The sequence below is a fragment of the Devosia sp. Leaf64 genome, from assembly GCF_001421945.1.
GTDB lineage: Bacteria > Pseudomonadota > Alphaproteobacteria > Rhizobiales > Devosiaceae > Devosia.
Genome location: NZ_LMLO01000022.1, coordinates 425 through 115,085 on the forward strand (window position 1 = coordinate 425; position 114,661 = coordinate 115,085).

Sequence of the window (114,661 nt, forward strand, 5' to 3'; positions counted from 1 at the left end):
GTAATTATTGACCCACCACATAAAACACCGTGCCGGCAATCAGGATAAACGCCAGTACGACGCCAAAAATCCGCAGCATGCTGCCATAGGGATTGGTCCCGAGGAGAAGACGTTCAGCCTTCCCCTGCGCGCTATCGACAATCACCTTGTCGGTTTCGGACCGCCTGTCAGGCTCGCTCATTGCCGAATGCCATCAATGAAGACCGCCGTCACTTCTTCGCCTCGACGTCCGGATAATGCTCGATGCGCTCGACCTGCTGGCGCATAATCGCCAGCGCCTGTTGTTCCATGGCGTGAGCGTTGCGCAATCCGGTGACGTAGATTTCCGTTGGTGTCGACATCGTTCTCTCCACTGGTCTCTTGAAGGGAACGGCGGGGCACGCTCGAAGCTGCCTGCCACATCTCAGATCATCCCGCCTAGACCACGGCATCGTCGACATATTCAAATGGCGAAGCGGCCGGAGCATCAGCGCCGGCCGCTTCATCGATCAGGGCCGCAACACGACCTTGGTCCATTCGTTTTGCTTGTCGTGGAAGTTCTTGTAGCCCATCGGCGCTTCTTCGAGCGACAACCGGTGGCTGATCAGGAAGGTCGTATCGATTTCCTTCTCCATGATGCGCCGCAGCAGATCCCCGGTATAGCGCTGCACATGGGTCTGGCCGCCCTTGATGGTCAGGCCCTTTTCCATCATCGCGCCAAGCGGCCACTTGTCGAGCATGCCGCCATAGACGCCGGGCACAGAAACCCGCCCGCCCTTCCGGCACGCCAGCAGCGCCTGCCGCAAGGCATGGCCGCGATCCGCACCCGGCGCGATCTTCTGTTTGACGAGGTCGAGAACATTATCGACCACAAACCCATGGGCTTCCATGCCCACAGCGTCGATCACCGCATCAGGCCCGATGCCCGCGGTCATCTCCATCAATGCCTCGCGCACATGCGTCTTTTCGAAATTGATGGTCTTGGCGCCAAATTGCTTAGCCAATTCCAGCCGATGCTCGTGGTGATCGATGACGATCACCTGCGCCGCGCCCATGATGACGGCGCTTTGCACCGCAAAGAGCCCAACCGGTCCCGCGCCCCAGACGGCAACGGTATCGCCCGGCTCGATTTCTGCATTCTCCGCCGCCATCCAGCCCGTCGGCAGGATATCGGAAAGAAAGAGCACATCCTCGTCGCCCAGCTCATCGGGAATGACGATCGGCCCAACATCGGAAAACGGCACGCGCACATATTCCGCCTGTCCGCCGGCATAGCCACCGGTCAGGTGCGTGTAGCCAAATGCTGCCCCCATGCCATGTCCGTAGAGCTTTTCGCTCGCATCCTGCTTTTCCGCTGGATTGGAATTGTCGCACGCCGAAAACTGACCCTTCTTGCAGTGGAAGCATCCACCACAGGAAATGGTGAAAGGCACGACGACGCGCTGGCCCTTCTTGAGCGTACTTTTGGGTCCCACCTCGACCACCTCGCCCATGAATTCATGGCCGAGAATATCGCCCGATATCAGGCCGGGAATGACGCCGTCATAAAGGTGCAGGTCGGACCCGCAGATGGCGGTCGATGTCACTTTCAGGATCGCATCGCGCGGGTTGAGAATTTCGGGATCGGGGTGAGTGTCGACGCGAACGTCGTTATTGCCGTGCCAAGTGAGCGCCCGCATCAGTTTTCCTCGTTCTGTTTGCTGTGAAAGCTGCCAGTGGCGATTTCGCCGGTTTCCATGAGCATCTTGAAGCGCTTGAGCTCGTGCCGCGCCTGGATATTAGGCTCGGCCGCAAAGAGCTTGGCGACGATCCGCCCAACGTCTCCGCCCGGCGGCGCATAGGAGATGTCAGCGGTCACCACGGTGCCGCGATCGGCCGGCGCGGTCTCGAACGTCACGCGACCGCGCGTCTTGATCTGGGAGTCTTCGGTCGATTCCCAGGCAATCGTTTTGTGCGGCACGTCCTCGGTGATCTTGGTCACGAGCGTCACCGTTTGCGCGAGCGGCGCGCGGACCGTCCAATGATAGTCTTCGCCCCGCTTTTCCACGGCTTCGACCGCCTTCATGAAGCCGGGAAACCGCGTTGGGTCGCGCCAGCCTTCATAGACTTCGGCAATCGGCTTGCCGACGAGGACCGACCGGCCGACCACTGCCAGATCGCCGTCCTTGTCATCCTTGCTTGCGCGCTTTGGTGCGTCGTCGACGCTTGTGTCGCTCATCAAAAATTCCTCCTGATTGCCGGCTTGGACATGCCGGGCAAATGGCTGGGAATCCGCGAAGGTTCAGCACCTGCCTCAGGTTAAGTCCCTGATGACGCACACTCGCCGCCGATCCAATTAACCTGCGTAATCGTGCCGCCGTCGCCGCCATGCTAGCCATGGTCTGGCGCAACTCCGGGCCATGTTCGAACATTTCCAGTTCGATCCATCGCCCATCGCAACACGGAGTTTCGGCATGCAGCCCAAGGACGAAGAAGTGAGTTTTCTCGCAGAAGACTTCGGCATCCCCGCAGCGAAAGCTGCCGCGCTCGTCGCCGACACTGAAACGGAGGCGGACGCCCTTGCCGCCCGCCAGATAAAACGCGAACGCAGCCGCGATCCCTATGGCAATGCCCCTGTTCCCGCGTCGCCGGAGGAACATCAGGTGTCCGACGATGGCGGCCTCCAAAAGCCCGTTCTGAAGCAGTATCCGTGATCGGCCAACCACCGGCCGGGGCCCGGCTTCAGATCGAGGCCTACCTCCTCAAACTGACCGATGCGATCCGCCAGCTCGACGATCCGGTTGAAATCCAGGTCGTCGCCCAGCGCGTCCTTGCCCTCGAACTCGATGCCGACCGCGTCGCCTATGCCGAAGACCTCGGCGATGGCGTCCATGTGCAATTGACCCGGGATTGGACCAATCGCGGTCCGAGCCTTGCCGGCCGCTATCGCTACGCCGACTACGGCATCGAACTCATGACTGCCCTCCTTGCTGGCCGCTCCTCCATTCGCCCCGATATCCAGGGCGACCCAAGCCTGAGCCCGGCGGAAAAAGCCGCCCACGCCACCCTCGGCCTCGGCGCTACGCTCAATGTGCCCCTCGTTAAAAATGCCGGCCTCGTCGCCATCCTCGCCGTTCATTTTGCCGGCCCGCATGATTTCACCGAAACCGAAGTCGCCGTGACCGAGGCAACGGCCGAGCGTACCTGGGCCGCCGTCGAACGCGCCCGCGCCGAGGCAGCGCTTCGTCAAAACGAAGAAAAATACCGCGAGCTCTTCAGCTCCATGGATCAGGGCTACTGCATCATCCAGATGCTGTACGACGGCAAGAAAGCCGTGGACTGGCGCTATATCGAGGTCAACGCGGCCTTCGAGCGCCATAATGGCCTCCATGATGCGACTGGCAAGACCATCAAGGAATTGACGCCCGACATCGAGGAAAAGTGGATCGACATCTACGACCGCGTCGCCGTGACGGGCGAAAGCCTGCGCTTTGAGGAAAACTCCTCCGCACTCGAAGATCGCACCTTCGATCTCTACGCCTTCCGCGTCGGCCGCCCCGAAACGCGCCAGGTGGCCGTGCTTTTCCAGGACATCAGCGAACAAAAGCGCGCCCAGGCTGCGCTTCGCGCCAGCGAGGAACGCTTCCGCAAATTTGCCGACGCCTCGTCCGATGCTCTCTGGATCCGCGATGCCAAAACGCTCGCCGTCGAATTCGCCAGCCAGGCCATGGAAACCGTCCTTGGCATTTCCCCCGATGCAGCCCGCGCCGATGCCCGCGCGCTCGACGCGATGATCCTCCCCGAGGACCGCCCCGACGTCATGGCCAATGTCGCGGCAATCCGGCGCGGCGAAGCCGTGGTTCACGACTACCGCATCCTCCGCCCCTCGGATGGCGCCTTCCGCTGGATCCGCAGCACCGGTTTTCCGCTTCTCGACAATCTTGGCCAGGTCGAGCGGATCGCCGGCTTTTCGACCGACATTACCGACGCCCGCATTTCGACCGAACATCAGGCCGTATTGCTCGCCGAATTGCAGCATCGCGTGCGCAACATCATGGCGGTGATCCGGTCCATCGCCAGTCGCTCCGCCTCGACCGCCGACAGCGTCGCGAGCTACCAAAGCCTCCTCGCCGGCCGCCTCACCGCCCTCGCCCGCGTCCAGGCTCTACTGACGCGCAGCACCGAGACCGGCACGATTTTGGGGACGATGATCGAGGAAGAGGTTTCGGCCCACGCGCCCCAGCCTGGGCAGGTGACGCTCGATGGCCCACCGATCGAACTCGGCCCCAAGGCCATCGAGGTCCTGACACTCGCCATTCACGAACTCACCACCAATGCCGCCAAATATGGCGCCCTCGCCGTGCCCCACGGCAAGCTCACGATCCGGTGGACCCAGCAGGTGCGCCGCGGGACCGATTGGCTCCACATCGATTGGCAGGAAAGCGGGCTGACAGATCTCAGCGAACCCCGCCGTCGCGGCTTTGGCAGCGAACTGATCGAGCGACGCATCCCATATGAATTGGACGGCACCGGCGAGATGCAATTCTCCCCCACCGGCCTTCGCTGCACGCTCGAATTCCCGCTGCCAGAAAAGGCCAGCATTCTCGACACCGCCTCGCCCACCCCCGTCTCGGTCCACGGCGGCAGTCTCGATCTTGCCCAGGCGCCCAATCTGTCCGGCTATCGCATTCTCGTCTCGGAAGACGACTACCTCCTCGCCTCCGACGTTTCGACCGCTCTCCGCCGCGCCGGCGCGACCGTCATCGGCCCCTTCGCCGACGAAATGCGCGCCAAGGAAAGCGCCGAAACCGAACATCCCGACGCCGCCATTCTCGACATCAATCTCGGCACCGGCGCCGGCTTCGGACTCGCTGCCTATCTCGGCGAACGAGCGACCCCGTTCCTTTTTCTTACCGGCTACGACACCGGGATCATCCCGCCCGGCCTTGCCGGCATCACCCAGATCCAGAAGCCGGCATCACTCCTCAAAGTCGTGCAGGCGGTCCACCGCCTTCTCCGCCCGACGGAGACCTAGCCCCGCGCCGCCATCTTCTCTTCGATGATCCGCCGCGCCAAAACCGGATCGGGCGGCAGAACCGCACTCGCGAGCGCCCTGGAATAATCGTGCTGCGGATTGCCCAGCACCGTCTGCGCCGCCCCCGCCTCCACCACATCTCCCTTGTGCATGATGATCACGCGGTCCGAGATATAATAGGCCGTCGAGAGATCGTGGGTGATGTAGATGATCGAGACCCCGAGCGTATCCCGCAAATCCCGGAAGAGATTGACAATCGACATCCTCAGCGACGCATCGACCATCGACACCGGTTCATCCGCCACGATCAGTTTCGGCTCCGGTATCAGCGCCCGCGCCACCGCGATACGCTGCAACTGCCCACCCGAAAGCTCGTGCGAATAGCGGCCGCGGACTTCGGCAAGGCTCAGCCCCACATGGTTGAGCGCCTTGTCGACCGCCGCCTCGATCTCGGTCTTGCGCTTTAGCCCCAGAAACCGCTTAGCCGTCGAATAGAGATAATAATCGAGCGTCGAGAGCGGATTGAATGCCTCGAACGGGTTCTGGAAAATCGGCTGCACCCGCGCCATAAACTTGAGCTTGTCCGCCCGGCTGCGAATTTTGGCGATATCCTGCCCCTCAAAGGTCAGGCTCCCGCTCGTCGGCGTCTCATTGCCGAGGATCATCCGCGCCGTCGTCGTCTTGCCGCTGCCCGATTCCCCGACGATGGTGAAAATCTCCGGCGCCGTATCGCTGATGGTAAAGCTGACATCCTTGACGGCATGGAGGATCGACCGGTCCAAAAACCCGCCGACCGCATAGTCCTTGTTCACATGATTGAGTTCGAGAAGCGCGCTCATGCTGCAGCCACCTCCCCGGCCCGCCAGCAGGCGACCCGGCCCGAAAGCCGGTTCTCGAGCGGCGGATTATCGGTCTTGCATTTGTCGATCGCGAGCGGACAGCGCGGATGAAACCGGCAGCCACTCGGCGGCTCGGCAAGGTTCGGCGGCTTCCCCGGCAGAGCCGAGCGCCGCGTCTTGTCGCCGAGCCTTGGCAAGCTCGCAATCAGATGCGCCGTATAAGGGTGCTGGGGCTGCCTGAACACATCGAGCGTCGGCCCCTCTTCGACCAGCCGCCCCGCATAGACGATGCCGATCCGATCGGCGATCGCGGCATGCACCGTCATGTCATGCGTCACGAAGATGATCGAAGCGCCCATGCGCCGCTGGATATCCTTGATCAGCGCCAGCACATCCTGCTGCACCAAGACATCGAGCGCCGTCGTCGGCTCATCCGCAATGATGAAATCGGGCTCGCACACCGTCGCCAGCGCGATCGTCAATCGCTGCCGCATTCCGCCTGAAAGCTGGTGCGGAAAGGATTCAAGCACCCGCGGATCAAGCCCGATCCGCTGCAGGTGCTTTTCCACCCGCTCCCGAAATGCTCGTTCCGAAAGCCCCATATGCTCGAAGGCAAAGTCGTGAAACGCGTGCTTCACCTTGCGCACCGGGTTCAGCACGTTCATCGAACCCTGCATGATATAGGAGAGGTGCTGCCAGCGCGCCTTCTTCATCCGCTCCGGCTCGCCATAGACGTCGAGCACCTTGCCGCCGAAATCGAATTTGACCGAGCCCTCGACCACTCGCAGCGGCGGCGTAATCGCCCCGGCAATGGTCTTGATCAGCGATGATTTCCCCGAGGACGACTCCCCGGCAATCCCATAGATCTCGTTGCGCTTGATGGTCAGCGTCACATCGTCGACCGCCCGAACTTCCCGGCGCACGCCAAAGTAGTTCATCTGGTAATAGGCCTTGAGGCCTTCGACTTTGAGCACCGGAGCGGCGTCGACGCTGAGCGGCGTTTTCTCAACAACAGACAGCATGGTCACGCTCCCATCCGGCTCAAGCGACTGCGCGGGTCGATATATTCGTTGACGGATATCGCGAGCAGGAACAGCCCGAGGAACAGCAGCACGATAGCGATGATGGGAAAGGCGATCCACCACCAGATGCCGGCAATGATCGCCTGGTGCTGGTTGGCCCAATAGATCATCCCGCCCACCGTGGGCCGGTTGATGTCCGAAAAGCCAAGCACCGAAAGCGTCACCTCGAGCCCGATGGCCCAGATCAGGTTGTTCATCGCGGTAAAGAAGATCACCGGCATCACATAGGGCAGATGCTGGCGCACGAGGATCTGCGGCACGCTCATCCCGGCAAAGACCGCATGGCGCGTGAATTCCCGGTTCCTCAAGCTCAGCGTGACCGAGCGGATGAGCCGCGCATCGTAGTTCCACCCGAGGAGCGCGGCCGTCGCCGCCAGCACCGGCCAGCTCATCGAATCCCGCATCACGAAATAGACGAGCAAGAGGATCGGAATATTGGGCAGCGCGATCATGGTGTCGTTGAGTGTCATCAACGCCTCGTCCCACTTGCCCCCGAGATAGCCCGAGATCATGCCCACGGCGACCGCGAGCAAACGACTGAGGATGGTCACGGTGATCCCAAACAGCATCGTGTTCCAGATCGCCGAGCTCATCTGCCAGAGCACGTCCTGCCCGCGCGATGTCGTGCCGAACCAGTATTGCGCCGAAGGCGGCATGTCGGGCGGCAGGAGATAGATGGCGCTGTCCGGCATTGGCGCCCAGAAGTGCGCCAGAGCGAAAAGGAAAACACCGAGCGTCAGCACGAAGCCGATTGCGAATTCCCGGTTATAGCGCAGCAAGTCGCGAAGAATCTTGAACATGGTCAGCCGTGCCTCACGCGCGGATCGATCAGGGGATAGAGGAGGTCGATGATGAAGACGGCGACAGCCACCGCCACGATCGACATGGTCGTCACCCCGAGCACCAGCGAATAATCGCCGCGATAAATGCCCTGGATCAGGAGCCGCCCGACGCCGGGATAATTGAAGAGAAATTCGGTGATAACGGCGCCGCCAAAGACATTGCCAAGGCTGAGTGCCAGCCCCGTCAACTGCGGCAGCAGCGCATTGCGCGCCACATATTGGGAAAAGATCTTGCTCGATTTCACCCCGCCGAGCTCGGCATAGACCACATGGTCGTCGGTCACGATATTGGAGACCAGCGACCGCATGGAAATGAACCAACTCCCGATCCCGACGAGCACCAGCGTCAGCGCAGGCAGCGTGCCGTGCAGAATAAGCGAGCGGATATAGTCGAAACTGAACGCCGGCTGCAGGTTCATCTGCGCCCCGCCCGAGATCGGCAGCACCGGCCAGATAAAGCCGAAGGCAAGCAGTAACACGAGACCGATGATATAGGCCGGCACCGGATGGAGCGCCATGATCGCCGCGCCCGACAGTTTTAAGAGCGTATTGTTGCGGTAGTAGCCCGCCAACGCCCCGAGCAGGTTGCCGAGCGTCCAGGTGATGATCAGCGCCAATGTCAGAAGCCCAACGGTCCAGGGCAAGGCGCTCATGATCAGCGACATCACCGGCGTCGGGAACGATGAAAGCGAGGGTCCGAAATCGCCCTGCACCACGCGACCCCAGAACCCCACATATTGCTCGATCATCGAGCCCTTGAGGCCATAAAGCTCCTGCAGCGCTTCGCGCATCAGTTCCACCGCCCGCGGGTCGGTAGCACCGAAATTGGTCATCAACGACACGGATTGTTCCACCGGATCGACCGGGGAAAGCTTGGTGATGACGAAAGCCAGCGAAACGCCCAGGAAAATCACGAGGAAAAACTGGAAGAGGCGCCGGACGAGATATTTGGCAAAGCCGTCCATCTGCGTGCCCGTTTCGAACTATGAATCAAAGGAAACGGGCGGGGTCATGCCCCGCCCGCAGGGCCTATTGTGCAGCCGGTGCGTTCGGGTTGGCTTCGAGGGCCACCACCATGTAGCGCAGGTTGCTCCAGAACGGACCCGAAGCCGAATAGGGATTCTCGGCGCTGGGATAACCGGTCCAGTAGGTCGTGTCGAAAGGCGCAAACTTGTTGTAGGCCATCAGCGGAATGAACGGCATCTCTTCGACGGCAAGCTTGAGATAGTCCATCCCGAGCTGGGTGACCTGTGGGGCGTCGAACCCGATCACGCGATTGGCTTCGACGATCTGGTCGAGCCGTTCATCTGTCCAACGGGTCAGGTTGCGCGGCGGCTGGGTTTCCCCGGCTGGCTTGACGAAATCGGAGTGATAGCTTTCGAGGAAGAACGAAAGGTCCGGGTGGCCGCCCCAGGTCTCGACGGTCCAGTAGATGGCGACATCGAAGTCACCGCCGCCGAGACGCTGGCCGTTGGTCGGCCCCGCGACGTCCACCGTCGTCTGCACCCCTTCCATCGACCACTGCTGGGCGATGATGGTACCGGCACGCGCGAGCGTCGGAACATTGTCGCCCTCGACCATCAGCTTGATGGTGAATGGCGTGCCATCGGGCTTCATCCACTGGTTGCCGTTCTTGGTAAAGCCGGCTTTCTGCAGCAGTTCCGCTGCCGCCTGCACGTCCTGCTTCCACCAGCCATTGCCGAACATCTTGGCAAGCTGGGCCGGATCGTCCGGAATGTCCTCGCCCCATTGCGGTTTGACGAGCGCAGCGATCTGCTGCGGCACGGTCTGGTCGTAAGGCTTTATGGTCCGCGTGCCGGTATTGAGCTCATAGCCGTTGAGCCATTCCTGCATCGGCTCGTAATAATCGACCACGGCCGTACCGGTCGGCGGCACGGACAGTGCAGCCAGGTTCGCTGCCCCGCGATAAGACCCCATGGCCACGGCGCGGATATCGATCATCAGGGCCAGCGCCCAGCGAACGTCCTTATTGGCGTAAGGTTCGCGCTGGTGGTTGAAGAGCACTGACGGCAGTGTCGGATCGGGATGGGCAAAGGGGAAGCCCAGGAACCATGACGCGGTGGTTTCGCGCGCATCGCGGGCAATGGTGAACATGCCTTCGGGCGCAATGTCGTTGATCACATCGAGATTGTGGTTTATCTGCTCGATGACGCGCGCATCGGGATTGCCCGCATTGCGATAGACGACATATTTCACGTCCGGCGCCTTATCGAGCGTCATGCCGATCGAGGTGCGCTGCCAGTCCTCCCGCAGCTTCCAGATCACCCAATTGCCCGCGCTGTCATAGCTGTCGAGCACATAGGCCGAGAGCGACACCGGCGGATTGGCGTTATAGGTCAGTGGATCCTCGACCTTTTCGAACACATGCTTGGGCATGATCCAGGCCGCATTCCAGCGCACGGTAAAGAGCGTATGGAACCGTGAATTGGGTTCCTTGAGATTGAAAACCACCGTCAATGGATCGGTCGCTTCGACACTCTCGACATTGACCGTAAACGGCGCGCTCCAGCCCATGCCGGCATGTTCGATCTGCGTCTCGACCGTATAGACGACATCGTCAGCCGAAAACTGAACCCCGTCGCTCCAGAAGATGCCATCCCGCAGTTTGACGGTCATCTGCGTGAAATCGTCATTATAGATCGGCTTTTCGGTCGCCAGCGCATTGGTCCAGGCCGCGTCGCCCGTGCCCTCGGGATTGATGAACCAGAACGTATCGGCGGTCAGCTGCTGCAAGCCATTATTGCTCGCCCCGCCGCCCGGCGCCCAAAGGTTGAACCATTCGGCATTTTGCGCTGCCGGACCCTGAATGATCAGCGCCTCGTTGCGCGGAATACCCGCAATGAAATCCTGGGCGGCTACCGGCACCGCCGTTGCGGCTATAGCGACTGGCATCGCCACCTTGGCGATCGCTAGCGCGGTTGCCACCAGCTTCCGAAAGAGCATGGTCGTTCCTCCTATGGCCCGCGCTTTGCGCAGGCAGCGACTGCGCAGGCCTTCGCCGCACATCGCCTCCCTCACCTCGACGCCGCCCGCCAATTCCTCCCGGCAGTCCGCGCCAACAGCTTTATCGACAATATTTTAACCGAGGGCAACAGGATTATCGACAAAACAGCGCATTTTCACGCCTTTGATCGCCATAGTGCGGGATTTAATCGACAATCCACCTTTGTATTATTGACAAAGACACGCACCCGAGTAGGCTCACCGCACCAAACGGGCAATGACCCAAAACGCAGCTATCAAGGGTGGAGACAAGACAATGACCACGACTTACGACGTCCGCATCGACGTGGACGCAGGCGCAAGCCGCGGTGCTTACCGGCCATTGTGGAACTGGTTCGGCTATGACGAGCCGAATTACACCTACACCGCCAATGGCAAGAAGCTGCTCAACGCCCTGACCGAGCTCAGCCCCGAGCCCCCGCGCGTGCGCACGCACAATCTTCTCACCTCAGGCGATGGCAAATATGCCCTCAAATGGGGCTCGACCAATGCCTATACCGAAGACGCCGACGGCAACCCGGTCTACGATTGGACCATCATGGACCAGATCTTCGACGCCTATGTCGAAGCCGGCAATATCCCGCTGATCCAGGTCGGCTTCATGCCCGAAGCCCTCTCCGACGATCCCGGCGAATACCGCCACTATTGGACCCCCACCGATCCCTACGCCACCATCCTGACCGGCTGGGCCAATCCGCCCAACAATCTAAAGAAGTGGGGCGACCTCATCCACGCCTGGGCCCGCCACCTGGCCGATCGCTATGGCGAGGAAAAAGTCCTCTCCTGGCCATGGGAAGTCTGGAACGAGCCCGATGGCATCTACTGGAAAGGCACCATCCCGCAATTCTGCGAAATGTACGATGTCGCCGCCCGCGCCATCAAAGCCGCCCTGCCCGGCGCCCGTGTCGGCGGCCCCCACACCTGCGGCGCCTTCAACAACCCCAAGGCGCAGAAATTCCTCCGCGAATTCCTGCAGCACGTCGTCGACAACGATTCCCCCATCGACTTCATCGCCTTCCACGCCAAGGGCAATCCGGTGATCTGGAAGGACCATGTCCGCATGGGCCTCCACAAGCAGCTCCGCGATATCGAAGCCAACCTCGCCATCGTCAATGAATTCCCGACCCTCAAGCATCTGCCCACGGTCATCGGCGAATCCGACCCAGAAGGCTGCGCTGCCTGCTCCGCCCGCGTTCATCCGCAAAACGGCTATCGCAACGGGCCGCTCTACGGCGCCTATGTCGTCGAAAGCATGATCCGCACCTACGAACTCAGCCAGCGCGCCGGCATCGAAATCGAAGGCGCCGTCACCTGGGCCTTCCTCTTCGAAGACCAGCCCTGGTACGACGGTTTCCGCGATCTCGCGACCAATGGCGTCGATAAGGCCGTGCTCAATGGCTTCCGCATGCTCGGCAAGCTGAAAGGCGAGTGGGTCGAAGCCAAATCCGACCACGCCCTTGATATCCAGACCATCATGGAACACGGCGTCCGCGAGCAACCCGACGTCAACGCCGTCGCCACTCGCGACGATACCGGCGTCTCGATCCTCGTCTGGAATTATCACGATGACGACGTCGAAGACGGCGCCGCCAACGTCACCCTGTCACTCAAAGGCATAAGGCCCGGCAGCCACAAGCTGACCCACTTCCGCATGGACAAGGATCACTCCAACTCCTTCGGTGTCTGGAAAGCCATGGGCTCGCCCCAGGAAGTTACCGGTGACGACTACAAAAAACTGGAAGCCTCCGGCCAACTCGCCGTCCTCGAAACCTCTGTAGCCGAAGCTTCCAACGGCGCCGTCACCATTACGGCAACCCTCCCCCGCCAGGGCGTCTCCCTCCTCCGCATCGACTACTAGACCCAGCGCAAATCAGCCCTAGCTGATTTGTCGCGACAGCACCCCGCCGACCTCCCTCGGCGGGGTGCTTTATTTTGTGGAGATCGCGCTTACGAACCCAGCCCCAATTCCTGCCGCAGCGCATCGATCCGCTCCGAGGCTTCCGCCTTGCTCAGATCATCCGCAAATTGCTCGGGCTTATGCGCCTGCTCCGAAAGCGTCTTCAAATAAGACCCCTGCGCATCCGTCATCGGATCGTCGCCGGTCGTCCATTCGCTCGGATCTTTTTCGAGGTTGGAATGCGGACCCGGATCGATTTTGGGATTGGTCGTGGACATCTGAGAACTCCTTGTTTGTTCTCTAAACGTTCACCACCCGCAACCCGTTCCCTACTGGATCGAAACGCCTGCCTCGGCGATCACCGGCGCCCAGCGCGCCACTTCGCTCTTCACATGCTCGGCCAGTTCTTCCGGCGTCGACCCGACGACCACCGCGCCAGCCTCCGCGAGTTGCTCTTTCACCGCCGGATCATTGACCGCCGCCACTGCCGCCGCATTGAGCTTTTCGATCACCTCTGGCGGCGTCCCGGCCGGCGCGAACAGCGCGTTCCAGGTATTGGTCTCATAGCCCGGCACCCCGGCCTCATCCATGGTCGGCACATCGGGGAAGCTCGCGCTCCGTTCCAGCGTCGTCACCGCCAGCGGCCGCAGCGTCCCCGCCTTCATGTGCTCGCTCGCCGAAGGCAGATTATCGAAAATGATCGGCACCGCGCCGGAAAGCGCATCGACCAGTGCCGGCCCCGATCCCTGATAGGGCACGTGCACCATGTCTGTGCCGGTCATCGATTTGAACAATTCCCCCGAAAGATGCAGCGGCGTCCCATTGCCCGAAGACGCATAAGCATGCTCCTCCGGCTCCGCCTTCAGTTTCGCGATCAGCTCCTCGACCGTCTTGGCCGGAAAGTCGGGATTGACCAGCAAGACGTTGGGCACCGTCACCAAGAGAGAAATCGGCGTGAAATCGGCCGAAGGATCAAACGGCGGCGTCGCATAAAGTGAAGCGCTCAGCGCATGCGTCGCGATCGTCCCCATCAGGATCGTGTAGCCATCCGGCGCCGCATCGACCACCGCCGTCGCTCCAACGACGCCCCCGGCCCCTGCCTGGTTCACCACCAGCACATTCTGCCCAAGCTCCTTGGACATAGCCTCGGCAACAATGCGCCCGACAAGATCCGTCGATCCGCCCGCCGCAAACGGCACGACGAGATTGATCGGATGGCTCGGAAAATCCCCCTGAGCCAAGACCGGCGCCACCAGCGCCAAAGTCCCAGCCACCAGGGCCGGCACAGCAAAAGCAAGCTTCATCAAATCCTCCTCAAGGCGCCTCCCGCGCCCGGCCGTGTTTCACGGTCCAAGAAAGATGCTAGCCGCAGCAGCCCACCTGCACAATTCAAGTTTGCGCACCTCTTATCCTTCTCCCCCTCGGGGAGAAGGTGGCGCGCAGCGCCGGATGAGGGAGATCTAACGGCAATCGCAACAGGGGAAAATTCAACCACCAACTTCGCGTAGCGACACCTCTCCCGCTGGGGGAGAGGTCGGATTGCCTAGCAATCCGGGTGAGGGGGCCTTCTCACCCGTCTATTCCACCAACCCAATATACCGCTTCTTCGACGGCTGCAGATGGTCGACACATAGTTGCGCCAGAACCCAATTATCCCGCCCGCTCAGCATTTCGATCATCAGCCGATGCTGGCTATGCGAAATATCGAGCGCCGCCCGATCCGCCATCGAGTTCGCCCGCACCGGCAGGCTGTAGCGCATGTAAAGCTCGATCGCCTGCACGAGATATTTGTTCCCGCAGGCCCCGAACAGCGTCAGGTGAAAGCGGTCATTGGTCTCGTGCACACCGCGCAGATAACCCGCCTCGATATGCTCGCCATGCTCCTTGTGAATCTCTTGGAGCTCATCGATCAGCCCCTGCGGCGCCGGCAGCGGGATCATCAGCGCCGCCTGCCGCTGCACCAGTTCGCGCACGGCATAGATTTGCTCGACCTCGCTCGGGGTCAGCGAGCGCACCGTGGCGCCCTTGTTGCGCTCGCGCACGACGACGCCCATCTGCTCGAGCTGCACCAGCGCCTGCCGCACGAAATGCCGCGTCACCGGAAAGCGCGACAGGAGCTTGTCCTCGGTCAGGCGCGACCCCGGCGCCAGCCGCCCGAAGATGATGTCCTCCTCAAGCGCCCGCACGATCTTCACGTCTTCGGGTTCGGTCTCGTGATGCTCGGTCATGCTGGCGGCCCCGGGAGGTTATCCCGCCCTTCTATCAGAGAGTCCCCGCCGGTTTAAACTGGCTCGCCGCATAGGAGGCCTCCACCAGCCGCAGTGTTTCAAGATTATCGGCCGCGCTGGTCTCGAACGCACGCCCCGTTCGCAAGCAATCGACGAAATGCGCCACAGCCCCGTCATAGGCCGCCTGATAGCTCTCTGGCCCATCGAACCGCATCTCGCGCGGGCTCGACCCCAATAGTCTCAGCACTGTCCCATCCAAATGGATCGTGCCCTTGCTCCCCCAAAGCCAAAGCTGATCGCTCGGCGCCGGCGGCGCGCCATGCACCGCGAGATTACCCGACACGTTGAGCGGCATTCCGTCCGCCAACCGCTCCAGCCGCAGCAAAGCCTGATCCTCCCCGATGATCTCGTCATTGCTTCGCCGCAGCCGCGCCGATGTCAGCGCCAACTCGCCGAGCAAAAACCGCAGACTATCGAGGTGATGGATCAACACCTCCATCACGAGCAGCCGCTGTTCGCGCCGGAAGAACGGCTGCCGCACCAGGGCCGGCCGCTCACCCTTGCCATCGGCAATCATCCCGCTCGAATGAAAATCGAGCCGCGCCTCGAAAACCTCGCCGATCAACCCCTCGTCAAGCCAGGCCCGCAATTGCCGATAATAGGGCCGAAAACGCCAGTTCTCGTGCACCATCAGCCGCGCCCGGCCCGACACCGCCGTGACCACTTCTTCTGCCTCCGCTAGATCGACCCCAAGCGGCTTCTGGCACAGCATCGGCAAGCCGCGCTCTCCTCCCAGCATCACCTGCTCGGCATGAAATTTCCGCGGCGAAGCAATATCGAGCGCATCGAGCCGCTCGCTTTGCAGCATATCGGCCAAAGACTCGTACCGCCCCACGATCCCGAATTCATCCGCCCGCGCATTCCGCGCCGCCTCATCGGGGCCGCAGATCGCCACCACCTCGACATCCCCGAGCTTCTTCCACGCCGGCAAATGATATTGCGTGACCCAGCCCGCCCCCACCAATCCGATCCGCACAATCGCCTCTTATCAATAATTTATCGTTTTCTCGAGCCTCGCAGCGAAATCAGCTACAGCGTCGATTTGCCTGAATTTAAGCGCATATAACCGTCGTGCACAACCAAAACCGCACACAACACAATCCGCATTATTGACAATAATGCTGACGCCTGTAGGAATGACCCTACAAGCCGCACCAAGACGCGGCAGGGGAGGATATCGTGACCCGCGGGCTTCGCAGACGGTTGACCAGCTATGGCGACCAGGATTTTTCGCTGTTCCTGCGCAAGGCCTTCATCAAGGCCATGGGCTATTCCGATGACGCGCTCGATCGCCCCATCGTCGGCATCGCCAATACCTATTCCGATTATAATCCCTGCCACGGCAATGTCCCGCAGCTGATTGAAGCGGCCAAGCGCGGCGTCATGCTGGCCGGCGGCATGCCCATGGTCTTCCCGACCATGTCGATCCACGAGAGCTTTGCTTCGCCCACTTCCATGTTCCTGCGCAATCTCATGGCCATGGAAACCGAGGAACTGGTCCGCGCCCAGCCCATGGATTCGGTCATTCTGATCGGCGGTTGCGATAAAACCATCCCCGCCCAGGTCATGGCCGCCGCTTCGAGCGAAGTCCCGGCCATTGTCCTCCCCACGGGCCCCATGGATACCGGCAGCCATCGCGGCGAACGCCTCGGCGCCTGCACCGATTGCCGCCGCATCTGGGCCCAATATCGCGCCGATCAGATCGATGCCGACGAAGTCGCCGAGATCAATGGCAAGCTCGCCAGCTCCGTCGGCACCTGCACCGTCATGGGCACGGCCTCCACCATGGCGGCCTTAATGGAAGCCATGGGCCTCTCCCTCCCCATGGCCGGCTCAGCATCCGCCACCTCGTCCGAGCGCATGCGCCTTGCCGAAGAAACCGGCCGCGCCGCCGTCGCCATGACCGAAACCGGCCTCACCACCGCAGAAGTTCTGACCCCTGCTGCCCTCCGCAACGGCCTCGTGACGCTCCAAGCCCTCGGCGGCTCCACCAATGCCGTCGTCCATCTCGCCGCCATTTATGGGCGCCTGGGCAAAAAGCTCGACATGGCCGAATTCGACGCCATCGGCCAAAAGGTCCCAGTCCTTGTCGATCTAAAACCAACCGGCACCGGCTATATGGGCGAATTCCACGCCGCCGGTGGCGTCCCGCGCCTCCTCTCGGAATTGACCGATCTGCTCGATCTCGCCGCCCCTCGCGCCTTCGGCGGCACGCTTGGCGACACCATCGGCACCCTGCCCGCGCGCTACGAAACCCAGATCATCCGCCCGCGCACCGCGCCCATCTCGCCTGCCGGCGCCATCGCGGTTCTCTCGGGCAATCTCGCCCCCCGCGGCGCCGTCATCAAGCACGCCGCGGCCGATCCAAAGCTGCAGGTCCACGAAGGCCGCGCCGTTGTCTTTGACTCGGTCCGCGACATGACCGAACGCCTCGACGATCCCAGTCTCGACATCGCCGCCGACGATGTCCTCGTTCTCCGCAATGCCGGCCCCAAGGGTGCTCCCGGCATGCCCGAAGCCGGCTACATTCCCATTCCGCGCCACCTCGCCCGCCAAGGCGTCAAGGACATGGTCCGCCTTTCCGATGCACGCATGAGCGGCACCGCCTTCGGCACGGTCGTCCTTCACATCACCCCCGAATCCGCCGATGGCGGCCCCCTTGCGGCGGTCCGCACCGGCGACCGCATCCGCCTCGACGTGCCCAATCGCCGCCTCGAACTCCTGATCTCCGCCACCGAGCTCGCCGCCCGCATGGCTGCACTGCCTGCGCCGCCGCCATCGCCACCCCGCGGCTACGCCCAACTCTACGATCGCCACGTCACCCAGGCCGACGATGGTCTCGATTTCGATTTCCTGATGGCCGCCAAAGACCATGGCTGACGTGCTCGACGCCACGCTCTGCCTCCCCCCGCGCCCCCTGCGCAATCCGGCCAATCTGCGCCTGCCCGAAAACACCTGCGACGCCCATTTTCACGTCTTCGCCCCCGCGGCTCCGCTCGCCATCCCGCGCAGCTACACGCCGCGGATCGAACCAATCGACAACTGGCTCGCCCTCGCCGAAACCTTCGGCATCGCCCGCGGCGTCCTCGTCCAACCAAGCGTCTACGGCCTAGACAATCGCGTCCTCCTGACAGCGCTGACCGGCCACGCCGATCGCGTCCGGGGCGTCGTCGTCATTCCGCCCGAAACCAGCGACGCCGAACTCCAGCGGCTTGACGCCCTCGGCGTTCGCGGCGTCCGCTTCAACCTGCGCAATAAATCCGGCATCGGCTTTGACGCTTTCGCCACTCTCGCCCCGCGCATTCGCGCCCTCGGCTGGCACGCCCAGTTCCAGATCGGCCCCGAAGCCATCGGGACCGTCGCTGATCTCACAGCGCGCTATGACATTACCGGCGTCATCGATCACCTCGCCTTCATCGCCCTCGACGATCCCGGCACCGCCCTCGACGATCTCGACCGCGCTCTCGAAACCGGCCGCGTTTACGTGAAAATTTCCGCGCCCTATCGCCTCAGTGACGCCCCGAATAACCAGTTCTATCGTTCAGCCGTTTCAACGCTAACGGAATGCTACCCAAACCGCGTCCTTTGGGGCAGCGATTGGCCCCATACCGAGCTTTTCAAGACCGTCCCCGAGGACGACGATCTGATCGCGCTCAGCCTCGACACTATCCCCCCGGCACATCACGCCGCGGTCTTTGCCAACAACGCCGCCACCCTCTATTTTTCTCACTGAGCCCAACAACCGGAGTCGCCTCATGCCCCTTCTGACCGAAGATGCCAAAGGCGTCTATGTCATTGCCGTCACACCCTTTTCCGACACCGGCGAAGTGGATTGGGCAAGCGTCGATCGCATGGTCGATTTCTATGAGGAAAAAGGCGCCACCGGCCTCACCATCCTCGGCCAATTGGGCGAAGCGCCCAAGCTAACTGCTGAAGAATCCAGGGAAATCGCCCGCCGCGTCATTTCCCGCGCCAAAATCCCCGTCGTCGTCGGCGTCACCGCTCCCGGCCTCGCCCCCATGCGCGAACTCGCTGATTCCGTTATGGAAATCGGCGCCGCAGGCGTCATGGTCGCCCCGCCCTGGACCCTCAAGACGGACGACCAGATCTACGCCTACTTCGCCTCGGTCGGCGACGTCCTCGGCAAGACCCCCTGGGTCCTCCAGGATTACCCCTTGACAACCAATGTCACCATCGCCCCAAAAGTCATCGATCGCATCGTTAGCGATATCCCGACCTGCGTCATGCTCAAGCATGAAGATTGGCCCGGCCTATCGAAAATCACCACCCTCCGCGCTTTCAGCGACAAGGGCGAAACCCGAAGAATTTCAATCCTTTGCGGCAATGGCGGCCTCTTCCTTCCCGAAGAAATGGGCCGCGGCGCCGATGGTGCCATGACTGGTTTCTGCTTCCCCGAAATGATGGTCGGCGTCGTCGAAAACTACGCCAAGGGCAATCCCGACCGCGCTCATGACATCTTCGATGCCTATCTCCCCCTCGCCCGCTACGAGCAGCAGCAGGGCATCGGCCTCGCCTGCCGCAAATATGTGCTTGCCAAACGCGGTGTCATTTCGTCAGCTACTCTGCGTAAACCCGCGCCGGCATTGAGCAAACTCGACATCGCCGATGTCGAACGCCTCCTCGCCCGGCAAGAAAAGCGCCTCAAGGAGATCGCCGCATGAAGCTCGGAATCGAAGGAAAGCGCGCCCTCGTCCTCGGCGCCAGCAAGGGCCTCGGTGCCGCCACCGCTCTCGCCCTCGCCAATGAAGGCGCCCACGTTATCGGCGCGGCCCGTTCCACCGACGCCATCACTGCACTCGATCCCAAGGTCGACAAAACCCTCGGCGGCAGCATTAGCGCCGTCTCCCTCGACCTGTCCGACCCCGCCTCCATCCAGGCGCTGATCACCAAGATCACGGCCGATGGCGGTGCCGATATCCTCGTCAACAATTCCGGCGGCCCACCGCCTGGCGAAGCGCAAGCGCTTGCGCCTGCTGACTTTTCGCGCCAGTTCGACACCATGATCACCCCGCTCATCGCCATCAGCCAGTCCCTCTTGCCCAGCATGAAAGAGCGCAAATGGGGCCGCATCATCACCCTCACCTCCTCGGGCGTCGAAGCCCCCATCCCGCGCCTCGCCATATCCAATGCTCTCCGCCAGGCGCTGGTCGGCTGGAGCAAAACCCTCGCTTCCGAAGTCGCCGCCGACGGCATCACCGCGAACATCATCGTTCAGGGTCGCATCCATACCGACCGCGTCGATGAACTCGACGCCGCCGCCGCAAAGCGCCTCGGCAAAAGCGTCGAAGAGGTAAAGGCCCAGTCGCTCTCGCAAATTCCCGCCGGCCGCTATGGCCGCCCCGAGGAATTGGCCGATGTCGTCGCCTTTCTCGCGAGCGACAAGGCATCCTACGTCACCGGCAGCCTCATCCGCGTCGATGGCGGCATGCTCAAGTCTGTTTGAGGTTCGCTTGGCGGGGCAATGCGGCTAGGCTATCTCAGAGAAAGCTGCTCATAGTTCCAGAGGCCTCATGCCCGCCGGCCCCCACCGTCAAGACCGCACCCCGCTTAGCCTTTCCGGCGGCCCGCTGAGCTTTGCCGATCTGGCGCGCATCGCCCAGCACCGCGCCCCACTGGTGCCCGATCCGGACGCGCTGGCCGCCGTTGCCCATTCGCGCCAAGCCATTGAAAACGCTATAGCGGCCGGCCAGCCCGTCTATGGCGCCACCACCGGCGTCGGCGCCATGAAGGACATCGCCTGGTCCCAGGACGAGATGGACGCCTTCAATATCGGTCTCGTCCGCGCCCATCATTTCGGCACTGGCGAACCCTTCTCGCGCCACATCGTCCGCATGGCCATGGCCATCCGCACCAATATGCTGCTCACTGGCAAGGTCGGCTGCACGCCATCCCTCGTCTCGGCCTATCTCGATCTTCTCGAACGCGACGTCGTCCCCGTCGTCCGCCGCACCGGCTCCATCGGCTGCGCCGATATCGGTCTCATGGGCCAGATCGGCGCTGTGCTGACCGGCGCGGGCGAGGCGTTTTTCGACGGCGAACGCCTGCCCGCCGATCGCGCCCTCGCCGCAGCCGGCCTCGCCCCGGTCCACCTCGCCGCCCGCGATAGCCTGGCCTCGGTCTCGACCAATGCCGTTGGCTATGCCGCCGCCGCCGATGCCCTGCGCCGGGCCGCCGCGTCCGTTCGCGTACTACTCGCCACCGCCATCACCACCGCCGGCGCCCTCGGCGCCTCCCGCGATCCCTGGAAAGCCGTCGCCTATGCCGGCACGGAGGGCGAAAGCCGCATCGGCGCCTGGCTTTACTTCAATGCCCGCGGCTGGGATTGGCCCAATGCCACCCAGATCCAGGACCCGCTGAGCCTCCGCATGATGAGCCAGGTTTTTGGCACCGGCTTCGAAGCCCTCCGCGTCGCCGGCCGCACCCTCCTCGCCGCCACCGGCCGAACTGATGACAATCCCGTCGTCGCCAATGGCCAGGTGCTCACCTCCGGCGGCTCGCTCCCCCTCGACGTTACCCTCTTCATTCAGGCCGCCCAACTCGGTCTCGCCCATGTCGCGCGCAATTCGTTCAATCGCTGCGTCCTCCTTGGCAATGGCGGTCGCCGGGATCTGCCGGTCAATCTCGTCTTCCCCGGCCATGTCGCCACTGGCTTTGGCCCCGCGATCAAGCTTGCCGGCGAACTCTTCGCCCGCGTCCTCTCGATGACTGCCCCCATCTCGGCCAATTCCATGGTCGTTGCCGACGGCATGGAGGACGAAGCCGCTTTCCTGCCCCTTGTCGTCGAGCGTTTCGAGCGGCAGATCCTGGCGCTCCAGCGCCTTGCCGCTCTCGAAGCCATGCTCGCCGCCCAAGCCATGGACATCTCGGGCGACCAGCCCGGCAACGTGCCCGGAATGGTCTATGCGCGGGTCCGAAACTGCTCGAAAACCTACACGGTCGATCGCCCGCTTTCCTCCGAAGTCGAAGACCTTGAAGAATCTTTGGGCTCGGAGGATTTTCTTGGCGAACTGATTTCTCACTCGACCATTGAAGAGGTGGATGAGTTTTTCGCGTTGGGGGAGGGTCTGTAGAAACCCAAGCCTCGCCTACCCCGGGCAACTCGCTAGGCTAAGGAACAACCGGAGCGTCCGGTCCCTAACGGAGATACATATGCGCCTCACCGCCAAGCTGCTGACTGCAGCATCCGCATTCGTCGTGCTGGCCGGCACTGCCCAGGCTCAGGTCGTGGTCTCGTCCAAGATCGACACCGAGGGCGGCGTTCTCGGCAACATCATCAAGCAGGTGCTTGAGAACAACGACATCCAGGTCGAAGACCGCATCCAGCTCGGCGCCACCCCGATCGTGCGCGAAGCCATCATCGCTGGCGAAATCGACATCTATCCCGAATATACCGGCAATGCCGCCTTCTTCTTCGACAAGGCTGATGATCCGCTCTGGAACAATGCCGAAAGCGCCTACACCGAAGCGGCAAAGCTCGATCTTGAAGCCAACAAGATCGTCTGGCTGACGCCCTCGCCCGCCAACAACACCTGGGCCGTCGCCATCCGCAACGATGTCGCCGAACCCAACAACCTGACGACCTTCACCGAATTCGGCGCCTGGGTTGCCGGCGGTGGCGAAGTCAAGCTGGCCGCATCCTCGGAATTCGTGAATTCCCCGGCCGCGCTGCCAAAGTTCCAGGAAGTCTATGGCTTCACCCTGACCCCTGACCAGCTCGTCGTTCTCTCGGGTGGCGATACCGCAGCAACCATCGCCGCTGCCGCCCAGCAGACCAATGGCGTCAACGCCGCCATGGTCTATGGCACCGATGGCGGCATCGCTCCCTCGGGCCTGAAGGTTCTTGAAGACGACAAGGGCGTGCAGCCGGTTTACCAGCCCGCCCCAATCATCCGCGATGAAGTCCTCAAGGAATATCCGCAGATCACCGAACTGCTGAAGCCCGTCTTTGAAGGCCTGACCCTCGAAGTCCTGCAGGACCTCAACGGCCGCGTTCAGGTCGGTGGCGAGCCCGCCGCTGCTGTCGCCACCGACTACCTCACCAAGAACGGCTTTCTGAGCTAAGCCCTTAGGGCGGGCCACAAGCCCGCCCTTTTCATGCCCGGCCCCGCGCCGGACAACCGGAGCTGGAACCCACAGCTTGAGTCTTGCAGTGTCAGCAAACATCGAAAAAAGACCCTGGCAGCGCCTCGATAAACTCGGTGTGCTCGTTGCCGTCATTGGTCTTGCCGGTCTCGCCCTGCCCTTCGCCCTGTTTCGCGCCAATCGCATCGTCCCAGGCGAAGGCATGGGCATCGTCGGCTCGCTGGACGGCGTCTGGTCCATCCTCCTGATCGCCGCGATCGTCGCCGCACTCGCGACAGCGCTTGTCCGCTTCCGCCCCATCGTCAAACTGGCCGCCGGCTTCCTCGCCCTCGCCGTCCTCGCCTTTGCTGTCGGCGCCGCCGCCAACCATCTGACGCCCGCTGACAACAACTATGCCCGCGTCGCCCCCGGCGCCGGCTTCTGGCTGCTGCTCCTCGCCTTCTCGCTGATGGTCACCGACGCGCTCACCCGGCTGCGCCTCCGCCCTGTCTGGCGCGTCGCGCTCCTCGCCCTCGTCCTCGGCGCCGTCGCGCTCATTCTCTGGAGCGGCCTCTGGAGCAATCTCTCGCTCCTCAAGGAATATGCCAGCCGCGCCCCCGCCTTCTGGCAGGAAGCCCGCACCCACCTCGTCCTCGCCTTCGGCTCCGTCGCCATCGCGACCCTCGCCGGCATACCCCTCGGCATTCTCTGCTATCGCGTCAAACCGCTGCGCGCTGCCGTGCTCAACACGCTCAACATCGTCCAGACCATTCCCTCGATCGCGCTCTTCGGCCTCCTCATCGCCCCCCTCGCCTGGGTCGCGGCCAATGTGCCCGGCGCCAGCAATATCGGCATTTCCGGCATCGGCATTGCCCCAGCCCTCATCGCGCTCTTTGCCTACTCGCTCCTGCCGATCGTCTCCAACACCGTCGTCGGCCTCCTCGGCGTCAATGGCCAGGTGGTCGATGCCGCCCGCGGCATGGGCATGACCGATCGCCAGCGCCTCCTCAATATCGAGCTGCCGCTGGCCCTCCCCGTCATTCTCACCGGCATCCGCATCGTGCTCGTCCAGAATATCGGCCTCGCCACCATCGCCGCGCTCATCGGCGGCGGCGGCTTCGGCGTTTTCGTTTTCCAAGGCATCGGCCAGACCGCGATGGACCTCGTTCTCCTCGGCGCCGTGCCCACCGTCGGCCTCGCCTTCGCCGCCGCCGTCATTCTCGACGCCATCGTCGAACAGATCAGTATCAAGGGACGCGGCGCATGATCGAAATCGAGGACATCGTCAAATCCTATAATGGCACCACGGTCGTCGACCACATCAGCCTGACCATTCCGCCCCGCACCATGAGTGTCATTGTCGGCACCTCGGGCTCGGGCAAGACGACGCTGATGCGCATGATCAATCGCCTCGTCGAGCCCACTGCCGGCACCATCCGCATCGACGGCGAAGATATCCGCGACGTGCCCACGCATGAGCTCCGCCGCCGCATCGGCTACGCCATCCAGGGCCACGGCCTCTTCCCCCATTGGACCGTCGCCCAAAACATCGCCACCGTCCCAAAGCTTCTCGGCTGGGAAAAATCGAAGATCGAAGCCCGCGTCGATGAACTGCTCGGGCTCTTCCAGCTCGACCCCGTCCAGTTCCGCCACCGCATGCCCCACGAACTCTCGGGCGGCCAGCAGCAGCGCATCGGCGTCGCCCGCGCCCTCGCCGCTGGCCCCAATATCCTCCTCATGGACGAACCCTTCGGCGCCCTCGATCCGCTCATCCGCGCCAAGGCCCAGGAAGATCTCCTCGCCATCCAGCGCAAGCTTGGCACCACCATCGTGCTGGTCACCCACGACATGGAGGAAGCCATCCACTTGGGCGACCGCATCGCCGTCATGGATAAGGGCAAGCTCCTCCAATATGCCGAACCCGCCGAAATCATCGTCAATCCGGCAACGCCCTTCGTCGCCGACCTCATCGGCACCTCGGACCGGCCCTTCCGCCTCCTCTCGCTGACCCGCGTTGGCGACCATGTCGAACCCGGCACCGCCACCGGCAGCCCCATCGCGGCCGACGCCAGCCTCCGCGATGCCTATAGCGACCTCCTCTGGTCGGGCCGCACTGCCGCGCCCGTCACCCGCGACGGCCAAGCCATTGGCATAATCACCCTCGCCGCCTGCGCGCGTATGGCGGCGCGTCCGCAATGAAAATCGGCCTCCTCATCAGGCTCGCGGTCTTCTTGGTGCTGGTCGCGTTGCTCGTCCAGCCCGACCTCTTCCAGGGCTTCTTCGCCCTGTTCGCCCGCCCCACCCAGCCGGCCATCTACAATCAGGGCAATCTGCTCGATATCACCATCAGCCACCTGACCATTGTCGCCATCGCCATCGTGCTGTCGACGGTGGTCGCGGTCGGTCTCGCCATTCTTGTCACCCGCCCCTTCGGCGCCGAGTTCCTGCCCGTCTCGCGCACCATCGCCAATGTCGGCCAGACCTTTCCGCCGGTCGCCGTGCTGGCCCTCGCCGTCCCCATCCTCGGCTTCGGCACCGCCCCGACCCTGATCGCGCTCTTTCTCTATGGCCTCCTGCCGATCTTTGAAAACACGCTGACGGGCCTCACCACCCTGCCACCCAATGTCACCGAAGCCGCCCGCGGCGTCGGCATGACCGGCCGCCAGCGCCTCATGCGCGTCGAACTGCCGCTCGCCCTGCCGGTCATTCTCGCCGGCATTCGCCTCTCGACCGTCATCGCGCTCGCCACCGCCACCATCGGTTCGACCGTAGCCGCGCGCACGCTGGGCGAAGTCATCATTGCCGGCCTCCAATCGGGCAACACCGCCTTCGTGCTCCAGGGTGGCCTGATCGTCGGCGTTCTGGCAGTCTTGATCTATGATGCAATGGCCGGGCTCGAACGCTGGCTCAACAGCCGCACCGGCCAGACGCGCTCCGCCAAGGCGGGATAAGGCATTTTAGGTCTTGAAGGGGATTTTGCTTGGGACGGATTCTGACTGAGAAAGACGTCGAGGCCGCCGTGCTCGGAGGCTCCGTCTATGCCGCCGGCGGCGGCGGTTGGGCCGATCACGGTCGGCAATTGGGCTATGCCGCGGTCAGCGTCGGCAAACCCGAATTGGTCAGCATCGAAGAACTCGACGACAATGCCTGGGTCGCCACCGCCGCGGCCATCGGCGCGCCAGCGTCGACAACCCCATGGGAAATGCAGGGCATCGACTACATCAAGGCCGCCCAACTCCTGCAGGAGGCGCTCGGCGAAAAGCTCTCCGGCCTGATGATCGGGCAAAACGGCAAATCCTCGACGCTCAACGGCTGGCTCCCCTCCGCCGTCCTTGGCACCAAGGTCGTCGATGCCGTCGGCGATATCCGCGCCCACCCCACCGGCGACATGGGCTCGATCGGCATGGCCGGCTCGTCTGAACAGATGATCCAGACGGCCGTCGGCGGCAATCGCGCCGAAAACCGCTATATCGAGCTCGTCGTGCGCGGCGCCACCGCCAAGATTTCGCCTGTCCTCCGAACCGCCGCCGATCAATCCGGCGGCTTCATCGCCTCCTGCCGCAATCCCCTCCGCGCCAGCTATGTCCGCCGCCACGCCGCGCTCGGCGGCATTTCGCTGGCCCTCAAACTCGGGGAAGCCATCATCGCCGCTCAGGCCAAGGACGGCACGGCAATCATCGACACCATCGCCAAGACCACCAATGGCACCATCCTCTGCGAAGGCACGATCCTCAAAAAGGCGGTGCTCTACACCAAGGATGCCTTCGACATCGGCGCCGTCACCCTCTCGAGCGGCGACGTGCTCCACGTCATGAACGAATATATGGCCGTCGACGGTCGCGACGGGGAGCGCACCGCGACCTTCCCCGACGTCATCACCACCCTCTCCGCTGAGGGCGAACCCCTCAGCGTCGGCCAGTTGCGCGAAGGCATGCAGATCTTCGTGCTGCATGTCCCGAAATCCAAAATCCCGCTCAGCGCCTCGGTGCTCGATCCCACCGTCTACCCCTATGTCGAAAAGCAGATGGGCATCGAAATCGCCCGCTACGCTCTCGACGGCGCCAACGCCTAAGGTCTTTTCATGCCCAGCCCCAATCCCCGCCATCACAATTTTCCCATTCCCGGCGGTCCGGAATTGCGGGCTAAGGGCTGGCGCCAGGAAGCCCTGCTGCGCTTGCTCGAAAATGTCCTCGCCGTCGGCGAAAACCCCGATGAGCTGATCGTCTACGCTTCGCTCGGCAAGGCCGCCCGCAATTGGGCGAGCCATAAGGCCATCGTCGAAACCCTCCTCCGCATGGATGAGGACCAGACCCTCCTCATCCAATCCGGCAAACCCATCGGCCTCCTCAAGACCCACGCTAAGGCGCCCCTGGTTATCATGGCCAATTGCAATCTCGTCGGCCAATGGGCGCGTGCTGAAGTCTTTTACGAGCTCGAGAAAAAAGGCCTCATCTGCTGGGGCGGCCTCACCGCCGGCGCCTGGCAATATATCGGCAGCCAGGGCGTCATCCAGGGCACCTATGAAATCTTCATGCGCATCGCCGAAAACCGGTTCGGCGGCAGCCTCGCTGGCCGCTTCGTCCTGACCGCCGGCCTCGGCGGCATGGGCGGCGCGCAACCCCTCGCCGGTCGCATGGCCGGCGCCGCCATCCTCTGCGTCGATGTCGACCCCGAGCGTGCCCGCAAGCGCCAGGCCATCGGCTATCTCGAGGAAATCGCTCCCGACCTCGACACCGCCCTCTCACTCATCGACACCGCAACCCGCGAAAAGCGCGCCCTCTCCGTCGGCCTCGTCGGCAATGCCGCCGAGATCTACCCCGAAATCCTCCGCCGCGGCATCATCCCCGATATCGTCACCGACCAGACCGCCGCTCACGATCTCGTCTATGGCTATGTCCCCAAAGGCATGAGCCTCGACGAAGTTCGGCGCCTTCGCACCGATGGCCAGGGCCAGCTCATGGCCGCAAGCCGCGCCTCCATCGTCGATCACGTCGAGGCCATGCTCGGCTTCAAGGCCGCGGGCGCCGAAGTCTTCGACAATGGCAACCTAATCCGCACCCACGCCCAAGCGGGCGGCGTCGACAACGCCTTCGATATTCCGATCTTCACCGAAGCCTATCTGCGCCCGCTCTTTGCCCGCGCCATCGGCCCCTTCCGCTGGATGGCGCTCTCCGGTGACCCCGAAGACATCCGCAAGATCGACCAAAAACTGCTCGACATGTTCCCGGACAACCGGATCGTCACCAACTGGATACGGCTCGCCGGCCAATACGTCCCCTTCGAGGGCCTCCCCGCGCGCATTGCCTGGCTCGGCCATGGCGAGCGCACCGCCCTCGCCCGCGCCGTCAATGCCATGGTCGCCTCGGGCGAACTTGCCGGTCCCGTAGCCTTCAGCCGCGACCACCTCGATGCCGGCGCCATGGCCCATCCCAATATCATGACCGAACGCATGAAGGACGGCTCCGACGCCATCGCCGATTGGCCCCTCCTCGACGCGATGCTGCTCTGCTCGTCCATGGCCGATCTCGTCGTCGTCCATTCCGGCGGCGGCGGCTATGCCGGCTACATGACCTCGGCCGGCGTCACCGTCATCGCCGATGGCACGCCGCAAGGCGACGAACGCCTCGACCGTGCCCTCACCAACGACACCGCCCTCGGCGTCATGCGCTATGCCGATGCCGGCTACGAAGAGAGCCTCGACGAAATAGCGGCCAAGGACATCCCCTACATCCGCCTCGGCAATTGATCCCAAGCTCAATTCTGTCGGCAGAACATTCTCCCTTGACGCCAAAAACCGATCCATGATCAGTTCAAAGCGTCAAAACTGTCGACATATCGGCGCAGCGAAGAACCGCTAAAGAGCGGACCCTGCGCCTGGGAGGATCACATGTACTTTTCGAAGACGCTCGCCGTCTTGGCGATGACGGCTGCGCTCGGCACCGGCGCTGCAGTGGCGCAGGTCAATGTCATGCTGCCGGCCAATCCAGGCGGCGGCTGGGATAGCCTCGGCCGCCAGGCCTTTCAGGCCATGAACGATGCCGGCATCTATACCGGCGGCGTCAATTTCACCAATACGGGCGGCGCAGGCGGCACTGTGGGCCTCGCCGAATTCCTTGGCACCTCGAGCGGCCAGCCCGATTCCCTCGCCGTTTTCGGCGCCATCACCGTCGGCGCCATCGCCCTCAACAATTCGCCGATTAACCTCGCCGAATTCCGCCCCGTTGCCCGCATGACGGCGGAATATCTGGTGATCGCGGTGGCTGCAGATTCGCCTTACAACACGCTCGCTGACCTCGTTGCCGGCATCAAGGCCGATCCCGGCGCCGCAGCACTCGGCGGTGGCTCTGCCGGTGGCGTCGACCACATCTCGCTCGCTTTGCTGGCGCAGGCCGGCGACATCCCCGTCGCCGATCTCAACTACATACCGCAGACCTCAGGCGCCGAAACCGTCACCGCCATCGTCAACGGCACGCTCGTGGCTGGCGTCTCCGGCACGTCCGAATTCGCCCAGTTCGCCGAACAAGGCCGCATCAAGCTCCTCGCCGTGACCTCGGCCGAACGCCGCCCGAACCTCCCCGACGTGCCGACCTTCAAGGAAGCCGGCTATGACGTCGAGATCGCCAATTGGCGCGGCATTCTCGCTGCCCCCGGCGCGCCGGATGACAACTACGCCATGTGGGTCGATAACTTCACCAAGCTCTCCCAGAGCGATGCGTGGAAGGCCGTTCTCGAAGCCCAGGGCTGGGAAGATTACTTCCTTCCCGGCGAAGAATTCGGCGCCTTCATCGCCGAAGAAACCGAGCGCCAGGGCCAGATCCTGAAGGACGCCGGCCTTGTCAACTGACGAGCGCAACACGACCGGAGGCAGCCGCGCGGCTGCCTCAACCACACCAAGACCCTATTGGATCGGCCTTGGCCTCATGGTCATGGGCGCCGTCTGGCTCTACAACGCCTTCGGCCTGCCGCAAGGCGCCCGCTATGCCACCGTCGGTCCCGGCCTTTTCGTCACCGTAGCTGGCGGCGCGCTGCTGCTCCTCGGCGCTTTGCTGATGGTGCAAATCTGGCGCGGCGAAACCTTTGAGGCGCAAGACGCCGAAGACGCCGACGGCGCCACCAAAATGGACAGGCGCGCATTCCTGACCGCTCTCGTCGCCGTCGCTTTGCCGATCGTCACCATGGGTCCGCTCGGCATGCCCTTCACGGCCACGCTCTCCTTCGTCCTCGTCGCCAATGCCTTCGGTTCGCGCCGCTGGTATCTCGACCTCGTCTATGGCGCCATTCTCGCCTCCGGCAGTTGGTTCCTGTTCCATCAGCTCGGCCTCCAGCTTGGCCGCTTCTTTCCGCCGCTCGGGGTGTGAGCCATGGGAACCTTTGAACTCCTCCTCCAAGGCTTCGGCGTCGCCCTGCAGCCGACCAATCTCATGTGGGCCCTCGTGGGCTCCGTCCTCGGCACGGCCATCGGCATCCTGCCCGGCATCGGCCCGGCTTTGACCATCGCGCTGCTGCTGCCGGTTACCACGGCTCTCGCGCCGACCTCCGCCTTCATCATGTTCGCCGGCATTCTCTACGGCGCCATGTATGGCGGCTCGACCACCTCGATCCTCCTCAATACGCCCGGCGAAGCAGGGTCGATGATGACCGCGCTCGAAGGGAACAAGATGGCCCGCGCCGGGCGCGGCGCTGCAGCCCTCGCCACCGCCGCCATCGGCTCCTTCGTCGCCGGCACCATCGCGACGCTCTGCCTGACCTTCGCCGCGCCCGCCGTCGCCGAACTCGCCTTCTATTTCAAGCCGACCGACTATTTCGCCATCACCGCGCTCGCCTTCTGCTCGGTGGCCGTCGTCATGGGCACCTCGCGCACCCGCGGCTTTATCTCGCTCTTTCTCGGCATCGCCATCGGCGTCATCGGCATCGACACAATGACCGGCCAAGCGCGCCTCACCTTCGGCAATATGCAGCTTCTCCGCGGCATTGCGCTGACCGTGGTCCTCGTCTCGCTCTTTGCCGTCGGCGAAATCCTCTATGTCGCGAGCCGCTATCGCTCGACCCCCGGCGTCATGGCCCCCATCAAGGGCCAGCTCTGGATGACCAGGCAGGATTTTGCCCGCTCCTGGAAACCATGGCTGCGCGGCACCGCCATCGGCTTTCCCATGGGCGCCCTCCCCGGCAGCGGCTCAGAAATCCCGACCATGCTGAGCTATACGCTCGAGCGCAAACTTACCAAATATCCGGAAGAATTCGGCAAGGGCGCCATCGAAGGCGTCGCCGGCCCGGAAGCTGCCAACAACGCCGCCGCCGCCGGCATCCTCGTACCCCTCTTGACGCTCGGGCTCCCCACCTCGGCCACCGCGGCAGTGCTGCTGGCCGCCTTCCAGAACTACGGCCTTCAGCCCGGCCCCTTCCTCTTCACCTCTAACCCCGCGCTGATCTGGGGCCTCATCGCCTCGCTCTATGTCGGCAATGTCATGCTGCTCGTGCTTAATCTGCCGCTCGTCGGCATCTGGGTACAGCTGCTCCGCATCCCTCGGCCACAGCTCTATGCCGGCATTCTCGTCTTCGCCATGATCGGCGTCTGGGGCCTTGCCGGCTCGTGGGTGGACCTCACCATCATGCTCGTCGTCGGCCTCGCCGGCTATGTCATGCGCGTCTATGATTTCCCCATCGCGCCGGTGCTGATCGGCCTCATCCTCGGCCCCATGGCCGAAACCCAGCTCCGCACCGCGCTTGCCGCCGGTCAGGGCAATCCGATGGTCTTGGTTTCGACGCCACTCTCGGCCATCCTCATCAGCCTTGCCGTGCTGCTTCTGGCACTGCCCATTCTCCTCAAGCGCCTCCGCGCCACTGCCTGAAACCTTCCAGGGACTCTCGCTCGACCATGAAAACCTACGACGTCAAAGTTCATCCCTCCGCCGCCAATCTCAAGCGCGAGGACCAGCTCGCCTGGCACATCGCCGAGTTCGCCGCCAATTGCGGCCCGCTCGATGACGACGTCGTCGAAATGATCGCCTGCCGCATCGTCGACAATGCCAGCGTCGGTCTCGCCGCGATCAATCGCGCCCCGGTCGCTGCCGCCCGCGCCATGGCCCTCGCCCATCCGCGCAAGGGCGGCTCGACCCTCTATGGCCTCGGCAGCGGCACCCGCGTCGATGCCGAATGGGCCGCCTGGGCCAATGCCACCGCCGTCCGCGAACTCGATTTCCACGACACATTCCTTGCCGCCGACTATTCCCATCCCGGCGACGCCATCTCCCCGCTGATCGCCGTCGCCCAGCAATTGGGCATCGACGGCAAGGCCCTCGCCCGCGGCATCGCGGTCACCTACGAAGTCCATGTCGCTCTGGTGAAGGCCATCTCGCTCCACAAATATAAGAAGGACCACGTCGCCCACCTCGCCCCCGCGACCACCGCCGCCATCGGCGCCATGCTGGGCCTGCCCACTGAAGTCATCTTCCAGGCGGTCAACCAGGCCGTGCACCTGAGCTTTTCCACCCGCCAATCGCGCAAGGGCGAAATCTCGTCGTGGAAGGCCTATGTCCCCGGCTTCTCGGGCAAGCTCGCCATCGAATGCGTCGATCGCGCCATGCGCGGCGAAGCCTCGCCCTCGCCGATCTATGAAGGCGAAGACTCCGTGCTTGCCTATATGCTCGGCGGCAAGAACGACTCCTATCAGGTCTCCCTCCCCGCCCCCGGCGAGAGCCCGCGCGGCATCATGGAAACCTATACCAAGGCCCACTCGGCCGAATATCAGGCCCAGGCCCTGATTGACCTCGCCATCGACCTTTCCAAGGAAATTGGCGACCTTTCCAAGGTCAAGGATATCCTCCTCGAAACCAGCCATCACACGCACAATGTCATCGGCACGGGCGCCAATGATCCGCAGAAGATGGACCCGGAAGCATCACGCGAAACGCTTGATCACTCCATCATGTATATCCTCGCGGTCGCCCTCGAAGACCGCAAATGGCACCATGTGGATTCCTACACCCGTGAGCGCGCCCGCACGCCGTCCACTGTCGCCCTCTGGCACAAGATCCGCACCGTCGAAGAACCCTCCTGGACTGTGCGCTACCTTGACCCCAACCCGGACAAGCGCGCTTTCGGCGGCAAGATTATCGTCACCCTCGATGATGGCCGCGTCATCACCGGCGAGCGCGGCGTTGCCGACGCCCACCCCAATGGCAACCACCCCTGGACCTGGCCCGACTATGCCGGCAAATTCGAAACCCTCACCAAGGGCGAACTGGCTGACGCGGATCGCCAGACCTTCCTCGACGCCGCCAAGGGCTTTGCCAACCTTGCCGCCGGCACGCTGGATATCCTCATCCCGGCTTTGCCCCAGGGCAGCGTGACGCCGTCGAAGCCCACCGGCCAGGGCATCTTCGATCACGGTCTCGACTGAGAGCGGCAGAGGAGATCGTTTTGGATCAAGCGATCAACACGGTTGAGGGGGCGGATGACCGCCTCCTCACCGACCAGCTTTTCGAACAGATGAGTGAGGCCATCGTCCGGGGCACCTTTGCTGCCGGCACCAAGCTCAGCGAGCCGCGTCTCGCCGCCCAATATGGCGTCAGCCGCGGCCCCCTGCGCGAAGCCATCCGCCGGCTCGAAGAGCGCAAGCTCGTCACCCGCGCTCCCCGCCAGGGCGTCCGCGTCGTCGTGCCCACCGCTGCCAACGCGCTCGAACTCTTCACCATCCGCGAAGTCCTTGAGGGCCTCGCCGCGCGCCAGGCCGCCGAGCATGCCACGGAGGAAGAAGTCGATCGGCTGCGCACCATGCTGAAAATGCACCGCGAGATGCTCTCGACCGACGATGCCATGGTCTATTGGCAGGCAACGGCCAATTCCGATTTCCACTTCATGATTGCCCGCATCGGCCGCAATCAGCATCTCTTTGATCTGCTCTGCGGCGAATATTACACACTCTTCCGGCTCTACCGTATGCAGCACCGCATCGTGCCCGGCCGCGCCCAGCGCGCCTTGACCGAACATGAGCGTATTGTCGACGCCATCGCCGACCGCGACGTCGACCTTGCCGAACTTATCATGCGCAAGCACATCGCCTCGGCCCGCACGGGCCTCGTTTCCCAACAGATCGGCGCCTAACGCCCTTCCGCCTCTCGCCGGAAAGTGCCAAGGAAGCTCTGCGCGCAACCTTTTCATCGACGGAAGTCCCGCATGACCGACCAGACCGAAGACCGCATCAAGCAACTCCTCGCCGAGCTGACGCACGAAGAAAAAGTCTCGCTCCTTTCAGGTGAGGATTTCTGGTCCGTGCCCTCCGTCGAGCGTCTCGGTATCGGCAAGCTGCGCGTCAGCGATGGTCCCAATGGCGCGCGCGGCGGCGGGTCGTTGATTGGCGGCGTCAAGTCGGCGAGCTTCCCGGTCGGCATCGCTATCGGCGCCACCTGGAATGTCGAACTCGCCCATGAAATCGGCACGGCGCTGGCCGATGAAGTCAAATCCAAAGGTGCGCATATGCTGCTCGCGCCGACGGTCAATATGCACCGCTCGGTCACCAATGGCCGCAACTTCGAGTGCTATTCGGAAGACCCCTTCCTCTCCGCCGAGCTCGCCGTTGGCTATATCATCGGCCTTCAGGACCAGGGCATCGGCGCGACCATCAAGCATTTCGTCGGCAACGAGAGCGAGATCGAGCGCACGACCATGTCGAGCCAGATCGACGAGCGGAGCCTCAGAGAAATCTATCTGATCCCCTTCGAATGGGCAGTGAAAAAGGCCGGCCCCTGGGGCGTCATGAGCTCCTATAATCGCCTCAACGGCACCTTCACCTCCGAGCACAATTGGCTGCTGACCACCGTCCTCCGCGACGAGTGGAAATATGATGGCATCGTCATGTCCGATTGGTTCGGCTCGCACTCGACCGCCGAAACCATCAATGCCGGCCTCGATCTCGAAATGCCCGGCCCTGCGCGCGATCGTGGCCAGAAGCTGATCGATGCCGTCAATTCCGGCGCCGTCTCGCAAGAGACGCTCGACAAGCGCGTTCTCGCCATGCTGCGCCTGATGCAGCGGACGGGCTCGCTCGACGATCATCGCCCCCATAGTGAACAGGCCAACGATCGCCCCGAACACCGCGCCCTCATCCGCCGCGCTGGCGCCGAAGCCGCCGTTCTTCTCAAGAACAAGGGCATTCTGCCGCTGGCCGGCAAGGGCAAGATCGCCGTCATCGGCCCCAATGCCAAGCGCGCCCAGATCATGGGCGGCGGCAGCGCCCAGCTCAACGCCCACTATCGCGTCTCGCCTTGGGAAGGCCTTGTCGCCCAACTCGGCGAAACCCGCCTCACCTACGCTCCCGGCTGCACCAATGATCGCTTCGAGCCGCTGCTGCGCGGCACGCTGACGGTCGATTATTTCGCCAACGAAAAGCTCGAAGGCACCCCGGTCCATACCGGCACCATGGAAGACGCCCAGGCCTTCTGGATCGGTCAGGTTGCCGAGGGCAAGGTCGATCCCCTCCACTTCTCCGCCCGCGTCACTGGCAGCTACACCGCCGAAAACACCGGCGCCCATCGTGTCGGCATTTACTCGGCCGGTTTCACGAAGGTCTATGTCGATGGCAAGCTCGTCGCCGATGCCTGGACCAATTGGACCAAGGGCCGCACCTTCTTTGAAGAAGGCTGCGACGAAGTCGTCGGCACGATCGATATGGAAGCCGGCCGCACCTACGAAATCACCATCGAATTCGGCACCAAGGACTTTGCCACGCTCGGCCTCGCCGCCTTCGCCTGCGGCATCGGCTTCCCGCTCGGCCAAGAGGCCATCGATGACGCAGCCGCTCTCGCCGCGGACGCAGATATCGCCCTCGTCTTCATTGGCCGCAATGGCGAGTGGGACACCGAAGGCAGTGACCTCGACGGCATCGAACTCCCTGGCCGCCAGAACGACCTTGTCGCTGCCATCGCCAAGGCCAATCCAAAAACCGTCGTCGTCCTCCAAACCGGCGGCCCCGTCGAAATGCCATGGATCGACCAAGTCGAGGCCGTGCTCCAAGCCTGGTACCCCGGCCAGGAAGCTGGCAATGCCATCGCCGATGTATTGACCGGCGCCGCTGAGCCCGGTGGACGCCTGCCCCAGACCTTCCCCGTCCGCTGGGCCGATAATCCCGCTCACAGCCAGGACCGCGAAGTCTATCCCGGGCTCGAAGGCAAGGTGCGTTACGAAGAAGGCATATTCGTCGGCTATCGGCACTACGACCGTCTCGGCCTGACCCCGCTCTATCCCTTCGGCTTCGGATTGAGCTACACGAGCTTCGATCTCAGCGACCTGACTGTCGAAGAGTCACAGTTTGAGGCCGATGGCGCCGTCAACGTTAGCGTAATGGTAACGAATACGGGTGCGCGCACAGGCTCTACGGTGGTCCAACTCTACGTCGGCGACACGCAATCTTCCTCGCCGCGACCCGCGAAAGAACTCAAGGCCTTCGCCAAAATCGCTCTTGCTGCAGGCGAGTCCAAAAAAGTTATCCTCCCCCTCGACGCCCGCTCCTTCGCCTTCTTCCGCACCGAGGCCAAGCACTGGCTGGTCGAAGCCGGCGACTTCACCCTCCACGTCGGCCAATCCTCCGCCGACCTGCCGCTCACCGCAAAGCTGACGCGCAACACCACCCTAATGCTGCCCGTCTAACGCACTGCGCCGCCACGACATTAAGCCCTCCGCCCGAAAATGTCGGAGGGCTTTTTCATACCCGTCGAAGCCTCATTGCGCCTATATCTGAACTTGACACTCAGGTTAAATTGAACCAAGACACGCCAGTATTTGCTTGAGCCCGGAGACCCCGATGAGCCGTCTCGAAGCAGTCGGTATCGACGCCGGCTACGCCGACGCCCCCATCCTCGATGCCGTCGATCTCCTCGTCCCAGATGGCAAGGTCACCGTCCTCGTCGGCCCCAATGGCTGCGGCAAATCCACCCTGCTCAAGACCCTGGCGCGTATTCTATCCCCGTCCCGCGGCCAGGTGCTTCTCGAAGGCAAAGACATCCACGCGCTCAACACCCGCGCCGTCGCCTCCAAACTCGGCCTTCTCCCCCAAGGCCCAGTCGCCCCCGAAGGCCTGACCGTCCGCGAACTCGTCTCCCAAGGCCGCTATCCGCACCAGTCCCTTCTCCGCCAATGGACTCGCGCCGACGAAGAAGCCGTTGAATCTGCTATCGAAACTGCCGGTATCACCCAGTTTGCTGATCGCAGCGTCGATACGCTTTCCGGCGGCCAGCGCCAGCGCTGCTGGGTCGCCATGGTCCTCGCCCAGGAGACCCGCCTCATCCTTCTCGATGAGCCCACGACCTTCCTCGACCTCAAGGTTCAGGTCGATCTGATGGACCTTTTTGCCAGCCTCGCCCACGATCGCGGCCACACGCTTTTAATAGTTCTCCACGAGCTCAGCCTCGCTGCCGCCTATGCCGATTATCTCGTCATGATGAAGGACGGGAAGATCGTTTCCGCCGGCGAACCCGACGATATCTTCACCGCCGAACGCCTGAAACACGTCTTCGATCTCGACGCCAGTGTGCTCCGCGATCCGGTCAGCGGCCGCCTCGTTTGCGTACCCGTCGGCGCCCGCCGCCGCGTCCTCGAGGCTGCGCAGTGACGGTTGCAGCCGCACCATCGCCGGTTCGCCACTCCGCCCGCTCGTGGTCCGGCGTGCCGGTGCTGCTCGCCATCCTAGCCGGTCTCTTCCTCCTCCACATTGCCGTCGGCGCCAAGGCCCTGCCGCTCAATACCGTTGTCGATGCCTTTTTCGCCTTCGATTCCAAGAACTTCGACCACGTCATCGTCTTCAACCTGCGCCTGCCGCGCGCCGTTATTGCCGTGGTCGTCGGTGCCAGCCTCGCCCTTGCCGGCGCGCTGATGCAGGGCGTCACCCGCAATCCATTAGCCGATCCGGCCCTCCTCGGCCTCACCAGCGGCGCCGCCTTTGCCGTCGTCATCGCCACCTCGGTTTATGGCCTCGCCACCATGGCCCTCCTGCCTTGGATCGCCATGGCCGGCTCCCTCGGTGCCGCGACGATCGTCTACATCATCGCCCGACTTGTCCCCGGTGGCGCCACGCCGCTGAGCATGACCTTAGCGGGCGCTTCGGTCAGCGCCTTTCTTGGCGCCGTTATCTCGGCCATCCACCTGCTCAACCAGGAAACCTTTGAAAACCTTCGTGTTTGGCTCACCGGCAGCCTCGCTGGCCGCGACGTGACCATGCTCTATTATGTCGGCCCGCCCATGCTGGTCGCGCTCCTCGCCGGCATTCTCCTCGCCCCCCGCGTAACCGTCCTCGCCATGGGTGACGACGTTGCCCAGGGCCTCGGCGTCCGCACAGGGCCCCTCAAGGCCCAGCTCCTCGCCGTCGTCGTCGTGCTCACTGCCGGAGCCGTCGCCCTCGCTGGTCCCCTCGGCTTCATCGGTCTCGTCATCCCCCATGTCGTCCGCCTCTATGTCGGCTCCGACTATCGCTGGATCGTCCCCTACGCCGCCCTTGCCGGCGCGGCCTATCTCCTTGGCGTCGACATCATCGCCCGCGTGGCCATCCCGCCCCGCGAAATCTCGACCGGCATCATCACCGCCATGATCGGCGCGCCGCTCTTCGTCCATCTAGTCCGCCGGAGGACACGATGAGCCACGCCACCGCCGCGCCCCGCCACCTCGTCCTGCGCCTCTTCGACGAGCGAATCGCGCTCCGCATCCCCCTTCGCGCCCTCATCACCGCCACAGCGCTCACACTTATCCTCCTCTTGGTGATGAGCATCAGCCTCGCCACCGGCACCTACGGCATCGCGCTCGAAGAAGTCTGGAACACCCTGCGCGGCATCACCATTTCCAGCGCCATCGACAACGTCGTCTGGGAATTCCGCTTCCCCCGCACCCTCGCCGCCGCTCTCGTCGGCGCCATGATGGCGCTCTCCGGCGCCACCCTCCAGAACGCCACGCGCAACGGCCTCGCCGATCCCTCCCTTGTCGGCATCAGCCAGGGCGCCGCCCTCGCCGTCGTCGCCTTAACAGTTCTTTTCCCCGCCTCCCTGGCCCTTTTCCGCCCCTGGGCTGCCTTCTTCGGCGCCATCGTTGTAGCCCTTGCCATCCAGGGCCTGTCGCATACCCGCCAGGGCGGTGGTGCCGTCCGCTTTATCCTCATGGGCATAGGCCTCTCGGCCTTCGTCGCCTCGATCACCTCCGCGCTCCTCACCTACAGCGAGATCGACCGCGCAATGGCCGCTCTTTCCTGGCTGGCCGGATCAATCAACGCCACCAACTGGAACGATGTCGCGACCCTTGCCGGCTGGACTATTATCCTCCTTCCTATCCTCCTCGCCCTCAGCCGCACCATGAGCGCCATGCGGTTCGGCCAAGCCACCGCCACCGGCCTCGGCGCCCCCATCCGCCTTGCCAACAATGCCCAACTCGCCATCGCCGTCGCCCTCGCCGCCGTCGCTACCTCCGTCGTTGGCCCGCTCGGCTTCGTCGGCCTGATCGCCCCGCACGCCGCCAAGCGCCTCTCGCCGGCGGGCATGGGTCTGCACCTCATCCTCACCGCCCTCTGCGGCGCCATTCTTGTCTCGCTCGCCGACCTTCTCGGCCGCGCCGCCTTCGCGCCGATCCAGATCCCGGCGGGCATCATCACCGCCGCCATCGGCGTCCCCGTCTTCGTCATTCTGCTGGTCCGCACGCGGCCAGCACAAACCCACTGATCCGGAGTTACCCATGGCGCTTCGCACGATTTCCGCCCTGGCTGGCCTCGCGCTGACCCTCGCCCTTCCCGCCTTCGCGCAGGAAACCCGCAGCGTCACCGCGGCCAACGGCACCTTTGATATCCCCGTCGCCCCGCAGCGCATTGTTGCGCTCAATGACCAGATCGTTGCCCTGCCGCTCTACGAGCTCGGCGCCTCGGTCGTCGGCAGCGCCGGCCGCGTCGATGCCGAAGGCAAGACCTTCATGCGCGGCGGCATGGATACGCTCGGGATCGACTATGCTAATACAGACATCCAATATGTCGGCCAATTCAACGCGCTGAACGTGGAGGCCATCGCCGCTCTGCAGCCCGATCTCATCATCGGCGGCACCTATACCGATCCAGCCGTCGTCGATCAGCTCCAGTCGATCGCGCCGACGCTAGTCATCGACAATGGGGCCCTTGGCCTCATCGAAACCCTCCGCACCCTTGCCGATGTCAGCGGTCAGTCAGGCAATTTCGAAGCGCGCTATCAGAGTTACCAAGCTAATATCGAGCGCACCAAGAGCTTCATCGGCGATACCGCAGCGATCTCGGCGACCACCACATTCATGTTCCCAGAAGCCGACGATCTATGGGTCTATCGTGCCAATCTCGGCGCTATCACCCAGGTTCTCTCCGATCTCGGCTTTGCCCAGCCCGCCGCCGTTGCAGCCCTCAACGCCACGCAAGCCTCCTGGAGCGCCGAACTGATCCAGCAACTCGACGCGGATTTCATCTTCGGCTTCTACCGCCAGCAGCCCGACGCGACGCCCGAAACCATCCGCGCGGCCTACGAAAAATTTGCCCCTGGGTGGTGCGCCGCCCTCACCGCCTGCCAGAACGGGCAGTTTGTCGTCCTCCCCGGACCCACGTTCGGCAGCACCATGACCGGCCTCGAACTGGCGCTCGAGCTGGTCGAGACCAATGTCGCGGGCCGCCCGTTCACGCCTTTCGTCGAAGCGCCGTAATGGCCAAGCATCTCTTCTGCACTGACCTTTGTCTAGAACGCGGCGAACCCTTAGCCGGCACCGGCAATGCGCCCAAACGCGCGCTCATGCTAGCCTGGCCCCGCGGACAGTGGCGCACGCCACGTTGGGAATCGGCCGGCATGTCGCCCGAATTGCGCGCCGCCATGCATGCCGCCGCCAAAGGCGGCCTCCATGTCGCGCTGATCGACAAAGTCGAAGCCGAAGGCAGTCTGCCGACGCTCCACGCCGTTCCCGAAGGCATCTATGCCGATTTCACCGATGAAGCGGCCTTGATCAGGGCGATCGGAGATTATGTGGGTGGGAAGGTCTTCGAAGGCCGCCACGATCCACGCCAGGTGATCATCGTCTGCACCGACAGCCGCCGCGACGCCTGTTGCGCCCGCCACGGCTTTTCGACTTACAAGGCGTTGGTCGCCGCTGCAGACACCAGCAAATTCCACATCGTCCAGGCCACCCATATCGGCGGCTGCCGCTTCGCTGCCTCCATCGTCGTCATGCCCCAGCGCCAGCGCTATGGCCGGATGACCGCGGCCCAGGCGCCGGCATTCCTCGCCGCGCTTGAACAGGGCCGCGTCTACGTCGCGGCTTACAAGGGCCGCACCGATATCGCCGAACCCATCCAAGTCGCCGAAATCGCCGCCATGGCCTGGGCCGACCGGAACGGCAAAGCCGAGCAATCCGTCCACCTCCACGGCGAATTGCCCGAGACGGTCGCCGAGGGACAAACACTCGCCCTCGAAGCCGAGATCGCCGGCACGAAACTGACCATAAGCATGCACGCCCAGACATTTTTCATGCAGGGCAATTGCAGCGTCGTCGCGGACAATGAGGGCGAAGATGTCCTCCGCTGGTGCCTCGACGACGTCATACCTCTTTCCGCCACTCCCTGACTTCACCAGCCGGACGCAGCCGATGTCTTCTTTCTCCTCACGCGCCCTGACCACCGCAGCCGCCGCGCTGCTCGCGACATGCCTTGCCCTGCCCGCCTTCGCGCAGGAAACGCGGACAATTACCGATGATGCCGGCCGCAGTGTTGAAATCCCTGCCGATCCCCAGCGCATCGCCTCGCTGCAGGACCTATTCTTTTCCGTTCCGCTGATCGAGCTTGGCGTCACGCCCGTTGGCAGCCATGGTCGCGTGGTCATCGAGGGCCAACCCTTCATGCGCTCGTCCAAAATGCTGACCGGCGTCGATTTCGATACGGCCCCGATCACCTTCCTTGGCACCGGCACCGAGATCGACCCCGAGGCTGTTGCCGCCGTCGACCCCGACTTGATCCTGCTCTCGACTAACCAGGACCCGGATGCTTTCGCCAGCATCGCCCCGACCGTGCTGCTCGATTTCAACCGCAGCGACAAGTTCGAGCTCTATGATCGCCTGGCGGAAATCACCGGCACGGCTGACGCGCTAAAGCTTCTCGAAACGCGCTACGCGCAGCAGCTCAATCAGCTCAAGGCCCAGGTCGATGCACCAAATATTTCGGTAAACGTCATCGCGGCAGTCGAAGGCCAAATCCGGTCATACCGCCACTTTGCGGCGCTAGGGCGTCTCCTCGACGAGGCCGGCTTCGCCATGCCAGACGCTGTCAAGGAAATCGAATACGGTAAGTTCGCCGATTTCAGCCCAGAACGCCTGCCCGAACTCGACGCAGAACTGATCCTCGTCACCTATCGGGCCGAAGAAGGGGAAACCGCGCAGGACGCCTACGACCTCCTTGAAGCCACGATCCCAGGTTACTGCGCCTTCCTCAAAGCTTGCCAGAATGGCCGCCTGATCGCTGTCCCGCGCGACGAAACCTTCGCCTCTTCGTATTCTGCTCTCGGCTCGCTCGCCTACACACTGATTGCACTCCTGGCGCCAGTTCCGGACGTGCGGGCGGACTAGTCTGGGCGGAGGAGACCAACGCCTCCTCCTCATCGACCTATGTCAACTCAGCGCTTTGATGAGCGCTGAATGGTCTTTGTCGCCAAGACCATCGGCGATGGCTTTGTTCATGAGTTGCTGCAGGTTTGCCGCGTGCGGCAGATAAAGATCGAGCGCTTTTGCCGACTCCAGAGCAAGCCCGATATCCTTGCGATGGAGTCGGATGCGGAAACCCGGATCAAATGTTTCGTTGATCATCCGGTCGCCGTGCACCTCAAGAATACGCGAAGAGGCAAAGCCGCCCATCAAGGCTTCTCTGACCTTTGCCGGATCTGCGCCGGACGCCTTTGCCAAGGTCAGGCCTTCAGCTACAGCCTCGATTGTGAGACCGACGATGATCTGGTTGACCACTTTCGCCGTCTGACCATCACCCACTGCACCAATCCAGGTGATGTTCTTGCCCATGAGCTTGAGCAGCGGCAGAGCTCGCTCGAAATGACTTGCTAAGGCGCCGACCATGATGGTAAGCGCCGCATTTTTTGCGCCAACTTCACCGCCAGATACAGGCGCGTCCACATAGCCAGCACCAATCTCGGCAATGCGGGCCGCAAAGGCCTTCGTGGCGACAGGAGAAATCGAACTCATATCGATGACGAGCTTGCCCGTGGCGAGACCTTCGGCAACGCCACCTTCGCCGAAGAGAACTGCTTCCACATCAGGCGTATCGGGCAACATGAGGATAATCACGTCTGCAGCCTCGGCGACCGCTTTCGGATTGTCCAATGCCTTGCCGCCGGCTTCGACCAGATGCTGGGAAACGTCTTTCACTCGGTAGAGAAAGACCTCGTGCCCTGCGGCAATCAAATGGCCGACCATTGGCCGCCCCATGACGCCAAGTCCAATAAATCCAATCTTCATGCTGATGCCCTCCAGTCCCTGAGCCAGTTCAGGCCATCGCTCGTGCCAGCCTTTGGCTTGTATTCTGCCCCCACCCAGCCTGCATAATCAGCTTCGTCCAAGGCTTTGAAGATATTGGGATAATTGATCTCGCCGGTGCCCGGCTCGTTGCGTCCGGGATTGTCGGCGATCTGCACATGGGCAATGTGCGACTGGAGACGCGAGAAGGTCGGGAGCAGGTCACCCTGCACCACCTGCATGTGATAAAAGTCATATTGCAGATAAAGGTTTGTGTGACCGACCGCTGCGGCAATACGCTCGTAGTCATCGGTCGAGTTGATCAGGAATCCCGGAATGTCACGGGTGTTGATCGGCTCGAGCAGCAGCTTTATTCCCCTATCGGCAAGACGCGGCGCGGCATATTTGAGATTGTCGATCAGGACGCTTTCGAGCGTTGATCGATCGACACCTGCTGGCGCGATGCCGGCAAGGCAATTGACCTGCGTGCACTTGGTGGCCTCGGCATATTCGATCGCCTTATCAATGCCTTGACGGAAATCTTCGATCCGATTGGGGTGGCAGGCGATTCCCCGTTCACCGGCGGCCCAGTTGCCGGCCGGCAAATTGAACAGAGCCTGGCTCAGGCCATGCTGGTGCAACAGTGATCTGAGTTCAGCAGGATCCTGGTCATAGGCGCCCACATATTCGACGGCCTCGAAACCATCCGTGGCTGCAGCAGCGAACCGCTCCATGAACTGCAATTCGGGATAGAGCATTGAGATATTTGCAGAAAAACGAGGCACGGGTCAGGCTCCCTTGAGCGGGCCGGGATAGGGGACGAAGTCGCCGCCACGGGCGGCTTTGAGATAGTTGAGCGCGTGGACCTGGCCGACCATTTCTAGCTCCTCGCGATAGACCGGGTCATGCCAGCCTTCGATATCAATGGAGCCGGACCAGCCGGCGAGGCGGAGTTCTGAGATGACGTCGAACCAGTTGGTATCGCCAAAACCGGGGGTGCGCATCCAGACGGCTTTCTCCTTGCCGCCATAGCCCTGGGACTTGATGACATCCCAACGGATGGTGGCATCCTTGCCATGGACATGAAAGAACTTATGCGCCCACTTACGAATTTGCGGAATGGGATCAATAAGATAGACCATCTGATGACACGGCTCCCATTCGAGCCCGAGATTGTCTTCCGGCACCTCGTTGAACATCATTTCCCAAGCATCGGGATTGTGGGCGATGTTCCAATCGCCGGTTTCCCAATTGCCGCGCATGGCGCAGTTTTCGAAGGCGATTTTTACGCCTTTGTCGGCGGCGCGCTTGGAGAGTTCGGTCCAGACTTTCTTGAACTGCGGCAGGCTTTCGGGCAACGGGCGATTGCGGATGCGGCCAGTAAAACCGGCGACGCAGGTGGCGCCAAAATGATGGGCATTGTCGATCAACGCCTCCCAGCCGCGGAGGGTCTCGATGTCTTTCGGCTGTTCTTCCAATGGGTTACCGAACATACCGAGGGTGGACATGGTGACGTCGCGGTCGCCGATGACGTCTTTCAACCGCTTGGCGAGCTCGGGGAGGTCCTTGTTCACGGTCTGCCAGAAATAGGGCTCGATGCTTTCAAAGCCGTGCGGGAGGATCTCTTCGAGATAGCCGACCGGGTCCGGCTCGTGGCCGCGGATCATGGTGCCGATGCGAATAGCCTTGGGGTCTATGGCCATGAATTTGCTCCTAAATTACTATTTCAACGCGACGGCCAGCAATGGAACTATCGATCGCTCCGAGGACCATGGCGAGGCTTTTGATGTTTTCGTGACTGACGGTTTCAGGCACGGGTCCGCCACGAGTGGCATAAAGAAAATCGGTGATGACGCCGATGTGGCCGCCAATGCGGTCGACCGGGTCTAGTGCTGGAATTTCAAGGACTTGCGTGTCGGGGAGTAGCTTTCCGCCGATATGAGGCTGCGCGCGTTCGGCGCGGATGTCGTCGGCGCCGTCCCAGAGGATGGAGCCCTCGGTTCCGGTGATGCGCCAGGTGCTTTCCCAACTTGTGCGGAGGCCCGGCGCGGCCCAGGAGCCGCGGTAAGTCATTACGGCGCCTTGCGAAAATCGGAAGCTAGCAAAGGCGGAGGCGTCGCGTTCGTACCAGGAGCCGGCGGGGTTCCACTCCTCGGCATAGACCGAGGTGGCGGCATCGTCGATGACGAAGCGGGCGGCGTCGAAGGTGTGGACCGCCATGTCCAGAAGGAGGACGTGGGGCATCTGTTCGCGGAAGCCGCCGAAGTGGGGATCGAGGAAAAAGTCGCAGTGGACGCCAGTGATATCCCCGATGGCGCCGGACGCGACCAGACGGCGGATGCGGCGGAGTTGGGCGAGGTAGCGGCGGTTCTGGATGACGACGTGAAGACGACCCGCGGCTTCAGCGCAGGCGACCAAATCGCGAGCCTGATCAAGGGTTTCGGCCATGGGCTTTTCGGAAAGCACATGGGCGCCAGCGGCTAGGGCAGTCGAGACGATGCCGTGACGGACGGCGGGGATGGCGACGTCGAAGACGATCTCGGGAGACAATCTATCCAACATCGCTTTGAGGTCGGTGCCGATCTCGGGATTGATGTTTTGCTCGGCGGCGCGGGCCTCGGCATTGGCAGGATTGATGTCGACTATGCCGACGATATCGACGCCGCCGACGGACTTTATGGCGTCGAGCCACTTGCGGCTCATGGCGCCTGCGCCAGTTAGCACGGCACGCTGATTGGTGGTCATTTCGGTAGCATCACGTTGACGTTGAGAGGGCCGCAAGGCGTGTTCGGTGCAACATCCGCTTATTGCGGGGGTCGGGATTGGGAACGGCCGAGATCAGGGCGCGGGTATAGTCTTCAGTTGGGCTCGTGCAGATCGTTTCGGCAGGACCGATCTCGACCAGTTTGCCGCGATGCATCACGGCGACGCGATCGCAGAAATAGCGAACGACGGAGATGTCATGGGAGATGAAAATGAAGGAGAGATCGAGGCGGCTCTGGATCTCGAGGAGGAGGTCGAGGATCTGGGAGCGTATCGAGACGTCGAGGGCGGAGGTCGCTTCATCGGCGATGATGATGCGTGGATCAAGCGCGAGCGCGCGTGCGATACCGATGCGCTGACGCTGGCCGCCGGAGAAGGCGTGGGGGTAGCGCTCCATGACATCGGGAGAGAGGCCGACGAGCCGGAGGAGTTCGGCGGTCTTTTCTTCGATCTCGTTGCCCTTGAGCTTGCCTTCGACGACGAGTGGGTCGCCTATTATCTGGCGGATGGTCATGCGGGGGTTGAGCGAGGCGAAGGGGTCTTGGAAGATCAGGCGGACATCGGCGTGGAATTTACGTAGCGCGGATTTGGAGAGCGCGGTGACGTCGATCTCCTTACCGTCCTTTTGGCGGTAGAGGACCTGGCCCGCAGTGGGCTCGACGATCCGGAGGATGAGGCGGCCAAGGGTGGTCTTGCCGGAGCCAGACTCCCCGACGACGCCGAGATTTTCGCCGGCATGGAGGACGAGGCTGACATCGTCGACGGCCTTGAGCGCGAATTTTTTGGTGCCGAGAAAGCCTTTAGCACCGCCATAGACTTTGGTGAGACCTTTTACCGTCAGGAGCGGCTGGGGCGTGATGATGGCTGCGGCGCGAGCATCGGCGGGTTGCTCGAGTTTGAGGGTCGAGGCGAGGAGGCGCTGGGTATAGGCGTGCTGGGGGGCGTGGAAGATTTCGTCGACGGTGCCGGTTTCGACGATGCGGCCGAAGCGCATGACGGCGACATCATCGGCGACTTCGGCGACGACGCCCATGTCGTGGGTGATGAGCAGCATGGCCATGCCGCGCTCGGTCTGCAGGCGCATGATGAGGTCGAGGATTTCGGCCTGGGTGGTGACGTCGAGCGCCGTGGTCGGTTCGTCAGCGATGAGAATGTCGGGATTGACCGCGAGCGCCATGGCGATCATGGCGCGCTGGCGCATGCCACCCGAGAATTCGAAGGTGTAGCGATCGGCCATTTCGGCGGGGTTGGGAATCTCAACCTGCCCAAGAAGCTCAACGGTGCGGGCGCGAGCGGTCCGCTTGTCCATCCCCGAATGCAAACGGATCACTTCATCGATCTGGCTGCCGATGGTGTGGACTGGCGAGAGCGAGGACATCGGCTCCTGGAAGATGAGACCGATGCGGGCGCCGCGGACGGCACGGACCTCGTGACTATTGGAGGCAAGCTGGGCGAGATCGACTTCGCGGCCCTGGGTGCGGAGAATGATCCGGCCACCGACCATGACGCCGGGCTTGTCAACGATGCGCATGAGCGAGCGCGCGGTGACGGATTTGCCGGAGCCGCTTTCGCCGACGAGCGCGAGGGTGCGGCCGCGGTGGAGCTCAAAGCTCACATCGCGGACGGCATGGAGAATGTGCGTGCGAAGATGAAAATCGAGCGAGAGATTTTCGACGCTGAGGACTGGCTTTTCCATGGGTATCGGCTCCTCAGGTTTCATAGGGGTCGGCGGCATCGCGGAGGCCATCGCCGAAGAAATTGAAGGAGAGAACCGCGATCACGACGGCAAGGCTTGGCCAGATGAGAAGCCAGGGCGCGGTTGAGATCGAGCGAATATTCTGCGCGTCCTGCAGCAGCACGCCCCAGGAGACGACGGGCGCCTTGAGCCCGACGCCGAGGAAAGAAAGCGAGGTCTCGGCGATGATCATCGAAGGCACGGCTAGCGTGACGACGGCTAGGATATGGCTCGTCAACGAGGGCAGGATATGCCGGAAGATGACACGGCGTTCGGAGGAGCCATCGAGCTTGGCGGCCGTCACAAAGTCCTCGTTGCGGAGGGAGAAGAAGCGGCCGCGGACCTCGCGGGCGAGGCCTGTCCACCCCAGCAATGAGACGATGATGGTGATGACGAAATAGACGTTGAGCGGTGACCAGGTGAGCGGAATGGCGGCGGCGAGGCCAAGCCAGAGCGGAATGGTCGGCATGGCGCTGACGACTTCGATGATGCGCTGGATGACGGTATCGACCCATCCACCGAAATAGCCGGAAATGGAGCCGAGGACGACGCCGAGCACCAGCGACATGCAAACACCGATGAGGCCAATCGACATGGAAATGCGCGTGCCATAGATCAGCCGGCTGAGAAGATCACGGCCGAGGCGATCGGCACCGAGCAGATACATTGGCTGGGTGGGATCGAGCGGGCCAATGAGGTGCCGGTTGGTCTCGAAGAGGCCCCAGAACTTATAGGCGGGACCTTCGACGAAAAGGCCCACGGGGACGATGACGCTGTCATCGACGACGAAGGTGCGGCGGAGCGCTGCCTTATCGATCTCGACGGTGTAGCCTTTTACGTGGAATTGGAACTGACCATCGGGCGTGAAGAGGCCGATGCTTTGTGGCGGCGCGTAAGTGTATTGCGCGCGGCTGGTGTCGGGCAGGCCGGGCGCGAGGAATTCGGCGAAGGCGCCGATGAGATAAAGAACCAAAATCACGCCGCCGCAGAAGAGGGCGACTTTCTGCTTGAGGAATTTGCGCCAGATCAGGGTCCATTGACCGGCGGCAGCGTCGGAGATCGGGTCCATGCCGGGCTTGAGGCCGGAAATGGCCGGGCCGTCTTCGGCAAGCTTGGCATCGAGGATGGGCGTAAGGGTCATCGCATCACCTCAATTGTAGCGGATGCGCGGATCGAGCAGCGCGAGCAGGATGTCGGACACGAGCATGCCAACGAGGGTCAGCACGCTCAGGAGCAGAATGAAGCTCCCGGCGAGATACATGTCCTGCGCGACGAGCGCCCGGAGGAGCAGCGGGCCCGCAGTCGGCAGGTTGAGGACGATGGCGGTGATGGTGACGCCGGAAACGAGTTCGGGCAGCACCCAGCCAATGGCCGAGACGAAGGGATTGAGCGCGATCCGCACCGGGTATTTCACGATGACCTTGTATTCCGGCAGCCCCTTGGCCCGTGCCGTGGTCACATAGGGTTTTGACAACTCGTCGGTGAGATTGGCGCGGAGAATGCGGATCATCGCGGCTGTGCCGGACATGCCGATGACGAGGATGGGGATCCATAGGTGGAGGATCAGATCCCAGAGTTTTTCGAGGCTCCAGGGCGCGTCGACATATTCGGGCGAGAAGAGGCCGCCGACGGATTGGCCGAACACGCGGAAGGAAACATACATCAGCGTCAGCGCCAAAATGAAGTTTGGCACGGCAAGGCCGATGAAGCCGAAGAAGGTAAAGACGTGGTCGCCTATCGAATTGCGGCGCACGGCGGAATAGATGCCGATGGGGAGCGACACGGCCCAGACGAGGAGCAGTGCGGCGAAGGAAATGGCGAGGGTCGAGCCCATGCGTGACCAGATCACTTCCGAGACTGGCTGGTTCCACTCAAAAGAGAACCCGAAATCGCCGCGGGTGAGGATGCCCAGCATCCACTTGCCGTATTGGATCCAGATCGGCTGATCCAAGCCATATTGGGAACGCAGGCGCTCGACAGTCGCGGGATCGATCGGCGCGCCGCCATCGGCGAGCGTCGAGAGTAACGAAGTCAGATAATCGCCCGGTGGCAGTTGGATGATGGCGAACGAGATGATCGACATGCCGATCAGGGTCGGGATCATGTAGACCAGTCGCTTCAAGATATAGTTCAGCATTGCCGCTCCTCTTTCGGCTTTGCGGGGTGGTCCGGCGGGGATGCCGTCGGGCCGGGTGGTTTGGTGGCTCCCTCAGAACCCCACCTAGCCTCCCCCTGGCAGGGGAGGGATAGCGGCGGCGATTGGGGAGAAACTGGTTTCTCTATTTTCTTGGCGTCATCCCCGCGAAAGCGGGGATCTCGGGTTGGGAATGGGATTCCCGCTTTCGCGGGAATGACGCCGTGGGCGCGGACGGCTGGAAGGGTTCCTCTCACTCACTCCCAAACCAGATGGACCACCTCCATGGTCTCGATCTGGCTGATATCGACCGTTACACGGCCGTCGGCGATTGCAAATTGCACTTGTTTATCCGCGACCAAAAGATTGACGGATTTCACTTTTTTCTCCTGCGGGATTTCGAGCGTGGCGGTCAGCGGGCCAACAGGCCAGGTGTCGCGGAGGGGGCCCTTCATCATCATCGGATTGGTGAGATTGAGGAGGCAGAGCGCCCTGCCCTTCTCGTCTTCGTGGAGGCCGACATCGAAGACACCGCGGCCGATTACCGTGACTTCGGGTTCCTTGCCAAGCGCCCATTTGACGGCGTTGGCGATGAGGCGGCCCTGGTCTTCGGCCATATAGGTCCAGAACACCTCGCCGATATTCCAAGGGATGTAGACAACGCGGCCACCGGCTTCGGTCGTGCGGGCGGCGACCCCGACGCCCTGGGGCGGCAGGCGCGGATAGACTTCTTCCATCGGCAGATCGGGGAAGTCTGGGATCTTGAGGAAGGGCGTTTCCACTGATGTAGTGGGTTCAACCGCAACGTCCTCGGTGCCGCCGATGATGCGCTGGGCAGTGCCGAAGCCAGCATTGATCGGATGTGTGCCGTTGAGAGCGACGTAGGAATTGCGGACATTGGCGCGCGGAGCCGAAGTCATTTTCACGCCAAAGACATCGGCGAGCCCGAAGTCGGATCGAGCGGCGCCCTTTTCGTCGTAGAGCGAGGTCTGGTGCGCGGCGACGACAGAGCCGCCTTCCGCAACGAAATCGCGCAGCGCCTGGCACTGGGCATCGGACAGGTAAGTGGCGTTGGCGAGGATGACGAGCTTGTAACGGCGCAGTTCATCGATGGTCATGATCTGGTCGGAGAGGAACTCGAAGGGAAGCCGGGCTTCGACGAGGGCGTGGTAAAAACCCATATCGTTGAGTTCGGCCAGATGCCGCTTGTCCGGGTCCCAATGGCGAAGGGTTGTCGCTGGGTCGATGATAGCGATCTCAGCCTTGGGCAGCATGGAGCCGATGACCGGCTCGACCTTTGCGTGGAGCTTGAAGGCATTTGCGGTCGGCTGGACCCAACGATCGTCGGGAATGCAGGCGTTGAACTTGGTGAACCAGGGAAAGAGCCCCTGGGTGATGCCGGCGTGGATCCACTGCTCGATTTCGGGGCCGGTCTGTACCGAATCTTTCCAACGCGGGATTTCTTCTGGCCCGATGGAGGTGATGAGCCCCACTGGCCGATCGCGGAACGTGGCGCGGATGCGCTTGCCGTTGCGGCCGGCGGACCACGCGGGCTCGACATTGCGGCGGCCCTGGTGATCGACGAAGAGAATGGGGCAATGCTTCTTGATGACCGAGAGGTCGAATTCCATGAGCGAGGAACCGCTCATATTGGGAATGAAGCTGGCATGCGGCTTCACCTTTTTGACTTCGGTGTCCCAATGGGCAACGAGCTTGGTCAGCGTCGTGCGGCGCCAGGCGGCCCAAGCCTGCCAGACGGGATCGGAAGCGGTGGTCGTTTCCGGCAGGTCGAAGCCGCTCGCGTCGCGGAAATTGTCCTCGCAGGCCTTGCAATAGCAAACGCCGTGGCCCTGCCAGCGATTTCCGAAAAGCGCGTCGATGTCGTATTTTTCGGCGATCTCGACGATGACCTTGGTCATGAAGTCGAAATTGTAGCTCGAATAGGCGCAGGTAACGAAAATGCCGGGCATGGCCCAGTGTTCGCGCGGCTGGCGATCGGAAGTGAGCGACACCCATTCGGGGTGCGCCTCGGCAGCGTCGGCATGGATGGCGTGGGGGTCGACGCGGGCCATGACGTGCATGTCGAGTTTGCGTGCTTCGGCGACGAGCGTGCCGAAGGGGTCAGTGTCGCCAATGAACTTTGACACGTAATGGAGCGGAATTTCGCTCGGGTAGTAGGCGATATAGCCGCCGGCCGAGAGGCAGATGGCGTTGGACTGGGTGCGCTTGAACACATCGACCCAGAAGGCAGGATCATAGCGCTGCGGATCGTTCTCTACGAACGTAAGCTGGGTCCAGCGCGTGGCCGTCTTGTACCAATCAGGCGTCCGGAGAGTGGACGCAGTTGGGCTGTCTTCGATCTTGAGCATCGGACGATCCGGTTGTTTTTGGCTTATGATGTGTGCACCGGCGGCGGAGGGACCGCCGGTGCCGAGCTGACGTTGGGAGCGATCAGCCGATGTAATATTGCTCGGGATTGGTCGGCGCGGGCGTCGGGTAACCCCAGGAATTGGGCATGGTCGGCTGCACATTCTTGAGGCGATTGGCGACGATGCCATAGCCATCGAGCGGTAGGGTAATGCCGAAGACGTAGAACTCGTCGGCGGCGATCTGGAGGATTTCGGCCATCAGCTCGTTCTGGCGGACCGGGTCGCTCGACTGACGCAACTCGTTATAGGCTTCGAACTGGCGCTTGGTGGCTTCCGGTGGCTCGACGGCGTCGACGGAGTCCTTGTCGTTGTACCAGATCTGCCAGCCCTTGGCGTACATGGCCTCGGTGGTATTGGGGAAGAAGTAACGCGGATCGAGAATGGCGACGATGCCGCCATTGCCGCCGAATTTGTGCACAGTGGCGTCGTATTCTCCGCCCTGACGCACGCGGACTTCCCAGAGCGAGCGATCCATGGTGCGCATCTGGGCGTCGATGCCAACGGCGCGGAGCATGGGCAGGACAAGCTGGAAGCTGTCGACGAAGGTCTGGCGGACCTGATCGATCTCGAAGATTATGGTCACGCGCTTGCCGGCCTCGTCGAGGCGCATGCCTTCCCCATCCTTATTGGGAATGATGGCATCCAAGAGTTCATTGGCCTTGGCGGTATCGTAGGCGGTGAACTGGGCCGCGAGCTGCTCATTGTAGAGCGGATCTTCGGGGCGGATGGATGGCTGGGCCGGCGCGCCCTGCCCGATGAAGATCGTATCGATGACGGCCTGACGGTCGATCGAATGGCTGAGCGCGGCGCGGAAATCCTTGTTTTGATAGAGCGCGCGCTTGGCGGGATCGGGATGGGTCAGGTTGAGCTGGAACACCATCTCATTGGGCTCGGTCGAGGTCGTGGTGTAGAACCCGTATTGGCCGGTTTCCTGCCCATCATAGAGCACGGCGCGATTGGCCGGGGTGCAAATCCACTGGTCGAGAAGATCGATCTCGCCCTGCAGCGCCTTGAGCAGCAGTACTTCGTTGTCGGCCGCGACGGCATAGGTGATGCGGTCGATATAGGGCAGCTGATTGCCGTCGGTGTCGACCTTGAAATAGTACGGGTTGCGCTCGGAGATCGAGTATTCGGCGGACTCGCCGATTGGCTGGGTGACGCGCCAGCCGTAAAGGGTCGGCATGTCCTTGTTCTTGAAGATCTCGCCATCGACGGCAATGCCGCTCTTGATTTGGAAGAGCTGGACCCAGCCGGTCAGGCCCTGATCGGTCGCGAGCTTGTCAGCATCGGGATTATATTTGATGTGGAACTGCTCGAGATAGTGGCGCGGGGTGCGGGTCGTGCGATCGTCATTGGCCCAGGCGAGACGCAGCGGCAGGAGGCCGTTGGGCTGGTTGAAGACGATGCGGAAGGTCAGGTCATCGACCTTTTCGAACGTCGCGGTGCTGCCATCGGTCGAGCGAAGCGGGGTCGGCGGGGATTGCGCGAGCTCTTCGTTGAGGAGGATGTCTTCATAAAAGAACATCACATCGTCGGTGGTGAAGGGCGTGCCGTCGGACCACTTGTGGCCTTCACGCAGCTTGAAGGTGTAAGCCGTCGCGTCTTCGTTGGCTTCAAAGCTCTCGGCGACATTGGGGATGACCCCGCCGAAATCTGGGGTGTAGCGCACGAGCGGCTCATAACCCTGATAGCGGTGCATCATGTTGAGCGAGCCGCCGCCGACAAGCGCAGCGCGGAGGTCGCCGCCATACTGGCCGACGCTTTCGAAAGGCTGCACCACCATGGGGTTGAGCGGCAGGCGTTCGGCGAGTGGCGGAATAGTACCGGCAGCAACCGCTTCGGCCAGCGCCGGCGCTTCCTTCAACGGCGCCTGAGCGAAGGCCGGAATGGCCGGCAGCACGAGTACAGCGCCAGTTGCGGCCAGAAATGTTCTGCGAGAAATATTGGTCATCGATCCCTCCTCAGCTCGGACGGCTAAAACGCCGCTCTTCAAGCTAACAATAGCCAATCAATACCAAACTGTTAGGTCAATACGTTTACGCCCCTTGAAATGGAGAAAATCGAAATATGGTCATATCACTGAAATTGCTCAGCTATTATGACCGAAAATACAAAACTTGCGCAAAACTTTTGGCATGGTACAACCTAACAAACGCCATGGGTGAGCGATTGAAGAAAATCACATTGCAGGAAATCGCCGACCAATTGGCGATCTCAAAGTTCGCGGTTTCGAGAGCTCTTGCGGGCAAGGATGGCGTTAGCGAAGAAACCCGGACGCGCGTGACGGCCAAGGCGCTCGAACTGGGTTACCTTCGCGCTGTCGACGTGGCAGCAACCCGCCCTGCAATCCACATCATCTTCAACGACCATGACCCGGTGAACAGCGAACTCTGGATGCAGATGCAGAACGGCATCCAGAGGGAGGCGGCGGAGTCGGGCTATCAGGTGCAAATCCACTGGACGGCAGAAGCCACTAGTGTCGAGAACATTGCGCGCGTGAGCGCCGGCGTTGTCCTTGTCGGGCAACATGATACCGCGACCTTGCAGGTCTTGAAGGCGGCCGGAAAGCCCGTCGTGCGATTGGGCTGGGTGCTGCCGCTCGAAGAGGTCGACCAGGTGACCGGCGCCGACCATGAGGCAGGCAATGCCATCGGGCAATATCTGTTGGAGCGCGGCCACCGGCGGATCGGCTTCGTGCATGGCAGCCGGGTATTGCGCGGCCGCATGGAGCGCCTTTTTGGCCTCCGCGAGGCGCTGATCAATCAGGACGGGGCCAGCGTCATCGAAATCCAGTTCGGCGGGGACGGCTTTGCCGGGGCGTTTCTTGATCTCAAGATCGAGGGCGACATGCCGACGGCTCTATTCTGCGCGCACGATGCGCTGGGGGTCCATGTCGTTTCTGAACTGCACCGCATGGGTTTGCGGGTTCCTGAAGACATTTCGGTCGTCGGTTATGGCGATTTTGCTGCTGCGACGCAGATCTCTCCGCCCCTGACGACAGTTCGGCTGCCCGGCGGCGATATGGGCATCGCGGCCTTCCGCCTGCTTCTCGACCGGATGCACGGCACCCGGTACCGGCTTCCGCCGCAGCGGGTGATGCTGGTGCCTAAACTGGTCGAGCGGGCCTCGGTGAAAACCCTGACTGACTAATCTTCCTCTATTCGTCTCCACTCGCTTTCGCCGCGGCCGCAATCATCCGGGCCAGACGACGAATGTGCTCACACCCGGCTTTGCCCCCGAGAACGATGAGCCGCCAATAGAGCGGAGCTGCGAGAAAATCGGCAATTGCTGCGCGATCGACCGTTTGCGGCAACTCGCCACGCGCGATGGCGCGATCCATGAAGGCATTGGCCTGCTCGCGCCGTGCGACCTGAAAGGGACGAATGGCGTCGGCCAAGGCCGGTTCCCGGCCCATTTCGGCGTGAAGATCGACGAGAATGCGTTTTATCAAGCGATGGCGCAGCACCTTCCGGATAGCGCGGAGGAGTGCGTCGATGTCGGCTTCAAGAGAGCCCATGTCCGCTGTCCGGGTTAGATCGATGCCGACCTGGGAGAGAAGATCGCTCGCCATCTCGGCCTTTGACGACCACCGACGATAGAGCGCCGCTTTGCCCACCCCAGCGGCACCGGCAACCTTCTCTAGACTAAGTCGAGCGTATCCGACACGCGCCCATTCTTCAAAGAAGGCGCGGCTCAATGCGTCGGTGATTTGGGGACGCTTCACCGCAGCGCCACTCGCAAGCCGGCCAGAACTCTTTTCGTCGGAACGGTTGCGTTCCATCGTAGCGCTCCCTAGATGGTTGGAACGACAGTGTTCCGACGAAAGGTTAGTCTAATGACGGATCCATTTCAAAGCTTCTCCGCCATGCTGCGCTATGCGCTGGCAAATCGCGTCGATCGAAACGCACCGACTTATATCGACATGGTCGCCGATGATGTCGTGATGGAGTTTCCCTATGCGCTCCCGGACATGGTCAAGCGTGTGGACGGCAAGGAGGCTCTGCGGGCCTATCTGAGAAATGTCGGGGACATGATCACGATCGACGCGCTCGACAATGTCGCGGTCCTTCGGACCGAAGATCCGGACGTGACCATCGTCGAATTTGAAGGTGTGGGGACGGTAAAGGCGAGCGGCAAACCCTATGAGCAGCGATACATTTCGGTGATCCGCACAAGGCAAGGCAAGATCGTTCACTACAAGGATTACTGGAACCCCGTCGCTCTGATGACGACGGCAGAGGCCAATCCGGCTAAGGAGAACGGGGCGAGCAATGGGTGACCGCATCCTCATTACCGGAGCAACGGGAACGACCGGCAATGCTCTCACCCGCCACCTCAACGCCGCAGGGGCCGACTTCGTCAGAGCCACGCGCAAGCCGGATGGTCCGCACGATCGGCAATTCGATTGGCGGGACGGCCAAAGCTATGATCTGGCACTCGATGGCGTGAGCAAAATCTATCTCGTTGCGCCGACGGATACGAGCGAGCCGCTTGCGGTGATGCTGCCATTTCTGGAGCAAGCCATTGAGGGAGGGGTCGAAAAAATCGTGCTACTCTCAGCCTCGTCGCTGCCGCGCGGTGGGCCGATGATGGGGGCGGTGCATGCATGGCTTGCCGAGCAGGATGTGAACTGGTCGGTATTGCGTCCGACATGGTTCATGCAGAATTTCGTCACGCAGCACCTGGCGTCCATCCAGGCGAATAGCGTGATCTACTCGGCTACGGGCCAAGGCCGCGTCCCGTTTATCGACGCGAGCGACATCGCTGCAGTTGCCGCAAGGGTCCTGTTGGATTCAAGCCTCGTGCAGAATGCGGATATCGTGCTGACAGGTCCGCAATCGCTGACTTATGCTGATGTCGCTGCGGTTCTGTCCAAGATTTCTGGGCGGACGATACGGCACATCAACCTGACCCCGGAGCAACTCGCCGCGCGTCACAGAGCCAATGGCCTGCCAGATGATTACGCGACGACGCTTGCCCTTATGGACGCGGCAATTGCGGAAGGCAGCGAGGATCGTGTCTCGGCGGGCGTTGCAGATATCACGGGCCGTGCGCCGAACGATCTCGAAGCCGTTCTCAGCACCTATCGGGTAAACCTCATGCTCGCAGCCTGAGGGCGCAGGCAATTCCAGGCACGCGAACGGTGGGCTTTGTGGAACCGTGTCGAAATCACGGCGTTGCGCCTCTGAGACTGCAGGGAGAGCAAATGGGCGCGCAGGTTGCATCGCACATCGATGAGGGGGCAGATGGGTGGCGGTGGACGACGTGTGGCCTATGGGAAGGCGTTGCATTTTTCGCGGAAAACCGCGGCCTGGCGCAAACTTGCCCGATCACCTCTGTCTGTAAAACACCCTTAGCGCCCTTCGCGCTCCTTGTTTTATAGGAGCACTCGTGGCCGTGGCAGGACCCTTCTCGTTTGACATGAGCTATTGCGGCCAGCCGGCCATTCCTGCGGACCTCTGGAGCCGCTGGAATTTTGAACCGGGCCTACTGGCTGGTCTTATTGCCGTGGCTCTCGTCGGCGGTTTCTGTCTTCGGGACACTTCGAACGTCAGGCGGATGGCCTTTCTGTCCGCCTGGCTCATTGCTGCAATCCTCTTCGTCTCGCCGCTTTGCGCGCTGACCGTCAGCCTCTTTTCGGCCCGTGTTGGGCATCACGTGCTCCTGACGATGGTCGTGGCGCCACTGCTTGCGCTGGCACTGCCGAAACGTTTGGGCGAACGGCACAATCTCTTGCTGCCTGTTGCGCTGTCGACAGCGGCGCTTTGGCTTTGGCATAGCCCGGATCTCTACACGTCGGCCTTCACGCATCCCCTCATTTACTGGGCGATGCAATTCAGCCTTCTCGCCAGTTTTACCTGGCTGTGGTTGGGCCTCCTCCACTCCACCGCCCCCATGTCGTCGGCTCTGGGCGCGCTGACCAGTGCCATTCAGATGGGCATGCTCGGGGCGCTGCTGGTCTTTGCCCAGAACCCGCTTTACCTGCCGCATTTTACCACCAGCGCCGCCTTCGGCCTCTCGCCAGTGGACGACCAGCAGCTTGGCGGCTTGATCATGTGGGTGCCGGCCAATCTGCCGCTTCTCGCACTCGTCCTCTGGCGACTGGTTGATGCGCTGGGGATCAGGCAGGCGGCGCGATGATCGTCACGTGGCTCAAATTTATTCACGTCGCCAGCATCGCGCTCTGGAGTGCAGGGCTCATCGCCCTGCCCTTCCTCTATTTGCAGCGCAAGGGCCTCGAAGACGAGGCGCTCTATCGCCTCCACGCCTTCACCCGGTTTTTCTATGTGGCGATCGTCTCGCCCGCCGCCTTCGTCGCGGTCGGTTCGGGGACGGTGCTGATCTTTCTGATGGCCACCTATGAGGCCTGGTTTTCAGCCAAGCTCCTGGCCGTTTCGGTGATGACGGGCATCCATATCTTTTCCGGCCTGATGATCCTGCGGCTTTTCGAGCCCAACCGCGCCTATCCCATGGTCCGGTTTCTCATCGTCATGCCGCTGACGCTGCTGACCGTGAGCACCATTCTCATTCTTGTTCTGGGCAAACCCCGGCTCGAATGGTCCGGCTTCGTCGCGGACCTCTTCGTCCCGGGGCGGCTGGGCGAGATCGCCCGTCCCTTCATTGCTTGGATGATATGAGGAGGCCGACACCATGATCGAAAATCAGCTTGCCTCCATGCCAGCCGGCAAAGCCCGCGGCCATGCTCGACAGAACCGAGAGCATCAGGCCATTGGGCAAGACGGTTTCGGGCCAGAAGAGACGAAGGCCGGTATTGGCGCCGACGATGGCCAACATCACCATGGCCGCAATCGCATGGTTCCAGCTCGCGACGCGTACACGAATGCCGGGCACGGCAAGCAATTCGAGCGTGCCCACGACGGCCGCAAGCACGCCGAAAACGAATGCTGCGCCAGCCGACCATTTGCCGACTTCGAGCCAGAATTCGTCCCCGGTGAACCAATAAAAAATGTCGATGCCCAGCGTCGAGATCACGAAGGCGATGGGGAAGTGCACCAGCATGGCGTGAAGCGGATGTCCGGCGACGGCAATGGCCGAACTCACGTCCTTTTCGGCAATTTCACGAATGATGGGGTTGGGATGATCGGCGTCGATCTCCCGCCCCTCTTCCAGCGTGATTTCCCGCTCTTCGCTGTCTTGCGTCGTATCCGCCACTGGGTCGTTTCCCTCTCAAAAATCTCTGTTCTTGCAGCAACGCCGTTCCTCTTGGCCGGTTGCGGCGGGGAATTATCGACGCTTGACCCAGCCGGCCCCCGTGCCGCCAATCTCGCGACGCTCTGGTGGGTCATGCTCTGGGGCGCGATGGCGCTGTTTGCCATCGTCATGGCACTGTTCTTTCTCGCCTATTTCCGGACTGGCACTCTGTCGCGGCTGAAGCCGGGGCATTGGATCATTGGCGGCGGCCTCATTCTGCCCATTCCGGTCCTCGTTCTGCTCACGGGCACGGCGCTCGTCCTTGGCGAACAATTGCTGCCGCGCGGCGATGAGCCGCTCCGCATCGAGGTGACCGCCGAACGCTGGCATTGGCGATTTGGCTATCCCAATGGCACGACGTCCGATGAGCAGGTGGTGCACATTCCCGCCGGGCAGCCGGTGGATTTTGCGGTGACTTCAGCCGATGTCATCCATTCGTTCTGGATCCCGCGGCTCGGCGGCAAGATCGACGCCATTCCCGGCCACACCAACCTCATCCGGCTCGAGGCCGACGAACCCGGCACCTATTGGGGCCAATGCGCCGAATATTGCGGCGAAGGGCACGACATCATGTTTTTCCGCGTCGAGGCGCATTCGCCTGAAGACTTTGCCGCGCTGATGGAGGCCGGCCAGTGAGCGACACGCCTATCTCGCCAATCCGCCTCCACAAGGAACTTGAGCGCATCTGGATGACCCCGCCTGGCATTGGGCGATTGTCGAGCGTCAACCACACGGTGCTCGGCAAGCGCTTCATGGTCGTGGCGCTGACCTTCTTTGCCATCGGCGGCTTTCTTTCCATGCTGATCCGCGCGCAGCTCGCGACGCCGAACAGCGCCTTCATCGGACCCGAAATCTACAATCAGATCTTCACCATGCATGGCACGGTGATGATGTTCCTCTTCGCCATTCCGATGTTCGAGGGCTTCGTCATCTATATGCTGCCCAAGATGCTGGGCGCACGGGACATGGCCTTTCCGCGCCTCACCGCCTATGGCTTCTGGTGCTACCTCTTCGGCGGCACGATCCTCATCGTCGCAATGCTTTTGGGCGCCGCGCCCGATAGCGGCTGGTTCATGTATACCCCGCTCTCGTCCAAGCCATACACGCCGGGGATCAATGCCGATGTCTGGCTGCTCGGCATCACCTTCGTTGAAATCTCTGCCGTCACCGCCGCCATCGAGATCTTCGTCTCGATCCTCAAAATGCGCGCGCCAGGGATGTCGCTGGCCCGTATGCCGCTGATGGCTTGGTATATGCTCGTCACCTCGGGCATGATGATAGTCGGCTTTCCGCCGCTCATCCTGGGCTCGATCCTTCTCGAACTCGAACGCGCTTTCGACCTCCCCTTCTTCGATCCCACCCGCGGCGGCGATCCGCTCCTCTGGCAGCACCTCTTCTGGCTCTTCGGCCATCCGGAGGTCTACATCATCTTCCTGCCCGCGGCAGGCGCGCTCTCGACCATCATTCCCGTCTTTGCGCAGCGCCAAATCCTCGGCTATCGCGCCATCATCGCCGCTATCGTTGCCATGGGTTTTTTGTCCTTCGGCCTCTGGGTCCACCACATGTTCACGGTGGGCATTCCGCATCTGGCGCTTGCCTTCTTCTCGGCCGCCAGCGCCCTCGTCGCCATACCCACCGCCGTGCAGATTTTTGCCTGGCTCGGAACCCTCGCTTCGGGAAAACCGAAATGGGATGTGCCGATGCTCTATGTCTTCGGCTTTTTCTTCGTCTTCGTCATCGGCGGATTGACCGGCGTCATGCTCGCCATGGTGCCGTTCAACACCCAGGTGCACGACACCCATTTCGTCGTCGCCCATCTCCACTATGTGCTGGTGGGCGGCTTCGTTTTCCCGATGCTCGCCGGCATCTACCATTGGCTGCCGCACATTTCGGGGCGCCAGAGCCTTTACAAGCTCTCCATACCCGCGTTTTGGCTGATCTTCATCGGCTTCAACCTGACCTTCTTTCTCATGCATCTGACCGGGCTCATGGGCATGCCGCGCCGCATCTCGACCTATCCATCCAATTGGGGATGGGATTGGCTTAATCTCCTGTCATCTTTCGGCAGTTTTATCCTGACCATGGGCTTCTGCCTGGTTCTGGCCGATCTTGTGCTGCAGTTCCGCTTCGGCCGCTATTTCCGCCGCGACCCTTGGCAGGCGCAAACGCTCGAATGGGCGACGCCTACCCCACCACCGAGCTATAATTTCGCCGCGATCCCGAGGATCGATGAACGGGCCGACGGGCTGGAACCGGCCAAGATCGGACCTCTATTGGCAGGTGGCCACGGCTATCTCGGCTTTACGCGCAATGGCGATCAGGAAACCATGGGCGTCGATATGCTCACGGGCGCGCCTGAGCATGTCATCATCCTGCCGCGCCGCACCTATTTGCCGCTTTGGACGGCATTAGCGACGGCAAGCTTTTTTCTCGCCATGCTCTTCGGGCTCTATTGGCTCGCGCCATTTGGCGCGCTTCTGACGCTGATCCTGTTCCTCACCTGGCCCGCCAGCATCGGTCAGACGGCGGACAAAGGACTGATCGATATCGGCATGGGCGAAGCCGCCCCGCTCAATGTCGAATGTCCAAACAATGTCGCTGTTCTCGCCAATCGCTGCGCCTTGGTGATGAATGCAACGCTCTTTTCGTCGCTGCTTTTCGGCGGGCTGTTTCTCCTGGTCGTCGCGCCGAACTGGGAAGGTCTCGTGTCGATCGACTGGCCTGTTTGGCTGAGCGGGCTTGCATGGATTCTATCAGCATCCGCCGCTGGAACCTCTTGGCTGGCCCGGCGACGCAATCTGTCGGGCCAGAACGCCGGGGCTTTTTTGCTGGCGGCTGCTCTGGGACAATTGGCAGCGTTCGTCATGCTGATCGTGCTTCTGACCGAGGTGCCCAACCCTACGGACCACGCGCGGCAGGCAGTGATGTTTGCCCTACTCTCTTTTTCCGCCATACACTGCGGTCTCGCCGCGCTCATGGCTGGACACGGCTTCTGGCGCCTGACCCAGGGCTATGTTTCAGCACGCCGCCAGACGGAATTGGTGCTCGCCTGGCTCTGGAATGGTTATGCCGCGGCAACGATGATCCCGGCGCTTGGCCTTGCGACGCTCCTGGCGTGGGCGGGGGGCGCCTGATGGTCCGGCAAGATCTCCGCGCCCTGCTGCTCTTGATTGCCGGCTTTACCGTGTGGTCGCTGGCCTTTGTGGTGCTCTATGGCCTCCAGGCGCTCGGCTGCGCCTATGGCTGGCCCAACCACCGCTGGCTGCTGATCGGCGCCTATGTGGCCAGTCTCATTCCGCTCGCCTGGCTCGCCATGGGCAAACCAGTCCGCGAGGGCGAGCCGACGACGACTCTGTCAATCGCGGCACTATGGGCAAACCGCGCGGCCTTGGGCGCCGGAATCCTGGTCTTCCTGCCTGTGACCTTCGTCAGCGCCTGCATCTGACTGCGCGATCAGGGCGCCTCGGTAAAATCGTGAACAGCGTCGACACCTGGGACCACTTCAATGGAAAAAGCCTGACCGTTCACCCGAACTGTCACCGTTTTTTGCGCAGCGCTGCGCAGACGTAACGAAGCAACGTGGTACTGTGCCCAGACCAAGTCCAGCTCAATGCCGCCGCGGGCCCGAATGCCGCGCACTGACCCACTCGGCCATTGTTCCGGCAAAGCCGGGAGCAGCCGGATCTCGGCTTCGCTCGACTGCACCAGCATTTCAAGGATCCCGGCAGCACCGCCAAAATTGCCATCGATCTGGAACGGCGGATGGGCGTCGAACAGGTTGTTGTAGCTGCGCGCGGGGCTGAGCAGGAGCTTCAGCACATCATGGGCGTGGCTGCCCTCGCCAAGGCGGGCCCAGAGATTGATGCGCCAACCAATACCCCAGCCGGTCGCCTCGACACCGCGGATTTCAAGCGACCGGCGCGCGGCAGCAGCGAGTTCGGGCGTGCTCTCGGTGCTGATCTGGTCGCTGGGATAAAGCCCATAGAGATGCGAGACATGGCGATGGTGGATTTCTGGAACGTCCATGTCCCAATCCTCCATCCATTCCTGCAATTGGCCCGCATTGCCGACGCGATGTTCGGGAAGGCGGCTCCGCGCGTCCTCGGCCTGCTGGACTAGGTCGGCATCCTCCTCCAATTGGTCGGCAGCCTCGGCAAAGGCCGAAAAGAGATCGCGAAGGATCTGGTTGTCCATGGTCGGACCCGCGCAGAGCGCGACGCCGTGGGGATGGCGGTTTTCCGGCGAGATGGATGGCGCGGTGACGAGATAATTTGTCCCCGGCATGGCGACGAGCGTATCGAGCGCAAACAGCACGGCACCTCTAAGGGGACCATAGAGCCGTCGCACGAGAGCATCTGGGCTTCCGGCAAAACGGGCGTGATCCCAGAGTTGAGCCATGAGCCAGGCGCCGCCTGTCGGCCACATGCCCCAATAGGCGCCATCGACGGGGCCGGTAGCGCGCCAGAGATCGGTATTGTGATGGAGCACCCAGCCTCGTGCGCCATAGTGAGCCCGTGCCATTTCGGCGCCGGTGATCGACAGATCCTCGGCGAGCGCCACGAGAGGCTCGACCATGTCCGGCAAGTTGGCGGGATCGGGCAGCCAATAGTTCATCTGGAGATTGATATTGGCGGTATATTTGCTGCCCCAAGGCGGCCGCGTGTCCTTGTTCCAGATCCCCTGCAGTGTGGTCGGTTGCGTGCCGGGGCGGCTCGATGAAAGCATCAGGTAACGCGCATATTGGACATAGAGCGCGGCAAGGCCGGGATCGTCGCCCGAGGCGAAATTGGCAATACGCTGGTCTGTCGGAAGATCATCCCGGCCCGCGCCAAGGTCGATATCCAACCGATCGAACTGTGCCCGATGGGCCGCGATGTGGCGGGTGCGGAGAGTTTCGACGTCCGCCCCAAGGTAGGCATCGCGTCGCGCGAGAAGCTTGGCGTTGGGATCCCCTGAAACATCATCGAACCGAACGAAGCTGGTCGCGATATCGAGGAGGATGAGTGCTTCCGTAGCATCGCGCACGATGAGGCGGCGGCCGCGGCGCTCGACCGTGCCGCCTGTGACGCGGAGATGCGCATCGATGCCGAAGCTGAGTTGCCCATCGACCCCATGCTTGCCAAAATTGCGGCCGCGATAGACGAGGCTCCCCTCGTCGCCCGCAAGAATATCGCCGGGTTGCGGACTGTCGAGCCATGCCTCGAAATCGAGCAGCTTTGGTACGGAGGATGCGAGATGAAGCACCAGCACGTCATCAGCCGCAGAGACGAAGGCGGTGCGCGTATAATGCGGGGCTTCGGGATCAAGACCGGACCCCAGCAGCGCATAGGTGGTCGTCGAGATGGCGGTTGCGAGATCGAGCTTGCGCGCATAGCTGCCGGGCACAGCTTCATGCCGGAAATCGACAAAGAGATTGCCTGCCGGCTGGTAGCTCATCTGCGAGTGTGGTTTGGCGAGAAGATGGGACTGGGCGACATCATGGGCCGCCTGATAGCGCCCGGCGAAAAGATGTTCGCGCACCTTTTCAAGGTTGGGCAAGGCCTCGGGATTGGTCGGTTGATAGGGCCCGCCAGACCAGAGCGTTGACTCGTTAAGCTGAAGTTCTTCACGCCCGACGCCGCCATGCACCATGGCGCCGAGCCGGCCATTGCCCAAGGGGAGAGCGTCCGTCCACTCGGTGGCCGGTTGGCGATACCAGAGAATGTCAGTCATCAGATGTTCCGCAGCCGAGCGCCAGAGGAAGAGAAAAGCATGGCCCGATCGGGCCTGATGCCGAAGGAAAGAACGTCGCCGGCCTTGATCCCGGGCCGCTCGCGCGCCTCGATGACAACGCTTTCGCCGGACAGGAGCGTGCCATAGACAAAGCGCGTGCCGCCGAGATTTTCGACGACATCGACAGTGACAGAAACGTCTGCAGCGCCCTGCCCCGGTTCGACGAAATGCTCGGGCCTGACGCCCACCAGCACCTTGTCCTCCGTGCCGCGTGCGGGCAGTGAACCGCCATTTTCGAGCCGCACCGTGCCGCCGCCAAGCGTGCCGCGCAGGAAATTCATGCGGGGCGAGCCAATGAAACCAGCGACAAACAGATTATCCGGGTTGTCGTAAAGTTCTTCAGGCGTGCCGGCCTGCTCGATCTTGCCGGCGCGCATGACGACGATTTTGTCGGCCAGCGTCATGGCTTCGGTCTGGTCGTGGGTGACATAGATCATGGTCGAGCCAAGCTGGTTGTGGAGCTTGGCGATTTCGACGCGCATCGACACGCGCAATTCCGCATCAAGGTTCGAGAGGGGCTCGTCGAAGAGAAACACTTCGGGATCGCGGACGATGGCGCGCCCGATGGCGACGCGCTGACGTTGGCCGCCGGAGAGTTGACCCGGCTTGCGCTTGAGGAGCGGTTCGATCTGAAGCGTCCGAGCCGCAACGGCGACGCGGGCGGCGATGTCTTCCTTGCTGAGCCCCGCCATCCGCAGGGAGAAGCCGATATTCTGTTCGACCGTCATATGCGGATAAAGCGCGTAATTCTGAAACACCATGGCAACGCCACGCTCGATCGGGTCGGCCTGGTTCATGGTTTTTCCGTCGATCGAAAGCGTGCCCTTAGTGATGGGTTCGAGCCCGGCGATCATGCGCAGAAGCGTCGATTTTCCGCATCCCGATGGCCCCACGAAAACCGTGAAGCTCCCGTCGTCGATGAAGAGGTTAAGGCCTTCGATGACCTCGAGCGCTCCATAGGATTTGCTGACATCGGTCAGCGCAACATTGGCCATTCTCGCCTCCTCCAGGCGTGGCTCCTTACCGGCGCAAGCGTCGGGTGGAGCCTCTCAGAGTGATTTCAGCATCGATGCGTATGGTGCGATTGCCGAGCGATCCATCGCCCAGCCGTTCGGCAAGGATCGAAACAATGGCCTCGGCCATCTTGTCGACCGGCTGACCGACTGCCGTAATCCCCGGCACGTGCACGGAAAAGGCCGGCACATCGTCGAAGCTGACAAATGTTATGTCTTGCGGGATCGAGACATTGTGCTCGCGCAACCAGCGCAGCGCGCCAATGCTCATATTGTAATTGGCCCCGAAGACGGCCGTCGGCGGATTGGGCAGCGCCATCAGATCGCCCATCGCGCTATAGCCGCGTTGCTCGTTCCAGCGCGCATCGACGACGAGTTCGGGATGCTCTTCGACACCGTGGGCGAGGAGCGCGTCGCGATAGCCCTGGAGACGATCGCGGGCGACGGAATCGACCAGATGCCCGTGAATGATCGCCACCCGCTCATGGCCGAGATCGAGCACATGATCGATGAGCCGCTTGCTGGCGCGCCGGTTTTCGACAAAGACCCGGTCGGCGGCTAGGCCTGGCAGGTCATTGTCATAGAGCACGGTCAGCATGCCCTGGCTGATATAGGGCTCAAGCCGCTGGCGAAGCTCTTCATTGCCATCCATCACCACCGCATCGACGCGATGGCCGGCGAAAAACTCGATCCCGTCCATGAACGAACTGGGGTCGGTATCGTGGCAATAGCAGAGCACTGCGCGCCCGGTCTGGCGCATGTGCCGGCTGAGACGATCGAGCAGTGCGGCGTGGAATTCGCCGACGGCGGGGACCATGAGCCCCACCATATGGCTCGTGTTGGTCTTCATAGCCGCAGCGGCGCTGTTCCGGCGATAGCCCAGTTCGTCGATGACCTGGGCGATACGCTCGCGATTGCCGCCGCGGATGGGCTGATCGTTGAGGTAGCGCGACACGGTGCCGACGGCGACACCGGCTGCCCGCGCAACATCGATAATTGTCGCCGGGCGTGCTCTATTGATCGCTTGGTCGGTCATCCGTCTTCGTATCCCTGGTGAACGCGCCCGGAAAAATCGCCCCGGGCACTTTTCACCTGCATAATGCGGCTTCGGCGCGGGCGCCACAGGGCCCGGCCAAGCAATTGTCACGCTAGGCATTTTGTTCAAACACAATGGCCGCATGGATGCGCAGACGATCAAGCGTCACCCCATATTGCCCATTGCCAAGATCGGTCACCTCCACCGGCTCGCCCGAGACGGCCTCGAAGGCGCGACGCGGCGGCGACGGCAGGCGAACCTTGGCCGTGACGGGGCCAATCGCCGGGATATCCTCGATCATCTCCATGACCCTCGTTCCATCCCGCGTCGGCACGGCATTGCCGCGCACCTGAGGGGCGCCATAGAGCAGATGAAGGATGTGGCGGCCACGGGCCTCCTGCTGGCTGAGCGATGCGCGGCCCGAGCTCGGCAGATCGGTCTCGAGAGCGGCATCGGGCAGGAGCCGCTTGAGAAGGCCACGGACGATATAGCGATAAAGCGGCTGGCCCATCGCCCGATAGATCGAGAAGATCGGGTACGCAATATAGCCAACGCCCTTATGGAGCGTGACACCCGCCCCGAGCGGAGCCGATGCGACATTGTCGGGCGCGTGAGCATGCGACGAGAAATGCGCATAGGTGCGGTTGAAATAGGGCGGCATGACCTCTGCCAGCACCTCCGCGCCTTCGGGGGTTATCGCCAGAGCCCGGCCATAGACGACGAAGGGCGACGTCGTCATGGACTGGTCGAGCGAAGCGCTGGCGCGGAGGTAGGATGGGCTGAATTCGACCGGGCCGAGATTGCGTATGCCGGCAGGGACCGCGAAAGAGCCATCGTCCTGCAACGCAGAAATACCGCTCAGGATCAGCTTGCCGCCCGCCTCGACATAGGCATTGAGCCGGACCTGCAGATCCCCTTCGACGGGTACTTCATCGGGCAGGATGATGACGCGGTAGCGCGCAAAATCGACGCTCGGGTCGATGACGTCGAAGGGCTGCTGCAATTCCTGCAGCATCTGGGCCGCGCCATCATCGGCATTGTTGTTGCGGTCGCCCGCATGGTGGAAATATTCCGCAGAGAGGATAGCGACCTCGGACACCTGCCGTGCGTCTTCGAGATAGGGTTCGAGCTTTTCGACGCGGGCATAGGCGGGGCCGATCGAGGCATAGGTATCGGGATTGATCGCGCCGCTTGGATGCAACTGATCGCCCACAAGGCATTTCGACCCCAGCGCCACCATTTGCGCAGCCTCGAACTCCAAGGCATCGGGATGCTTGAAGCCGCCGAATTCGCCCCAAGACGTGTGGAATTTGCCGGTATGGGCGACAAAATCGAAGCCAAGCGTTGCCGCATAGCGGGCGCTGGCCGGGAAGTGATTGTATCCCCAGCCCCCTGTCGGCAGGCTTTCGAGTTCGAGATGGGAATAGGGCTCGAAACGCTGCGGGCCTTGCTTATGGATATGGCCGCAATTGTAGAAAATCCGGAGGCCCGGAAATTCGGCATTGAGCGCCGCGCTCATTTCGCGACGGAAGCGATCATTGACCCATTCGTCCTTGGTCAGGCGATCGGCGTGGATTTCCGGATCAAGACCCATCTCGGCCATGGTGTCGAGACAGGCCTGACACACGCAATCGGGCGCGAGGACAATATCAAAGAAGATGCCCGGCGTTGCATAGGTGCTGGCGACTTCGCGTGCCATGCCCAGAAGTTCGTCGCGATATTCCTTGTGATTGAGGCAGAGCGTGTGCCAGCCCGCTTCAAGCTGGGCGGGATCGAAGCGGTTGTCGGTAGCTGACCGCACCCGCCATTCCGGATGGAGCCGCGCATTGCGCTCGTCCCACTGCACGGTGATGTAGATCGGGCATTCGATATCGGCTGCGTTGAGCGCATCGACCATTTCGCCGAGGAGATCAGGCCGGGACAGGTTCGGGTGTGGCGCGCCGATCTTGGTCGGGTAATAGGCCCAGCCGTGATGGCACTTGGCGAAGACCGTAATGGAATCGACATGTGCCTTCTTCAGCGTATCGACGAAATCTGCGGCGTCGAAATCCTTGCCGATATCGGGGATGTGCTCGGACGTGTGGAAATCGAGATGGATCTGGCGAAAGCGCAGCGGCTTGTTGGTGCGTTGGATAGTCATTCTTTGGCCCCTGTGCGGGTCTGCGACCCGGCGGCAAATTGGCGTTGAAAGATCACGAAGACGATGAGCGGGACGATCGTGGTGACGATGGCGGCCACAGACCGCAGATCCCAATTGCTCTCATAGGTGCCCGACACCTTGGTCAGGAGGACGGGCAAGGGTTGCATGCTCCGCAGATAGAGCATGGGAAGGAGGAGTGCGTTCCAGGTCCAGAGGAACTGCAGAACGCCGACCGCAAAGATGGGGCTCGTCGCATTGGGGAGGACGATTTGACGAAGGGTCGAGAGCGGCCCGCAGCCATCGATCTTGGCAGCCTCGATAAGCTCCTTGGGAAAGTCCTCAAGAAAGTTCTTCACGAGGAAAATCGACCAGGCAAAGCTCATGCCCACATAGGGGATGAGCACAGCCGCGATATTGTCGATCAGCTTCAAATCCCGCCAGAGCGTAAAGAGCGGAATGACCACGACCTGCTGCGGCAGCACGAAGGCATTGATGATCAGGATCAGCAACAGCCGGCGGAACGGGAAGTTGAGGAAGTGAAACGCATAGGCCGCGGCTGGCGTCAGCAGCATGGTGCCGAGCGTTGCGAGCGCCGCGAGCATTGCCGTGAACCAGAAGGCTTGGGCCAACGGATATTCATCCCACACACGGATCCACGCATCGAATGTGATGCTGACCGTATCGAGCCGCCACCAGCCGAGCGCCACTTCGCTTGGTGGACGCAGCGAAGTCACGACGATGCCGAGCACCGGGATGACCCAGATGGTCGCGATGACACCAACCAGAACGACAGTCCACCAATGAATGCGCCCGATCATTTGGCACCTGCCGTGCGCTGGATGATGGCAGGGATGGAAATGACGAGAACGGCGACGAGCAGCACGACGGTTGCCGCGGCGCCATAGCCCAATTTGAACTGTGTCATCGACTCCCGATACATGAAGTAGCCGACCGTCTCTGTGGCGCGCACGGGGCCACCGCCGGTCATCACATAGATGATGTCGAAGGCGCGCAACGCCCCGAGCAGGTTGATGAAAATGGCGACGCGTACACCCGGAAGCGACAGCGGCATCATGATATGCCGCATGATCGACGTGGGTTTGGCCCCATCCATATAGGCAGCCTCGAGCACCGTCCGTGGGATCGACTGCACCGCGGCAAAGCAGAGCATGAGCGGCAGGCCGACGCCGCTCCAGGAAGCAACAAAGATCAGCGACCAGAGCGCGGTATTGGGATCGCCCAGCCAGGAGTGGGCGAAGCCGGGAATGAAATTGCCAATGATGGCGTTGAGGAGCCCCGCTTTGTCGGGGCGCAGGATATTGAGCCACATATAGCCCGATACCGCTTCGGAAATGCCGAAGGTAACGAACATCATGCCGCGAAATGGCGTCGTATGGACCGGCGCAAAGGCGCAGAGCATGGCCAAAGCCCAACCAAGACTGACCGAGATCACCGTTGTGCCGAGCGTAAAGATCAGCGTCGTCAGCAGCGTGTTGCGGAAGGTCGCATCATTGAACAGCGTGACGTAATTGCCAAAGCCAACCCATTTGGCCGGCGCCAGGCCTTTGATGTCAAAGAACGACAGCCTGATCGTATCAAACAGCGGATAAACCACCGAGATACCGAAAAGGATGATCACGGGCGTAATGAGCAGCCAGGCAGCCGGTGTTTCCTTGATGCGCCATCCACGGGTGGCGGGCAGCCGAAGCCGTCCGCCACCATCGCGGGAGGAAACGTCCGCCGGGTCTGCCACCATCTGGGGCAGAGACCGGCTCATCAGTAAGCCGTTGCCGCTTTGGCTTCGATGGCGGCCAGTACTTCGTCGACGGTCGCCTCGGTCGGGTTCTGCAGGAACTTCTGCAGCTGCACGCGATATTCATCGACGAGATCGCCGGGAAGGAGATCGCCAAGCACGAACTGCACCTTGGAACTCGAAACGGCGCCGGTCGCGATCTGCTGGACCGGACCAAGGAGCGATCCGTCCGCAGCCGAACTTGGTGAAGCATAACCGTAGCCGGCCATGATGGCGGAAGCCTCGGGGCTGACGATGTAATCGAGGAAAGCGTCAGCCGCCGCGGGATTGGCGCCGTTGGTCGTGACGTTCAACTCCTTGGTATCGACGCTCGACGTATCGTCAAAACCCATGCCCAGCGCTGGGAACTGGAAGATCGAATAATCAACGCCCTCTTCGAGCTTGAGATCATTCTTCAGCGCCGCGTTGGTCCACATGCCAAAGAGCAGGTAATTGGACTCTTCGGCCGTATAAAGCGTCGGATAGGGTTCTTCGATCGCGAGCATGGTCGCCGCCGGAGCGCAGCAGCCGGCCTGCAGCATTTCGGCATATTTCATCAATGCCGCTTTGACCTTCGGGTCGGTCCAGGGGATTTCGTGCGCGGCCAGTTGCGCAGCAACATCGACGCCGGCGGTGCGCAGCAGCAGCGTTTCGAACCACTCGGTATGCGCCCAATATTTGGCCGGGATTACGACAGGCGCAGGATACCCGGCTGCCTTGAGCTTATCGAAGCTCGCGATGAACTCATCCCAGGTTTTTGGCGGCTTGACGCCAGCTTTTTCGAGCTGGGCGGTCTTGTACCAGATCGCCGAACGATCGCCATAGGTATAGGTGATGCCGTAGGTCGTGCCATCGATCGAGCCGAGATCGCGCCAGGATTGGCTAAGCTTGCCGTCCCAGCCAAAGCTAGCCCATTGATCGTCGATCGGGCGCAGAATGCCGGCATTGACGAGTTCAGCCCGGAATGCCGGCCAGGTATTGATGATGATATCGACGACTTCGCCGCCCATGAGCGCCGTGCGCATACCGCCACGGGCATCGCCCTGCCCGCCTGCGGGCTGGAATTCCTTGATGGTGACGCCGGGATGCATCTCCATGAATTTGGCTTCGACATCCTTCCACATCTGACCATCTGTGCCGGTCTGCCATTGCAGGATGACCAGATCACCAGAAATGTCCTGCGCAAGGACGGACGGACTAACGCCGGCAAGAGCGGCAAGCATGACGCCGGCCAAGACGGTACGACGCCGCAAAGAGCGGTTGAACATGATTTTCTCCTCCCTTGACACGGCTGTCTCGCCGCTTCCGTCAAGTAAGTTGAAACGTTATCAACTAAGTCAAACTTTGCAACTGGATTTTTTTGGGGGCGAGGCGGCACAAAGCGCCAGTGGGGAAAATAATCGCGACAGCTGCATCCGAGGGACGGATGCGTCTAGATTAGACTACCTGGGTACACCGCATGAGCGAGTTGGGATCACGAACGCAGACGATATTCCCGTCTGAAAATCTATCTTATCAGACCAAGTAAAGTGACCGGCCGAGCGTCCTATGTTCAAAACGTGGAGGTCTCGATGAAGGTCATAGCTGCAATTTCGGTGTCTGTTTGCGTGACTGCTACTGCTCTTGCGCAAGATGAAGCGCATGGTCCTGTTCTGGTCGATCCCGATTTCGGATTGACGCTCGAAACACCTGATGGCTTTGACGCCGAATTGGTGGGGCAGACCCCCGAGGGCCTTGTGGTCATCACGGTGTCATCGGACAATCCGGGTTTACCTGCCTTGGATCCCAGCGGTGATCTTTGCGATATCAGCTTTCAATACGACCCCGCTTATGGGCAGGGGGACCAGGATTGGGTCAACAGCCTCGTCGTCGATACGGGCACCTACGAGCGCATGGCGCAAGAGGTTGCCGTGCCCGGCACAATCGAAGGCGGCAAAGATTTTATCCTTCACGGTTCTTACGCCCATCGCGTCCATGGCAAGCATGAAACGGGCGGCGCATTCACCGTTGCGGTCATTCCGAGCCCTTCCGGCTATGTGACGCTGAGCTGTATCAGCGCAGAGGAAACAGCCGACTGGAGCATGATTGATCCCCTGATCGAGGCCATCACCATTCCGGGTCAGCCACGCGATCATCTGGTCCCCAGCGGCCGTTGCGAGAGCGAGATCGCGGCGATAAGCAGTCAGATCGGGCACGCTGAAGGAGCGCCCTTCGACCGCCACATGATCGCGGTGCTGGACGGAGAGCGCAAAAGGATCGCCGAACAGTGTGGCGGCATCGACGCCGACGCGGTCATGGACGCCGCGATGATCGAAGTTGGTCACGAGACAAGTTATCGCAGCCTGCGCTATGATGCGCTGTCCGCAATCGGATCGGAGCTTTTAACCAAAGAGCAGCATGAAGCGCTGGATGGAGGGCGCCGACAGGTTGTCGCGACCAGCGACGAAGCCACCGGCGAGCGCTATTTGCGCTACATGCATTTCATTGTCGGGCTCCGAAGCCTCGACCAATAGTCACCAGATGTCGCGTTCGATCAGAACAATGGGATCATCTTTGCCATCGAAGGTGGCATCGACGGCAAAGTAGGTAATCTCGAACTTGCCGTTCTTGAACTGCCAGCGCGTTTCCGTATAGGCGTCACCCAAGCCGCGCCACTTGTTGCGCTCTGACATGGTGCGGCTGGATGGATCGTAGCTCGGATTGACCACTTCGCGGAGATAGGGCGTTTCGTAGACGACTATAGTGTCGACGCCTGCACTTTCTTCTCCGCCAACATAATTGACGTCAAACTTGGGTGACGGGAAGACGATTTGCGACACCGTGCCCTGCTGATCCGACAGCAGATAGACCGCGGTCTGGCTATAGGCGCCAATCTGGCATGGAAATTCGACGATCAGCGCCTGGCGGGCCGCCGTCTCTTCGCCCACCTGCAATTCGAAACTGGGCGGCTCCGTTTCTGAAGTGTCGGGCTCCATGCAAAGAGGAGGCAAGTTGGCGGCATGATAATCCTGCGCTTTTTCTAACGCATCTGCCCGCCAGTTTTCCTCCCGAGCCGTGGCGGGAACAGCCAGCAAAATGACCCCGGTCCAAATCAGCAATCGCGAAGGCATGGCGCTCTCCATTTCTGTTCACTGATAGGACGACGGGCGCGAGCGCAATCTTGGTCGAACAAAAGTCACGACCAGACCAAGGTCTTGGCTGCAGGCGCCGTCACATGGGTAGTGAGGCGCTCTGCCTTGTCGAGGAGATCAACCCATGTTCCGTCAGACGATTACCGCCACGGCGCTGCTCGCGCTCTGTTCCATCATGCCTTCCCAAGCGCAGGGCGTAACCGATTACCTGGGCGTCCCCGGTCCGATCAAGGTCGGCGATACGGACTATATCCTCTCCTGGTCGTCCAATCCGCAACCGGGCTATTTTAAGCAGGAATACCTGCCCGAAGGCGCCGCTGGTGACAGCTACGAAAGTATGGTAATGGTAGAATTTATCGCTACAGACGCACCGCTCACCGAAGTTGTCGGGGCGCAGGCGGCAATGGTCGAGCAGCGCAAGGGCAGTGACCCGGTCGCCAATTACGCCGTCTTCGACAATCCCGACAATGGCGAGTACCTGCTCGACTTCCTGCTCTCAACCAAGGACAAGAATGGCGAGTTCATCCTCGAATGGAATGGCTATCGCTATGTGGAAGGCGAATTTGACGGCCAGAAAGGATCGATGCTTTTCGCCATGAGTGAGCGCGCTTATGGCGATGCCGCATCGGAAGCTTTTCTGCGCAATCTGCGGGAGTTCAAGGCCGAACATCTCTCGGAGTTGAGCCAGGCTGAACTGCCTCAACTGGACTAACCGATACTCCATCCGGGAAGAACGGACGATCGACTATGCCGTAACTTTGTCGGTCGATGAAATGAAGCTCCGGGGCGCAGTTTTGCCCCGGAGCTCAAGGCTCAGTTTTCGCCGATTTGTAGAATACCGACCTGACCTCGCGTGTAGGTCTCGATCAGGACACGATAGGCAGGGTTCTGCTCGGGACTATCGGCATCGACAAAGACGCTCACTGTGGCAGCGCAGAAGCCTCCCTCGCCTTCGGCCGTATTTGCGGTAACCTCGCCCTGTGCAGCATCGCCGGCCATGTCGACCCACCGCGTCGCTATGGCATCCGCAGCCTCCTCAGCAATAGCGCAGTCGGGGTAGGTCAAGGCAATGCCGACACCTGGCCGGTCATGCTGGATATCGGCAATGATCCCTCCGAGATAGGGCGGAATGCCTTGGCTAAGTGCGGCCATCTGCTCTTCAAGACGCTCCTTGGTTTCGTCCATATCGGCCGAGGGCGCCAGCATCGCCGCGGGGTCGAGAGCGGCCATGCCAAAGAGCGGCGAGATCACCACTGCCTGGACCACCTGACCATTCCCGGCTGCCTGCTCAAGCCCCGCCAGAGCCGTTGCAACGATCGGATTATCACCAAGGCTGGGCTGTTGCCCGGCAGCGACCGTAGCAGCCTGAGGGGTTTGTGCCTGGACCACATTGGTCCCCACGGCCGCGGCAAACTGCGCCGCGCCGATTGCAGTACGCCATGGGTCAGAGGGATCGCGCTTGGATGGGTCGAACCGCTGTGGCTCGCCATTGCCGACAACGCCCGAAACACCGGCATCTTCAAATCCCACCGCCTTTAGCGCTGCAATCATGTCAGTTGCCGCGTCCGCATCAACCAAACCCCAATTGCTGGTGGAATTGGGTGGGCGGCCATATCCGGTAAAGTAGCGGATTTTGTCGATCGTTGTGCCGGCCTTGGCTTCCCACTCGGCCGGCTCGGTTTCGAAGACGCTTTCGAGGGCCAAGACATCGACGATCGGCATAGCACGCAACTGGGGACGAGGGGCACTATCGTCGTCCACAAGGCTCATGAGCGTGTGCATATCAAGGAAATAGGCGACGTCGCCCGTCTGCCCGGAAAGGAGCGTTGCCGGCAAGTGGTCCAGGCCATCGCGGAGGGGATTGGTATTTTGAGCGAGTACGGGGGCGGCGGTTGCCAGCAGCAGGCCGGCAGCGATGACGCAAGAGCGCATGCGTGTCTCCTTCATGTTGTCTTGCCGATGTGACGCTTGCCACGCCGCAGACCTTGGTGGCGAAGGCTGATTTTCCAGAAAAAATCTTTAGCTGTGGACCAAGGTTTGGCTCGCTCGCCGCGTCTTATGGGCAGAACCAAAAGGATGCGGATCATGAAACGACTGCTGATCTCCCTGCTGCTTGCGACCGCAATGATCTCGGCCGCCCCGGCGCAGGATATGAAAAGCCTTGAAGATATGAGTAGCGCCGAGATCGTTGCAGAGGCGAGCGCGCTTCACCCAGCAGCGCTTTACATTCTCTCCTCGCGCCTTCTGGGCGAAGGCAAGGGGCAGGAAGCGGCCAATTGGATGTATGCTGGCCAGTTGCGCTATCGCTTCCTCATTAGCGCTGGCGGCGACGACGCGCGCGACGAGGGCATCCTGTTCAGCGCCTTGAGCGAACAAGTGGGAAAACCGGTCAATGAATATATCGCCGGCGATGTCGACGAATGGATCGCGGCGATGGAATGGGCGCTCGAATGGGACGCGGCCAATGACAATCCCACCACGTCCAAGACGGAGCATGCTTCTACACTCAAGGAGGTTCGCGACGGCCTCGAACGTTTGATCGCACAGGTCGAGGCCAATCGCGAAAGCATTCCCAAGGAACGCGAAGCCAACGGCCTCGAAAACCGCTAGGAGCGAACGATGCGTCTTGCCCTGGGTCTGCTGTTCGGCTTTTTTGCAGCCATAAGCCCTGCATTTGCTGCTGACACCGAAACTGGCGGCGAACGGTTATTCGTTGGCAAGACCGGCATTTATTGTGTTCAGGCGCCCTGCCCGTGGCGCGGAATCTGGGCTTCGGCAGCTGCGCAGGCCGGGCCATCGGACCTTCTGTGGGCGCAAGAAACCTTGCCGCGGATCGAGGCAACAACAGCCGACGCGAACCGAATAGAGGAAGCATGGGCCAGCGATCAGTGCCTCGCCATCCTGGGAAGGCTGGTCGACGGGACGCTGCAGGTTGAGCGCATCATCGGGGACTGCTCTTGATAGTGCGGAGTGCGCTGGCATTCTGGGTTGCTTTGATAGCACCCACGACGGCATCGGGAGATGATGCCGCCGATTTCATGGATGCTCTGGGAAAGGCGGCGACTGCCGCCATCGTCGCAGAAGCCTATCTCTCGGCCTGCGATGCGCGCTTCCCAGATAGCCAACAGGCACGACAAGATGCTCTCGCCGGATGGGGACACCGCGTCGATCTCGCTGGCTATGAGCGCCTTATCGCTTCAGCCGCGATGGTTATGCCGGACCTCGATGAAGACCTTGAGGCCAACAGAGCCCGGGCCAAGGCACTGGTCGATGATGATGTCGCCAAGGATAGCAGTGTCTGCGGCGATCTCCGCGCCACACTCGACGACAATGACATGTTCGATATCGCCCGGCCCATCCGCTACCTGCTGCGCAATGCCGACAGCTTTGGGATCGTCGTGGCCGAAGCGCCGACAGAGGTAACAAGCCCTGAACTCGAAGTGGTGTCGCTGATCGCCCTTTCGGCCGAGCTTGCTGCAAAAATGGACGAGATCGGCTCGAAAAGCGGCGCGGAGCAGGATCGTGACCTCCGCGAGGCCAGGCAAAATCACGCAGAAAACTGGCTGGCTCTGCGCCCTGCCCTAGCAATCAACGGCAGGATTACCAGCGCGGATACGTTGCGCGAATGGCGCGGCGATCAGCAATCGACATTCCTTGCAAGCTGCCGGTCCTTTGCCAGCGACGAGCAGGAAGCAACAATGGCACGCGATATCGGCGCGGAACGCGTCGTCATTGGTCAAATCCGGTGGCTGCGCGAAGACCGTGAGGGCGGCGAACTCAGTCTCGATGATTGCCGTGTTCTCGACGACAGCCAATTTGACAATGACCGAGCAACGGTTGCCGACGAGAGTAGAGGCCTGATGCTCCGTCCTCTCGACTATGCTGAAGCCTATGGCGCTCCCGGCGCAGGCATCGTCCTGAGCGATATCGACCGTGTCCTCTACGACGCCGAGTTTGCCAATCGCATGGATGGCTTTGGCAACGGCTACACCCAGCGCGACGAAGACATTTACGTGCTGCTGCGCGATGGCACTGCCTATCGCCACGCATGGAATTTCGCCTTTACAGACCTGAACCTCGACCTGTCCCGACAGCGCGAACCCGACCGGTGGTTCACCTGGAAAGACGAGGCCGACCAACTCATGCTGACCCAGAGCGGCGGACTCGATGTTGGGTCAACGATCGATATCTCCGAAGCAAAGCGATTGATGCCGGTGCCCGAGGGGCAAGTTCTTAACGCGACCTATTACCTCCTCAATGTTGGCATGGGTGGCGTGCGCAGCGATCGCGAATACGCCTTTTTGGGTGACGGCCAGCTACGGTATTCTCGCAGTGGCTTCGTCGCCGGCAGCTTCGGCACCTCCTACATCATCGCCTCAGGCAAACGCGCCTATGACGTCGCGACAGGCGCTTATTCGTTCGATGGCTACACGCTGTTGATTCAAGGTCCAGAAGGCGAGGAGCGACATTTCGTGGCCCTGATCGAAGGCCATGACGCCGACCGACCCCAAGAGATCATCATTGATGGGCAGGTCTATTGGATGCGCACCAATGAGCAGTGAGGCGGCCTTTTCGCTATCGCTCCAAAATTGCAAACAGCTCATGGCAAAAGGGAAAATCTCATTTTTGCCACAACCATTTCGCTTCAATGGCATTACTGCCAAGGGCAGATGGGGGGAAATTGACAGGGTGCGACTTGTTGACGGGACTATTTCAGAACCGTCCGACACGACCGAAAATCTTATCAAGCGGGTCAAAGCGGGCGACGCACAAGCTTTCGAAAGACTGATTTCCGAGCACTATCGCTTCATCTACAAGACCGCCTTCCGTTGGCTCGGTCACAAAAGCGATGCGGAGGATGTCACCCAGTCCGTTTGCATGCGGCTGGCCGATGCGGTCACGCGCTTTGATGGGCGATCGAAGTTCACGAGCTGGCTCTATAGCGTAACACTCAATGCCGTCCGCGACCTGCAGCGGAGCCGCGAACGGCAGGGCAAGCAGATCGAGACGGTCGCGACTCTGGCGCGGGTCGAAAGTGATCCCGACCAGGAAGACCAACTGCGCGTCGATGATATTTGGCGTATTGTGCGGCGATTGCCGGACAAGCAGCGCGATGCCGTAATGCTGGTCTATGGCGAACAACTTTCGCAGGCAGAAGCAGCCGTCATCATGGGATGCAAGGAAGTGACCGTCTCCTGGCACATCCACAATGCGCGCAAGTCGCTGAAGGACTTGCTATGAATAGCGATCGCGATCCCTTAGAGCGGATGCCGCAATTTCTCGATCCTGAGCCGGATCCAGCGGTCATGCATGCAACGATCGCGCAGAGCCGGGAAGCCTTTGCCAACCGCAGCCCCTTGCCACGAGCCAGCGTCAACTCCATTGCCCACTGGTTCCGCCAGCCTGTCCGCTGGCTGATACCAGTCGGTGTCGGCGTCGCGGCTCTTGTCGTCGCGCTTCTGTTTGCGCCAGGTCTATTGCCAAACAATGTTGGGACGGGAAGCGGACGGGACACGGTTGCCGACGCACCGGTGACGACGCCACCCGGCTCAACCACGCTGTCGCGTGGCGATGGACTTCCTGCCGAAGATGCCCCGTCCAACAGCGGAACGCGCATGGGCATGCAGCCATCCCCCGGGGGAAGCCAGGCGCCAATCGACGCCATCCCCCAGACAATCTCGCGTTTTGAGGGTGACGGCGTCGTCATCGGAACACGACAGGACGCAACGGCCCTGGAAATTTTCCTGCCCGAGATTTCCGGCGAGCAGACGATCGATGTTCAAGGCATTATGCCGGGCGAGGAGGTCGAGCTTCTTTCCGCCTTTGCCCAGCCAGACAAGGATATCGTGGCCGTGCAATTTCGGGTCAACGACGTGCGGTTCTGGCGCATCTACCATCTGGTCAACGGCAAATATGCGCGCGACCCCCAACGTTCCCAAAGCGTCTCCAACGCTGCCGACAGGGCCGATGTCGAACGCCGCCTCGCCGAACCGGCAGGATGAGCGTAGCCCGACTATCGGAGCGGCCCCTCGTAATCCCCGGTGAGGCTATCGATGAGCCGGTGTGGGATGGTCAAATCCCACCAGAGCGTGTCGACATCATCAATCAGCGCGGCCATTGGCTTTAAGAGACCGGCTGAGGAGAACGCCAGATGCGGGATAGGCAGGCGGAAACTGAACCAGCCATGCTGGAACCTTCCCGACACGTATGAGTGCGGATTGCGTTTGGCCAGAGCGAGCATGGCTTGCTGGAAGCCCGGTGTCAGCAGCTTGCCCACATCCGCATTGGGACTGGCCAGCGTATCGAAGACCGCATCGAACTGAGGCGAAATAACGCGCCTTTGCACCTCGTCGCCGGACAGTTGTCGGAACAAATCATCGACGCCGGTCATGAATTTTGAGTGGGGGCGCAGTTCGATGCTGCCGGCAAAGGAGTGCGGCACGGCGACTTGAACCTCCATGAGGTAAAAGGTCTCGTAGCGCTTTTGAGTGCTCATGCGGCGCCAGATGGTGGCCTCGTTGAGCCGATAGGCGATATCCCTGTGCTTGCCCTGGCTCTCCCATGCCGTAAAGCGCATACCTTCTTCGCTGAAAAGGTCGGCCATCCACTTCTCGATACCGACCGTTCCCCAGCCGCTGGCGAACTGGCTTTGCCCCCAGCGCACGCAGATCGTTTCCGCTACCGTCGCCAAGGCAATGTCGCGCCAGAGATGATTTGAGACGGTCCACGCCATGCCAGCGACTACAATGGCAACGATCGGCCACAAAAAACTGCCCTCGAAGGGCGCGCTACCTAGCAGCAGAAAGAAGATGCCTGCACACAGATTAAGGCTCGCAGCCAGATTGGCAATGCGGCGGGGTTCGGCATTGCGCAAAAGCGTTGTGGCCTCGTCCCGGTCGAGCCCGCTGGCCAGCGCACCGCCCATATCTCCGCTCACTTGGACCGGGCCTTTCGATAGCGCTCCAAAAGCCCAGTCAGCGGGCTATGGAGGAGATCGCCATTCAGTCGAGGCGGCGCACCATAGCCAAAGGTAAAATCATATTCCCCGCTGTGATCAACCGTCATATCGAGGATGGTCCAGATCTTGCCGTCGACTTCCGCCATGGCCCCGCGCAGAGCCAACAGATGCGCTTTGCTCTCCGGACTGAGACGAAAGCCCAATTCCTCCAACTCGGCACCAGGCCTTTGCGCAATGACCTTGGCCTGCGTGCTCGAGCGGCGCCCATCTGCAACGAGGACCTCGTGATCGACTGCCAGGTAGCGCCACTCCCGGTCTTCCCACTCTCCATCCTGCAGGTTGATCACGTCGTGCGCTATGCTGCGAATGGCGGCATTTTGTAATTCCGCAAGGTCAGGCATGGCGCTGAGCTTGTCTGCCGAGCCTACCCTGTTGCCACTGTACTTCCGGAAGTCCTGCATCACTGCGCCATCGGGTGCCGAGGCGAACCAGTAAAGCGGGATTAAGGCCATCAAGCCGTGGGCGTAGCGCGAGCGATGGGGCATGAACACATGCAGTGCCGACTGCATGATCCAAAGCCACCATCGATAGCGCGGCTCGCACGCCTCGACATAAAGGGACACTTTGCCATCGGTTATCCGCTCCGAGACCCTCTGCCAAGGCGCCGTTACCTGATAGCCGACGCTGCGAAAGTGCAACTGCTCTGAATCGAAGCCAATTGCTGCGTTCCAATATTCATAGCAGATCAGCAAAGACAAAAGGCCCGGCAGGCCAAGGATCAACAGTGGCCACCACGGCAAGCCAACCTCGAAAAAGGTTGGCGTTGTCAGCACGGCAATGCCCCCAATGATCAGAGGAAATATCAAGGCGACCACGCGGCGGTGCAGAGGCAGGACATGCATTGTCATGGCATGCTCCAGAAGTTGACCCTAACGGCCCGGGCTTCGAGCATTTCGTTTCCCTCCCTGTTTCAGATGAGACGCCCGTCGCGCGCAAAACCTTGGTCGGATAATCACCAAGCTTTTTTGGATCACGGGCGTCTCATATCTAAAGGATATAAAGGTCGCCCCATGCGCTTCGTTATTGCCACTCGCTCCGACAGGGTCTCCTATCCTGTAAAGTCTGACATCCTCGGCCAATCTGCTGCTCTGGCTCTGGAGGGTTCACCCTGATGTGGCGCGGCTTGATCGTCCACGGCATTCCTCTCGCTATCGCCATTGGGGCCGCCTTATTGCTCCTGCCCTGGATCATGGGCGCCTCCGCGATCCAAGGTGACGCGGGATCACAGGGCTATACCGTCGGAATGGCTGCGCTGTTTCTCTATCCGGCCGCCTACCAAATCCTGATCATTGCATGGGGCATCTGCCGGTGGCGCCAATGGTCGCTGCAGCGGGTATTTCTTCAGCTCATCTGGCTAAGCCTGCTGCTCTTTGCCGGCGCCATGAGCTATGCCGTGGTGCAGCTCCAGGACTATCTGCTGGCTACCGCCGATCAGGTCGACGCCATTGCACAAATAGCCGTGCCGCTTGGTGCATAGAACAAAAAATCGCCTCGCCGATCGAAAAAGTCTGCCTGGCACCAAGGTCCCGCTGGTTCTCGTCGTCCTATGGACAACACACAAAAGGACCAGATCATGCGCATCGCACTTGCCTTCGCCCTGACCGCAGCCATTGCCGGCCCGTCATATGGTCAGATTGAAGAGAACTTTGCTCTGGCCAACAGGATTTTCGGTCAGCCAACAGCGGCCGGCGTTGTCTCGGATATCGAGGGCGAGTGGCTACCTCTCAGCACTTTGGCCAATGCCAAGGGTGCCGATCCGGATCCTGGGCTCATCGCCAGCCTACTCGACCGCATCTGCGGCAATGACCCGTCGCGCGGGGCTATCATCACCGAGATCGATGAAGGCAGCTTCGAGATGACGGCACCCAATTCTGGTGGGGACATGGTCTATCGCTTCGATTGGATCAGCGGTTCGCTCTTCCACCGCAGCTTCGATCCGGCAGCACTCTTCAGCATGCTCCGTCTCGATGCGATAGAGGGCGAACGCGGATCCGAGATGCGCGCACGCACCCTTCAAACTGCCGCGAGCCAGGTCAACCTCTACCGGGTGTCTGCAGACTTGATCGCCTTGGCTGAGCCCTATCGGACCGAAATCTACGGGCGTTGCGCGACATGACCCTGTTCATTCCTGCGTTTGCCCCGGAACAGCCCAACACCCGGAAGGATACATAGCGATGAAGCTGGTGCCCTATATGCTCTTCACTCTCCTCGCCGTCGCAACAACCCCGGCAGCCGCTGAAGAGAGCGCTATGGCTGAGCTCGAGAGAACTCTGAACACGATAGACAACGTGTCCGACATCGATGGTCGCTGGGTCTGGGCCAATATGTCAGCCTATGTCGAACTCGAGGCCAGAAACTATGCAGGGCTGGAGGCGAAGGTGGCCCAGTTCTGCGCAGAGGATCGCTCGCTGGTCATGGCCATCGAAAGCGTCGCTGATGGCTTCGACATCGGCGTCATCGATGCGCCGCCCGGTCTGCATTGGCAATATCGGCGAAACAACACTGGCAACTACACGCTGGGTATTGAACCGGAGAGCTTTTATGGCGCCCTTGGTTACGACGAGGACCGCCCACCGAGCGAAGCGGTGATTGCCCACAACGAGAGAAATAATGGGCCCGTGACCGTTATACGCCCGAGCCAAGACATCCTGATGATTACGCAAAAGACTGGCTTCGACCTCTATCTCCGGTGTGGCAAGAGCTGAGCCTCTTTGCATTTGAGATGAGGATGTTTCCGTCCAAGCTCCGTTAGGAGGCATGCCTGCCATCAAGGCCGGCTTGCGGAGCAGTTCGCTGCGCATGTCAACCATGCAGAATGAGCCATTGCAGATCCTCATTCCCAATTTTATGTAGCTCCCTACATTATAGGGAACAACAAAATGGTGGATGAGCTGGATCTGCTCAGAACCGTCAGCCGGTTAAGTAGGGAATTGAGCGCTTCGTTCGATGTCCATCTGCGGGACATGAACCTCACGTCGGCGCGCGCCCGCGTACTTTATTTTCTGCTGCCACTCGAAACCGGCGCCAGCCAGGCTGACGTGACCAATCATCTTGGCGTTGAGCATCCGACTGCAGTCCGTATTCTCGATGGCATCGAGGCCCTTGGTTACATCCAGCGCATCCCCTCTCCCGAAGACCGGCGGGCGAAGAAAATCGTCCTGACCACGACAGGCCAGGTGATCGCCGGGAGAGTTTCAAAGCTCCTCAGCGACCTCAACCGGCAACTCATCGAGGACCTGGACAAGGCCGAAATGGAGATCGCCAACCGCGTCCTCCTGCAGATCCTCGCCCGCACCCAGGCGCTCCGCTGCGCCATTCCGGGGCAAATTAGGGCGCAAGATTTATCATGACGTCACAAGCCTCAGAATTGGCGCCTACCCCAGCGCAAGCCGCCGAGCCTGCCAGCCAGCCAAGTGCACCGCCGGCCATGCCGCCCTTCGTGCCCAAGTCGCCGCTCGTTGCCGCGGTCTATATTTTCAGTTCGCTGGTTCTGGGCCTCACCCAAGGCCTGGGCCTGAACCTCATCACCGCCAACCTTCAGGGGCTGCAGGCCTCCTTTGGTGCAACCCAGTCCGAAATGGGCTGGCTGGCAGCGGCCTACTTCGCCACGAACCTGGCTGGCACGATCCTGATGTTCAAGGTGCGGACCCAGTTCGGCCTCCGCCGCTTCGCCGAGATCGGCATCGCCGCCTATGTGCTGGTAGTCATCGCCCATCTCTTTGCCCATGACCTGCAATCGGCCATCGTCGTCCGCGCCATCATGGGGATTGCGGCCGCACCGCTCAGCACGCTCGGCTTTTATTATATGCTCGAGTGGCTCCCGCCGCAGAAGAAGATGAGCATCGGCATCTGCTTTGGCATGCTCGGCTCGACGCTGGCGCTGCCCCTTGCGCGCGTCATCTCGCCCGAATTGCTGCAATTGGGCGATTGGACCGGCCTTTATGCAGTCGAACTGGGCCTCGCGCTCATTTCGCTGGCCGTCGTTTTTCTCGTGCCGCTGACCCATCCGCCGCGCGTCAAGGTTTTCGATCGCGACGACCTTGTGAGCTTCCCGCTCATGACTGTCGGCTTTGGCTGCATCGCCATCGTGCTCGGCATGGGGCGGACCCTCTGGTGGCTTGAAACACCCTGGATCGGCGTCGTGCTGGCTCTGGGCATCGGCTCGATGGCGCTCTTTTGCATCGTCGAACTGCACCGGACCAATCCGATCATTGACCTCCGCTGGCTCACCGGGCGCGACATGTTGATCTTTGCCGGCGCGCTCGTCGCCTTCCGGCTGCTGCTATCGGAGCAATCGGTGGGCGTCTTCGGCCTCTTCACCGTGCTAAACATGCAGAACGATCAGCTAATCCCGCTCTTCGCCGTCATCGGCATCGTCACCTTTGCGGCCACCGCCGTCCTCAGCATGATCATCAAGCCCCAGCGGGTGGAGATCATCCATCTCACCGCTTTGATCCTGATCGCTATCGGCAGCTGGCTCGATACCCATTCGACCACTTTGAGTCGCCCAGAGCAGTTCTATGTCAGCCAAGCGCTAATCGGCGCGGCAAGCGGGCTCTTTCTGCCCCCGGCCATGCTCAATGGCTTCATGAAGGCCCTGGCGCGCGGCCCGCAATATATCCTCTCGTTCCTCGCCGTTTTCCTGACCACGCAAAGTCTGGGCGGCCTGTTGGGTAGCGCCATCTTTTCCACCTTCGTGGCCCTGCGCGAGCAGTTTCACTCCAATGTCCTGGCGCAAGGCATTACCCTTCTCGACCCTGTGGTCGTCCAGCGCATCCAGGCCTATGGCGGCGCCTATGGCCGGGTGCTGACCGATCCGACCCAGCGCAATACGCAGGGCCTGACGCTACTGACCCAATCGCTCACCCAGCAATCCTGGGTGTTAGCCTATAACGATCTGTTTTTGCTGATTTTCTACGGCGCTATCGCCGCGGCCGCCGCCCTTCTTCTCCATCTGGGACTACGCGTTCTGGGCTCGGCCCGAGTATCGACTGCCCCCGTCCCCGCCACCTGATTTCACGACGAAGTATCCAAAATGAAGATCAAAGACTTTCTCACATCCAAGGGCAGCTGGGCCGCCCTCATCATCGGCATCGTCGGCGTCGGCGTCGTACTCTACGCCTGGCAACTGCCGCCGTTCACGTCGACGATCGAGTCCACCAACAATGCCTTTGTGCGCGGGCGCGTCACCATGATCGCGCCGCAGCTTGCCGCCTATGTGACCGAGGTGCCAGTCACCGATTATCAGGAGGTTAAGAAGGGCGATCTCTTGGTGCAGCTCGATGACCGCATCTATCTCCAGCAGCTCGAGCAAGCCGAAGGCGCCCTGGCGCAGCAGCGCAGCGCGCTCGACAATTACGAGCAAAACCGCGCCTCCAAGCAGGCGAGCGTCGAATTTGCGCAAGCCCAGCTCGAAGCGGCCCAAGCCGCCTTCCAACGCGCCGAAGCCGATGCCGCGCGCAGCGAATCCCTGCTGGCGTCTGGGCTCTCGCCGCAATCGAGCGCCGACCAGGTTCACGCGGCGCTCCTTCAGGCTCAGTCCAGCGTGGCGCAGGCAAAGGCCAATGTGAGCATGGCCGAACAAAACCTGTCGCTGGTCGAGGGCAGCGTCCCCGCTCTCCAAGGCGCCGTCCGCTCGGCGGAAGCGGCCGTTGAATTGGCCAAGATCAATCTCGCCAATACCAAAATCGTTGCTCCGGTGGATGGCACGCTGGGTGAAGTCGCCGCCCGCATCGGCCAGTTCGTCGCCGTCGGCACGCAGCTGACCTCGGTAACACCGCCCCAACGCTGGGTCGTGGCCAATTTCAAGGAGACGCAGATGCCCGGGCTCCATGTCGGCCAGGACGTATCGCTCACCGTCGACGCCCTCGCCCATGCGGCGCTCAAAGGCCACATCGCCGAAATTTCGCCCGCCACCGGGTCCGAATTCAGCGTCATCAAGCCGGACAATGCCACCGGCAATTTCACCAAGATCGCCCAGCGCATCCCCGTCAAGATCGAGATCGACCCCGATCAGGAACTCGCGCTCCACCTCTTGCCCGGCATGTCCGTCGAGGTTGCTATCGATACTGACCCGCCACAGTCTCCCCCTGACGCGACTGCGCCGCAGGGATGATGACGGCTGAAGATCATTGGGATGTGTGTCCCCGCGCCATGAAACGGCAAGACGACATCATGCTTGCTATTACATAGGACTCCTATATATATCGGCTTATGGAAACGCCGGTCACACCCAAATCACTTCCTCTTCGCATCCACGAAGGTCTTGAGCGCCTTGCGACAGCTTTGCGCGCCGATGACTGGGTTGGCGCACGTGCCGCGGGAGTCAATCCAACGCAGTTCGCCATCATGGCGTCTCTGGAAGGGCGGCCGGGTGGATTGAGCGTTCGCGATATTGCGCAACAGCTCGGGGTGTCACAGCCCTCCGCAACTGACTCGATCGGCGCGCTCGAACGCAAGGGGTACCTCTATAAGGCCCCAGCCCCCAGCGATCGCCGCTCGGTACGGATCGTCTTGACCGAACACGGCGAGGCCTCGCTTGCCTCTGCCCACGCAACACGCAGCGTTGCCGAAAGCGCCGCTGGCGCCCTTGATAGGGCCCAGCAAGAAGAGCTGCTCGTTTCGCTCGTCACCATGATCCGGCACCTTCAGGAAAGCGGCATTATCCCCATTCAACGCATGTGCGTCAGTTGCCGGTTCTTCCGGCCCTATGCGCATCAGGATGCGGCCCAGCCGCATCATTGCACTTTCGTGGACGCCGCCTTCGGCCAGCAGGACCTGCGGGTCGATTGCCGCGAACACGAAACCGCCGATCCTTCGGCCCGGGCTGCCACCTGGGCCGAATTCACCAGGGATCATACCCTCAACCCTCCAGGCATCTGAGAAAGACCACCACAAATGACCCGTTTGACCCTGTTGGCGGCGACGCTGCTGACAACCCTTTCGGCTGCGCCGAGCTTTGCCCATGACACTGGCATCCATGCCGATCCGAACGAAGCCATCATGGCCTCCTTCGACATCATCGAAACCACCATCGTCACGCATGGCGACGACGCCGTCTTCACCACTCGCGTTCGCGGCGAGGCCGGCCTCGACAAGCCCGACGCCACGGGCAAGTTCGAAGGCTCCAGCGTCTATGCCTATGTCTGGCCCACAAGCCTCAATAGCGGGGATATCGGCTTCGAGAACGATCAGGGCATCGTCGCCCTTGCCGTAACCTTCCACCCCGATTTCGACGATGCCGCCTATGGCGGGGTCAACCGTCACGTCTGGCATCCCCATTGGGTGGTGCTGGGCGAAGACGCCGCCTGCCCTGGCGGTCTCAAGGTCAACGACATCCCCGAGGGCACGACGCCCAAGGTGCCGCCGACCTGGCCCAACGTGCCGCTCATGATCGACAGCCCCGACTATCCCACCACCTTCACCGGTGACACGGTGGAAGTCACCATTCCGGTCAAGCTCATCAGCGGCATTGCCGAAGCGAACTTTGATGGCGTCACCGCCGGTCTCAAGGTCAATGGCAACCTGCATACGCCGCTTTTGTGCGTCGAGAACGTGTTCAAGGTCGCATCGGGCGACCTCAGCCTCCCCGGCAAGGTCAGCGCCGGCCACTAGCTGATCGAAAAGCGCCGGTCCGTCGACTGCCATCGACGAACCGGCAGTTCCCACCCTCCAGGCTATGAAGAGAAGAAACATGAGCAGAATTACCCTTATCGCCCCCGCTGAAGCAACTGGCTCGGTCGAGCAGAACTTTGCCGAGATCCAGTCAGCCTTTGGCGTCGTCCCGAATATGTTCAAGGCCGTCGGCAATTCGCCTTCGGCGCTAGCTAGCCTCTGGGGCTCGTTTGCAGCCCTTGGCGGCGGCCGCCTCGGCGCCAAGCTCGGCGAGCAGATTGCCGTCGCCATCGCCGATCGCAATGCCTGTCACTATTGCCTTGCCGCCCATACCGGCCTTGGCAAGCGCGCCGGCGCCACGGCCGAAGAAATGGCCGAGGCGCAAGCCGGCCGCTCGGCCGATCCGCGCACGGCAGCCGCTCTCAAGTTCGCACTCAGTCTCGTCGAACAGCGCGGCAGCGTCGGAAGCGATGATGTCAATGCCCTCGTCGCAGCCGGGTTTGATGAGGGAGAAATCGTCGAGATCATTGCCCATGTGGCACTCAATCTCTTCACCAACTACGTCAACGTCGCCCTCGACGTGCCCGTGGATTTCCCCGGAGTCAAGCTGACCCGCACTGCCTGAAGCCACTGGCCCGCGTTACCTGCGCGGGCCACAACTCCGTCGAGCCAAGCACGCAGCACGTGAATGGCATTTCAAGTCTGGGCAGAACTCAGCCATTTCAGATTAAGGGTGCAGTCCGCCGCTACAGCTACACCTCATCGGCCGGTCGACAGTAGATATCATACAGGGTCTCCAGCACCTTCCTGACGGGCTCCGACGCCAACCGATAAAAGATGGTCTGCCCATCGCGCCTCGTCTTCACCAGACCGAGCGCCCGCAATTTCGAAAGATGTTGTGACAGTGGTGACTGCTCCAGTGCCACGATCCGGGAAAGCTCACTGACGCTCCGCTCCTGCCCGATCAGGTTGCACAGGATGAGCAACCGCTTGGTATTCGCCATGGCTGTCAGAAGCTGAGCAGCTTCCTCAGCGCGCGGCTCGAGCTCTGCAGCATTCATTGATCCAAAATCTCTCGTTTCCACGCTTGACACATTAGAACATTCGAATATGTTATATAACGAAATTGGTTATGACCAGCGCATATCAGTGCGCTGATCCAAGCACAAGCAGGCTCAATGGAAACGACATTCACGCCGCTCCAGGCCTTACTCGGCGGTTCGCTTATTGGCGCATCCGCGGTCGCCTTGATGGCGCTCCACGGCAGGATAGCCGGAATGACCGGCATCCTGACCGGGCTGGTCCTCCCCAAAGGCGACTGGGATTGGCGTCTCGCTTTCCTGATCGGTGCCATTGCGGCGCCTCTAATGATCCTGCTCCTCACTGGCTCTACCCTGCCGCTTCAGGCCGAGCTCCCATATTGGGCTATCACTCTTGGCGGCCTCTTGGTCGGTATCGGTGTGACCTTTGGCGGCGGCTGCACATCGGGCCATGGGATCTGCGGCATCGCACGGCTCGCGGCACGATCCATCCTCGCAACACTGATCTTCATGTTGACCACCTTCGTCACGGTCTTCGTGGTCCGTCACATTCTGGGAGGCTTATGATGCTCCGCATCGCGTCCGCAGGCACCATTGGCCTCGTCTTCGGTGTCGGCATCGTCATTTCGGGCATGTCTAACCCGGCGAAAGTGCTCAATTTCTTCGATCCCTTCGGCACTTGGGACCCGAGCCTCTTGCTGGTCATGGCATCGGCCCTGCTGGTCACCTTCATAGGCTACCGCTTTGTGCTACGGCGACCTGCACCCGTGTTCGATCGTACCTTCCATCTGCCGACCAAGCGCGATTTCGACATGCCGCTCATCGCAGGTTCAGCCACATTCGGCATTGGTTGGGGCATAGCTGGGTTCTGTCCTGGCGGCGCCATTCCAGCACTCGGCTCAGGCGAACCCAGCCCTTTCATTTTCGTCGCGGCAATGATCGTCGGCATTCTGATGGCCAATGGCCTCAAGGCAGCTCTGGCGCGTCGCGACGCCCTTGCGTGACGCTTCGCATTGGAAAAGAGATTTCCGTGTCCACCCAACCGATACCGTTTACACCTGACCTCTCTATCAAACCGGAAGTCGTGCCGTTTTTCGACGCGGCGACGAACACCATCAGCTATATCGTCAAGGATCCAGCATCGACCGCCTGCGCCGTGATCGATTCCGTTATGGATTTCGACTATGCCTCCGGCAAAATCGCTTCTGATGGCGCCGACAAGATCATCGCGCATATTCAGGACCACGGCTGGACACTCGAATGGCTGATCGAGACGCATGTCCATGCCGACCATCTCTCGGCGGCCCCCTATATCCAGTCGAGGCTCGGAGGAAAGCTGGGCATCGGCGACCAGATCCGCGTGGTGCAAAGCACCTTCGGCAAGATCTTCAACGAGGGCACCGCATTTCAGCGCGATGGGTCGCAGTTCGATCGCCTGTTCAAGGATGGCGATAGCTACCAGATCGGCACCTTGACGGCGCACACGCTCTTCACGCCGGGCCACACGCCAGCAGATATGGTGCATGTCATTGGCAATGCTGTGTTCGTCGGCGACACGCTCTTCATGCCCGATGGTGGCTCCGCTCGTGCCGACTTTCCCGGCGGCGATGCACGAACGCTCTATCGATCAATCCAGAGGCTGCTGACCCTGCCGAGCGAGATGCGCCTCTTCATGTGCCACGACTATGGCCCCAATGGTCGCGGCATCAGGTGGGAAACCACCGTCGCGGAGCAGCGCGACCACAATATCCATGTGGGTCATGGCACCACTGAAGATGCTTTCGTTAAAATGCGCGAAGAGCGGGACAGCACGCTCGCCATGCCCAAGCTCATCATCCCGAGCCTGCAAGTCAACATGCGGGCTGGTCACCTTCCGCCGCCCGAAGACGACGGAAAAACCTATCTCAAAGTGCCTATCAATGGGCTCATCACCGCAAAGGAATAATCATCATGGCCATCAATAAGATCGACGACCATTTCGCCCAGAGCCCGCAGATCCAGGCCGACGATATCAGGGCCATTGCAGAGGCTGGCTACAAGGGCATCGTCTGTGCCCGCCCCGACAATGAAGATCCGAACCAGCCTTCTTTCGCTGAAATCGCCGAAGTTGCTGAACGCTTCGGGATCAAGGCCTTCCATATTCCGGTCTCTGGGCCGGTAACCGAGGGCCAACTCATCCGCTTTGAACAGGCTCGCGCCGAAACGGATGGTCCCATCCTCGGATATTGCCGCTCCGGCGGTCGCGCCGGCAGCCTTTACGCCGCATCCCTCTAAGTAAAAAGACGATGTTCCTTGAACCCCTGCAATATCTTCTTGGCGCCTTCTCGGGTAGCCTGGTGGGCTTCACGCTCGGCCTCTTCGGCGGCGGCGGGTCGATCCTCGCTGTGCCGCTGATGGTCTATCTCGTGGGGGTTCCGGTCGCTCACATGGCTATCGGCACGAGCGCATTTGCCGTCGCGGCCAACGCTGCCACCAATCTTATTACTCATGCCCGCAAGGGCAATGTGATCTGGCGCTGCGCCCTGATGTACACAGTCGCCGGTATCGCCGGGGCCTTCATCGGCTCGACGCTCGGCAAGGCGATGGATGGTGAAAAGCTGTTGTTCCTCTTCGCCATTCTGATGCTGGTCGTGGGCGTGCTGATGTTTCGTGGCAGGGGAAATCCCGGCATTCCAGGAGCCACCTGCAACAGGGAGAAGGCACCCAAAGTTTTGGGTTATGGTGGCATAACTGGCGCGCTTTCTGGATTCTTCGGTATCGGCGGGGGTTTTTTGATTGTACCCGGCCTCGTCGCCTCAACCGGGATGCCTATTCTAAACGCCATCGGATCTTCGCTCCTGGCTGTCACCGCCTTTGGCCTAACGACAGCTTTGAGCTACGCCTTTTCGGGCCTGGTTGATTGGCCTCTCGCTGCCATATTCATCGGAGGTGGTGCCCTAGGCGGTCTTGCCGGCACTAGGGCCGCAAGCACACTTGCCAGCAAAAAAGGGATGCTCAATGTGGCATTCGCCGCCCTAATACTTGTCGTCGCCAGCTACATGGCCGCGGAGACGGTTGGCGCGATTCTATAGTCTGAACAGGGTCGCCTGACCTTGCCCTACTGCTTTGGGATGAGCAGCGGACTGGCGGCTTAGAGCGAGGTGACGTGAAAGCCGACAATACAGCGGCCCGAGCCACAAATTCGACGACGATGAGATTGTCCCTTGAGGTCCTTCGAGAGCGATATTTCTCGATCCGCCAAGCTTGTCCGCACATCGTTCGTCATATGATGAGCGGGTCTTGGCAAGGAGGATAGTATGCGCAGCCGTTCCCCGAAGATGAACTTATCGAGCGATATCCGCACGACGCTCAGCTGGGTGGCGCGCAATGAAAGTCAGACGACACGAATTCCCACCGGCCGCTTCTACTTTTGGAAAGTTCGTCTTCATGACCGAAAGACCGCAATAGGGTCGTCAATAGCCACCTTGGCCATTGCTACACCAGCCCCACACGCACTCTTGAAGTCTTGCGACCCACTTCAGCCGCAAGATGCAAATCTCACGCAGGGCCTCCGGCCGTCGAGGTGGAGCACTCAGTCCCCACATTCCATCGTCTGACTAACGTACCGCAATCCGATATAAAACGACTTCTACAAAACAGGTCGCGACAAAAACGTATCAATCGCTGGACAAGTCCGTGGTAGCATTAGCCTATTGTTAGGCACTAGCTTTCAAGTCGTGGAAGACGGGCAAACCCGCACACGCTGAAACCAAGCTTCAAAAGCATTGGTCTCATGGGAGGATTGTCGTGCAACCGGATCTCGAACTCGTCCGTATCGGCGAGACGGAATCGTTCAAGGCGTGGGAACACGGCTATCCGTTTCATACGGTGCGCTGGCATTTCCACCCAGAATATGAACTACACCTCGTCTGTGCCACGTCCGGCCGATACTTCATTGGCGATTTCATCGGCCAGTTCGCTCCGGGCAATCTTGTCCTTGTCGGACCTAACCTGCCGCACAACTGGGTCAGCGAACTCGCTGACGAAACGACTATCCCCTTGCGCAGCCGCGTCATGCAGTTCACCGAGGATTTCGTCAGCCGCATGATCGGCTGCTTTCCCGAACTCGCCGCCGCACGAAAACTCTTTAAGCGCAGCAGTTCCGGCGTCCTTTTCAGCCAAACCACCTCCGAGCGCGTCGCCGATCTCATGCGCCGGATTGTCCTCGCAACGGGCACCGAACGCATCGCACTCTTTCTCGGCATCGTCGCCGCGCTCGAAGCCGACCGCGATGCACAGACCCTGACCAGCCAGCATTACCTGCCTGATCCGTCGGGCTTCATGTCGACCGGCATCAACGAGGTTCTGGCCTATATCAACGAGAACCTCACCGAAGTGCTCGACGAGGCGACCCTGGCTAACCTCGCCGGCGTCACCCCTTCGACCCTCTCGCGCAGTTTTCGGCGCCACACCGGCCAATCGCTCACGAAATACGTCAACCGGCTGCGCGTTACGCTCGCCTGCCAGCTGCTGATGTCGTCCGATTTCGCCACCGTCACAGACGTCTGCTACGCCTCCGGCTTCAACAACGTCTCCAATTTCAACCGGCAGTTCCTGGGTTTGCGCGGCATGACGCCGACACAATTCCGGCGACTGCTCCTTGAAAACAAGAGTTTTGAGGAGGCTGCATGAACGCTGTCTCCTCACCTTGGGGCCCCGCCTAGCCCGGCCCCAGTCTGACTGAAACCTAGCCATCCATTCGCAACCGCAAGCAACCGGCGGATCGAGACAGTGCGTCTTGATCGCAGGAGGACGGTCTTTGCCAAGCGAATGGCCCCGACCCGACATCTCGTCGGATTTTTTAAGAACCGTCTCTGGAGGAGAACCATGAATACTATCGCTCTCAAGACTGCCGCCGCCCTTGCCATTGCCATGGCTGGCGCCGGCGCTGCCCAGGCCGCGACCACCGTCGCCTTCCTGATGCCCGACCAGGCTTCGACGCGCTACGAAGAGCACGATTGGCCCGGTTTTGAAGCCGCCATGAAAGAGCTCTGCGCCGATTGCACGCTGATCTACCAAAACGCCAATGCCGACGCCGCTCTGCAACAGCAGCAATTTAACTCGGTGATCGCTCAGGGCGCGACCATCATCGTGCTCGATCCGGTAGACTCTGCCGCTGCAGCCGCGCTCGTCGAGATCGCCCATTCTCAGGAGGTGAAGGTCATCGCCTATGACCGTCCGATCCCTGATCTGCCGGCCGACTATTATGTCTCCTTCGACAATGAAGGCATCGGCAATGCCATCGCGCAGTCGCTGGTCGATCATCTCAAGGCCGAAGGCGTCGCCGAGGGTTCGGGCGTTCTTCAGGTCAACGGCTCGCCAACCGACGCGGCTGCCGGCCTCATCCGCGACGGCATCGACAAGGCGCTCGATTCCTCTGGCTATGAGACCCTGGCCGAATTCGATACGCCGGATTGGGCGCCTCCCGCAGCCCAGGAATGGGTAGCCGGCCAGATCACTCGCTTCGGCGACAAGATTGTCGGCGTCGTTGCGGCCAATGACGGCACGGCCGGCGGCACCATTGCGGCCTTCAAGGCTGCCGGTGTCGATCCCGTCCCGCCGGTTTCTGGCAATGACGCAACCATCGCTGCGCTCCAGCTGATCATCGCCGGTGATCAATACAACACGATCTCCAAGCCCTCCGAGATCGTGGCCCGTGCTGCGGCCGAAGTGGCCGTCAAGCTGATGAATGGCGAGACGCCGGAAGCTACCCACACGCTCTACGAAACGCCCTCGCAGCTCTTCACCCCCGCCGTCGTCACCGCCGAAAACATCAAGGCGGAAATCTTCGACAAGGGCATCCAGACCGCTGCCGAAGTGTGCACCGGCGAATATGCCGACGCCTGCACGGCTCTAAGCATCAAGTAACGGGTCCCCAGGCTCCGCCCTCGGGGGCGGGGCCGCATTCACGAGGCAGCATCATGATCCAATCGAGCCAACCGCAAACCGAGCCGATCCTGAGGCTGCGCGGCGTTTCCAAGAATTTCGGGGCTGTCTCGGCCCTCACCGATATCGAACTCGACATCCATCCCGGCGAAGTCGTCGCCCTTGTTGGCGATAATGGCGCAGGCAAATCGACGCTCGTCAAAATCCTTGCCGGCGTCTTTCAGCCCAGTGCCGGCACCATCGAATATCTGGGCAACCCGGTGAGCCTCAGTGGCCCTGGCAAGGCGCTGGAATTGGGTATCGCCACCGTCTTCCAGGATCTTGCGCTCTGCGAAAACCTCGATGTCGTCGCCAACCTCTTCCTCGGCCATGAGCTTGCCCCCTGGCAACTCGATGAAGTCGGCATGGAATTGCGGGCATGGTCGCTCTTGCGCGAACTTGCTGCCCGCATTCCCTCGGTTCGCCAGCCCATAGCCTCGCTCTCGGGCGGCCAGCGCCAGACGGTCGCCATTGCGCGCTCTCTTCTGCTTGAACCCAAAATCATCATGCTCGATGAGCCCACCGCCGCGCTCGGCGTTGCTCAGACCGCCGAAGTGCTCAACCTTATCGAGCGCGTGCGCGATCGCGGCCTCGGGGTGATCATCATCAGCCACAATATGGAAGACGTGCGCGCCGTCGCCGATCGCATCGTCGTCTTGCGCCTCGGGCGCAACAACGGCGTCTTTACCGCCGACACCTCCCATCAAGACCTCGTCGCCGCCATCACTGGCGCCAGCGAAAACGCCGTCACCCGCCGCCAGAAATCGCGCGCTGAAGGCGCCGCCACCAGAGAGGCCGGACTATGACCACGCCCGATCCAAAAACCTCGTCGACCCTCGACCGCGCCGACAGCCGCGTGCGCAATGACGACAGCTTTGCCGGCGCCTGGCGCGGATTTATCGATCGCGTCCGCTCCGGTGACCTCGGCATGCTGCCAGTCATGGTCGGTCTCGTTCTCATTTCAGTCGTTTTCACCGCCCTCAACCCGGTCTTTCTCGCGCCCAACAACCTCGTCAACCTGCTCTTTGATTGCGCAACGGTTGGCGTCATTTCCCTCGGGATCGTCTGCGTCCTGATGCTGGGCGAAATCGATCTCTCGGTCGGCTCGATGAGCGGCTTGGCGTCCGCGATCATCGGTGTCCTTTGGGTCAACACCGGCATGCCTCTACCTGTCGCCATCATCGCAGCACTGGCGACAGGCGCCTTTGTCGGCTTTGTCTACGCCATCTTTTACACCCGGCTCGGCATGCCCAGTTTCGTCGCGACCCTTGCCGGGCTCTTGGCTCTCCTCGGCCTGCAGCTCTATCTCCTCGGCGCCACGGGATCGATCAACCTGCCCTTCCAGTCCGATCTCGTCCGCTTCGGGCAGACCATGATCATGCCAGATTGGCTTTCGTACCTCCTCGCAATCCTTCCTGGAGCCGTCATCGCCATCACTGGCTGGCGCACAAGCCAGCGCCGCGTCGCTGCGGGGCTTTCACCGCTCGCCATGCAGATCGTTTTTGCCAAGGCAATCATCCTCACGCTCGCTCTGGGTTTTGCGGTCTGGTACCTCAGCCTCGGTCGTGGTCTGCCTTGGATGTTCGCGCTCTTCGTGCTGATCGCAGTTGCGCTCAATTATGGCCTTACGCGCACCCAATGGGGCCGATCGATGTTCGCCGTCGGCGGCAATCGCGAGGCCGCCCGACGCGCTGGCATCAACGTCAACCGCATCTACACCTCGGCGTTCATCCTCTGTTCGACCCTCGCTGCAGCCGGCGGCATTCTCGGTGCATCCCGCCTCGCCTCCTCGAGCCAACAGGCCGGCACCGGCGACGTCAATCTCAACGCCATTGCCGCGGCCGTCATCGGCGGCACCAGCCTCTTCGGCGGTCGCGGCAGCGCCTGGTCGGCCGTGCTGGGCATCATCGTCATCCAAGCCATCTCCAATGGCCTGACCCTTCTCAACCTCTCGTCGTCCCTGCGCTACATGATCACCGGCGCCGTGCTCGCCATTGCCGTCATCGTCGACTCGCTGGCTCGCCGCAGCCGCGTCAGCCATGGCCGCGCCTGACTATTTTGGAGACTACAAAATGACCCAGAAACTTGGCGGCAAGGTCGCTGCCGTAACGGGGGCCGCCTCGGGCATCGGGCTCGAATGTGCACGCGCCATGCATGCGGAGGGTGCAAAGGTTGTCCTTATAGATCGCGACGCCGCACGCCTCGATGCGCTGGTGGACGAATTGGGCGAAGGCGCCTTTGCCCTCAGGATCGACCTTTTCGACCATGGACAAGTGGATGGTTTGGGCGAAGCCATCCGCGCCAAGGCCGGGGGCTTAGATATCTTCCACGCCAATGCCGGCTCCTATGTCGGCGGACCGGTCGTCGATGGTGACCCCGATGAGTGGGAGCGCATGCTCAACCTCAATATCAACGCCACCTTCCGCGCTGTCCGCTCGGTTTTGCCTCATCTTGTCGCTCAGAAAACGGGCGACATCGTCCTCACTAGTTCCATAGCCGGCCTTGTTCCTGTGGTGTGGGAGCCGATCTACACCGCATCGAAATTTGCGGTTCAAGCCTTTGTCCACACCCTCCGCCGACAGGTGGCCCCCGATGGCGTGCGCGTCGGCGCCGTCGCTCCCGGCCCTGTCGTAACCGCGCTTCTCAAGGATTGGCCAAAGGCCAAAATGGACGAAGCCCTCGCCAATGGCAGCCTGATGCAGCCGACGGAAGTCGCCGAAGCCGTGCTTTTCATGGTCACGCGCGCCAAGGGCGTGACGGTGCGCGACCTTGTCATCCTGCCCACCACTGTCGATCTCTGAAGGATATAAAATGACCACCGCGGCTCGGTATTTTGTCGGCATTGACGTCGGAACCGGCAGCGCTCGCGCTGGAGTTTTCAATGCCGATGGACACATGCTGGCCTCGGCCAAACGCGATATCGCCATCTTTCACGAGACCGGCAATATCGTCGAGCAATCGGGCAACAACATCTGGAATGCCATATGCGCATCGGTCCGTGAGGCCGTGGAGGCCAGCGGCGTCCTGCCCTCTTCGGTCGTCGGGATCGGTGTCGACGCGACCTGTTCGCTCGTAGTGGTTGGGAAGAACGGGAAACCGCTTGCCGTCGGTCCTTCGGAAGACCACGAGCGCAATATTATCGTCTGGATGGATCATCGAGCCGCCGAGCAAGCGAGACGGATTACCCGCATGGGCCATGATGTGCTGCGCTATGTGGGCGGAACAATCTCTCCGGAAATGGAAACGCCAAAGCTGCTGTGGTTGAAGGAAAACCGCCCGGAAACGTTCGACGCTGCCGAGTATTTCTTCGATCTGGCCGACTATATCACCTGGCGCGCCAGCGGCAGTCTTGCGCGATCCTCTTGCACGGTGACGTGCAAATGGACCTACCTCGCCCATGAGCATCGCTGGGATCCCACGTACTTCCGGGCCATCGGTCTTGATGCACTGGCCGATGAGGGTTTTGCCCGTATCGGCACCGAAGTGGTTTCACCAGGAACGCGCATTGGGGGCCTGACGGAGGAGGCGGCAGATCAACTGGGCTTGCCGGCGGGGACGGCGGTGGGCTCCGGCCTGATTGACGCACATGCAGGCGGGGTTGGAACAGTCGGCGCTCTCGGAACGCTCGAAGAGAATATGGCCTACGTCTTTGGTACATCGTCCTGCACGATGACAACGACCCAAAGCCCGGCCTTTGTCCCCGGGGTATGGGGGCCGTATTTCGATGCCATGGTTCCCGGCTTCTGGTTGAACGAAGGCGGCCAATCGGCCGCAGGCGCGGCCATCGATCGCCTGGTCTCCCTCCACCCCGCCAGTGGAGAAGCCAGCAAAAGAGCCGCAGAACTCGGGTTGCCGCTTCTTTCTTACCTGTCGCAGCTCGCCATAGGGCAATCCGCCTCGGCCTCTGACGCGATCGGCCTCGCGGATGGTGTCCACGTCGTCCCGGAATTCCTTGGAAACCGCGCCCCCCTTGCCGATCCCGACACCCGCGCAGTCATTGCAGGGCTCGGCATGGATCAGTCGGAAGCGAGCCTTGTCGCCCTCTATGTCGCCGGGCTCAGCGGCATCGGCTACGGTCTCAGGCAAATCATCGAAATCCAGGAGAAACACGGCGCGCCTATAAAGCGGATCGTGATCAGCGGCGGCGCCGGCCAGGACAATCTGGTACGACAAATCCTTGCAGACACCTCCGGCGTGCCGGTGGTCGTCACCGAGGCCAAGGAGCCGGTTCTGCTCGGATCTGCGATATTGGCGTCGATGGCCGCCGGGCACTTCCCCGACCTAACGACGGCAATGTCCAAAATGACCCGCGCCGCTGCTGCCTTCGAGCCAAACGATAGTGTTCGGCAAGTGCACGAAAAGCGGTTCGCCGTTTTCGTAAACCTACAGGCGATAGCGCGATCGCCGGAGGCAAGGCATAGCGCAACCTAGCGCCAGTCGCCACCTTCTCGCAGTGATTTAGGACTTTGTCGGCGGCACCGCTTCTCGAGTTCCGCCCGACTTTGCCATCTTGCGAAACCGCCCGATGTTTTGTGGTACGCGACTATTTCAAGTCAGTTCCCCATGGTGGAACGATGCGCCCAGCCGGTCATGCGCCTTTCGATCCAAGCCATGACCGCATACATGGCGATACCTTCGACAGCCAGCATGAGAAGACCCGCAAAGACCAGCGGCACGTTAAAGTTCGATTGTGCCGAGGCCATCATGTTGCCGAGGCCCGAATTGGACGCCACCGTTTCGCTGACGACCGAACCAACAAATGCCAAGGTGATCGCCACTTTCAGCGAGCCGAAGAAATAGGGCATCGAGCGCGGAATGCCGACCTTGAGCATGATGTCCATTTTCTTGGCGCCAAGCGCGCGCAGCACGTCCTCCGTTTCTGGTTCGATAGTCGCTAGGCCCGTCGCCACGTTTACAACGATCGGGAAAAACGAAATCAGAAACGCCGTCATCACCGCCGGCACAGTCCCGATGCCGAACCAGATGACAAGGATAGGCACCAGTGCCACCTTGGGAATGGCATTGAACCCCACCATTATGGGGTAGAGCCCGGCATAAATGGTCTTGGACCAACCGATGAAAAGCCCGATTCCGAGCCCTGCGACAACTGCGATCATGAACCCGAGCACAGTGGTGTAGAGCGTCTGCACCGAGTTCTTCCAGATCGGCGACCAGTATTGCGCGATGGCCTCGAACACTCGCGTCGGCGTCGGCAAAATCGTATGCGGCAGCCCGGACAGGCGAACGCCAATCTCCCAGATAACGAAGAGCCCGATCGTGTAGAGGAGCGGCGCGAGACGCACCCAATCGAGCTTGAAGGCCGGCTTTGGCGCAGTCGCAACAGGCGTAGGTGTTTCCATCGTCGTCATACTGCAGCCCTCGCCGTTGCGATTTCCCCGTGCAGCCGCTGCACCATTTCATTGAAAACGGGCTCGTAGAGCAGGTCCAACTGCCGTGGCCGCTCGAACGGCACCTCGTGCTCGGCAATCACCCTGCCCGGCCGCGCCGACATGACGACGACCTTATCGGCCAGGAACACACTCTCGCGCAGATCATGAGTCACGAGCACGATAGTGACATCCTGGCTCGCATGGAGGTCCCGGATCACGCACCAGAGTTCTTCGCGCGTAAAGGCATCGAGCGCACCGAACGGCTCATCGAGCATCAGCAATTCCGGTTCATGGATCAGCGCGCGGCACAGATTGGCCCGCTGCTGCATGCCGCCCGAAAGCTGCCAGGGGAATTTGTCGCCAAAGCCCTTCAGCCCCACCGTTTCCAGCAGTTTCTCTGCCTTGGCCACATATTCGGCTTTATGGCTGCGCAACCGACGCCGGTGTCTCTCGACTATCTCGAGCGGCAGCAGAATGTTTTCTAGCGTCGTCCGCCAAGGCAGCATGGTCGGGTTTTGAAAGGCCATGCCGACGATCGAAACAGGCTTGGTCACCTGACTATTGGCGACGATTACCGCCCCGTTCTGGGGAATATGCAGCCCCGTCGTCAGCTTCATCAGCGTAGATTTGCCGCAACCCGAGGGCCCGACCACGGCGACAAATTCGCCGCGATTGATTTTGAGGTTAAGCCCGCTGACCGCCAGCGTGCCGTCCGGCCCGCCATAGCGCATGTCGACGTTTTCGATGGAAACAAGCGGTGAAGCCATGCCGGTGCTCCAGAAGAAAAAGAGGTCTGCCCGGACCGTCCCCGTTCGCTCGAAAGAACGGTCCGGGCAGATGACCCAGGCGCCCTTTCGCCTGGGAAGATCGCCACCAAAGAGTTACGGCAGCATGCGCTCTGCAGCCGGCGGCAGATATTGTGCGTCGAACACATCAGCGGCAGTGACATTGCCCTTGAGGCCCATCGAGATCTTCAGCGTGTCGATGGATGCGGCCAGGCGCACCTCATCAATCCCGCCAAAACCGTTCTCGACCACATAGGGCGTCTTGATGTTCATCTCGTTCGCCATGGTCAGGCGCGCGGTTTCGGTGTCGATATTGAGCGTCTCATTGCGCGCCAATACGGCAGCGGCGCCTGCTGCCGGATCAGCCACGGCATCGGCAAAACCCTTGGCGAGCGCCCGAACAAACCCCTTCACGGCCTCCGGATTCTCCTCGGCAAAGGTCTCGTTCACCATGACGGCGTTGCCGTAAAGGTTCAGGCCGTGGTCCGCAAAGAGGATAGTGGCGATATCGTCGTCCGGAACGCCATTGGCCTTGAGGTTAAGGATCACCGAGAAAGCAAAGCCAAAAACGCCATCGACATCCCCCGAAGCCAGCATCGGCTCGCGCACCGGAAAGCCGATCGACTCGATGGTAATGCCCGAAGTGTCGATCCCCGCCGCTTCGACGAAGGCTGGCCATTGCGCAAAGGCGCCATCGGGCGGCGGTGCGCCGAGCTTCTTGCCTTCGAGCGATTTCGGATCGTCGGTGATCCCCAGAGATTTGCGACCGATGACCGAGAACACCGGCTTGTCATAGACCATCATGATGGCCTTGCCCGGCTGGGTGTTGTCCTCGTCGAGAAACTTGATCAGCGAATTGATGTCGCCGAAGCCAAACTGGTAAGCGCCGGTGGCGACGCGCGGAATGGCCTCAACTGAGCCATTGCCGGTATCGATGGTGACATTAAGTCCCTCGTCGGCAAAATACCCCTTGTCCTGCGCCAGCAGAAACCCTGCTGCTGGCCCTTCGAACCGCCAATCCAAAGTCAGCTTGACGTCGGTTTGCGCCAATGCAGGCACGGCGAAAATCAGAGAACTGAAGAGAGTAGCGGTCGCCAGAAGGCGAGGCGTGAGCATGGGTCTTCTCCGTGTTTGCTGGACACAAACAACCAAGACAAATTCATGCGCGCAAGTGGAAACTGATTAAAATTACCGCTGAAATAATATATGCATATTTTTTAGGCTGCAGTGCTAACATGTGGCCGTCATAGTTTGGGCTACGCACCATTTGGCGCGCTATACACGTGAAAATCTAGTTCGCAGGTCAGGGTCGCCCCAGATTGATCTTCGGCTTACGCAAGCGACGGAAAAGCCCGCGCTTCGTGAAAGCTTCGAAAATCTCTTCGGGACCCTCTGGATCCAAAACCTCGTGGTCCGCGAGCCATGCCTCGACGGCGCTTAAATCCTCAGGAGCGTATGGGACCAGAGATTTGCCATTGTTACGCAGGCCTTCGATGGCACCGATCAGTCCTCGCGCGTTCACTTCCCGCTCGAGGATGTCGGGCGAAACGGCAAGATGCTCTCCGAGTAAGCTATTGCGAATGGCCCTGACCGTTTCACTGACAGCTTCATTCTGAGCAAACGTCGCATCGATAGTGACGTCGCATTCGGTGTCGAGGCGCATGGAGCGATTGTTCAGATTTGACGAGCCGATGCGTACGACCTCGTCATCGATGATAAGGATTTTAGCGTGGACGTAGATTGGCTCGCCGCCACTGGTGACCGGCGTGTAAATCCGAAAGCGCCCATGCGTGTCCAGCCGGTTCAGCGCCTGATAAAGGCGAGCACGGGCGGTGTCCATCGCCAGGGGCTCCAGCCAACCTTGCGCGCTATCGGGGTTGATGACGACGATTTCGGGTCCATCGGCCTCCTGGAGGCGCTTCGCCATTGCTTCAGCCACCCGCCGCGACGCGAAATATTGGCTTTCGGCATAGATGTAGCGTTTTGCCCTGGCAATCTGATCGAGATACAGGTGCTCGATCTCGAGAACTGACGGCCGGCCGTCGATCTCAGGCGCAGAACGAGAGACTGCGATGGGCACATCAACGAATTGCGCATCGAGAGCGTCAGGCCAAGGCGATTGCTGCTTGCCCAGTTCTGGCATTGGCCTTCCTCCGGCCGTGATCCATCGATCGCGTGCGATGTCGGCGAGTGTGCGTGCAATCGGCCCTTCCAATGCCGTTGTGGCGTCATGCCAGGGTTTGTGCGGCTTGCCATTCGGACGCACGCGGCGTGGGTCTTCGTGTATATGGTCGCGTGTGTCCCAGCGGTCCTCGGTCATGTCGATGCCGCCACAAAAGGCCAGCGCCTCGTCGATCACGACGATCTTTTGGTGGTGCGATGCCGCTGGCGGATGGGCTCCATCGAGCTTGGTGTGAATACGTCTATGGCTCATCCATTTGAAGACGGTGAAAATGGTGGAGCCGCGAGCCAGCATCTTGAGGGCACCTAGATCCCAACGCAGCAGAAAGACTTCAAGTTCAGGGTTCTGCTGAACGAGCCAATAGATGAAGTCGCCGACTTTTTCAGGCGCACCATCGTTCGTGGGAGCGCCCAACCGGATGCGGGCATCAAAGTCCCAACCGATCAACACGATGCGCTTTTTCGCCTTCAGCATCGCTGCTCGCGCAACGCGGAAATAGTCATCCGCATCGATGATGACAGAAGCTCGCGTAGCGGTCTCGACCCGATAACAATTGACGCCTGGTAGAAGCGGGGCGCCACCGTCTCGCCGAACCATCCATTCATCCTTTATCGGCAGCGTCTAAGGCTTGGCTGCAGAACAGCGATCGCATCCCGATCGATCGCGATCAGAACGAATGTCTACCCATTAGGTTTCCATAGCCTGAGCCGGCCGCCCTCGAAGTTGCGACAGCCTTTTGCAACGTCAAAGCACGATCAAAATCACCCTTGGAGTTCGTAGGGACAGTCCGCAACGCGCCCGGTCGTTCAGACTGCCAATCCGATGTCCTCCAAACAGTCGGTCTGCTGAAATCGAGACAGTGGCAAATGGGGTTGATCGCCAACTCCGCGACGGTTCAGAACTCCTCGATTCCACCGCGAAGCAGTCGAAGCAATTCGGTATTCGAACCAATCTCTATGCACGTTGCGCTACCCTGCCCGCTCTCGAGCGCCAGCCTATCTTTTGGTCCAAATACCTCATCATATCGAAGCGTCCAGCGGAGAAGTTGGATCCGAATGCCATCCCGACGAAGCACGCGAGATAGCCGGAGCCACACCGGTGGCACCATTCGAATAATAGCGTCGGCGCGTTGAACCCGATCTATATAGGTCCTGCTATTGCCACCCTCGATGATCCACCTTTCTTGGGCCGTCAGCCGGCGCACGCGTGCATCGATATCGTCTGGAGCTCGCAGGTTTCCAAGCGGATCCCACACCTCCTCATCAACGGCATGGACGGGTAGTTCATAACGACGACCAAGACGTCGAGCGAGCCAGGTCTTGCCTGATCCAGGGCCGCCGATAATCATGATCCTGCGTATAGCCATTGCTCTGACTTAGCACGCGGCGTCATCACTCGCATGTCCGGTCAACGCAAAACCAAATCCAGTGGGAATGGCCGAAACGGGGTCGCAACGTGCCACTGCATCTGTGGCAACGGGCGTTATCGGACATTTCCCCGATTGCCCTACTCCGCCACCAAGCGGCTTCCCCCAAGAATGAGAGGTCGCACGAGACAATTTTTTCATCGAGACAGGCTCGCCGCATGAGCGTCGTTGTAGGGCTAACATTCCTAAAGATTGCAAACGGTCGAACTCACGGCCCAGAAATGCCGCTTGGCGCAGCGGGGCACCGTGAGCATCCGACTGACTGGCTCTCAGCCTCCTCTAGCTTGCCCCCTCTACTCGGTGAAAACCTTTTTGCGTTGATGCGGACAGCGGGTAGAGCCATCAGGATCAGCGCGACAGCGCCCTGATGAATATCACCCGTTTCTGCGGCTCCGTTCACCGGGACCCGCACCAGGCAGCCGACATCAGTTCGCCGGCCTCTTCACCTTACCTCTGACGTAAGAAGGCTTGCGTTCTGCGACCAGCAGCGCATATGGTGCCCATATCCACAGGGGTGCTCCGTAGGTCGGGGCTGAGATGAGGGCGGGAAGCCTTCGGACCCTATAGCTGATCTGGGTAATACCAGCGGAGCGAGGCGGGCCATGTTTTCGGGCGCACAGATATCCCTATACCCAATGACCGACGATTTCGTCGGCGTCATCATCAGTGCTTTGGGCGCGCTCGATCCCTATCGCGACCAGTTGCGCATTGAAACCGACGATATTTCCACTCTGCTCGTCGGTCCGCCCGAAGTGCTGTTCCCGGCCATGCGCGATCTCTTCAGCGCCACCGCCCGGACCGGCAAACATGGCGTGCTCTCGGCCACCATTTCGCGCGGCTGCCCTGGCGAGCCCGACGATCCCATCTGCAATTCGACCCAATTCGACGACACCGCCGCGCCCTTGGCCGAACGGCAGGCCGCGGCGCTGACTGCGGTACAAAATGCCCCCCACATCGGCGTGTTCTCTGTGGTCCAGCTCTCGCTTTACGTTCTGGGCCAAGGCAACCATATGGACGAAATCTATGGCTGCATCGACTTCCTCAAGCAGTCAGGCACCTTCGAGAAGTCCAAGCATTTCGCCACCAAGCTCAGTGGCGATACCGGCGCGCTCTTTGCCACCATCGAGCAGGCCTTCTGCCGCTTCGGTCCGCCGCAAGGCCATGTCACCATAGATCTGACGGTTTCAGCCAACAGCCCCAGCGCGCGCTGAACCCAAGGGCCATTCATGTCTATTATAGCCCCGTCGCGACAATTCGCGCGCTTTATCCGCCATGCCGGCCCGGCCATTGCCTCAGTCTCCACGCTGATCCTGACCTGGGAGACCTATGTGCAACTTTCGGGCATTTCGCCTACTGCGCTGCCAGCGCCCTCGCGCATCATCGTCCAGGGTTACGAGCAGCGCGAAGCCCTCACCGGCCATACGATCGCAACGCTTCAGGCCACCACATTCGGCTTTGCGTCCTCCCTCATCGTCGCCTTTCTCTTTTCAATCCTGATCGACTTTTTTCGGCAGCTGCGCCGGGCGCTGTTTCCCGTATTCATCATCACGCAGACCCTGCCGCTGGTCGCCATCGCGCCACTGATTGTGCTGTGGTTCGGCTTTGGTCTCACACCCAAAATCGTGCTGGTCGCGCTCGTGACCTTCTTCCCCATGCTTGTCGCCCTAACCCAGGGCTATGAAGCCACCGACCGCAATATCTCAGCCCTGCTCGCCTCAATGGGTGCGTCCCACTGGCGCATTTTCGTTATGGCCCGCCTGCCCTCGGCACTGCCTTATTTCTTTGCAGGCCTGCGCATTTCCATCACCTATGCCGTGGTGGGCGCCATCTTTGCCGAATATGCCGGCGCAGCCCGGGGCCTCGGCATCTATATCCTCAATGCCAAGAACAATTTCCGCCCCGATCTCGTCCTTGCTGCGGTCTTTGTCAGCGCCACGCTCACGCTGCTGCTTTTTGGCGCCACCGTGCTCTTGCAGCGCGCCGCCATGCCCTGGGCCCGGCTGTCGGAGGCCCGTCCATGAGTTCCGCCCGTCTAGACCTCAAAAACCTGCGTAAGAGCTTCGGGCACACTCACGTCCTCGCGGATATCAACCTCAGCGTTCAGCCGGGTGAATTCGTCTCGATCCTCGGCCCTTCCGGTGCCGGCAAATCCACCATCCTGCAATTGCTGACCGGCGCCATCGCACCCGATGGCGGCCAGATGCTGCTCGATGACCAGCCACTCACGCCAGCTCAACATCGCTTCGCCTTCATGCCGCAAGGCGATGCGCTCATGCCCTGGCGCCGCATCATTGATAACGCCACGCTTGGTCTTGAAGTCCAGGGTCTCGGCCGCCAGGCCGCCCGTTCCAGGGTTATCCCGCTCTTTGAAGAATTCGGCCTTGCCGGGTTCGAAAACCATTATCCCGCCCAGCTATCCGGCGGCATGCGCCAACGCGCCGCCTTGCTGCGCACAGTCGTCCAGCAACGCCCAATGCTGCTGCTCGATGAGCCCTTCGGCGCTCTAGATGCCCTCACCCGCGCCCAGATGCAGCGCTGGCTCGCCGACATGTGGACCCGACATCGCTGGACTGTGCTGCTGATCACCCATGATGTGCGCGAGGCCATGCTGCTCTCGGACCGCATCTATGTGCTGTCGGCCCGCCCGGCCTGCGTCGCCCACCATTTTCAAGTGCCCCTTGATCACCCACGCCACAGCGTCGGGTCACCCGAGCTTGCGGCCCTCGAAGCTCGAATTTTGCAGACCCTGCTCAATCCGGAGGACTAATTCATGCCCATTTCCCGTTTGATGATAGCGCTCGGCCTCGCCGTCAGTCTAGTCGCAACCCCGGCCCTTGCCCAGGGCACACCCGTCTCCATTGCGCTCGACTGGACGCCCAATACCAATCACATCGGCCTTTATGTTGCCAAGGCCAAGGGCTTTTACGAGGAGGCTGGGCTCGCCGTCGAGATCCTGCCCTATACCGATACATCTGCTGGTACGCTGGTCGCCAATCAGGTCGCCGATTTCGGTATTCTGGGCTCTATCGGCCTTTTCACGCAGCGCACCGCCGGGGCCGATCTGGTGGCAACCTATGCCCTGGTCCAGACCGAAACCGGCCGCCTCGTCTTCAATGCCGACCGGCAGGACATCCGGTCTCCCAGAGATCTCGATGGCAAAATCTATGGCGGCTTCGGCAGCGCATGGGAGAGCGCCCTGATCGACACGATCATCCGTCATGATGGCGGTAAGGGCGAGTTCGAGACCGTCACCCTTGGCACCTCCGCCTATGAAGCGCTTGCCAATGGTGCCGTCGATTTCACCCTCGAAGTCTACACCTGGGAAGGCATTAAAGCCGAGCGCGACGGCCCTGCCCAGCGTGCCTTCCGCTACGCCGACTTCGGCGTGCCCGACCAGCACACCAATTTCATTGGCACCAGCAATGCCTACCTTGCCCGCAACGCGGACACCGCCAAAGCGTTCATCACGGCCAGCCAGCGCGGCTATGACTATGCCGTCGCCCATCCCGATGAGGCTACTGACATTCTCGTCGCAGCCAATGCCGATGTGTTGCTCCACCGGGACTTTGTCCGGGCCTCGCTGGAGGCCTTGATCGATGGGCACTATATCCGGGGCGAAAATGGCGCGATCGGCACCATCGACCCTGCCAAAATGGAGGCTATTGGCACATTTCTCTTCGATGCCGGCATTCTCAAGGATGGCAATGGCGCTCCGGTAACTGCCAAGCCCGATTTCACCGCCTATTACGCCAACGATTATCTCGACGCTGCACCATGAGCAGAGGCCGGCGCATGGGCCTCAATGCCGTCATCTTCGGCATCGGTAGTCATGAGGCCGGCTGGCGCATGCCCGAAAGCAATGCCCTGGCCTCGACGGATCTCAACTATTGGATCGACATTGCCCGGCGCGCCGAAGACGGTGGCTTCGACGCCTTGTTTCTGGGCGATGTGCTGGCGCTCCAGCACAGTGCGGACCGGCATCTCTGCGATGCCATGGACCCGCTGATTATCCTCTCGTCACTTGCGTCAGTGACCAGCCGCATCGGCCTCATCGGCACCGCCTCGACCAGCTTCGACCACCCATTCCATCTCGCCCGGCGCTTTGCCTCCCTCGATCACATCAGCAAAGGACGCGCGGGCTGGAACATCGTCACCTCCTCCAACCCGCTCGAAGCCTATAATTTCGGGCTCGATGCCATGCCCGATCACGCCGAGCGCTATGCTCGCGCCGCCGATGTCACCCAGGCTGTCATTGCCCTGTGGGATTCCTGGCAGGCCGACGCGCGAATTGCCGAAAAACAATCGGGCCGCTACCTCGATCTCGCCAAGGTGCAGCCTATCGATCATAAAGGTCCCTTTGTCCGCAGCCGTGGTCCGCTTAATGTGCCGCGCTCCCCGCAGGGTCGCCCCATCCTTGCACAGGCTGGCGCCTCCGAAGCCGGGCGAGACTTTGCCGCCCGCTATGCCGACATGGTTTTCACCGTACAGTCCGACCTTGGCGATGCGCAGGCCTTCTATCGTGACATGAAGGCGCGTGCCGTCCAGCATGGCCGAGCCCCCGAAAGCCTTCTTATCTATCCCGGCCTTGTGCCCATCGCCGCTCCCACTTTCGGTGAGGCTGAAGACCGCCTTGAGCAGATGAACAGCTTCATGGTTATCGAACACGTCCTCGCCAAGCTTTCCGAATTCCTTGGCACCGATCTTTCCCAGGCGGATCTCGACGCACCCTTGCCCGACACCGTTCGCGCTCATGCTGCAACAAGCCAATCGAGCCAGAGCCGTGTCGCTGTGTTGGCCAACATCGCCCGCCGCGACAGCATGACCCTGCGCCAATTGTTGATGCGCATGGCAAGTGGACGGGGGCACCTGCTCGCAGTCGGCACCGGCTCGGACATTGCGACGACGATGCAGTTGTGGTTCGACAATGAAGCGGCCGACGGCTTCAACGTCATGGCCCCAATTATGCCTGCTGACCTGCAGAGCTTTATCGATCTGGTAGTCCCGCAACTCCTCGAGCGCGCCGTGTTTGCAACAGACGAACAAGCGACCCTGCGGGCCCGTCTACGGCTGCCGTAGGGTAGAGCACTGCTGGAAAAGTCGCTCCATTCTTTAGCACTGACCGGCGCCTTTCGGTCGCTCGACGGAGCTTTACGCGTTCCTGGAAAGGGAGATCACGCGATGGCGCGGTGCGTAGCGGCAGGAGCCCTAACGGCTAATGATCATCGGCTATGGCCCGCGGCCGTGCTGACGCCCTGTCGACCATAGTCGGATGAGACTGAGTCGCGATCAACCATCGTACCTGCCAACGGCCCACGAGCGGCGGCAGGTACACTAGCGGTCGGGAATCGCGACATTTTGCCCGGCAACCATATGCGATGCCTGGGGCGTTCCTCTCCGGTAGCAAACGGAGTTTCTGAATGAAAAAAGCAAATTTCGCCTTGGTTCCTGCCGTCGCTCTGCTCGTTGCAGCACCGGCATTGGCGCAAGCACCGACCCAGTGGGTCGAGCTGGAAGACACTGCGCAGGTAGCTGCATTCAATAGCACGGTCGATCAGATCGAAGACTGGGATCTCTACGACGCAGCAGGGATCAAAATCGGTGAAGTCGAAGCCGTCCTCGGTACCGATGCGACCACCGCGACAGCTCTGGTTGTCGATTTCGAAGAGGCCGCTGGTTACGTTGACGGCGACGTGATCGTTCCAATCGACCAATTTACGTGGGAAGCCAATCGTCTGTCCCTTGCGATCGAACCCACCGCCGCCCAGCAGCTCGAGCTCTGGAACGACTAACACTCAACGCTACAACGCAGAAAAACCCGCGCTACGGCGCGGGTTTTTGATTGGGTCTTATGCTTAGAACGCGTTGGAGCACGCAAAAAGCGTCGACATTTATTCTTCCAATTCTTGTCACTCAAATCTTTGCCGCACGTTGACCAGAAAATGGGGAGACTCTGAGTGAAAGACCGTCAGCACAGCGTATTCGAGTTGCAAACAATTCTTGATGAGACGGTTAAGGACGTAAAGGACCATGCTGAACGGATCTATATAGACGCAAAAAAGGTGGCAGACGAGCACCACAAACCGGCGCCCCGCAAAGCGGACTTTGCGAAATTTGGTTTGTCTGTGTTTACCCGCAAAGGCGATCTTGTAAAGGCCGGCGATGCAGCCAATGCATTTCCGATCCAGTCTATTTCCAAAGTATTCGCGCTTGAAGTGGCGCTGCAAAGACACGGTGACAAGCTCTGGAAGAGAGTCGGCCGAGAGCCATCTGGAGACGCGTTCAATTCCATTATTGATCTCGAGCGCTTCAAAGGAGTGCCTCGAAACCCTTTCATCAATGCTGGCGCGCTCGTCGTGATCGACTCGCTTCTCGATGCAAAAGGGGAAGATGCGAATGGCTCGGTGATGAACTTCGTCAAACAGCAAATGGACGACGAAATCGTCACTGTCGACGCGGACGTACTGGAAAGCGATCAGGCTAGGGGTGATCTCAACCGATCATTGCTGTTCATGGCCAAGCACCACGACAATCTGCGCCATGCGGTCGATGACGTTATGAACGCCTATGTGCATCAATGCGCTATTTCCCTCGATTGCATTGGGCTCGCTAAAGCGGGGCGGTTTCTTATGCAGGAGGGTCCAGACGAACGATCGGACCGAGGTTTGCAAGCATCCCGACGCGCCCGGCGCATCCTCTCCATAATGATGACATGTGGTATGTACAACGGGTCCGGAGACTTCGCTTTTCGGGTTGGCCTGCCGGCAAAATCAGGTGTTGGCGGCGGCATCCTGGCTGTCGTGCCGCACATCGCATCCATAGCGGCATGGTCTCCTGCGCTGGACCCGTTTGGGAATAGTTGGCTTGGTGTTCTGGGGCTGGAGTACCTAACGAACCGTACGGATTGGTCCGTGTTCGGAAATATCCTGAGCAAACCCTAGTGGTTAGTTGACCGTCCATATATCTGCGCTGGTTGGATTGGGCCGAGGTTTCATGGTGTTGCGTGAGACACGAAAACCCATCCTAATAATTGGCTATGGCAACATTACCTGCCTGCACCGTCGCCAGGAACGACGAAACGCAGAGCGTTGGTCCCGGTGCGGCCAATCGAAATGCGTGAAACATCACCTCAAATCCTGCGCCCGACAGGGTCGGCAGTAATGTACTCGTCCCGGAGAGTGCGACGAATTTCCAGTGACCTAGCGAGGGCTCGCGCTGGGCTCTTGTAGGGGTGTCCGGGTCCGCTCCCGTCTCTGATCTTCTATGCAACGCGTGACATGTGACGGAACTTAACGCGAAAGGCGCGGTTCATGCAGGCAACCTTAGTGGCTGCTTGGCCATAAAAGCCAAATCTTTTCATAGTTTTGACCCACGCCACTCGTGGCGGGAACGGCGGAGCATAATTTGTTCAGCGAGGGCTTGCGCACGTCCATTGTGGTGATCAGCGACCGCGTCGAAAACAGTCATCGGCCTGGTGAAAAGCCTTTTGACGCCGCGCCGAGGAAGCTTTTGGTTAGCGAACCCGCTCCCTCCGTCGTAGGCAGTTACCTTGAGCGCCTACCGCTAACTGCCATTCGCAGCGGTCTCGTCGAATTCGCCGAAATCTGGCACCACAGCATCGGACACGGCTCCTTCCACGAGGACAGCCCGCACCTCGCGCGCCGGATCTTTCCCCTCCGTCACGACACTGCGCCCTTCCATTCCGAGACCATGCTCGATTTCATCCGCATGCATGGCGCACCGCGCATTCTCTGCATATGGGGTCTAGGGGTCAGCGAAGCGATGCTCGACGCGTGCCGCGACAGCATCATCATCTACAATTCGATCGACGCCCCTGCCCTGCGCGTACCACCCGAGATCAGCCGCCATTTCGACATTGTGCTGACAGGTGCCGAGTGGCAATCCGATCTCGTCCGTGAACGTCATCCCGATATGATCACCGCGATCATGCCGATCGGCCCCGAATTCGCCTCCCCCGAAACGTTCTTCCCGACCGGCGACCCGAAACAATACGACATCATCTATGTTGCCGCGGCGCAGGCCTATAAGCGCCACGACGTACTGTTTGATGCGATGGCCCGCGCGCCGCGCCGGCTCACCGCGCTCTGCGTCATGGGCTATGGCGAGGATGCGGCAGCGCTTCGCCAGCGCGCGCATGACCTCGACATCACCGTCGATTTCATCGACCCACCGGGCGTGCCCTACTCCGAGGTCAACCGGCTGATGAACGCGGCGCGTGTCGGCGTCGTGTGTGGTGTCGAGGATGGCGCTCCTGCCATCATCACCGAATACATGCTCGCGGGCCTCCCCGTCGTGGCCAATGCCGACCTCGCCTGCGGCCTTCAATATATCTTGCCGGAAACCGGCATTGCCGCGCCGGCCGATAGCTTCGAGCAGGCCATCATTGCCGCGATTGATCATCCCGAGCGGTTCAGCCCCCGCGAAGCCGTCCTCGCACGCTGGGCCTGGCCCCACACGGCCGCCCGCTTCGAGAGCCTGATCGCTGAGGCCATTGCCAAAAAATCCCCAACAGCCGACCGCCAAGGAGCGTCGTTTGAAC

General features: G+C 61.2%; 110 protein-coding genes and 1 riboswitch (1 of these 111 only partly in view). Of the genes, 69 read left to right on the top strand and 41 right to left on the bottom strand.

Annotated elements, in window-relative coordinates; translation table 11 throughout:
* Positions 1-4 precede the first annotated feature (4 nt).
* From ASE94_RS21035 to ASE94_RS17030, 4 genes are all read right to left on the bottom strand, one after another.
* A complete protein-coding gene (locus tag ASE94_RS21035; protein WP_156352194.1) occupies positions 5-181 on the bottom strand; it encodes a hypothetical protein in 177 nt (58 codons plus the stop codon).
* A gap of 28 nt (positions 182-209) precedes the next feature.
* Positions 210-341: a DUF892 family protein gene (locus ASE94_RS20740; protein WP_082461284.1), complete on the bottom strand. Its 132-nt coding sequence runs from the start codon at positions 339-341 to the stop codon at positions 210-212.
* 147 nt (positions 342-488) lie between these two features.
* Positions 489-1,658, bottom strand: coding sequence for a zinc-dependent alcohol dehydrogenase (locus tag ASE94_RS17025; protein WP_061910066.1), 1,170 nt, complete (start codon positions 1,656-1,658; stop codon positions 489-491).
* On the bottom strand, positions 1,658-2,197 hold the full coding sequence (locus ASE94_RS17030) for an SRPBCC family protein (protein ID WP_061910063.1): 540 nt from the start codon (positions 2,195-2,197) through the stop codon (positions 1,658-1,660). The genes ASE94_RS17025 and ASE94_RS17030 overlap by 1 nt, the downstream gene beginning before the upstream one ends.
* Positions 2,198-2,378: 181 nt before the next feature.
* Between ASE94_RS17030 and ASE94_RS17035 the strand changes: the two genes are divergently transcribed.
* Together ASE94_RS17035 and ASE94_RS17040 are read left to right on the top strand one after the other, a co-directional pair.
* Entirely contained in the window at positions 2,379-2,672 is a 294-nt protein-coding gene (locus ASE94_RS17035; RefSeq protein WP_061910061.1) for a hypothetical protein, read from the top strand.
* Positions 2,669-4,993 (top strand): HWE histidine kinase domain-containing protein, encoded by a 2,325-nt coding sequence (locus tag ASE94_RS17040; protein ID WP_062631390.1) that lies wholly within the window; start codon positions 2,669-2,671, stop codon positions 4,991-4,993. The genes ASE94_RS17035 and ASE94_RS17040 overlap by 4 nt, the downstream gene beginning before the upstream one ends.
* On the opposite strand, the gene ASE94_RS17045 is transcribed toward ASE94_RS17040, so the two are convergent.
* The 5 genes from ASE94_RS17045 to ASE94_RS17065 form a co-directional block, all read right to left on the bottom strand.
* The gene (locus tag ASE94_RS17045) at positions 4,990-5,832 is read right to left on the bottom strand and encodes an ABC transporter ATP-binding protein (RefSeq protein WP_062631391.1); all 843 of its coding nucleotides are present in this window, start codon (positions 5,830-5,832) and stop codon (positions 4,990-4,992) included. The two genes, ASE94_RS17040 and ASE94_RS17045, sit on opposite strands and share 4 nt — an antisense overlap.
* Positions 5,829-6,854 (bottom strand): ABC transporter ATP-binding protein, encoded by a 1,026-nt coding sequence (locus tag ASE94_RS17050; protein ID WP_061910055.1) that lies wholly within the window; start codon positions 6,852-6,854, stop codon positions 5,829-5,831. Before ASE94_RS17050 ends, ASE94_RS17045 begins: the two co-directional genes overlap by 4 nt.
* A gap of 2 nt (positions 6,855-6,856) precedes the next feature.
* On the bottom strand, positions 6,857-7,714 hold the full coding sequence (locus ASE94_RS17055; RefSeq protein ID WP_062631392.1) for an ABC transporter permease: 858 nt from the start codon (positions 7,712-7,714) through the stop codon (positions 6,857-6,859).
* 2 nt (positions 7,715-7,716) lie between these two features.
* Entirely contained in the window at positions 7,717-8,721 is a 1,005-nt protein-coding gene (locus ASE94_RS17060; protein WP_062631393.1) for an ABC transporter permease, read from the bottom strand.
* Between the two features lie 64 nt (positions 8,722-8,785).
* Positions 8,786-10,720: an ABC transporter substrate-binding protein gene (locus ASE94_RS17065; protein ID WP_062631462.1), complete on the bottom strand. Its 1,935-nt coding sequence runs from the start codon at positions 10,718-10,720 to the stop codon at positions 8,786-8,788.
* 316 nt (positions 10,721-11,036) lie between these two features.
* Between ASE94_RS17065 and ASE94_RS17070 the strand changes: the two genes are divergently transcribed.
* Complete coding sequence (locus tag ASE94_RS17070) at positions 11,037-12,638, top strand: beta-xylosidase (RefSeq protein WP_062631394.1); 1,602 nt, start codon at positions 11,037-11,039, stop codon at positions 12,636-12,638.
* 89 nt (positions 12,639-12,727) lie between these two features.
* On the opposite strand, the gene ASE94_RS17075 is transcribed toward ASE94_RS17070, so the two are convergent.
* From ASE94_RS17075 to ASE94_RS17090, 4 genes are all read right to left on the bottom strand, one after another.
* Positions 12,728-12,955 (bottom strand): DUF3072 domain-containing protein, encoded by a 228-nt coding sequence (locus ASE94_RS17075; protein WP_061910045.1) that lies wholly within the window; start codon positions 12,953-12,955, stop codon positions 12,728-12,730.
* Positions 12,956-13,006: 51 nt separating this feature from the next.
* A complete protein-coding gene (locus ASE94_RS17080) occupies positions 13,007-13,981 on the bottom strand; it encodes a tripartite tricarboxylate transporter substrate binding protein (RefSeq protein ID WP_062631395.1) in 975 nt (324 codons plus the stop codon).
* Positions 13,982-14,254: 273 nt separating this feature from the next.
* On the bottom strand, positions 14,255-14,905 hold the full coding sequence (locus ASE94_RS17085) for a GntR family transcriptional regulator (RefSeq protein WP_062631396.1): 651 nt from the start codon (positions 14,903-14,905) through the stop codon (positions 14,255-14,257).
* 34 nt (positions 14,906-14,939) lie between these two features.
* Positions 14,940-15,941, bottom strand: a complete 1,002-nt coding sequence (locus ASE94_RS17090) for a Gfo/Idh/MocA family oxidoreductase (RefSeq protein ID WP_244484150.1) — start codon at positions 15,939-15,941, stop codon at positions 14,940-14,942.
* A gap of 203 nt (positions 15,942-16,144) precedes the next feature.
* Between ASE94_RS17090 and ASE94_RS17095 the strand changes: the two genes are divergently transcribed.
* The 23 genes from ASE94_RS17095 to ASE94_RS17205 all read left to right on the top strand — a co-directional run bounded on the left by ASE94_RS17095 (position 16,145) and on the right by ASE94_RS17205 (position 42,634).
* Positions 16,145-17,845, top strand: coding sequence for a dihydroxy-acid dehydratase (locus ASE94_RS17095; RefSeq protein ID WP_061910037.1), 1,701 nt, complete (start codon positions 16,145-16,147; stop codon positions 17,843-17,845).
* Positions 17,838-18,698, top strand: coding sequence for an amidohydrolase family protein (locus ASE94_RS17100; RefSeq protein ID WP_062631398.1), 861 nt, complete (start codon positions 17,838-17,840; stop codon positions 18,696-18,698). The genes ASE94_RS17095 and ASE94_RS17100 overlap by 8 nt, the downstream gene beginning before the upstream one ends.
* Positions 18,699-18,720: 22 nt before the next feature.
* Positions 18,721-19,647, top strand: a complete 927-nt coding sequence (locus ASE94_RS17105; protein ID WP_062631399.1) for a dihydrodipicolinate synthase family protein — start codon at positions 18,721-18,723, stop codon at positions 19,645-19,647.
* Positions 19,644-20,429, top strand: a complete 786-nt coding sequence (locus tag ASE94_RS17110) for an SDR family oxidoreductase (protein WP_062631400.1) — start codon at positions 19,644-19,646, stop codon at positions 20,427-20,429. The genes ASE94_RS17105 and ASE94_RS17110 overlap by 4 nt, the downstream gene beginning before the upstream one ends.
* Positions 20,430-20,496: 67 nt before the next feature.
* Positions 20,497-22,056: an aromatic amino acid ammonia-lyase gene (locus ASE94_RS17115; RefSeq protein ID WP_062631401.1), complete on the top strand. Its 1,560-nt coding sequence runs from the start codon at positions 20,497-20,499 to the stop codon at positions 22,054-22,056.
* A gap of 79 nt (positions 22,057-22,135) precedes the next feature.
* Positions 22,136-23,047 carry an ABC transporter substrate-binding protein gene (locus ASE94_RS17120; protein ID WP_062631402.1) on the top strand — a complete coding sequence of 304 codons (912 nt, stop codon included), beginning with the start codon at positions 22,136-22,138 and terminating at the stop codon, positions 23,045-23,047.
* 88 nt (positions 23,048-23,135) lie between these two features.
* Positions 23,136-24,314: an ABC transporter permease gene (locus ASE94_RS17125; protein ID WP_244484152.1), complete on the top strand. Its 1,179-nt coding sequence runs from the start codon at positions 23,136-23,138 to the stop codon at positions 24,312-24,314.
* Positions 24,311-25,246, top strand: coding sequence for an ABC transporter ATP-binding protein (locus tag ASE94_RS17130; protein WP_062631403.1), 936 nt, complete (start codon positions 24,311-24,313; stop codon positions 25,244-25,246). The genes ASE94_RS17125 and ASE94_RS17130 overlap by 4 nt, the downstream gene beginning before the upstream one ends.
* Positions 25,243-25,998, top strand: a complete 756-nt coding sequence (locus ASE94_RS17135; RefSeq protein WP_062631404.1) for an ABC transporter permease — start codon at positions 25,243-25,245, stop codon at positions 25,996-25,998. The genes ASE94_RS17130 and ASE94_RS17135 overlap by 4 nt, the downstream gene beginning before the upstream one ends.
* A 29-nt stretch (positions 25,999-26,027) precedes the next feature.
* Positions 26,028-27,119, top strand: coding sequence for a DUF917 domain-containing protein (locus ASE94_RS17140; protein ID WP_062631405.1), 1,092 nt, complete (start codon positions 26,028-26,030; stop codon positions 27,117-27,119).
* 9 nt (positions 27,120-27,128) lie between these two features.
* Positions 27,129-28,793, top strand: a complete 1,665-nt coding sequence (locus ASE94_RS17145; protein WP_062631406.1) for a urocanate hydratase — start codon at positions 27,129-27,131, stop codon at positions 28,791-28,793.
* Positions 28,794-28,934: 141 nt separating this feature from the next.
* Positions 28,935-29,891 carry a tripartite tricarboxylate transporter substrate-binding protein gene (locus ASE94_RS17150; RefSeq protein WP_062631407.1) on the top strand — a complete coding sequence of 319 codons (957 nt, stop codon included), beginning with the start codon at positions 28,935-28,937 and terminating at the stop codon, positions 29,889-29,891.
* Entirely contained in the window at positions 29,881-30,405 is a 525-nt protein-coding gene (locus ASE94_RS17155) for a tripartite tricarboxylate transporter TctB family protein (protein WP_082461285.1), read from the top strand. The genes ASE94_RS17150 and ASE94_RS17155 overlap by 11 nt, the downstream gene beginning before the upstream one ends.
* A 3-nt stretch (positions 30,406-30,408) precedes the next feature.
* The gene (locus tag ASE94_RS17160; protein WP_062631408.1) at positions 30,409-31,896 is read left to right on the top strand and encodes a tripartite tricarboxylate transporter permease; all 1,488 of its coding nucleotides are present in this window, start codon (positions 30,409-30,411) and stop codon (positions 31,894-31,896) included.
* Positions 31,897-31,922: 26 nt separating this feature from the next.
* Positions 31,923-33,446 (top strand): MmgE/PrpD family protein, encoded by a 1,524-nt coding sequence (locus ASE94_RS17165; protein WP_062631409.1) that lies wholly within the window; start codon positions 31,923-31,925, stop codon positions 33,444-33,446.
* 20 nt (positions 33,447-33,466) lie between these two features.
* Positions 33,467-34,150 (top strand): GntR family transcriptional regulator, encoded by a 684-nt coding sequence (locus ASE94_RS17170; RefSeq protein ID WP_244484154.1) that lies wholly within the window; start codon positions 33,467-33,469, stop codon positions 34,148-34,150.
* Positions 34,151-34,222: 72 nt separating this feature from the next.
* Positions 34,223-36,691 (top strand): glycoside hydrolase family 3 C-terminal domain-containing protein, encoded by a 2,469-nt coding sequence (locus tag ASE94_RS17175; protein ID WP_062631411.1) that lies wholly within the window; start codon positions 34,223-34,225, stop codon positions 36,689-36,691.
* Between the two features lie 154 nt (positions 36,692-36,845).
* Entirely contained in the window at positions 36,846-37,652 is an 807-nt protein-coding gene (locus ASE94_RS17180) for an ABC transporter ATP-binding protein (RefSeq protein ID WP_062631412.1), read from the top strand.
* Positions 37,649-38,671 (top strand): iron ABC transporter permease, encoded by a 1,023-nt coding sequence (locus tag ASE94_RS17185; protein ID WP_200913692.1) that lies wholly within the window; start codon positions 37,649-37,651, stop codon positions 38,669-38,671. Before ASE94_RS17180 ends, ASE94_RS17185 begins: the two co-directional genes overlap by 4 nt.
* Positions 38,668-39,738, top strand: a complete 1,071-nt coding sequence (locus ASE94_RS17190; RefSeq protein ID WP_062631414.1) for an iron ABC transporter permease — start codon at positions 38,668-38,670, stop codon at positions 39,736-39,738. Before ASE94_RS17185 ends, ASE94_RS17190 begins: the two co-directional genes overlap by 4 nt.
* A gap of 13 nt (positions 39,739-39,751) precedes the next feature.
* Positions 39,752-40,729: an ABC transporter substrate-binding protein gene (locus tag ASE94_RS17195; protein WP_062631415.1), complete on the top strand. Its 978-nt coding sequence runs from the start codon at positions 39,752-39,754 to the stop codon at positions 40,727-40,729.
* Complete coding sequence (locus tag ASE94_RS17200; protein ID WP_062631416.1) at positions 40,729-41,640, top strand: sucrase ferredoxin; 912 nt, start codon at positions 40,729-40,731, stop codon at positions 41,638-41,640. The genes ASE94_RS17195 and ASE94_RS17200 overlap by 1 nt, the downstream gene beginning before the upstream one ends.
* Positions 41,641-41,662: 22 nt before the next feature.
* Positions 41,663-42,634, top strand: a complete 972-nt coding sequence (locus ASE94_RS17205; protein ID WP_062631417.1) for an ABC transporter substrate-binding protein — start codon at positions 41,663-41,665, stop codon at positions 42,632-42,634.
* Between the two features lie 42 nt (positions 42,635-42,676).
* On the opposite strand, the gene ASE94_RS17210 is transcribed toward ASE94_RS17205, so the two are convergent.
* The 9 genes from ASE94_RS17210 to ASE94_RS17250 all read right to left on the bottom strand — a co-directional run bounded on the left by ASE94_RS17210 (position 42,677) and on the right by ASE94_RS17250 (position 54,540).
* A complete protein-coding gene (locus tag ASE94_RS17210; protein WP_062631418.1) occupies positions 42,677-43,531 on the bottom strand; it encodes a 2-hydroxy-3-oxopropionate reductase in 855 nt (284 codons plus the stop codon).
* Entirely contained in the window at positions 43,528-44,313 is a 786-nt protein-coding gene (gene hyi, locus ASE94_RS17215; protein WP_062631419.1) for a hydroxypyruvate isomerase, read from the bottom strand. Before hyi ends, ASE94_RS17210 begins: the two co-directional genes overlap by 4 nt.
* Before the next feature lie 3 nt (positions 44,314-44,316).
* Positions 44,317-45,231, bottom strand: coding sequence for a sugar phosphate isomerase/epimerase (locus ASE94_RS17220; protein ID WP_062631420.1), 915 nt, complete (start codon positions 45,229-45,231; stop codon positions 44,317-44,319).
* 10 nt (positions 45,232-45,241) lie between these two features.
* Complete coding sequence (locus tag ASE94_RS17225; RefSeq protein ID WP_062631421.1) at positions 45,242-46,273, bottom strand: Gfo/Idh/MocA family oxidoreductase; 1,032 nt, start codon at positions 46,271-46,273, stop codon at positions 45,242-45,244.
* Between the two features lie 10 nt (positions 46,274-46,283).
* A complete protein-coding gene (locus ASE94_RS17230; RefSeq protein ID WP_062631422.1) occupies positions 46,284-47,987 on the bottom strand; it encodes an ABC transporter ATP-binding protein in 1,704 nt (567 codons plus the stop codon).
* 13 nt (positions 47,988-48,000) lie between these two features.
* Positions 48,001-49,167, bottom strand: coding sequence for an ABC transporter permease (locus ASE94_RS17235; RefSeq protein ID WP_062631423.1), 1,167 nt, complete (start codon positions 49,165-49,167; stop codon positions 48,001-48,003).
* Positions 49,168-49,176: 9 nt separating this feature from the next.
* A complete protein-coding gene (locus ASE94_RS17240; protein ID WP_046141300.1) occupies positions 49,177-50,163 on the bottom strand; it encodes an ABC transporter permease in 987 nt (328 codons plus the stop codon).
* 254 nt (positions 50,164-50,417) lie between these two features.
* Positions 50,418-52,529 carry a family 10 glycosylhydrolase gene (locus ASE94_RS17245; RefSeq protein WP_062631424.1) on the bottom strand — a complete coding sequence of 704 codons (2,112 nt, stop codon included), beginning with the start codon at positions 52,527-52,529 and terminating at the stop codon, positions 50,418-50,420.
* Positions 52,530-52,611: 82 nt separating this feature from the next.
* Positions 52,612-54,540: an ABC transporter substrate-binding protein gene (locus tag ASE94_RS17250; protein WP_062631425.1), complete on the bottom strand. Its 1,929-nt coding sequence runs from the start codon at positions 54,538-54,540 to the stop codon at positions 52,612-52,614.
* 218 nt (positions 54,541-54,758) lie between these two features.
* Here ASE94_RS17250 and ASE94_RS17255 point away from each other — a divergent pair, with 218 nt between their 5' ends.
* The gene (locus ASE94_RS17255) at positions 54,759-55,739 is read left to right on the top strand and encodes a LacI family DNA-binding transcriptional regulator (RefSeq protein WP_244484156.1); all 981 of its coding nucleotides are present in this window, start codon (positions 54,759-54,761) and stop codon (positions 55,737-55,739) included.
* A gap of 7 nt (positions 55,740-55,746) precedes the next feature.
* Here ASE94_RS17255 and ASE94_RS17260 read toward each other — a convergent pair whose 3' ends face one another.
* Positions 55,747-56,370: a TetR-like C-terminal domain-containing protein gene (locus ASE94_RS17260; protein WP_062631427.1), complete on the bottom strand. Its 624-nt coding sequence runs from the start codon at positions 56,368-56,370 to the stop codon at positions 55,747-55,749.
* Between the two features lie 54 nt (positions 56,371-56,424).
* Here ASE94_RS17260 and ASE94_RS17265 point away from each other — a divergent pair, with 54 nt between their 5' ends.
* The 4 genes from ASE94_RS17265 (at position 56,425) to ASE94_RS17280 (ending at position 59,227) form a co-directional block, all read left to right on the top strand.
* Positions 56,425-56,868 (top strand): nuclear transport factor 2 family protein, encoded by a 444-nt coding sequence (locus ASE94_RS17265; RefSeq protein WP_162236113.1) that lies wholly within the window; start codon positions 56,425-56,427, stop codon positions 56,866-56,868.
* A complete protein-coding gene (locus tag ASE94_RS17270; protein ID WP_062631428.1) occupies positions 56,861-57,703 on the top strand; it encodes an NmrA family NAD(P)-binding protein in 843 nt (280 codons plus the stop codon). Before ASE94_RS17265 ends, ASE94_RS17270 begins: the two co-directional genes overlap by 8 nt.
* Positions 57,704-57,980: 277 nt before the next feature.
* Entirely contained in the window at positions 57,981-58,730 is a 750-nt protein-coding gene (locus ASE94_RS17275) for a cytochrome c oxidase assembly protein (protein WP_244484157.1), read from the top strand.
* The gene (locus ASE94_RS17280) at positions 58,727-59,227 is read left to right on the top strand and encodes a CopD family protein (protein ID WP_244484158.1); all 501 of its coding nucleotides are present in this window, start codon (positions 58,727-58,729) and stop codon (positions 59,225-59,227) included. The genes ASE94_RS17275 and ASE94_RS17280 overlap by 4 nt, the downstream gene beginning before the upstream one ends.
* On the opposite strand, the gene ASE94_RS17285 is transcribed toward ASE94_RS17280, so the two are convergent.
* Positions 59,208-59,762: a DUF2231 domain-containing protein gene (locus ASE94_RS17285; protein WP_348270980.1), complete on the bottom strand. Its 555-nt coding sequence runs from the start codon at positions 59,760-59,762 to the stop codon at positions 59,208-59,210. The two genes, ASE94_RS17280 and ASE94_RS17285, sit on opposite strands and share 20 nt — an antisense overlap.
* Between ASE94_RS17285 and coxB the strand changes: the two genes are divergently transcribed.
* From coxB to ASE94_RS17300, 3 genes are read left to right on the top strand one after another with little or no spacing between them, the layout of a single operon-like run.
* Positions 59,745-60,437, top strand: coding sequence for a cytochrome c oxidase subunit II (gene coxB, locus ASE94_RS17290; protein ID WP_062631468.1), 693 nt, complete (start codon positions 59,745-59,747; stop codon positions 60,435-60,437). The genes ASE94_RS17285 and coxB overlap by 18 nt on opposite strands.
* Positions 60,438-60,490: 53 nt before the next feature.
* Positions 60,491-62,935, top strand: a complete 2,445-nt coding sequence (ctaD, locus tag ASE94_RS17295; protein WP_082461290.1) for a cytochrome c oxidase subunit I — start codon at positions 60,491-60,493, stop codon at positions 62,933-62,935.
* Positions 62,935-63,246, top strand: a complete 312-nt coding sequence (locus ASE94_RS17300) for a hypothetical protein (protein WP_062631430.1) — start codon at positions 62,935-62,937, stop codon at positions 63,244-63,246. The genes ctaD and ASE94_RS17300 overlap by 1 nt, the downstream gene beginning before the upstream one ends.
* A gap of 8 nt (positions 63,247-63,254) precedes the next feature.
* Here the strand turns inward: ASE94_RS17300 and ASE94_RS17305 are convergent, their stop codons facing one another.
* The 7 genes from ASE94_RS17305 to ASE94_RS17335 all read right to left on the bottom strand — a co-directional run bounded on the left by ASE94_RS17305 (position 63,255) and on the right by ASE94_RS17335 (position 72,822).
* A complete protein-coding gene (locus ASE94_RS17305; protein ID WP_062631431.1) occupies positions 63,255-65,513 on the bottom strand; it encodes a glycoside hydrolase family 95 protein in 2,259 nt (752 codons plus the stop codon).
* A complete protein-coding gene (gene ugpC / locus ASE94_RS17310; protein WP_062631432.1) occupies positions 65,513-66,568 on the bottom strand; it encodes a sn-glycerol-3-phosphate ABC transporter ATP-binding protein UgpC in 1,056 nt (351 codons plus the stop codon). The genes ASE94_RS17305 and ugpC overlap by 1 nt, the downstream gene beginning before the upstream one ends.
* A gap of 25 nt (positions 66,569-66,593) precedes the next feature.
* Positions 66,594-67,622 carry a LacI family DNA-binding transcriptional regulator gene (locus ASE94_RS17315; RefSeq protein WP_062631433.1) on the bottom strand — a complete coding sequence of 343 codons (1,029 nt, stop codon included), beginning with the start codon at positions 67,620-67,622 and terminating at the stop codon, positions 66,594-66,596.
* 112 nt (positions 67,623-67,734) lie between these two features.
* On the bottom strand, positions 67,735-69,762 hold the full coding sequence (locus ASE94_RS17320; RefSeq protein WP_062631434.1) for a beta-galactosidase trimerization domain-containing protein: 2,028 nt from the start codon (positions 69,760-69,762) through the stop codon (positions 67,735-67,737).
* A complete protein-coding gene (locus ASE94_RS17325) occupies positions 69,759-70,580 on the bottom strand; it encodes a carbohydrate ABC transporter permease (RefSeq protein WP_062631435.1) in 822 nt (273 codons plus the stop codon). The genes ASE94_RS17320 and ASE94_RS17325 overlap by 4 nt, the downstream gene beginning before the upstream one ends.
* Entirely contained in the window at positions 70,577-71,518 is a 942-nt protein-coding gene (locus ASE94_RS17330) for a sugar ABC transporter permease (protein ID WP_062631469.1), read from the bottom strand. Before ASE94_RS17330 ends, ASE94_RS17325 begins: the two co-directional genes overlap by 4 nt.
* A 20-nt stretch (positions 71,519-71,538) precedes the next feature.
* A complete protein-coding gene (locus ASE94_RS17335) occupies positions 71,539-72,822 on the bottom strand; it encodes an extracellular solute-binding protein (RefSeq protein WP_062631436.1) in 1,284 nt (427 codons plus the stop codon).
* A gap of 261 nt (positions 72,823-73,083) precedes the next feature.
* Here ASE94_RS17335 and ASE94_RS17340 point away from each other — a divergent pair, with 261 nt between their 5' ends.
* On the top strand, positions 73,084-74,067 hold the full coding sequence (locus tag ASE94_RS17340) for a hypothetical protein (protein ID WP_156352196.1): 984 nt from the start codon (positions 73,084-73,086) through the stop codon (positions 74,065-74,067).
* Here ASE94_RS17340 and ASE94_RS17345 read toward each other — a convergent pair whose 3' ends face one another.
* A complete protein-coding gene (locus ASE94_RS17345) occupies positions 74,068-74,664 on the bottom strand; it encodes a DUF1176 domain-containing protein (protein ID WP_162236114.1) in 597 nt (198 codons plus the stop codon).
* A gap of 145 nt (positions 74,665-74,809) precedes the next feature.
* On the opposite strand from ASE94_RS17345, the gene ASE94_RS17350 reads away from it, so the two are divergent.
* Entirely contained in the window at positions 74,810-75,397 is a 588-nt protein-coding gene (locus ASE94_RS17350) for a hypothetical protein (protein WP_062631439.1), read from the top strand.
* A 101-nt stretch (positions 75,398-75,498) separates the two neighbouring features.
* Here the strand turns inward: ASE94_RS17350 and ASE94_RS17355 are convergent, their stop codons facing one another.
* The gene (locus ASE94_RS17355; protein ID WP_156352197.1) at positions 75,499-76,617 is read right to left on the bottom strand and encodes a hypothetical protein; all 1,119 of its coding nucleotides are present in this window, start codon (positions 76,615-76,617) and stop codon (positions 75,499-75,501) included.
* A gap of 11 nt (positions 76,618-76,628) precedes the next feature.
* Positions 76,629-76,772: a hypothetical protein gene (locus ASE94_RS21170; protein ID WP_156464113.1), complete on the bottom strand. Its 144-nt coding sequence runs from the start codon at positions 76,770-76,772 to the stop codon at positions 76,629-76,631.
* Between ASE94_RS21170 and ASE94_RS17360 the strand changes: the two genes are divergently transcribed.
* From ASE94_RS17360 to ASE94_RS17380, 5 genes are all read left to right on the top strand, one after another.
* A complete protein-coding gene (locus ASE94_RS17360) occupies positions 76,771-77,295 on the top strand; it encodes a hypothetical protein (protein ID WP_156352198.1) in 525 nt (174 codons plus the stop codon). The genes ASE94_RS21170 and ASE94_RS17360 overlap by 2 nt on opposite strands.
* A 9-nt stretch (positions 77,296-77,304) precedes the next feature.
* Positions 77,305-77,646 carry a hypothetical protein gene (locus ASE94_RS17365; RefSeq protein WP_061909945.1) on the top strand — a complete coding sequence of 114 codons (342 nt, stop codon included), beginning with the start codon at positions 77,305-77,307 and terminating at the stop codon, positions 77,644-77,646.
* 77 nt (positions 77,647-77,723) lie between these two features.
* The gene (locus tag ASE94_RS17370; protein ID WP_061909943.1) at positions 77,724-79,247 is read left to right on the top strand and encodes a hypothetical protein; all 1,524 of its coding nucleotides are present in this window, start codon (positions 77,724-77,726) and stop codon (positions 79,245-79,247) included.
* Complete coding sequence (locus ASE94_RS17375; protein WP_244484162.1) at positions 79,237-79,926, top strand: RNA polymerase sigma factor; 690 nt, start codon at positions 79,237-79,239, stop codon at positions 79,924-79,926. Before ASE94_RS17370 ends, ASE94_RS17375 begins: the two co-directional genes overlap by 11 nt.
* A complete protein-coding gene (locus ASE94_RS17380) occupies positions 79,923-80,687 on the top strand; it encodes a hypothetical protein (protein WP_061909941.1) in 765 nt (254 codons plus the stop codon). The genes ASE94_RS17375 and ASE94_RS17380 overlap by 4 nt, the downstream gene beginning before the upstream one ends.
* 11 nt (positions 80,688-80,698) lie before the next feature.
* Here the strand turns inward: ASE94_RS17380 and ASE94_RS17385 are convergent, their stop codons facing one another.
* Complete coding sequence (locus ASE94_RS17385; RefSeq protein ID WP_156352199.1) at positions 80,699-81,622, bottom strand: hypothetical protein; 924 nt, start codon at positions 81,620-81,622, stop codon at positions 80,699-80,701.
* Positions 81,619-82,551 (bottom strand): hypothetical protein, encoded by a 933-nt coding sequence (locus ASE94_RS17390; protein WP_061909937.1) that lies wholly within the window; start codon positions 82,549-82,551, stop codon positions 81,619-81,621. The genes ASE94_RS17385 and ASE94_RS17390 overlap by 4 nt, the downstream gene beginning before the upstream one ends.
* Positions 82,552-82,814: 263 nt before the next feature.
* Between ASE94_RS17390 and ASE94_RS17395 the strand changes: the two genes are divergently transcribed.
* From ASE94_RS17395 to ASE94_RS17435, 9 genes are all read left to right on the top strand, one after another.
* Complete coding sequence (locus ASE94_RS17395) at positions 82,815-83,180, top strand: hypothetical protein (RefSeq protein WP_061909935.1); 366 nt, start codon at positions 82,815-82,817, stop codon at positions 83,178-83,180.
* A 96-nt stretch (positions 83,181-83,276) separates the two neighbouring features.
* Positions 83,277-83,819 (top strand): hypothetical protein, encoded by a 543-nt coding sequence (locus ASE94_RS17400; protein WP_156352200.1) that lies wholly within the window; start codon positions 83,277-83,279, stop codon positions 83,817-83,819.
* 58 nt (positions 83,820-83,877) lie between these two features.
* On the top strand, positions 83,878-84,408 hold the full coding sequence (locus tag ASE94_RS17405; protein ID WP_061909931.1) for a hypothetical protein: 531 nt from the start codon (positions 83,878-83,880) through the stop codon (positions 84,406-84,408).
* A 174-nt stretch (positions 84,409-84,582) separates the two neighbouring features.
* Positions 84,583-85,053, top strand: coding sequence for a MarR family winged helix-turn-helix transcriptional regulator (locus tag ASE94_RS17410; RefSeq protein ID WP_062631443.1), 471 nt, complete (start codon positions 84,583-84,585; stop codon positions 85,051-85,053).
* The gene (locus ASE94_RS17415; protein ID WP_062631444.1) at positions 85,050-86,717 is read left to right on the top strand and encodes an MFS transporter; all 1,668 of its coding nucleotides are present in this window, start codon (positions 85,050-85,052) and stop codon (positions 86,715-86,717) included. Before ASE94_RS17410 ends, ASE94_RS17415 begins: the two co-directional genes overlap by 4 nt.
* Before the next feature lie 21 nt (positions 86,718-86,738).
* Entirely contained in the window at positions 86,739-87,818 is a 1,080-nt protein-coding gene (locus ASE94_RS17420) for an HlyD family secretion protein (RefSeq protein WP_061909923.1), read from the top strand.
* Positions 87,819-87,916: 98 nt separating this feature from the next.
* Positions 87,917-88,585 carry a MarR family transcriptional regulator gene (locus ASE94_RS17425; RefSeq protein ID WP_061909921.1) on the top strand — a complete coding sequence of 223 codons (669 nt, stop codon included), beginning with the start codon at positions 87,917-87,919 and terminating at the stop codon, positions 88,583-88,585.
* 15 nt (positions 88,586-88,600) lie between these two features.
* The gene (locus ASE94_RS17430; protein WP_062631445.1) at positions 88,601-89,317 is read left to right on the top strand and encodes a hypothetical protein; all 717 of its coding nucleotides are present in this window, start codon (positions 88,601-88,603) and stop codon (positions 89,315-89,317) included.
* Positions 89,318-89,396: 79 nt separating this feature from the next.
* Positions 89,397-89,942, top strand: a complete 546-nt coding sequence (locus ASE94_RS17435) for a carboxymuconolactone decarboxylase family protein (RefSeq protein ID WP_061909917.1) — start codon at positions 89,397-89,399, stop codon at positions 89,940-89,942.
* Between the two features lie 127 nt (positions 89,943-90,069).
* On the opposite strand, the gene ASE94_RS17440 is transcribed toward ASE94_RS17435, so the two are convergent.
* On the bottom strand, positions 90,070-90,378 hold the full coding sequence (locus ASE94_RS17440) for a metalloregulator ArsR/SmtB family transcription factor (RefSeq protein WP_062631446.1): 309 nt from the start codon (positions 90,376-90,378) through the stop codon (positions 90,070-90,072).
* Between the two features lie 117 nt (positions 90,379-90,495).
* On the opposite strand from ASE94_RS17440, the gene ASE94_RS17445 reads away from it, so the two are divergent.
* From ASE94_RS17445 to ASE94_RS17495, 11 genes are all read left to right on the top strand, one after another.
* The gene (locus tag ASE94_RS17445; RefSeq protein ID WP_061909913.1) at positions 90,496-90,924 is read left to right on the top strand and encodes a YeeE/YedE thiosulfate transporter family protein; all 429 of its coding nucleotides are present in this window, start codon (positions 90,496-90,498) and stop codon (positions 90,922-90,924) included.
* Positions 90,924-91,361, top strand: coding sequence for a DUF6691 family protein (locus tag ASE94_RS17450; RefSeq protein WP_061909911.1), 438 nt, complete (start codon positions 90,924-90,926; stop codon positions 91,359-91,361). The genes ASE94_RS17445 and ASE94_RS17450 overlap by 1 nt, the downstream gene beginning before the upstream one ends.
* A 26-nt stretch (positions 91,362-91,387) precedes the next feature.
* Positions 91,388-92,302, top strand: a complete 915-nt coding sequence (locus ASE94_RS17455; protein WP_156352201.1) for an MBL fold metallo-hydrolase — start codon at positions 91,388-91,390, stop codon at positions 92,300-92,302.
* Positions 92,303-92,307: 5 nt separating this feature from the next.
* Positions 92,308-92,631 (top strand): TIGR01244 family sulfur transferase, encoded by a 324-nt coding sequence (locus ASE94_RS17460; RefSeq protein ID WP_061909909.1) that lies wholly within the window; start codon positions 92,308-92,310, stop codon positions 92,629-92,631.
* Positions 92,632-92,642: 11 nt separating this feature from the next.
* Complete coding sequence (locus tag ASE94_RS17465) at positions 92,643-93,428, top strand: sulfite exporter TauE/SafE family protein (RefSeq protein WP_062631447.1); 786 nt, start codon at positions 92,643-92,645, stop codon at positions 93,426-93,428.
* Positions 93,429-94,143: 715 nt separating this feature from the next.
* Complete coding sequence (locus tag ASE94_RS17470; protein ID WP_061909904.1) at positions 94,144-95,028, top strand: AraC family transcriptional regulator; 885 nt, start codon at positions 94,144-94,146, stop codon at positions 95,026-95,028.
* A gap of 195 nt (positions 95,029-95,223) precedes the next feature.
* On the top strand, positions 95,224-96,264 hold the full coding sequence (locus ASE94_RS17475) for a sugar ABC transporter substrate-binding protein (protein WP_062631448.1): 1,041 nt from the start codon (positions 95,224-95,226) through the stop codon (positions 96,262-96,264).
* Positions 96,265-96,317: 53 nt separating this feature from the next.
* Positions 96,318-97,127, top strand: a complete 810-nt coding sequence (locus tag ASE94_RS17480) for an ATP-binding cassette domain-containing protein (protein ID WP_200913694.1) — start codon at positions 96,318-96,320, stop codon at positions 97,125-97,127.
* Positions 97,124-98,374 (top strand): ABC transporter permease, encoded by a 1,251-nt coding sequence (locus ASE94_RS17485; RefSeq protein WP_061909900.1) that lies wholly within the window; start codon positions 97,124-97,126, stop codon positions 98,372-98,374. The genes ASE94_RS17480 and ASE94_RS17485 overlap by 4 nt, the downstream gene beginning before the upstream one ends.
* 19 nt (positions 98,375-98,393) lie before the next feature.
* Entirely contained in the window at positions 98,394-99,122 is a 729-nt protein-coding gene (locus tag ASE94_RS17490; RefSeq protein WP_061910772.1) for an SDR family oxidoreductase, read from the top strand.
* 10 nt (positions 99,123-99,132) lie between these two features.
* Positions 99,133-100,752, top strand: coding sequence for an FGGY-family carbohydrate kinase (locus ASE94_RS17495; RefSeq protein ID WP_156352202.1), 1,620 nt, complete (start codon positions 99,133-99,135; stop codon positions 100,750-100,752).
* A 122-nt stretch (positions 100,753-100,874) separates the two neighbouring features.
* Here the strand turns inward: ASE94_RS17495 and ASE94_RS17500 are convergent, their stop codons facing one another.
* The 4 genes from ASE94_RS17500 to ASE94_RS17515 form a co-directional block, all read right to left on the bottom strand.
* Positions 100,875-101,681, bottom strand: a complete 807-nt coding sequence (locus ASE94_RS17500) for an ABC transporter permease (protein ID WP_244484197.1) — start codon at positions 101,679-101,681, stop codon at positions 100,875-100,877.
* A gap of 5 nt (positions 101,682-101,686) precedes the next feature.
* Positions 101,687-102,478 carry an ABC transporter ATP-binding protein gene (locus ASE94_RS17505; protein ID WP_244484173.1) on the bottom strand — a complete coding sequence of 264 codons (792 nt, stop codon included), beginning with the start codon at positions 102,476-102,478 and terminating at the stop codon, positions 101,687-101,689.
* A 114-nt stretch (positions 102,479-102,592) separates the two neighbouring features.
* The gene (locus tag ASE94_RS17510) at positions 102,593-103,612 is read right to left on the bottom strand and encodes an ABC transporter substrate-binding protein (RefSeq protein WP_062631449.1); all 1,020 of its coding nucleotides are present in this window, start codon (positions 103,610-103,612) and stop codon (positions 102,593-102,595) included.
* A 187-nt stretch (positions 103,613-103,799) separates the two neighbouring features.
* Positions 103,800-105,275, bottom strand: coding sequence for a phospholipase D-like domain-containing protein (locus ASE94_RS17515; RefSeq protein ID WP_062631450.1), 1,476 nt, complete (start codon positions 105,273-105,275; stop codon positions 103,800-103,802).
* A gap of 1,329 nt (positions 105,276-106,604) precedes the next feature.
* Positions 106,605-106,716: riboswitch (TPP riboswitch) on the top strand.
* Here ASE94_RS17515 and ASE94_RS17525 point away from each other — a divergent pair.
* The 8 genes from ASE94_RS17525 to ASE94_RS17560 all read left to right on the top strand — a co-directional run.
* Complete coding sequence (locus ASE94_RS17525; protein WP_062631471.1) at positions 106,707-107,315, top strand: YkoF family thiamine/hydroxymethylpyrimidine-binding protein; 609 nt, start codon at positions 106,707-106,709, stop codon at positions 107,313-107,315. (Overlaps the previous riboswitch by 10 nt.)
* A gap of 15 nt (positions 107,316-107,330) precedes the next feature.
* Positions 107,331-108,125: an ABC transporter permease gene (locus tag ASE94_RS17530; RefSeq protein WP_062631452.1), complete on the top strand. Its 795-nt coding sequence runs from the start codon at positions 107,331-107,333 to the stop codon at positions 108,123-108,125.
* Complete coding sequence (locus ASE94_RS17535) at positions 108,122-108,871, top strand: ABC transporter ATP-binding protein (RefSeq protein ID WP_062631453.1); 750 nt, start codon at positions 108,122-108,124, stop codon at positions 108,869-108,871. Before ASE94_RS17530 ends, ASE94_RS17535 begins: the two co-directional genes overlap by 4 nt.
* A gap of 3 nt (positions 108,872-108,874) precedes the next feature.
* A complete protein-coding gene (locus ASE94_RS17540) occupies positions 108,875-109,882 on the top strand; it encodes an ABC transporter substrate-binding protein (RefSeq protein WP_062631454.1) in 1,008 nt (335 codons plus the stop codon).
* Positions 109,879-111,180, top strand: a complete 1,302-nt coding sequence (locus ASE94_RS17545; protein WP_062631455.1) for an LLM class flavin-dependent oxidoreductase — start codon at positions 109,879-109,881, stop codon at positions 111,178-111,180. Before ASE94_RS17540 ends, ASE94_RS17545 begins: the two co-directional genes overlap by 4 nt.
* A 341-nt stretch (positions 111,181-111,521) precedes the next feature.
* On the top strand, positions 111,522-111,893 hold the full coding sequence (locus ASE94_RS17550; RefSeq protein ID WP_061909885.1) for a PRC-barrel domain-containing protein: 372 nt from the start codon (positions 111,522-111,524) through the stop codon (positions 111,891-111,893).
* A 165-nt stretch (positions 111,894-112,058) separates the two neighbouring features.
* On the top strand, positions 112,059-113,042 hold the full coding sequence (gene glsA, locus ASE94_RS17555) for a glutaminase A (protein WP_244484179.1): 984 nt from the start codon (positions 112,059-112,061) through the stop codon (positions 113,040-113,042).
* 463 nt (positions 113,043-113,505) lie between these two features.
* Positions 113,506-114,661, top strand: partial view of a glycosyltransferase family 4 protein gene (locus ASE94_RS17560; RefSeq protein ID WP_244484181.1) — the 5' portion only. It continues 11 nt past the right edge of the window; the window shows 1,156 of its 1,167 coding nt (coding positions 1-1,156); its start codon is at positions 113,506-113,508; the stop codon falls past the right edge of the window.

Bases quoted from the DNA above. Each gene is read 5' to 3' on its own strand.
- ASE94_RS17045 (WP_062631391.1), bottom strand. From the start codon at position 5,832: ATGAGCGCGCTTCTCGAACTCAATCATGTGAACAAGGACTATGCGGTC.
- ASE94_RS17250 (WP_062631425.1), bottom strand. From the start codon at position 54,540: ATGACCAATATTTCTCGCAGAACATTTCTGGCCGCAACTGGCGCTGTA.
- ASE94_RS17100 (WP_062631398.1), top strand. From the start codon at position 17,838: ATGGCTGACGTGCTCGACGCCACGCTCTGCCTCCCCCCGCGCCCCCTG.
- ASE94_RS17415 (WP_062631444.1), top strand. From the start codon at position 85,050: ATGACGTCACAAGCCTCAGAATTGGCGCCTACCCCAGCGCAAGCCGCC.
- ASE94_RS17330 (WP_062631469.1), bottom strand. From the start codon at position 71,518: ATGGTGGCAGACCCGGCGGACGTTTCCTCCCGCGATGGTGGCGGACGG.
- ASE94_RS17025 (WP_061910066.1), bottom strand. From the start codon at position 1,658: ATGCGGGCGCTCACTTGGCACGGCAATAACGACGTTCGCGTCGACACT.
- ASE94_RS17030 (WP_061910063.1), bottom strand. From the start codon at position 2,197: ATGAGCGACACAAGCGTCGACGACGCACCAAAGCGCGCAAGCAAGGAT.
- ASE94_RS17070 (WP_062631394.1), top strand. From the start codon at position 11,037: ATGACCACGACTTACGACGTCCGCATCGACGTGGACGCAGGCGCAAGC.
- ASE94_RS17175 (WP_062631411.1), top strand. From the start codon at position 34,223: ATGACCGACCAGACCGAAGACCGCATCAAGCAACTCCTCGCCGAGCTG.
- ASE94_RS17400 (WP_156352200.1), top strand. From the start codon at position 83,277: ATGCGCATCGCACTTGCCTTCGCCCTGACCGCAGCCATTGCCGGCCCG.
- ASE94_RS17130 (WP_062631403.1), top strand. From the start codon at position 24,311: ATGATCGAAATCGAGGACATCGTCAAATCCTATAATGGCACCACGGTC.
- ASE94_RS17230 (WP_062631422.1), bottom strand. From the start codon at position 47,987: ATGGAAAAGCCAGTCCTCAGCGTCGAAAATCTCTCGCTCGATTTTCAT.
- ASE94_RS17135 (WP_062631404.1), top strand. From the start codon at position 25,243: ATGAAAATCGGCCTCCTCATCAGGCTCGCGGTCTTCTTGGTGCTGGTC.
- ASE94_RS17510 (WP_062631449.1), bottom strand. From the start codon at position 103,612: ATGCTCACGCCTCGCCTTCTGGCGACCGCTACTCTCTTCAGTTCTCTG.
- ASE94_RS17265 (WP_162236113.1), top strand. From the start codon at position 56,425: ATGACGGATCCATTTCAAAGCTTCTCCGCCATGCTGCGCTATGCGCTG.
- ASE94_RS17495 (WP_156352202.1), top strand. From the start codon at position 99,133: ATGACCACCGCGGCTCGGTATTTTGTCGGCATTGACGTCGGAACCGGC.
- ASE94_RS17180 (WP_062631412.1), top strand. From the start codon at position 36,846: ATGAGCCGTCTCGAAGCAGTCGGTATCGACGCCGGCTACGCCGACGCC.
- ASE94_RS17445 (WP_061909913.1), top strand. From the start codon at position 90,496: ATGGAAACGACATTCACGCCGCTCCAGGCCTTACTCGGCGGTTCGCTT.
- ASE94_RS17115 (WP_062631401.1), top strand. From the start codon at position 20,497: ATGCCCGCCGGCCCCCACCGTCAAGACCGCACCCCGCTTAGCCTTTCC.
- ASE94_RS17120 (WP_062631402.1), top strand. From the start codon at position 22,136: ATGCGCCTCACCGCCAAGCTGCTGACTGCAGCATCCGCATTCGTCGTG.
- ASE94_RS17430 (WP_062631445.1), top strand. From the start codon at position 88,601: ATGACCCGTTTGACCCTGTTGGCGGCGACGCTGCTGACAACCCTTTCG.
- ASE94_RS17335 (WP_062631436.1), bottom strand. From the start codon at position 72,822: ATGTTCAACCGCTCTTTGCGGCGTCGTACCGTCTTGGCCGGCGTCATG.
- ASE94_RS17405 (WP_061909931.1), top strand. From the start codon at position 83,878: ATGAAGCTGGTGCCCTATATGCTCTTCACTCTCCTCGCCGTCGCAACA.
- ASE94_RS17545 (WP_062631455.1), top strand. From the start codon at position 109,879: ATGAGCAGAGGCCGGCGCATGGGCCTCAATGCCGTCATCTTCGGCATC.
- ASE94_RS17080 (WP_062631395.1), bottom strand. From the start codon at position 13,981: ATGAAGCTTGCTTTTGCTGTGCCGGCCCTGGTGGCTGGGACTTTGGCG.
- ASE94_RS17210 (WP_062631418.1), bottom strand. From the start codon at position 43,531: ATGAAGATTGGATTTATTGGACTTGGCGTCATGGGGCGGCCAATGGTC.
- ASE94_RS17480 (WP_200913694.1), top strand. From the start codon at position 96,318: ATGATCCAATCGAGCCAACCGCAAACCGAGCCGATCCTGAGGCTGCGC.
- ASE94_RS17205 (WP_062631417.1), top strand. From the start codon at position 41,663: ATGTCTTCTTTCTCCTCACGCGCCCTGACCACCGCAGCCGCCGCGCTG.
- ASE94_RS17270 (WP_062631428.1), top strand. From the start codon at position 56,861: ATGGGTGACCGCATCCTCATTACCGGAGCAACGGGAACGACCGGCAAT.
- ASE94_RS17075 (WP_061910045.1), bottom strand. From the start codon at position 12,955: ATGTCCACGACCAATCCCAAAATCGATCCGGGTCCGCATTCCAACCTC.
- ASE94_RS17485 (WP_061909900.1), top strand. From the start codon at position 97,124: ATGACCACGCCCGATCCAAAAACCTCGTCGACCCTCGACCGCGCCGAC.
- ASE94_RS17460 (WP_061909909.1), top strand. From the start codon at position 92,308: ATGGCCATCAATAAGATCGACGACCATTTCGCCCAGAGCCCGCAGATC.
- ASE94_RS17160 (WP_062631408.1), top strand. From the start codon at position 30,409: ATGGGAACCTTTGAACTCCTCCTCCAAGGCTTCGGCGTCGCCCTGCAG.
- ASE94_RS17200 (WP_062631416.1), top strand. From the start codon at position 40,729: ATGGCCAAGCATCTCTTCTGCACTGACCTTTGTCTAGAACGCGGCGAA.
- ASE94_RS17490 (WP_061910772.1), top strand. From the start codon at position 98,394: ATGACCCAGAAACTTGGCGGCAAGGTCGCTGCCGTAACGGGGGCCGCC.
- ASE94_RS17300 (WP_062631430.1), top strand. From the start codon at position 62,935: ATGGTCCGGCAAGATCTCCGCGCCCTGCTGCTCTTGATTGCCGGCTTT.
- ASE94_RS21035 (WP_156352194.1), bottom strand. From the start codon at position 181: ATGAGCGAGCCTGACAGGCGGTCCGAAACCGACAAGGTGATTGTCGAT.
- ASE94_RS17440 (WP_062631446.1), bottom strand. From the start codon at position 90,378: ATGAATGCTGCAGAGCTCGAGCCGCGCGCTGAGGAAGCTGCTCAGCTT.
- ASE94_RS17395 (WP_061909935.1), top strand. From the start codon at position 82,815: ATGTGGCGCGGCTTGATCGTCCACGGCATTCCTCTCGCTATCGCCATT.
- ASE94_RS17325 (WP_062631435.1), bottom strand. From the start codon at position 70,580: ATGATCGGGCGCATTCATTGGTGGACTGTCGTTCTGGTTGGTGTCATC.
- ASE94_RS17360 (WP_156352198.1), top strand. From the start codon at position 76,771: ATGAAACGACTGCTGATCTCCCTGCTGCTTGCGACCGCAATGATCTCG.
- ASE94_RS17390 (WP_061909937.1), bottom strand. From the start codon at position 82,551: ATGACAATGCATGTCCTGCCTCTGCACCGCCGCGTGGTCGCCTTGATA.
- ASE94_RS20740 (WP_082461284.1), bottom strand. From the start codon at position 341: ATGTCGACACCAACGGAAATCTACGTCACCGGATTGCGCAACGCTCAC.
- ASE94_RS17260 (WP_062631427.1), bottom strand. From the start codon at position 56,370: ATGGAACGCAACCGTTCCGACGAAAAGAGTTCTGGCCGGCTTGCGAGT.
- ASE94_RS17420 (WP_061909923.1), top strand. From the start codon at position 86,739: ATGAAGATCAAAGACTTTCTCACATCCAAGGGCAGCTGGGCCGCCCTC.
- ASE94_RS17505 (WP_244484173.1), bottom strand. From the start codon at position 102,478: ATGGCTTCACCGCTTGTTTCCATCGAAAACGTCGACATGCGCTATGGC.
- ASE94_RS17320 (WP_062631434.1), bottom strand. From the start codon at position 69,762: ATGACTATCCAACGCACCAACAAGCCGCTGCGCTTTCGCCAGATCCAT.
- ASE94_RS17105 (WP_062631399.1), top strand. From the start codon at position 18,721: ATGCCCCTTCTGACCGAAGATGCCAAAGGCGTCTATGTCATTGCCGTC.
- ASE94_RS17245 (WP_062631424.1), bottom strand. From the start codon at position 52,529: ATGCTCAAGATCGAAGACAGCCCAACTGCGTCCACTCTCCGGACGCCT.
- ASE94_RS17410 (WP_062631443.1), top strand. From the start codon at position 84,583: ATGGTGGATGAGCTGGATCTGCTCAGAACCGTCAGCCGGTTAAGTAGG.
- ASE94_RS17280 (WP_244484158.1), top strand. From the start codon at position 58,727: ATGATCGTCACGTGGCTCAAATTTATTCACGTCGCCAGCATCGCGCTC.
- ASE94_RS17305 (WP_062631431.1), bottom strand. From the start codon at position 65,513: ATGACTGACATTCTCTGGTATCGCCAACCGGCCACCGAGTGGACGGAC.
- ASE94_RS17110 (WP_062631400.1), top strand. From the start codon at position 19,644: ATGAAGCTCGGAATCGAAGGAAAGCGCGCCCTCGTCCTCGGCGCCAGC.
- ASE94_RS17190 (WP_062631414.1), top strand. From the start codon at position 38,668: ATGAGCCACGCCACCGCCGCGCCCCGCCACCTCGTCCTGCGCCTCTTC.
- ASE94_RS17235 (WP_062631423.1), bottom strand. From the start codon at position 49,167: ATGACCCTTACGCCCATCCTCGATGCCAAGCTTGCCGAAGACGGCCCG.
- ASE94_RS17315 (WP_062631433.1), bottom strand. From the start codon at position 67,622: ATGACCGACCAAGCGATCAATAGAGCACGCCCGGCGACAATTATCGAT.
- ASE94_RS17535 (WP_062631453.1), top strand. From the start codon at position 108,122: ATGAGTTCCGCCCGTCTAGACCTCAAAAACCTGCGTAAGAGCTTCGGG.
- ASE94_RS17370 (WP_061909943.1), top strand. From the start codon at position 77,724: ATGGATGCTCTGGGAAAGGCGGCGACTGCCGCCATCGTCGCAGAAGCC.
- ASE94_RS17085 (WP_062631396.1), bottom strand. From the start codon at position 14,905: ATGACCGAGCATCACGAGACCGAACCCGAAGACGTGAAGATCGTGCGG.
- ASE94_RS17035 (WP_061910061.1), top strand. From the start codon at position 2,379: ATGTTCGAACATTTCCAGTTCGATCCATCGCCCATCGCAACACGGAGT.
- ASE94_RS17500 (WP_244484197.1), bottom strand. From the start codon at position 101,681: ATGGAAACACCTACGCCTGTTGCGACTGCGCCAAAGCCGGCCTTCAAG.
- ASE94_RS17195 (WP_062631415.1), top strand. From the start codon at position 39,752: ATGGCGCTTCGCACGATTTCCGCCCTGGCTGGCCTCGCGCTGACCCTC.
- ctaD (WP_082461290.1), top strand. From the start codon at position 60,491: ATGACCCCGCCTGGCATTGGGCGATTGTCGAGCGTCAACCACACGGTG.
- ASE94_RS17525 (WP_062631471.1), top strand. From the start codon at position 106,707: ATGTTTTCGGGCGCACAGATATCCCTATACCCAATGACCGACGATTTC.
- ASE94_RS17380 (WP_061909941.1), top strand. From the start codon at position 79,923: ATGAATAGCGATCGCGATCCCTTAGAGCGGATGCCGCAATTTCTCGAT.
- ASE94_RS17055 (WP_062631392.1), bottom strand. From the start codon at position 7,714: ATGTTCAAGATTCTTCGCGACTTGCTGCGCTATAACCGGGAATTCGCA.
- ASE94_RS17225 (WP_062631421.1), bottom strand. From the start codon at position 46,273: ATGACCACCAATCAGCGTGCCGTGCTAACTGGCGCAGGCGCCATGAGC.
- ASE94_RS17375 (WP_244484162.1), top strand. From the start codon at position 79,237: ATGAGCAGTGAGGCGGCCTTTTCGCTATCGCTCCAAAATTGCAAACAG.
- ASE94_RS17450 (WP_061909911.1), top strand. From the start codon at position 90,924: ATGCTCCGCATCGCGTCCGCAGGCACCATTGGCCTCGTCTTCGGTGTC.
- ASE94_RS17550 (WP_061909885.1), top strand. From the start codon at position 111,522: ATGAAAAAAGCAAATTTCGCCTTGGTTCCTGCCGTCGCTCTGCTCGTT.
- ASE94_RS17050 (WP_061910055.1), bottom strand. From the start codon at position 6,854: ATGCTGTCTGTTGTTGAGAAAACGCCGCTCAGCGTCGACGCCGCTCCG.
- ASE94_RS17475 (WP_062631448.1), top strand. From the start codon at position 95,224: ATGAATACTATCGCTCTCAAGACTGCCGCCGCCCTTGCCATTGCCATG.
- ASE94_RS17355 (WP_156352197.1), bottom strand. From the start codon at position 76,617: ATGCGCTCTTGCGTCATCGCTGCCGGCCTGCTGCTGGCAACCGCCGCC.
- ASE94_RS17220 (WP_062631420.1), bottom strand. From the start codon at position 45,231: ATGGCCATAGACCCCAAGGCTATTCGCATCGGCACCATGATCCGCGGC.
- ASE94_RS17345 (WP_162236114.1), bottom strand. From the start codon at position 74,664: ATGCCTTCGCGATTGCTGATTTGGACCGGGGTCATTTTGCTGGCTGTT.
- ASE94_RS17065 (WP_062631462.1), bottom strand. From the start codon at position 10,720: ATGCTCTTTCGGAAGCTGGTGGCAACCGCGCTAGCGATCGCCAAGGTG.
- ASE94_RS17350 (WP_062631439.1), top strand. From the start codon at position 74,810: ATGTTCCGTCAGACGATTACCGCCACGGCGCTGCTCGCGCTCTGTTCC.
- ASE94_RS17240 (WP_046141300.1), bottom strand. From the start codon at position 50,163: ATGCTGAACTATATCTTGAAGCGACTGGTCTACATGATCCCGACCCTG.
- ASE94_RS17530 (WP_062631452.1), top strand. From the start codon at position 107,331: ATGTCTATTATAGCCCCGTCGCGACAATTCGCGCGCTTTATCCGCCAT.
- ASE94_RS17540 (WP_062631454.1), top strand. From the start codon at position 108,875: ATGCCCATTTCCCGTTTGATGATAGCGCTCGGCCTCGCCGTCAGTCTA.
- ugpC (WP_062631432.1), bottom strand. From the start codon at position 66,568: ATGGCCAATGTTGCGCTGACCGATGTCAGCAAATCCTATGGAGCGCTC.
- ASE94_RS17515 (WP_062631450.1), bottom strand. From the start codon at position 105,275: ATGGTTCGGCGAGACGGTGGCGCCCCGCTTCTACCAGGCGTCAATTGT.
- ASE94_RS17435 (WP_061909917.1), top strand. From the start codon at position 89,397: ATGAGCAGAATTACCCTTATCGCCCCCGCTGAAGCAACTGGCTCGGTC.
- ASE94_RS17365 (WP_061909945.1), top strand. From the start codon at position 77,305: ATGCGTCTTGCCCTGGGTCTGCTGTTCGGCTTTTTTGCAGCCATAAGC.
- ASE94_RS17465 (WP_062631447.1), top strand. From the start codon at position 92,643: ATGTTCCTTGAACCCCTGCAATATCTTCTTGGCGCCTTCTCGGGTAGC.
- ASE94_RS17425 (WP_061909921.1), top strand. From the start codon at position 87,917: ATGGAAACGCCGGTCACACCCAAATCACTTCCTCTTCGCATCCACGAA.
- ASE94_RS21170 (WP_156464113.1), bottom strand. From the start codon at position 76,772: ATGATCCGCATCCTTTTGGTTCTGCCCATAAGACGCGGCGAGCGAGCC.
- ASE94_RS17145 (WP_062631406.1), top strand. From the start codon at position 27,129: ATGCCCAGCCCCAATCCCCGCCATCACAATTTTCCCATTCCCGGCGGT.
- ASE94_RS17165 (WP_062631409.1), top strand. From the start codon at position 31,923: ATGAAAACCTACGACGTCAAAGTTCATCCCTCCGCCGCCAATCTCAAG.
- ASE94_RS17150 (WP_062631407.1), top strand. From the start codon at position 28,935: ATGTACTTTTCGAAGACGCTCGCCGTCTTGGCGATGACGGCTGCGCTC.
- ASE94_RS17060 (WP_062631393.1), bottom strand. From the start codon at position 8,721: ATGGACGGCTTTGCCAAATATCTCGTCCGGCGCCTCTTCCAGTTTTTC.